The organism is Nitrospira sp. BLG_1 (assembly GCF_047338595.1).
Taxonomy (GTDB): Bacteria; Nitrospirota; Nitrospiria; order Nitrospirales; family Nitrospiraceae; genus Nitrospira_D.
Genome location: NZ_JBLFBO010000009.1, coordinates 1 through 115343, shown reverse-complemented (window position 1 = coordinate 115343; position 115343 = coordinate 1). Strand labels below are relative to the sequence as shown.

Annotated in this window: 100 protein-coding genes, 1 tRNA gene and 4 riboswitches (1 of these 105 running past the window's edge); of the genes, 79 read left to right on the top strand and 22 right to left on the bottom strand. The window is 54.5% G+C overall.

All coding sequences use genetic code 11. The features are described 5' to 3' along the window. The 9 genes from ACMTNU_RS10560 to ACMTNU_RS10520 form a co-directional block, all read left to right on the top strand. On the top strand, positions 1-126 hold the final stretch of the coding sequence (locus ACMTNU_RS10560; protein WP_413935206.1) for a sigma 54-interacting transcriptional regulator. It extends 1776 nt beyond the left edge of the window; only the last 126 of its 1902 coding nucleotides appear in the window; its start codon lies off the left edge, out of view; it ends in the stop codon at positions 124-126. 16 nt (positions 127-142) lie between these two features. Then, positions 143-988 carry a hypothetical protein gene (locus tag ACMTNU_RS10555; protein WP_413935205.1) on the top strand — a complete coding sequence of 282 codons (846 nt, stop codon included), beginning with the start codon at positions 143-145 and terminating at the stop codon, positions 986-988. Positions 989-1277: 289 nt separating this feature from the next. Further along, positions 1278-1547, top strand: a complete 270-nt coding sequence (locus ACMTNU_RS10550) for an STAS domain-containing protein (protein WP_413935204.1) — start codon at positions 1278-1280, stop codon at positions 1545-1547. Then, positions 1544-2257 carry an RNA polymerase sigma factor gene (locus ACMTNU_RS10545; protein ID WP_413935203.1) on the top strand — a complete coding sequence of 238 codons (714 nt, stop codon included), beginning with the start codon at positions 1544-1546 and terminating at the stop codon, positions 2255-2257. Before ACMTNU_RS10550 ends, ACMTNU_RS10545 begins: the two co-directional genes overlap by 4 nt. Positions 2258-2438: 181 nt before the next feature. Further along, positions 2439-2720 carry a zf-HC2 domain-containing protein gene (locus ACMTNU_RS10540; RefSeq protein WP_413935202.1) on the top strand — a complete coding sequence of 94 codons (282 nt, stop codon included), beginning with the start codon at positions 2439-2441 and terminating at the stop codon, positions 2718-2720. 96 nt (positions 2721-2816) lie between these two features. Then, positions 2817-3278, top strand: coding sequence for a YHS domain-containing (seleno)protein (locus ACMTNU_RS10535; RefSeq protein WP_413935201.1), 462 nt, complete (start codon positions 2817-2819; stop codon positions 3276-3278). 55 nt (positions 3279-3333) lie between these two features. Continuing rightward, positions 3334-3651, top strand: a complete 318-nt coding sequence (locus ACMTNU_RS10530) for a hypothetical protein (protein WP_413935200.1) — start codon at positions 3334-3336, stop codon at positions 3649-3651. A gap of 352 nt (positions 3652-4003) precedes the next feature. After that, a complete protein-coding gene (locus ACMTNU_RS10525) occupies positions 4004-4867 on the top strand; it encodes a cytochrome b/b6 domain-containing protein (RefSeq protein WP_413935225.1) in 864 nt (287 codons plus the stop codon). Positions 4868-5025: 158 nt separating this feature from the next. Continuing rightward, entirely contained in the window at positions 5026-5799 is a 774-nt protein-coding gene (locus tag ACMTNU_RS10520; protein ID WP_413935199.1) for a molybdopterin-dependent oxidoreductase, read from the top strand. Between the two features lie 76 nt (positions 5800-5875). On the opposite strand, the gene ACMTNU_RS10515 is transcribed toward ACMTNU_RS10520, so the two are convergent. Further along, a complete protein-coding gene (locus ACMTNU_RS10515; protein ID WP_413935198.1) occupies positions 5876-6619 on the bottom strand; it encodes a glycosyltransferase in 744 nt (247 codons plus the stop codon). Positions 6620-7056: 437 nt separating this feature from the next. On the opposite strand from ACMTNU_RS10515, the gene ACMTNU_RS10510 reads away from it, so the two are divergent. Next, a complete protein-coding gene (locus ACMTNU_RS10510; RefSeq protein ID WP_413935197.1) occupies positions 7057-11559 on the top strand; it encodes a DEAD/DEAH box helicase in 4503 nt (1500 codons plus the stop codon). A 9-nt stretch (positions 11560-11568) separates the two neighbouring features. On the opposite strand, the gene ACMTNU_RS10505 is transcribed toward ACMTNU_RS10510, so the two are convergent. Beyond that, positions 11569-11967 (bottom strand): DUF3015 family protein, encoded by a 399-nt coding sequence (locus ACMTNU_RS10505; RefSeq protein WP_413935196.1) that lies wholly within the window; start codon positions 11965-11967, stop codon positions 11569-11571. A 133-nt stretch (positions 11968-12100) separates the two neighbouring features. Here ACMTNU_RS10505 and ACMTNU_RS10500 point away from each other — a divergent pair, with 133 nt between their 5' ends. Then, complete coding sequence (locus tag ACMTNU_RS10500) at positions 12101-13015, top strand: hypothetical protein (protein WP_413935195.1); 915 nt, start codon at positions 12101-12103, stop codon at positions 13013-13015. A 75-nt stretch (positions 13016-13090) separates the two neighbouring features. Here the strand turns inward: ACMTNU_RS10500 and ACMTNU_RS10495 are convergent, their stop codons facing one another. Then, positions 13091-14443 carry a DUF2330 domain-containing protein gene (locus ACMTNU_RS10495; RefSeq protein WP_413935194.1) on the bottom strand — a complete coding sequence of 451 codons (1353 nt, stop codon included), beginning with the start codon at positions 14441-14443 and terminating at the stop codon, positions 13091-13093. Further along, a complete protein-coding gene (locus tag ACMTNU_RS10490; RefSeq protein ID WP_413935193.1) occupies positions 14440-15327 on the bottom strand; it encodes an RnfABCDGE type electron transport complex subunit D in 888 nt (295 codons plus the stop codon). The genes ACMTNU_RS10495 and ACMTNU_RS10490 overlap by 4 nt, the downstream gene beginning before the upstream one ends. Positions 15328-15539: 212 nt before the next feature. Between ACMTNU_RS10490 and ACMTNU_RS10485 the strand changes: the two genes are divergently transcribed. Continuing rightward, on the top strand, positions 15540-15878 hold the full coding sequence (locus tag ACMTNU_RS10485) for a hypothetical protein (RefSeq protein ID WP_413935192.1): 339 nt from the start codon (positions 15540-15542) through the stop codon (positions 15876-15878). Positions 15879-16185: 307 nt separating this feature from the next. Here ACMTNU_RS10485 and ACMTNU_RS10480 read toward each other — a convergent pair whose 3' ends face one another. Both ACMTNU_RS10480 and ACMTNU_RS10475 read right to left on the bottom strand, forming a co-directional pair. Beyond that, positions 16186-16692, bottom strand: coding sequence for a tetratricopeptide repeat protein (locus ACMTNU_RS10480; RefSeq protein WP_413935191.1), 507 nt, complete (start codon positions 16690-16692; stop codon positions 16186-16188). 8 nt (positions 16693-16700) lie between these two features. Beyond that, positions 16701-17048, bottom strand: a complete 348-nt coding sequence (locus ACMTNU_RS10475; RefSeq protein ID WP_413935190.1) for a hypothetical protein — start codon at positions 17046-17048, stop codon at positions 16701-16703. 321 nt (positions 17049-17369) lie between these two features. Here ACMTNU_RS10475 and ACMTNU_RS10470 point away from each other — a divergent pair, with 321 nt between their 5' ends. The 3 genes from ACMTNU_RS10470 (at position 17370) to ACMTNU_RS10460 (ending at position 19483) form a co-directional block, all read left to right on the top strand. Then, complete coding sequence (locus ACMTNU_RS10470) at positions 17370-17738, top strand: hypothetical protein (RefSeq protein WP_413935189.1); 369 nt, start codon at positions 17370-17372, stop codon at positions 17736-17738. A gap of 18 nt (positions 17739-17756) precedes the next feature. Beyond that, a complete protein-coding gene (locus ACMTNU_RS10465) occupies positions 17757-18581 on the top strand; it encodes a hypothetical protein (protein WP_413935188.1) in 825 nt (274 codons plus the stop codon). Between the two features lie 533 nt (positions 18582-19114). Then, on the top strand, positions 19115-19483 hold the full coding sequence (locus ACMTNU_RS10460) for a hypothetical protein (protein WP_413935187.1): 369 nt from the start codon (positions 19115-19117) through the stop codon (positions 19481-19483). Positions 19484-19626: 143 nt separating this feature from the next. On the opposite strand, the gene ACMTNU_RS10455 is transcribed toward ACMTNU_RS10460, so the two are convergent. Continuing rightward, a complete protein-coding gene (locus ACMTNU_RS10455) occupies positions 19627-19932 on the bottom strand; it encodes a P-II family nitrogen regulator (protein ID WP_413935186.1) in 306 nt (101 codons plus the stop codon). A gap of 210 nt (positions 19933-20142) precedes the next feature. Here ACMTNU_RS10455 and ACMTNU_RS10450 point away from each other — a divergent pair, with 210 nt between their 5' ends. After that, entirely contained in the window at positions 20143-20463 is a 321-nt protein-coding gene (locus ACMTNU_RS10450) for a hypothetical protein (RefSeq protein ID WP_413935185.1), read from the top strand. Positions 20464-20513: 50 nt separating this feature from the next. Here the strand turns inward: ACMTNU_RS10450 and ACMTNU_RS10445 are convergent, their stop codons facing one another. The 3 genes from ACMTNU_RS10445 to ACMTNU_RS10435 all read right to left on the bottom strand — a co-directional run bounded on the left by ACMTNU_RS10445 (position 20514) and on the right by ACMTNU_RS10435 (position 24608). Next, positions 20514-21707 (bottom strand): hypothetical protein, encoded by a 1194-nt coding sequence (locus tag ACMTNU_RS10445; RefSeq protein ID WP_413935184.1) that lies wholly within the window; start codon positions 21705-21707, stop codon positions 20514-20516. Between the two features lie 92 nt (positions 21708-21799). Continuing rightward, positions 21800-23215, bottom strand: coding sequence for a cytochrome P450 (locus ACMTNU_RS10440; protein WP_413935183.1), 1416 nt, complete (start codon positions 23213-23215; stop codon positions 21800-21802). A 49-nt stretch (positions 23216-23264) separates the two neighbouring features. Next, positions 23265-24608, bottom strand: a complete 1344-nt coding sequence (locus ACMTNU_RS10435; RefSeq protein ID WP_413935182.1) for an MFS transporter — start codon at positions 24606-24608, stop codon at positions 23265-23267. Positions 24609-24668: 60 nt separating this feature from the next. On the opposite strand from ACMTNU_RS10435, the gene ACMTNU_RS10430 reads away from it, so the two are divergent. Further along, complete coding sequence (locus ACMTNU_RS10430) at positions 24669-25193, top strand: hypothetical protein (RefSeq protein WP_413935181.1); 525 nt, start codon at positions 24669-24671, stop codon at positions 25191-25193. Continuing rightward, positions 25190-26059, top strand: a complete 870-nt coding sequence (locus tag ACMTNU_RS10425) for a hypothetical protein (protein WP_413935180.1) — start codon at positions 25190-25192, stop codon at positions 26057-26059. Before ACMTNU_RS10430 ends, ACMTNU_RS10425 begins: the two co-directional genes overlap by 4 nt. 82 nt (positions 26060-26141) lie before the next feature. On the opposite strand, the gene ACMTNU_RS10420 is transcribed toward ACMTNU_RS10425, so the two are convergent. Further along, positions 26142-26831, bottom strand: a complete 690-nt coding sequence (locus ACMTNU_RS10420; protein WP_413935179.1) for a lytic transglycosylase domain-containing protein — start codon at positions 26829-26831, stop codon at positions 26142-26144. 333 nt (positions 26832-27164) lie between these two features. On the opposite strand from ACMTNU_RS10420, the gene ACMTNU_RS10415 reads away from it, so the two are divergent. The 22 genes from ACMTNU_RS10415 to ACMTNU_RS10310 all read left to right on the top strand — a co-directional run bounded on the left by ACMTNU_RS10415 (position 27165) and on the right by ACMTNU_RS10310 (position 55271). Then, positions 27165-27674, top strand: coding sequence for a DUF2314 domain-containing protein (locus tag ACMTNU_RS10415; protein WP_413935178.1), 510 nt, complete (start codon positions 27165-27167; stop codon positions 27672-27674). 228 nt (positions 27675-27902) lie between these two features. Next, a complete protein-coding gene (locus tag ACMTNU_RS10410; protein WP_413935177.1) occupies positions 27903-29417 on the top strand; it encodes a glycosyltransferase in 1515 nt (504 codons plus the stop codon). A gap of 175 nt (positions 29418-29592) precedes the next feature. Beyond that, positions 29593-30015, top strand: coding sequence for a nucleoside-diphosphate kinase (ndk, locus tag ACMTNU_RS10405; RefSeq protein ID WP_413935224.1), 423 nt, complete (start codon positions 29593-29595; stop codon positions 30013-30015). A 172-nt stretch (positions 30016-30187) separates the two neighbouring features. Continuing rightward, positions 30188-30574 (top strand): glycine cleavage system protein GcvH, encoded by a 387-nt coding sequence (gene gcvH, locus ACMTNU_RS10400; protein ID WP_413935176.1) that lies wholly within the window; start codon positions 30188-30190, stop codon positions 30572-30574. Between the two features lie 91 nt (positions 30575-30665). Further along, the gene (gene lpdA / locus ACMTNU_RS10395; RefSeq protein WP_413935175.1) at positions 30666-32099 is read left to right on the top strand and encodes a dihydrolipoyl dehydrogenase; all 1434 of its coding nucleotides are present in this window, start codon (positions 30666-30668) and stop codon (positions 32097-32099) included. After that, complete coding sequence (locus tag ACMTNU_RS10390; protein WP_413935174.1) at positions 32096-32536, top strand: ComEA family DNA-binding protein; 441 nt, start codon at positions 32096-32098, stop codon at positions 32534-32536. The genes lpdA and ACMTNU_RS10390 overlap by 4 nt, the downstream gene beginning before the upstream one ends. Continuing rightward, entirely contained in the window at positions 32533-33741 is a 1209-nt protein-coding gene (tyrS, locus tag ACMTNU_RS10385) for a tyrosine--tRNA ligase (protein ID WP_413935173.1), read from the top strand. Before ACMTNU_RS10390 ends, tyrS begins: the two co-directional genes overlap by 4 nt. 759 nt (positions 33742-34500) lie before the next feature. Further along, positions 34501-35067, top strand: a complete 567-nt coding sequence (locus ACMTNU_RS10380) for an RDD family protein (protein WP_413935172.1) — start codon at positions 34501-34503, stop codon at positions 35065-35067. Between the two features lie 395 nt (positions 35068-35462). Next, positions 35463-38633, top strand: a complete 3171-nt coding sequence (locus tag ACMTNU_RS10375) for a BTAD domain-containing putative transcriptional regulator (RefSeq protein ID WP_413935171.1) — start codon at positions 35463-35465, stop codon at positions 38631-38633. A gap of 515 nt (positions 38634-39148) precedes the next feature. After that, positions 39149-41521: a fimbria/pilus outer membrane usher protein gene (locus ACMTNU_RS10370; protein WP_413935170.1), complete on the top strand. Its 2373-nt coding sequence runs from the start codon at positions 39149-39151 to the stop codon at positions 41519-41521. 36 nt (positions 41522-41557) lie between these two features. Next, positions 41558-42109, top strand: coding sequence for a spore coat U domain-containing protein (locus ACMTNU_RS10365; protein WP_413935169.1), 552 nt, complete (start codon positions 41558-41560; stop codon positions 42107-42109). Between the two features lie 30 nt (positions 42110-42139). Further along, positions 42140-42604, top strand: a complete 465-nt coding sequence (locus tag ACMTNU_RS10360) for a spore coat U domain-containing protein (RefSeq protein ID WP_413935168.1) — start codon at positions 42140-42142, stop codon at positions 42602-42604. A gap of 48 nt (positions 42605-42652) precedes the next feature. Next, on the top strand, positions 42653-43156 hold the full coding sequence (locus tag ACMTNU_RS10355) for a spore coat U domain-containing protein (protein ID WP_413935167.1): 504 nt from the start codon (positions 42653-42655) through the stop codon (positions 43154-43156). 104 nt (positions 43157-43260) lie between these two features. Next, positions 43261-43779 carry a spore coat U domain-containing protein gene (locus ACMTNU_RS10350; RefSeq protein ID WP_413935166.1) on the top strand — a complete coding sequence of 173 codons (519 nt, stop codon included), beginning with the start codon at positions 43261-43263 and terminating at the stop codon, positions 43777-43779. A 27-nt stretch (positions 43780-43806) separates the two neighbouring features. Continuing rightward, positions 43807-44586, top strand: a complete 780-nt coding sequence (locus ACMTNU_RS10345; protein WP_413935165.1) for a molecular chaperone — start codon at positions 43807-43809, stop codon at positions 44584-44586. A 48-nt stretch (positions 44587-44634) separates the two neighbouring features. Next, positions 44635-45150 (top strand): spore coat U domain-containing protein, encoded by a 516-nt coding sequence (locus ACMTNU_RS10340; protein ID WP_413935164.1) that lies wholly within the window; start codon positions 44635-44637, stop codon positions 45148-45150. 221 nt (positions 45151-45371) lie between these two features. Further along, positions 45372-45884 carry a spore coat U domain-containing protein gene (locus tag ACMTNU_RS10335; RefSeq protein WP_413935163.1) on the top strand — a complete coding sequence of 171 codons (513 nt, stop codon included), beginning with the start codon at positions 45372-45374 and terminating at the stop codon, positions 45882-45884. Positions 45885-46193: 309 nt separating this feature from the next. After that, positions 46194-49358 (top strand): BTAD domain-containing putative transcriptional regulator, encoded by a 3165-nt coding sequence (locus ACMTNU_RS10330; RefSeq protein WP_413935162.1) that lies wholly within the window; start codon positions 46194-46196, stop codon positions 49356-49358. Between the two features lie 234 nt (positions 49359-49592). Continuing rightward, positions 49593-50021: a hypothetical protein gene (locus tag ACMTNU_RS10325; RefSeq protein ID WP_413935161.1), complete on the top strand. Its 429-nt coding sequence runs from the start codon at positions 49593-49595 to the stop codon at positions 50019-50021. A gap of 121 nt (positions 50022-50142) precedes the next feature. Next, on the top strand, positions 50143-51138 hold the full coding sequence (locus ACMTNU_RS10320; RefSeq protein ID WP_413935160.1) for a fascin domain-containing protein: 996 nt from the start codon (positions 50143-50145) through the stop codon (positions 51136-51138). Between the two features lie 27 nt (positions 51139-51165). Further along, positions 51166-51732, top strand: coding sequence for a hypothetical protein (locus ACMTNU_RS10315; protein ID WP_413935159.1), 567 nt, complete (start codon positions 51166-51168; stop codon positions 51730-51732). A gap of 98 nt (positions 51733-51830) precedes the next feature. Continuing rightward, positions 51831-55271, top strand: a complete 3441-nt coding sequence (locus tag ACMTNU_RS10310) for a hypothetical protein (RefSeq protein ID WP_413935158.1) — start codon at positions 51831-51833, stop codon at positions 55269-55271. A 561-nt stretch (positions 55272-55832) separates the two neighbouring features. Here the strand turns inward: ACMTNU_RS10310 and ACMTNU_RS10305 are convergent. Beyond that, positions 55833-57407 (bottom strand): DUF4419 domain-containing protein, encoded by a 1575-nt coding sequence (locus tag ACMTNU_RS10305; RefSeq protein ID WP_413935157.1) that lies wholly within the window; start codon positions 57405-57407, stop codon positions 55833-55835. Positions 57408-58625: 1218 nt separating this feature from the next. On the opposite strand from ACMTNU_RS10305, the gene ACMTNU_RS10300 reads away from it, so the two are divergent. Further along, positions 58626-60935: a pentapeptide repeat-containing protein gene (locus ACMTNU_RS10300; protein WP_413935156.1), complete on the top strand. Its 2310-nt coding sequence runs from the start codon at positions 58626-58628 to the stop codon at positions 60933-60935. 135 nt (positions 60936-61070) lie between these two features. On the opposite strand, the gene ACMTNU_RS10295 is transcribed toward ACMTNU_RS10300, so the two are convergent. Beyond that, entirely contained in the window at positions 61071-61382 is a 312-nt protein-coding gene (locus ACMTNU_RS10295; protein WP_413935155.1) for a PilZ domain-containing protein, read from the bottom strand. 1270 nt (positions 61383-62652) lie between these two features. Here ACMTNU_RS10295 and ACMTNU_RS10290 point away from each other — a divergent pair. After that, positions 62653-63827 (top strand): IS3 family transposase gene (locus ACMTNU_RS10290; RefSeq protein WP_413935154.1). Its coding sequence is split into 2 segments (ribosomal slippage): positions 62653-62938 and positions 62938-63827, totalling 1176 coding nucleotides; the frame shifts between segments, so codons are not numbered across the junction. A gap of 55 nt (positions 63828-63882) precedes the next feature. Here ACMTNU_RS10290 and ACMTNU_RS10285 read toward each other — a convergent pair. Beyond that, the gene (locus ACMTNU_RS10285) at positions 63883-64719 is read right to left on the bottom strand and encodes a hypothetical protein (protein WP_413935153.1); all 837 of its coding nucleotides are present in this window, start codon (positions 64717-64719) and stop codon (positions 63883-63885) included. Then, on the bottom strand, positions 64720-65571 hold the full coding sequence (locus ACMTNU_RS10280) for a hypothetical protein (RefSeq protein ID WP_413935152.1): 852 nt from the start codon (positions 65569-65571) through the stop codon (positions 64720-64722). A 1186-nt stretch (positions 65572-66757) separates the two neighbouring features. Beyond that, positions 66758-66862, top strand: a riboswitch (SAM riboswitch). Positions 66863-66946: 84 nt separating this feature from the next. Between ACMTNU_RS10280 and ACMTNU_RS10275 the strand changes: the two genes are divergently transcribed. The 7 genes from ACMTNU_RS10275 to ACMTNU_RS10245 all read left to right on the top strand — a co-directional run bounded on the left by ACMTNU_RS10275 (position 66947) and on the right by ACMTNU_RS10245 (position 74514). Then, entirely contained in the window at positions 66947-67816 is an 870-nt protein-coding gene (locus tag ACMTNU_RS10275; protein WP_413935151.1) for a tyrosine-type recombinase/integrase, read from the top strand. Between the two features lie 90 nt (positions 67817-67906). Further along, positions 67907-68011, top strand: a riboswitch (SAM riboswitch). A gap of 128 nt (positions 68012-68139) precedes the next feature. Next, positions 68140-69930, top strand: coding sequence for an AAA family ATPase (locus ACMTNU_RS10270; RefSeq protein WP_413935150.1), 1791 nt, complete (start codon positions 68140-68142; stop codon positions 69928-69930). A gap of 907 nt (positions 69931-70837) precedes the next feature. Further along, positions 70838-71050 carry a helix-turn-helix domain-containing protein gene (locus tag ACMTNU_RS10265; RefSeq protein ID WP_413935149.1) on the top strand — a complete coding sequence of 71 codons (213 nt, stop codon included), beginning with the start codon at positions 70838-70840 and terminating at the stop codon, positions 71048-71050. A gap of 94 nt (positions 71051-71144) precedes the next feature. Beyond that, the gene (locus ACMTNU_RS10260) at positions 71145-72341 is read left to right on the top strand and encodes a tyrosine-type recombinase/integrase (protein WP_413935148.1); all 1197 of its coding nucleotides are present in this window, start codon (positions 71145-71147) and stop codon (positions 72339-72341) included. Positions 72342-72354: 13 nt separating this feature from the next. Continuing rightward, positions 72355-72429: transfer RNA gene (locus ACMTNU_RS10255), tRNA-Gly, on the top strand. A 299-nt stretch (positions 72430-72728) separates the two neighbouring features. Next, the gene (locus ACMTNU_RS10250; RefSeq protein WP_413935147.1) at positions 72729-73487 is read left to right on the top strand and encodes a hypothetical protein; all 759 of its coding nucleotides are present in this window, start codon (positions 72729-72731) and stop codon (positions 73485-73487) included. A 715-nt stretch (positions 73488-74202) separates the two neighbouring features. Further along, complete coding sequence (locus ACMTNU_RS10245; RefSeq protein WP_413935146.1) at positions 74203-74514, top strand: hypothetical protein; 312 nt, start codon at positions 74203-74205, stop codon at positions 74512-74514. A gap of 24 nt (positions 74515-74538) precedes the next feature. On the opposite strand, the gene rpmB is transcribed toward ACMTNU_RS10245, so the two are convergent. Next, on the bottom strand, positions 74539-74721 hold the full coding sequence (gene rpmB / locus ACMTNU_RS10240) for a 50S ribosomal protein L28 (RefSeq protein ID WP_413935223.1): 183 nt from the start codon (positions 74719-74721) through the stop codon (positions 74539-74541). A gap of 149 nt (positions 74722-74870) precedes the next feature. Beyond that, positions 74871-75123, top strand: a riboswitch (cobalamin riboswitch). Positions 75124-75150: 27 nt separating this feature from the next. Between rpmB and ACMTNU_RS10235 the strand changes: the two genes are divergently transcribed. The 26 genes from ACMTNU_RS10235 to ACMTNU_RS10110 all read left to right on the top strand — a co-directional run bounded on the left by ACMTNU_RS10235 (position 75151) and on the right by ACMTNU_RS10110 (position 103227). Next, the gene (locus ACMTNU_RS10235; RefSeq protein WP_413935145.1) at positions 75151-76320 is read left to right on the top strand and encodes an ABC transporter substrate-binding protein; all 1170 of its coding nucleotides are present in this window, start codon (positions 75151-75153) and stop codon (positions 76318-76320) included. A 7-nt stretch (positions 76321-76327) separates the two neighbouring features. Further along, the gene (locus ACMTNU_RS10230) at positions 76328-77476 is read left to right on the top strand and encodes a FecCD family ABC transporter permease (protein ID WP_413935144.1); all 1149 of its coding nucleotides are present in this window, start codon (positions 76328-76330) and stop codon (positions 77474-77476) included. Further along, positions 77473-78375, top strand: a complete 903-nt coding sequence (locus tag ACMTNU_RS10225; protein WP_413935143.1) for an ABC transporter ATP-binding protein — start codon at positions 77473-77475, stop codon at positions 78373-78375. The genes ACMTNU_RS10230 and ACMTNU_RS10225 overlap by 4 nt, the downstream gene beginning before the upstream one ends. Position 78376: 1 nt before the next feature. Then, entirely contained in the window at positions 78377-79147 is a 771-nt protein-coding gene (locus ACMTNU_RS10220) for a carbon-nitrogen hydrolase family protein (protein ID WP_413935142.1), read from the top strand. Between the two features lie 134 nt (positions 79148-79281). Beyond that, positions 79282-79487, top strand: a riboswitch (cobalamin riboswitch). Positions 79488-79533: 46 nt separating this feature from the next. After that, positions 79534-81567 carry a TonB-dependent receptor plug domain-containing protein gene (locus tag ACMTNU_RS10215; RefSeq protein WP_413935141.1) on the top strand — a complete coding sequence of 678 codons (2034 nt, stop codon included), beginning with the start codon at positions 79534-79536 and terminating at the stop codon, positions 81565-81567. Positions 81568-81573: 6 nt separating this feature from the next. Then, positions 81574-82971, top strand: coding sequence for a cobyrinate a,c-diamide synthase (locus ACMTNU_RS10210; RefSeq protein ID WP_413935140.1), 1398 nt, complete (start codon positions 81574-81576; stop codon positions 82969-82971). A 14-nt stretch (positions 82972-82985) separates the two neighbouring features. Further along, complete coding sequence (locus ACMTNU_RS10205; RefSeq protein ID WP_413935139.1) at positions 82986-83189, top strand: cysteine-rich CWC family protein; 204 nt, start codon at positions 82986-82988, stop codon at positions 83187-83189. Between the two features lie 24 nt (positions 83190-83213). Further along, on the top strand, positions 83214-84014 hold the full coding sequence (gene bluB, locus ACMTNU_RS10200; RefSeq protein ID WP_413935138.1) for a 5,6-dimethylbenzimidazole synthase: 801 nt from the start codon (positions 83214-83216) through the stop codon (positions 84012-84014). After that, positions 83968-84495: a cob(I)yrinic acid a,c-diamide adenosyltransferase gene (locus ACMTNU_RS10195; protein ID WP_413935137.1), complete on the top strand. Its 528-nt coding sequence runs from the start codon at positions 83968-83970 to the stop codon at positions 84493-84495. The genes bluB and ACMTNU_RS10195 overlap by 47 nt, the downstream gene beginning before the upstream one ends. Continuing rightward, a complete protein-coding gene (locus tag ACMTNU_RS10190; protein ID WP_413935136.1) occupies positions 84473-85033 on the top strand; it encodes a bifunctional adenosylcobinamide kinase/adenosylcobinamide-phosphate guanylyltransferase in 561 nt (186 codons plus the stop codon). Before ACMTNU_RS10195 ends, ACMTNU_RS10190 begins: the two co-directional genes overlap by 23 nt. 10 nt (positions 85034-85043) lie before the next feature. After that, positions 85044-86099, top strand: coding sequence for a nicotinate-nucleotide--dimethylbenzimidazole phosphoribosyltransferase (cobT, locus tag ACMTNU_RS10185; protein WP_413935135.1), 1056 nt, complete (start codon positions 85044-85046; stop codon positions 86097-86099). A 5-nt stretch (positions 86100-86104) separates the two neighbouring features. Then, positions 86105-86869, top strand: coding sequence for an adenosylcobinamide-GDP ribazoletransferase (locus tag ACMTNU_RS10180; RefSeq protein ID WP_413935134.1), 765 nt, complete (start codon positions 86105-86107; stop codon positions 86867-86869). Further along, positions 86866-87822, top strand: a complete 957-nt coding sequence (gene cbiB, locus ACMTNU_RS10175; RefSeq protein WP_413935133.1) for an adenosylcobinamide-phosphate synthase CbiB — start codon at positions 86866-86868, stop codon at positions 87820-87822. The genes ACMTNU_RS10180 and cbiB overlap by 4 nt, the downstream gene beginning before the upstream one ends. After that, complete coding sequence (gene cobD, locus ACMTNU_RS10170; protein ID WP_413935132.1) at positions 87810-88919, top strand: threonine-phosphate decarboxylase CobD; 1110 nt, start codon at positions 87810-87812, stop codon at positions 88917-88919. The genes cbiB and cobD overlap by 13 nt, the downstream gene beginning before the upstream one ends. 2 nt (positions 88920-88921) lie before the next feature. Then, a complete protein-coding gene (locus ACMTNU_RS10165) occupies positions 88922-89650 on the top strand; it encodes an adenosylcobinamide amidohydrolase (protein WP_413935131.1) in 729 nt (242 codons plus the stop codon). Further along, positions 89647-91206, top strand: coding sequence for a cobyric acid synthase (locus tag ACMTNU_RS10160; protein ID WP_413935130.1), 1560 nt, complete (start codon positions 89647-89649; stop codon positions 91204-91206). The genes ACMTNU_RS10165 and ACMTNU_RS10160 overlap by 4 nt, the downstream gene beginning before the upstream one ends. Before the next feature lie 515 nt (positions 91207-91721). Next, positions 91722-92084 carry a response regulator transcription factor gene (locus tag ACMTNU_RS10155; protein WP_413935129.1) on the top strand — a complete coding sequence of 121 codons (363 nt, stop codon included), beginning with the start codon at positions 91722-91724 and terminating at the stop codon, positions 92082-92084. A 29-nt stretch (positions 92085-92113) separates the two neighbouring features. Next, positions 92114-92635: a chemotaxis protein CheW gene (locus ACMTNU_RS10150; RefSeq protein ID WP_413935128.1), complete on the top strand. Its 522-nt coding sequence runs from the start codon at positions 92114-92116 to the stop codon at positions 92633-92635. 60 nt (positions 92636-92695) lie between these two features. Then, a complete protein-coding gene (locus ACMTNU_RS10145) occupies positions 92696-94585 on the top strand; it encodes a methyl-accepting chemotaxis protein (RefSeq protein ID WP_413935127.1) in 1890 nt (629 codons plus the stop codon). A 48-nt stretch (positions 94586-94633) separates the two neighbouring features. After that, positions 94634-97963 carry an Hpt domain-containing protein gene (locus ACMTNU_RS10140; protein WP_413935126.1) on the top strand — a complete coding sequence of 1110 codons (3330 nt, stop codon included), beginning with the start codon at positions 94634-94636 and terminating at the stop codon, positions 97961-97963. 70 nt (positions 97964-98033) lie between these two features. Beyond that, complete coding sequence (locus tag ACMTNU_RS10135) at positions 98034-98567, top strand: chemotaxis protein CheW (protein WP_413935125.1); 534 nt, start codon at positions 98034-98036, stop codon at positions 98565-98567. Then, positions 98561-99010: a chemotaxis protein CheW gene (locus ACMTNU_RS10130; protein ID WP_413935124.1), complete on the top strand. Its 450-nt coding sequence runs from the start codon at positions 98561-98563 to the stop codon at positions 99008-99010. The genes ACMTNU_RS10135 and ACMTNU_RS10130 overlap by 7 nt, the downstream gene beginning before the upstream one ends. A 36-nt stretch (positions 99011-99046) precedes the next feature. Next, positions 99047-100240, top strand: a complete 1194-nt coding sequence (locus tag ACMTNU_RS10125; protein WP_413935123.1) for a response regulator — start codon at positions 99047-99049, stop codon at positions 100238-100240. A gap of 54 nt (positions 100241-100294) precedes the next feature. After that, positions 100295-101233 carry a hypothetical protein gene (locus tag ACMTNU_RS10120; protein WP_413935122.1) on the top strand — a complete coding sequence of 313 codons (939 nt, stop codon included), beginning with the start codon at positions 100295-100297 and terminating at the stop codon, positions 101231-101233. A gap of 95 nt (positions 101234-101328) precedes the next feature. Next, a complete protein-coding gene (locus tag ACMTNU_RS10115) occupies positions 101329-102348 on the top strand; it encodes an HD-GYP domain-containing protein (protein ID WP_413935121.1) in 1020 nt (339 codons plus the stop codon). 348 nt (positions 102349-102696) lie between these two features. Beyond that, positions 102697-103227 (top strand): hypothetical protein, encoded by a 531-nt coding sequence (locus ACMTNU_RS10110; protein WP_413935120.1) that lies wholly within the window; start codon positions 102697-102699, stop codon positions 103225-103227. Between the two features lie 14 nt (positions 103228-103241). On the opposite strand, the gene lpxD is transcribed toward ACMTNU_RS10110, so the two are convergent. From lpxD to ACMTNU_RS10085, 5 genes are all read right to left on the bottom strand, one after another. Next, on the bottom strand, positions 103242-104333 hold the full coding sequence (gene lpxD, locus ACMTNU_RS10105; RefSeq protein ID WP_413935119.1) for a UDP-3-O-(3-hydroxymyristoyl)glucosamine N-acyltransferase: 1092 nt from the start codon (positions 104331-104333) through the stop codon (positions 103242-103244). Then, the gene (locus ACMTNU_RS10100) at positions 104330-104788 is read right to left on the bottom strand and encodes a phosphopantetheine-binding protein (protein WP_413935118.1); all 459 of its coding nucleotides are present in this window, start codon (positions 104786-104788) and stop codon (positions 104330-104332) included. Before ACMTNU_RS10100 ends, lpxD begins: the two co-directional genes overlap by 4 nt. Positions 104789-104869: 81 nt before the next feature. Then, on the bottom strand, positions 104870-106126 hold the full coding sequence (gene fabF / locus ACMTNU_RS10095) for a beta-ketoacyl-ACP synthase II (RefSeq protein WP_413935117.1): 1257 nt from the start codon (positions 106124-106126) through the stop codon (positions 104870-104872). A 78-nt stretch (positions 106127-106204) separates the two neighbouring features. Next, positions 106205-107296, bottom strand: a complete 1092-nt coding sequence (gene lptG, locus ACMTNU_RS10090) for an LPS export ABC transporter permease LptG (RefSeq protein WP_413935116.1) — start codon at positions 107294-107296, stop codon at positions 106205-106207. A gap of 4 nt (positions 107297-107300) precedes the next feature. Beyond that, positions 107301-108392, bottom strand: a complete 1092-nt coding sequence (locus ACMTNU_RS10085; RefSeq protein WP_413935115.1) for an LptF/LptG family permease — start codon at positions 108390-108392, stop codon at positions 107301-107303. Positions 108393-108690: 298 nt separating this feature from the next. On the opposite strand from ACMTNU_RS10085, the gene ACMTNU_RS10080 reads away from it, so the two are divergent. Together ACMTNU_RS10080 and ACMTNU_RS10075 are read left to right on the top strand one after the other, a co-directional pair. Beyond that, a complete protein-coding gene (locus ACMTNU_RS10080) occupies positions 108691-108909 on the top strand; it encodes a cold shock domain-containing protein (RefSeq protein WP_090749335.1) in 219 nt (72 codons plus the stop codon). A gap of 168 nt (positions 108910-109077) precedes the next feature. Continuing rightward, positions 109078-111063 carry a tetratricopeptide repeat protein gene (locus ACMTNU_RS10075; protein WP_413935114.1) on the top strand — a complete coding sequence of 662 codons (1986 nt, stop codon included), beginning with the start codon at positions 109078-109080 and terminating at the stop codon, positions 111061-111063. Between the two features lie 9 nt (positions 111064-111072). Here ACMTNU_RS10075 and ACMTNU_RS10070 read toward each other — a convergent pair whose 3' ends face one another. Next, entirely contained in the window at positions 111073-112047 is a 975-nt protein-coding gene (locus ACMTNU_RS10070) for a 2-hydroxyacid dehydrogenase (protein WP_413935113.1), read from the bottom strand. Positions 112048-112135: 88 nt separating this feature from the next. Between ACMTNU_RS10070 and ACMTNU_RS10065 the strand changes: the two genes are divergently transcribed. Next, positions 112136-114973 (top strand): FAD-binding and (Fe-S)-binding domain-containing protein, encoded by a 2838-nt coding sequence (locus ACMTNU_RS10065; RefSeq protein WP_413935222.1) that lies wholly within the window; start codon positions 112136-112138, stop codon positions 114971-114973. A 69-nt stretch (positions 114974-115042) separates the two neighbouring features. Further along, on the top strand, positions 115043-115321 hold the full coding sequence (locus ACMTNU_RS10060) for a MoaD/ThiS family protein (RefSeq protein ID WP_413935112.1): 279 nt from the start codon (positions 115043-115045) through the stop codon (positions 115319-115321). Positions 115322-115343 lie beyond the last annotated feature (22 nt).

Here is a 115343-nt window from a genome sequence, read left to right as displayed (position 1 = left end):
CTCGACATCCTTGAACAGACGAATTGGCGTGTCAGCGGTGATAAAGGTGCGGCAGCCATTCTCGGTTTGAAGCCTACTACGCTTGAAGCTCGCATGAAGAAACTTGGCGTTGTCAGGCCAAGCTAATCTTGGAGAAACCAGCATGAGACGATCTACGATCTGTGTAATGATGATCTTGTCAGCCCTTGGCGTCGTCGGCAGCGCCTACGCCGATTGCCCCGAAGGCGTCCGCCCAGTCGGCGAATCGGAACAACAGGTATACCTCTCGCTCCAACAGGCCATCAGAGCCGCATTGCCTCCTACCCCAGCAGGCTGGACGTTGAGGGATCCCATGGCCAAGATAAAACCGGCTGCGCCGAAAGACGTATGCAAGGGATTGGATCCTATGCCGGGGTGGTATGGGGAATATTTCTGGGATGTAGAATCGAAACGCCACAGCGAGAAAGATCGTGAGCGAGATGCCAAGATTAGGAAGGCCATGGCGTGGACGCCAGAGGAGGAAAAGGAAGTGCATGGATACCAAGCGCAGGCGCGCGATCTTGAATACAAAGCGCGCGGAGCTATAAAGACCAATCCGGATGAGGCAGCACGCTTACGTGCTGAAGCCAAACCGTTTTCTGAAAAGGCCAATGCGGTTTGGAAAGCCCACAACGAACGAGTGGCTCCGGAAGTCGCGGCTATCAACAAAGAGTACGATGCTGACCGCATCAATACTCTTGTCACCGTCACCATCGGAACGTGGGAAGAATCCGCACAAACGGACTCCAAGGAGCCCCTACAGATCTCTGGTGTCCCTACGGCCTTCGTGAACAGTCAAAAAGAAATGGTGCTCATCTTTGGACAGAAACTTCCGTCGTTCAAAGAGAGCGGCGGGATCGGCACAAAACCACGCCTCGTGACTGCCATCGTCAAGGGGGACCGACAACCAGCTGAAGTCATCGCGAAGCTGCTGGGGTCATCAGGCCTAGGTGAGGTCGGGAAGAAATAGCGTCTTACTTGGAAACCTGGCACCACGTTTCTTGGGCGGCTACTCTCTTACAGTCATCCACTGTTTTTCCCCTCCGTTACGGCACATAGTCCCAAGTGTTGTTCCCAACTAATTGAGATGTTCCTAATATATTGGGAATTCTCTCTCGGTTGAGTCTTTGTCTTTTCTGCGGCTCGCGCCGAACAACCTCCATTGATCAACAGTTTAGGTGACCGTTCTCATCTCATCGCACTCTGGCACCGTGGTTGCTCAATAGGCTGGCATCACGTTGATCAGAGGAGGCGTAGCGATGTTGAAGATCACAGTCATTCAGGAAAGTCAGGGAGATGTCCTCATCAAGCTGGAAGGAAAAATCACGGAGCAATGGGCAGCACTACTCGATGGAGAGTGCCGTGCCTATCTCCGGCAGCAGAAATCGGTGTTCTTGGATTGTTCCCATGTCGACTATATCGATGGTCGTGGAGTCGAAGTCCTGAACGCATTTCCCCATTCACATGTCACCCTTATGAGTGCTCCAGCCCTGATGACGGAGCTGCTCCACATTGGAGGTCGGTCATGAATGTTGATACCAGTCAGGCTACTAAGTCCACGAGTTATCTAATCGGTGCAGATCCAACAGCAGTGTTACGTCAGACTTCTGCTCAGGAGAACAGGGACAGTGCACTCCTTGCACGACTCACGCAGGGGGACGAAGGAGCGTTTGCTGAGCTGGTGACGCGTCACCATAGTGCGTTAATCCGAATGGCCATGGGTCACGTGGCTGATCGAGAAGTGGCGGAAGAAGTCGTTCAAGACACGTGGATGGCGGTCATCGAAGGTTTGGATCGTTTCGAAGGACGATCGTCATTGCGAACGTGGATTTTCGGCATCATGATCCACAAAGCGAAAGATCGAGGGGTACGGGAGAAGCGCCACGTCAATTTCTCGTCCTTTGAGTCGGTGGATGATGAGGGCGAGGAAGCGGTCGATCCGTCGCGTTTTCATCAGTCTGGTGAATGGGCCGGCCATTGGGCGTTTCCTCCGCAGCCCTGGGACGATCAAACACCGGAGAAGCTTCTCGTCTCCCAACAGGCCGTGAATGCCTTGAACAAGGCGATTGAGGCGTTGCCGAAGACCTTGAAGGATGTGTTGATCCTTCGCGATGTTGAGGGAGTCGATGCAAAAGAAGTCTGCGAGATCTTGAAGATTTCTGAAACCAATCTGTACGTCAGGCTCCATCGGGCTCGGGAGCGGGTGCGGCAGGCAGTGGAGACGTATTTGGCAGGATAGCGTCGTGGTTCACGGTTTCACGTTTCATGTTTCAAGTTTCAGGTCTGAGACTTTCGGTCTCTGCATAACTTGAGACGTTGAACTTGAAACCTGAAACTCTTGACGGGGGGATAATCAGGTGCCTTGTAAGAAAACCCCGCCAGGACCGACACAGTTCTAGAGCATAGGGAGGGTCCTAACGATGGCACAGGAAGAGGGACCGGGGATTGTCCCAGAGATCACCTGTCAGGAGGTTGTGCAGTGGGCGTCAGCTTATTTAGACGAGCATATCGGTGATGAACGCAAACGACAGATCGTTCTGCACTTGGCGATGTGTGCCGGCTGTGAGACCTATGTGAAGCAGATTGCGACGGTGAGAAAGACTGTGGGGTTACTACCCCAGGCTGAGGAGAACCCCAAGAATATGGATCGCCTGCGGGAGGCCTTTGTTACTCGCGCAAGCCGTGTACGCTCCGGTAGCTGAGTATTCCCGATTGAAAGATGTACGCTGTCTCTCTGTGGATTGGGTAGAGTCTCGCTGGGATCGACGTGACATACTGAATTCTTATGGATGACATGTATGAAGCGATACGGACAAACTCTCTCGTTGGCGGTATGCGGAATCATTCTGTCTGTAGGCAATGCAACTGCTGGAGCGTTCTTTGAACGGAACGGTCTGGCGATCGATGGCTACGATCCCGTGGCCTATGTGACTGAGCAGAAACCAGTGAAGGGATTGCCGGAGTTTCATGCTGAATTTCTGGGCTCAACCTTTCTCTTTGCGTCAGCCTTGCATCGTGAGGCCTTTGCTGCTGATCCGGCCAAGTATGCCCCGCAATATGGCGGCTACTGCGCCTATGGGATGGCAAAAGGGTATAAGGCCAAGATCGATCCAGAGGCCTTCAGCGTGGTCCATGATACACTTTATCTCAATTATAGTGAGACGGTCCGGACGCGATGGCTGTCGGATGTTCCGGGGTATATCCAACAGGCCAATACCAACTGGCCGGAGGTACAGAAGCAGACGAAGGTGCGGGACTAATCGGATGTTGTGTGTTCATGAGGTCAATCCATCATTCACTATCAGGAGGTTTTCAATGAAGACGACGATGATCACAGTGGCAGCAGTTGTCGGTCTGATGTGTGTCGGGACGATGTCATTGGCCGGTGAGATGGGATCGATGGCCAACGAGATGAAGGGTGAGATGAAGCACGATATGGACTCGATGAAGGGCGACATGAAGGCAAACATGGATGCCATGAAAGGCAAGCCCGGCGTGATGAAAGATGAGATGAAAGGGGAGATGAAGGGCAAAATGGACTCCATGAAGGCTTCGAAAGATGCCATGAAGGAGGACATGAAGGCCAGCAAGGATGCTATGAAGGGCAATCTCAAGGGAGCAATGGGATACTAACTACAAAGCTCCACACAGTCCTACCTCCAAGGCCTGCGGTTGGATAACCCAACCGCGGGCCTTGTTGTTTCTGGAAGTTGGTTAGAAAAAAGTGCCGATGACGGGGTTCCAGGTTTCACGTTCCATGTGATGCAGGAGACAACCATCTCCAACCCGCACCTTGGAATCAGAAACTCGAAACCCATCGTCTCGACCGCTTCACGAACGACGCTTGACACATCACGCTCGGCTGTAAGAAACCATCTGCATCTCCGACACAACGCTAGGTTGTCCATCAAGAAGGGGAGGTGGAATCATGGCGGTACGCATTCAGTCGGATGCAGTGGTCAGTCAGGAAGCCGCCCCGAAGCTGATGGCAGCGCTGCCCGCATTTGAAGGCTTGTCGACAGTGAGTCCCACCACAGTTGCGACTCCCTGTGCGATCGAACGGGTCTATCGCCATCGGCTGCCGGTTCGGGTCAGTCACTGGCTCAATGTCCCATTCCTAATCATCCTCATTATGAGCGGACTGCAGATCTTCAATGCGCATCCGGTACTCTATTGGGGAGATCGTTCTGATCGTGATCAAGCTTTACTGTCGATTAGGCCTATGGCAACGGAGAGTGGTGATGTCAAAGGTATCACGACTATTCTAGGTCATCAGTTCGACACGACTGGTGTGCTCGGTTACTCCGATGGGATGCGCCGCGCCTTTCCCGCTTGGGCGACGATTCCGAGCGCCAAATGGCTTGCGATGGGGCGGCAATGGCATCTGCTTTTTGCCTGGCTCTTCGTGATCAACGGGTTGATTTTTACCGCCTATGCCGTCGCGAGCCGCCATGTCACACGTGATCTGGCTCCAACCGGCAGGGATTGGCGCAGCATCGGGAAGTCTCTTAAGGAGCACCTGGTCTTCAGGCACCCAATCGGTGAAGAAGCCAGGCGGTACAACGTGCTGCAAAAATTGGCCTACGCCACGGTGTTGTTCCTTCTGGGGCCGTTGATCGTGCTGACCGGTCTCGCGATGTCGCCGACGATCGACACCGCAGTTCCCTGGCTCTTGACGGTATTGGGTGGGCGTCAGGCTGCCAGGACGATCCACTTCATCACCTGTTTTGCATTCGTCGGGTTCATTCTGATTCATGTGGTCCAGGTGATCGTGACCGGGTTCTTCAACAACATCCGTTCGATGATTACAGGATGGTTCATCGTTGAACATGTGAAGCGTCATTCGTGAAGCGTGAAGCGGCACGGTCAATAGTTTCAGGTTTCATCTTTCAGGCTTCAGGTCTGAGAAGTGTAACTCCTGTATAACTTGAAACGTTAAACATGAAACATGAAACTCGATCCATGATACCAGAAGCTCCCACACCTACCACTGATTACGGAGGCAATATGATTCCACAACAACAATCAATGAGGCGGCGACAGTTCCTGAAGGGGACCGTCGGGGCAGCGAGTGTGGTCGTACTGTCCGGTTGTGACAATCTCTCGCAGAGCAGTTGGTTTCCCAATATTCTCAGTAAGGCAGAACGGGTGACGGAAATCGTGCAACGGGCGGTGACTCCGCGCGAGGCCCTGGCCAAAGAATATGGCGAGGCCGACATCTCGACCGTCTTCCCGGCGAACGGCAATACCGATCCAGGGACAGAACTGTACGCCGAGCATGTCGCACGGAATTTTTCTGAATGGACGCTGGAAATAGTCGGCCTGGTCAAGTCGCCGAGAAGTTGGTCGCTGGCCGCATTGAAAGAACTGCCTGCGCGCACACAGATCACGCGTCATGATTGCGTAGAGGGCTGGAGTGCTATCGGCAAATGGACCGGTGTGCCAATCGGAGACTTGATGCACCAGGTCGAGCCACTGCCAAATGCGCGGTATGCGGTATTTCACTGTGCTGACGTGGACGACGAAGGGATTGCCTATTACGAGAGTATGGCGGTGGCCGATTGTTATCATCCCCAGACGATCTTGGCCTACGAGCTCAATGACGTGGCATTGGATATTCCACACGGCGCGCCCCTGCGGCTGCGGTTTGAGCGCCAGCTTGGGTACAAACAGGCCAAGTACGTCATGAAGATTGAACTGGTTGAGTTTCTAGCCGGTATCGGTGGGGGAAAAGGCGGCTATTGGGAGGATCAAGGGTATGAGTGGTACGCCGGCATTTAGACCGCTGCATCCGGAGTTTCACGTTTCGAGTTACGTGGAAGCCAAAATCATCAGGCCTGAAACCTGAAACTATTTGTCAGCGTCTCCCGTCGTACCAGACGGAGAGATGCTTTTTGTCCTGCAAGGTTCGTTTGGGTAGGAGAAAAATTCGGAAGATCTGACCGGCAATCTCCAGGCCCGAATAAAGCGAGACTTTACGGGATGAGGTTTCGAGGGGATGCTTGGTGAGAATGGTGAATTGCAATCCCTGCCGCCGTCCCCATTGCTTCAGCTGTTTACTGAGCCGCACTTCGTCTAACGCATAGAGTTCCTGGTCGAATCCGCCGACGTCCTGAAACGCATCGCGCCGGCAGACCACGAGCGCTCCGGCCGCCCAACGACAGAGGATCGAGGTCCTGGTCCAGAGTTGCAATGTGAGACGCGCCCACCAGGGCAAGCCATCCATCCGTAACGTACTCCCGCAGCCGACGTATTTCCCGGAGTCGATCAGACAGAGAATATCCGCCAACAGTTCCGCACTCAGCAAACTGTCCGCATCGAGGAACAGCAGCCACTCGCCGGTGGCCTGGGCGGCACCTGCATTACGCGCCCGCCCAATTTGATTGATCGGTTCGAAAACAACACGGGCACCGGCGTCTCTGGCCAGTTGCGCAGTATTGTCCGTGGAATTGTTGTCGACGACGATCACTTCCGATGTGAAACCGGATCCTGCGTTTGCGGCCAATGACGTTGTCACGGATCGCAGAGTCTGTTCGATCAGACGCGCTTCGTTGAAGGCCGGGATGATGATGGAGAGATGCATCAGGCGATATGATGCCACAGGTGCTACGTGCAGGGGAATGGGGGCTGAGTGTCAAGTTTCGGGTTTCATGTTTCAAGTTGTCTGGGGGTCAAGCATCTTCAGACTCGCAACTTAATACCCGATACCCTTTGCCGAGACCTAGACGTGGGAGTATGCACAATTGCTTGAGACGGACGATGCAGGGGAGGCTCGGGCTCTTTAGCTGGGAAGGGGCAGCAGTGGCGATGCCGTGTCTCTGTTGCGGCAGGATGACTGGACGGCGCTGTACACCCTCTTGGCGAACCAGTATCGGTGACGGTGGGGTGGATGGCTTAGTTTCTCAAGCGCTGAACAAGAACCGGTGGGATTCCTGCGATGCGACGATTGGAGGAGGACATTCGGCTATAGCCTGATCGTGCGATGCGCTACTGCACGGCGATAGAGTCGTTGTTGTCGGTGTGGTACGATCTCGCACCATGCCGCTCTCGGGTTTTCATCCCCTCATTGCTGAATGGTTTCAGGCATCGTTTGATGAGCCGACTGATGTGCAAGTCCAGGCCTGGCCGGCGATTCAATCAGGTGCAGATGCGCTCATTGCTGCGCCGACCGGCTCAGGTAAGACTCTTGCGGCGTTTCTCTCCTGCATCGATCAGCTCTTCAAGCAGGCTCTTGCTCGTAATCTGGATGACCAAACGCATGTGCTCTATGTCTCGCCGCTCAAGGCGCTGAGCAACGATATCCAGAAGAATCTTCAGAAACCGTTGGCCGAGATCGGAATGCGTGCGCTGCAGGCTGGACTCATGATGCCGGAGCTTCGGGTGCTCGTCCGTACCGGCGATACGCCGATGACGGATCGCCAGCAGATGCTCAAACGGCCACCGCATATTCTCGTTACGACTCCCGAATCGCTTTTCATCCTATTGACCGCTGACAAGAGCCGAAAGCTCTTACAGACGGTGCGCACCGTGATTGTCGATGAGATTCATGCACTCGCACCGAATAAGCGCGGATCTCATGTCGCCCTGTCACTCGAACGGCTGGAAGCCCTCACGTTCACAAAACCACAACGAATTGGCCTTTCCGCCACGCAGCGGCCGATTGAAGCCGTCGCGCGGTTTCTGATGGGAAACCGATCAGCGTCGTTCGTGAAGCCTACTTCACGAGGCGAGCGTGACTTGTCACAGGTCATTGGTCATTCGTCATGCGCAACTCACTCAGCCCTCAACACTCAGTCCTCAGTCCTGACCACTCAGCCCTCACCACTTCCTCGGATCATCAACGTCGGCCATAGGCGCCAGATGGATCTCGCAGTTGAAGTCCCAAAAGACGAATTGAGTGCCATCGCGACGAATGCCATCTGGTCTGATCTCTACGACCGTGTCACCGAGCTGGTGCGGGAACACCGGACGACGCTGGTGTTCGTCAATACGCGCCGCTTGGCTGAACGAGTGTCTCACTACCTGGAAGAGCGACTCTTGGATCTTGGGTCCGACGCGGTGGCAGCTCATCACGGCAGCCTGTCAAGGCAGATCAGGTTATCAGCCGAGGAACGGTTGAAGTCCGGCAAGACGCGCGTGGTCGTGGCAACGGCCTCACTCGAGCTTGGCATCGATGTGGGGACGGTCGATCTGGTCTGCCAGATCGGGTCGCCGCGAGCCATTGCCACTTGCTTGCAACGCATCGGGCGTGCCGGCCATTGGATTAAAGCGATTCCCAAAGGCCGTCTGTTCGCCACGACGAGAGATGAGTTGCTCGAATGTGCCTCGCTGATCCGGGCGATCAAGAACGGCACGTTGGACCGTATCGAGGTGCCGTTAGCTCCGCTCGACATCCTGGCGCAACAGCTCGTGGCCGCTGCCGCGACCCAGACCTGGAGCGAAGAGGACTTGTTTGCGCTTGTTCGACGGGCTGACCCCTATCGTGACCTGGAGCGGGCAACATTTGACCGCATCGTCCGTATGTTGGCGGAGGGGATTGCAACCAACCGGGGCAGGGGACTGGCCTATCTTTATCATGACCAGATCAATCATCGCATCAAGGGTCGCCGTGGGGCGAGGCTGGCGGCGATCACCTCCGGTGGGGCTATTCCTGACACGGCCACCTATGCGGTAGTCGCGGAGCCGGAAGGCACAGTGGTTGGTACCGTTGATGAAGATTTCGCCGTGGAAAGTTTGGCCGGCGATATCATGTTGCTCGGCAATACGTCCTGGCGCATCAAAGGCGTGGAGTCAGGCAAGGTGCGGGTGGAAGATGCTCATGGCGCCCCGCCCAGCATTCCTTTTTGGCTCGGTGAAGCCCCCTCCCGCACAGCGGAACTCTCTGCCGAAGTCGCCGGTCTTCGTTCCGAGATTGAGCGACTCACAAGCGCAGATCCCTCACCTGAAAGCTGTCACCTGTCAGCTCTTAGCTGGCTTCGCCAGGAATGCGCCCTCGACGCCCGTGGCGCTCAACAGGTTATCGAATACGTTCTGTCTGGAAACGCGGTATTAGGTGTTGTGCCGACCCAGGACTGCGTCGTCGCCGAACGGTTCTTCGATGAAAGCGGTGGGATGCAGTTAGTGCTCCACACGCCGTTCGGCGGGCGGATCAACAAGGCCTGGGGGTTGGCGTTGCGTAAGCGATTCTGTGTCACGTTCGACTTTGAGCTCCAAGCCGCGGCCACGGACAATGGTCTTGTCATTTCGCTCGGGGAGAAGCACAGTTTCCCTCTGGAGTCCGTGTTCAGCTATCTGCATTCCAACAGCGTGCGAGAGACGTTGATCCAAGCAGTATTGCTGGCCCCGATGTTTGCTACCCGCTGGCGGTGGAATGCCTCGCGAGCACTGGCGTTGCTGCGATTCTCGAACGGAAAGAAAGTTCCTCCACAGATTCAACGGATGAAGTCCGAGGATTTGCTTGCCGCTGTGTTTCCGGACGCGATTGCCTGCCAGGAGAATCTGACCGGACAACGAGCGGTCCGTCACATTCCGGACCATCCACTGGTGCAGGAAACGCTGCGGGATTGCTTGACTGACGCAATGGATCTGGAGGGGTTGATCGCTGTGCTGCGCCGGATCGAGACGGGGACGATCCGCTGTGTGGCGGTGGATACACCGACGCCGTCCGTGTTCTCGCACGAGATCTTGAATGCGAATCCCTATGCCTTCCTCGATGATGCGCCGCTGGAAGAACGGCGGGCGCGCGCGGTGGAAATGAGACGGACCCTGCCGCCGGACCTGCTGGGTCAAGTCGGCGCGCTCGATCCGGAGGCGATCGCTGAAGTGGCCCGCGAATCGTGGCCGGTCGTGCGCGATGCCGATGAACTTCATGACGCACTCCTGACCTTGTTCTGGCTACCTGAATCCGAGGTAACTCAATGGGCTGCCTATCTTCCGTTGCTTATGGAGTCTGGGCGAGCTGTCCTGCTCACGGTGAAGGGTGAGGCGTCAGGGGTAAAGGGATGGGTTGCGACGGAGAATAGGGAGCGGGTTGAGCGGGTACTTGAGGGGGAAGAAGACGCAACTCTGGATACCATTGTTCTGGGTTGGATGGAAAGCACTGGCCCGATGACGACGGTTGAATTGGCCGAGCGGCTGCATCTTCCGGTGTCGCCAATCGATGCTGCGATGGTACGTCTTGAATCCCAAGGCCAGGTCCTCCGAGGCCAGTTCCGTCCTCACGCAGCACTCCGCACTCAGTCCTCAGCACTTTCTGGCACTCCCCCGCCCGAGTGGTGCTATCGCCGTTTACTCGCTCGGATTCATCGGTTGACGATCGGAATCTTGCGCAAGGAAGTGGAGCCGGTTTCGGCGACGGATTTCATGCGGTTCCTCCTACAATGGCAACATGTCGTGCCGGGATCGCGTCAGCATGGTGAGGCTGGTTTACAACGTGTAATTGCACAGCTGGCTGGGTTTGAGGCGGCGGCTTCCGCATGGGAGCCACAGCTCTTGCGCTCGCGTATGGCCAAGTACGACCCTGAACTCCTAGATCGTCTTTGTCTCGGTGGTGCGGTCTGTTGGGGGCGTCTCTCTCCGCATCCCAGGTTTTCCCAATCAGGGGACTCAGAGCGTCGACGGATTGTTCCAACCAGCATTGCTCCCATTAGTTTGTTCCCACGTGAAGACAGTGACTGGTTGATGAAGTCTGTGCGAAGTGAGGCAACAACTGCTCCCGCTGAGCCAACGTCTCAGTTGAGTCCGGTTGCCCAGGATCTGTACCGAGCCTTAGGACAACAAGGGGCCAGCTTTTTCAATGACCTGGTCAGAATCACCCATTACCTGCAGACCGAGGTGGAGCAGGGACTCTGGGAACTCGTCGCCGCCGGTTTCGCAACGGCTGACGGATTTGATAATCTCCGCTCCCTCATGGACCCTCATCGACGTCGTGCGGAAGGACGCGAACGGGGTCGTCGACCACGGCATACAGCGGGACGCTGGTCGCTGCTCCGGGGAACAGAGCCGTTAATGGTTGATGGTCAATGGTCATCGGGTCCGGATCAAGCCATCAGCCATCAGCCATCAGCCATTGGCTCTTCTACTTCAACTCAGCACTCAACACTTTCAGCGCAGGTGGCTCACCAGCTCCTTCGCCGCTACGGCGTGGTCTTTCGCGATCTGCTGGCCCGCGAATCGCTGGTTCAGTCCTGGCGAGATCTGCTCGTGCAATACAGACGGATGGAAATGGCAGGGGAGGTGCGTGGTGGTCGATTCGTGAGTGGATTTACCGGCGAACAGTTCGCGTTGCCGGAGGCCGTGGAAGCGTTGCGGGCGATCAGGAAAACGAGCGGTGCTTCAAGTCATGAGATCAAACTATCCGCGACTGACCCACTGAACCTCGCTGGGGTGATTCTCCCAGGCCCACGGGTTCCGGCGGTACCAACCAACTTTCTGGTTTTGAAGGACGGTGTGCTTGTCCGGGCCGTAGTCGGTCGGCAAGGTGATGGACCCCTCGCTGTTACCGAACCCTTCGGTTCGGCAACAGTCGAGCGATCCACATGATATCCTCGGTCACTGCATGAATGATTTGGACGTCTTGCGTAAGAAGCTGAGCAATCCCGCAGGCGTTTGGTCGGCCACCTGGGAATAATTCGATTGAGCGGCTGAATAAAATGCGGTTTGGCGGTCAGCCGGAATGCCCAATAGACGACCCATAGATCCCAAGTACTCGCCTCGTCCTGCTGCCAAATCCTGGATCAGATTCGCCTGATTAAAGGTCACAAATGCGGTAGCTTTGAAGTCCGGCTTGATCTGACCATCTTCATTCCACCAGGCTGCTCCGGATGTCGTCCCGGTGACGTTCGACGTCGTATCAGTGATCTGATTAATCGTGCCCTTTACGGTGCACCCCGTTCCTGTCAGTGCCAGGCATGCCGATGCGATCATCACACTGTGCAAAATGTTTCGCATAAAGATCCTCCTTGCCTTGATAAGGTAGCCTGGGTTTTGACTATAGCATAGAGTGTCTTAAGTTCAGTTGTTTCTCTGCCGATAGAGAAGCAAAGAACGTATCTGTAGGACTCAACCACTCAGAGGGTGTCTGATGCCGGTAGAAGCCTTGACTCCTCTTGATCCCCGCCAATTCGTCAATCTACACCAGTTTGGCGCTGTCGGGGGGCAGCGGTTGGATACGCAAGTCAGCGGTTTTGCCGTATCCAATGATTTTTCGGGACGTCTCAACGTGACCACGGCAGAGGGAGATAGGGTCACCCTTACGGCAGACTTGGAAACCGAGTTTCGCGCCGGTACGTATCGCGCTCGGTTAGAGGCTGATCATGCGTCTGTGAGCGTGGGAGCCAGAACGACAGAAGTTGCCGTTCAACAAGACTTTGGGATTGCGGTGGATGGGCGTCTCAATGATCTGGAGTTGCACGATCTTGAAAAGCTGTTCCAGAATATCTCTCAGCTCTTTCGAGGATTTGTCGAGGGACAGGGAGAGAAGACTCAAGTGCATGCGGCGAAGCTTGCGGAACGATTGAGTGGGTTAGGCACAGTCTCCAGTCTGGACCTCAGTCTGGAGGTCATTCGATCGGTGGCGGTGGTCACAGGATCAACTCATACCTCGGGTGGGGCGCCTGAGACGGCGGCGGCGATCCCGCAGTCGTCTACCGGTACCACGGCGCCCACCCCCTCAGGGGATACATCAGACGGAGTTGTTCTCAAAGAGTCGGTCCAGAACGGGCAGCTTGCCTCGCTTATTCAGCAGGTGTTCAATGCCCTAAAGGAAGCGGAAGCTGAATTGCCGAAATTCCAGACGTATCTGGCTGGGTTTTTTGAGAAGCTGCATCATGATCTGCTGAAGGAGATACCACCGGGGCATGCGCATCAGGCTGAGGGGCCGGATCTGTCTGTAGAACAAGGACCGGAGTACGCCCAATCGCCCAGCGCGAACAGCAATGTGGTCACAGCGTATAGCTCGGTGCATCTCACCGCATTCTCATTCTCACTCCAAGGTTAACGTCGTTCCACAGAGAAGTTGATACCAATACTCAAGGCTGAGGCCTCAACGAGGCCTCAGCCTGCTGTCTCCGGTTTAGTTCGCCCAGAGGTGCTGATACCACTTCCTCACTGTGCCTTCCGGCGATGACGCCAGATTCATGGCATTGCGAATTGCGCCGATATTCCATCCGGTCAAATTCGCCAGGGTCTGTGCCTCGTGTTCATACCGCTCCCGCAACTGCTGGCGGTAGGCCGTCGCGGCTGGACATTCATCCGTTCCGGTCCATGCGTGGCGAAGGATGTAACGGGCCTGGAAATTATTCCGATCGGACGTTTCCTGGAACATCAAGTCTTCTGGAAAGTGGGCTGCGTCGTAGCGAACGTGGAGACGGGTGAGGAACACGTTCTGTGCCTGCGGCATGGTGCCTCCACGCTGCTTGCCGTTCGGGCGCTCTTGCCAAAAGACGCCCAAGTTCTTCAGCTCTTCAGCTGAGAGTGGGTTTGCAGCACAAGGATCGCACCAGGTCATATCCCAGGCATATTCGAGAAACACCCCTCGTTCGTGTTCGCGCTTCACTTGCTGTGTGAAGAGGTCACGATAAAAGTCGCCGAACTTATCCTTGACGTACAGCGGAACCTCCTGAGCCGCCGGTAATCGGACCGTCCGGTAGTTCGTCGTTTCGACGCGCCCTTGCTTTGTCAGTGTATAGATGAAGAGTTCCTGTGCACCGTCGGCGTTAATTGTTCCCAGCCTGATCGGCAGCATGAATTTGGGGGATTCGAAGGCGATCTGGATCGGCCGCAGGTGAGTAAAGCCGAGCTTGGATTGCTCGGTCAGGTTTACCTTTGCCACGAAGAACTTCATGTCCTGTTTAAGGTAACTGTGCAGCACGGTGGAAGCCCCATGTGGAATCTTGTATCCGTTCTCAGCTAACCAGGTTTCAAGCCCGTGACTTTCCTTGGCTGACAGAATCAGAATGTCGTATTCGCCGATGGTATACTGCGCCTCGACAGTCACGCCGAGTGCCGTATCGCGTTCTCTGGCTGAGGCGCTTGCCGGCGCCATGTTCTTTGCCATATCGAGACTACGGCGTTCCATCAGCTCGTACCGGACACAAGGGTTCTCGTCGAAATACTCCACCAGCCGTGGCGCCGAGTAGTCGGCCAGATGTTTCAGAACGGCGGCATCGCCAATGTGGATCTGGTCCTGATCCAACACCGTTGGCACTGGCACGACCATGGCAAATTCCTTCACCTCGCCCTTGAAGTCATTGGCCATCGTGATCACGGTTTTGTTGTCATGGCGGGCGATGACCACTTCGGATGCTTTATTGAAGAGCTTCGTATCGGCTTTGCCGACATAGAAGCCGCAGAATGCTGAGGCGTTGGTACCCCAGAGAAATAGACTCATAACAACGGAGAATAAGGAAAGAACAATGTGGTTCATGAAAATCTCCTTTGTGGTTGAACTGATAGTGACAATGGAACGGCTGCCGGGGCGTAACCAGTTGCGGGTTTGGACCAGTCGTATCGGACTCCAGGAAATAGGCGATCCAGTAAGGGGACGAGTGGTGAGCAGGCGATGAGTCCCCAGAGTGGGCCGTTGGGTTTAAAGAAATGGAACTGGATGTAGAGTGCCGTGAGTGCCACGATTAGGGCGAAGACGATGCGTCCAGTTCTGGAGTCAGGTGTCGTCTTGGGATCGGAAATCATGAAGAATGAAAAGATCAGCAATGCGCCGCTCTCAATCTGATGGAGTGGAATAGTGAATGGGTCGCCGAGCCAGAGGGCGCGGGCGACCAGGAGTCCGACGTAGAACGTCAAGAAGGCCAGTGTGACATCAGCCCGTGCCGCACGGGTCACAACAAGCGAGCCGAGGCAAGCGATCAGAAACCCAAACCAGGCGACCTGTCCCCATTGCCCCGGTGAGATCCAGCCGAGGCCGCTGGCGAGTACGATGACGAGCGCCAGGTTGGTGGGGTTGAAGATGTGCTTGCCCTTCCATCGAATGACGAATTTGCTGGCGATCGCGATGCCAGCGGCGAGTGCAGTAACAGCACAATCATTAGTGCGGAGGAGAAGGCACAGCGAGAGGGATGAAATCAGCGCGCTCTTGAGATCAAAGAACAGCAGGTGGAAATAGCGGGTACCCACATATTGCATTAGTTGTGCTGTGCTGATTGTGATGACGATCTGCCAGATTGAAATGTCAAAGTGGAGCACGAGCAGCCCGTAGAGGAGGAGCGTCGAAAGGCTAGCGATTTGATAAAAGCGAGGATCCCGCCAGAAAGATGGTTCGCTTGGTTGGATTGTGCCGTTGTCTTGGCCCATACATCCTCCTCAGGCTGATTTGGTCACGTGTGGCGGCCTTCACAGGAGGATATGGGACGAGGGGAGAAATCCTTTCAGGTGCGAGGGCGAACCGGGCGGTGTTGACAAGTCACGTGCTCATTGTGAGAATAACGAGCAAGTGAAAGACAGGTTCACGGCAAGATGAGTGTGAGTCGCTGGTCCAGTTCAAGCGTATAGTGAGGTTTTCAACGATGACAGCCTGGATCCTTCCTGCCTTGAAAGCCGCGCTGCCGCATGTGGGGACTATCTTGTCCGCAGCGGCTCCTGTGTTTACCAAGAAAAGTGCCGATGCCCCTACTAGTCAGGATGCGACCCTCCAGCAGCAGGTTGCTGAGCTTCAGGCTACTGCGGCTAAGAACGACACGTACCTCAAAGATTTAGCCATACAAATGCGAACAATGCTTGGAGCGCTTGAACAGAGTGCGGCTCTGGAGGAGCGTCGGTATCGACGTCTTTTGATGCTGTGTCTTGCAACGGGGATGATAGGGGTGGTCTCGCTGGGATTGGTCTTGATCGTACTGCTCCGATAGACGTGCGATCCTATTCAGGGCCGCGTGAGCGGATATCGACGAGGAAGAGGCGGGAGTTCTTTGAAGGGGTTGCATAAGATCTTATGCAACCAATAGTTTTCAGCTGTGATCGGATTGTACGGGGCCAAAGGGATATGATCGTGGGATGTGATAATTCCACTGGGGATTGAGGTTCCTCTCCGTCACTCGCCCGCGTGAGTATCAGCGTGCCCCATGTCGGTTCGTCTCCAGAGAAGGTCCAGAATCTGTTCCGTAGCTGCGAGCCGGGAAGATGAACACGTAGGGAGGGAAGAATTCAGCTCTGATCTCAGCAGCCCTTGAACTTATTTGACCGACATTGTTCTGAAAGCCGTTTGGCTTCTGTGATTTGTGCGGGTGTCATGCGTTGGGCGACATCGTCTCGATTTTCTTCCGCTTGCTTCTTATCCTCACCCTGCATATGTGACGCTGCGAGATTCACCCACATATAGGCCCGCACCAAGTCTTGAGGCCCCCCAAGCCCGGCAAAATAGAGTTCCGCGAGGTTGTTTTGCGCATGGGGGTGACCCTGTGTTGCAGCCTTCTCATACCACGTTCGTGCTTGAGTGTAGTCCTGTGGCATGCCTTTTCCTTTGGCATACAGCTCCCCGAGGCCGTTCTGCGCCTCAGCATTTCCCTGATTGGCCTGGGTCTGGAGGGTAGATAAGTCTTTCGTGCCGGCCGGAGGGAAGGCCAGACTCGGCCCACCGAGCAGAACAAGAGTCGTCAGAAGGATGATGAGGGAAGTGGGACGCATGAGTTGCTGAGTATGCCGTGCATACGAATGGATCGTCAAGATGAATCCTACCGAGCTCGCTGTGGGTACTCTGGTGGAGGCGGTTGGGCGGGCATAGGTGGCGGAGGTGGAAGTTGCAGGGGCTGATTGCTCAATTGCAGCGGTGGGCCAAGATTGAGCCCGGGACTTTGAGGTGGTTGTACCCGTATGATTTGCTCGCCGTTCGGGAGATTGGTCGACGTGTGTACATTACCGGCGGTATCCATGTGGACGGTTGTGCCACCTTCTGCGTCCAGTACTTGCTGTAACCGCTCTTTCGCGCTGGGCTGTGGCGATAATTCCTCTCCAATTGCGAGTGACAGGCTTGCGCAGCCGGTGACGAGTAGGATCATGAGATGGAGAGCGATTCGATTCATGTGAACATTATACAACTGGCCCGCAATGGATCAATGCCCCGTGAACCTGCACGCCTATCTCTCGTGAGTGAACCGGCCCTGCTGGGAATGGTTCGGGACTCTCACGCGAAGCTCTCACTGTTGCCTGCCGCAGTGGGTAGTTTCCAAGACTGTGCTGCACGATTCATCTGCCCGTGCACATTTTGGCAACTTACTTGCCGATGTGGTGTTGACGGGTCACACTTTGTCGATTTAGTGATGGTGGCTGGTGGTTCCCAGCTGAGCTTCCGAGGGCATGAGAATGGTTCTCACGGCTAAGTCTCCTGGAACAAGGAATGAGATATGAAGCTTGCAGTCGTCTTCGGATTCTGTACGCTTCTTCTGGGGCCGAATTTACTTTGGCTGAATTGGTCGACCGTGCGCGTTGAAAATCGCGGTTCGCAGTCGATTGAGGAAGCGATCCTCTTCGTCTGTGAGCAGCGGGTGAACCTGGGATCGTTGGCGCCAGGCGCCTCGCGTTTTCGGTTCTTACCCAAGTGCGGTGATGATTCACTAGAGATTCGAGCCAGTCAGCACTCGACGAATTGTACGATCTATGTCGAGGGAGAGATGTATCACGTGCGGGCGTGGTTTACGTCGTCGACGATGGGCGACTGCATCTATGGAGGGAGTCCTCCGCTGACGCCACTCTTACTGGCTGAGTTACTGTAGGGAGATTGGTCAATCATCATGCAGCAGGTCACTCCTCGGATCTATTGTATTCCCGCGACTCAGGCGCCGGTGGTGGCCGTGTTTCGTCGAGGGCCGAGTGACTGGTCGCATATCGGACGGTGGGATCTGGCTACTCAGCGCTACGAACCAGGTGCCTGGCTTGGAGGACGTATCTTCCCCAGGCGATCTGATCTGTCTCCCGATGGTCAGTACCTCTGTTACTTCGCCCATAAGCCGAGTGCGATATGGGAGCATGGTGATGCCTATATCGCAATCTCGAAACTTCCATGGCTGACCGCGCTGCATGCCTTTGGGACCTGCGGGACCTGGACGCGCGGCTACTATTTCAGGGAGGCCGATGGGTCTGATGATCGGCCAATGGCGAAACTCCCGATTCCATACGGATTACGTTCTAGCCCTGCGATTCAATTCGCCAACGAACGACGACGAGGGTGGGTCGAGGAGGGGAATTCACCGGCTCGTGATCCCGGGGATGCTTGGGATCAACATCGTCACGCTCGTATGCGAAAGCCACAGCCCTGCGGCACGCGAGTACTCTGCGTGGAAAGCGTGGGATGGGCTGGAGGGGAGTTTGGTGTCGACCAGGCGGTTGATGGCCTGAACGTTCGATACTCTCTGGAACTCAACGGAGATCGTGAACTCTTGGAAGATGTTCAATGGGCCGATTGGAGCCAAGAAGGGCACTTACTCGTTGGCACGCGATCGGGACGGCTACAGATACGAGCGTGTACACACGATAGCGCCAAGACTCTCTTCGAAGTGGATCTCTCGAACCTTGAACCGAATCCTACACCTGCGCCGATTTGGGCTCAGAGCTGGTAGTGGCAACGCACTGACGCCTCTCCTTTTGTGTGCAAACATCCATGACTGCACAGCCTAGAAGACCTCCGCAGGTCACATTTTGGAGTAGCTCATGTCCAAAATTTTGAAATACATTGCCTGAAAACCAATCTCACGATACCCGTAGACCAAGCGCTGGTTCCCAGCGTCGCACATATCACAAGAGTTCAGTAAAAGGGAGGCCGTTCATGCATCTCGTCGTGGTGTCGGCATTGGTGGTCGGGTTGGTGTATTTGCTGTGGCAGATCAGGCCGTAGCGCGCCTTTCCATGTGACAGCAGCGAGCGCGCTTCAGTGAAGGCATGCTCTTGCACGGCCTCCAGGGGATAACCTGCTGGAGGCCGTGGTCATTATGGTCTCTCCATAATCTGGTTCTGCTGTCTTTCCTGTAGCACGAGCGCGTCAAAAACTACAAAATCAGTTGCGAGAAATCTTGTCTCACGGTAGCCCTAGACTGGGTGCCGGCTTCTGGTTCCGGTCCTGTTGGGATAACCGATCTATTGGAGGAGGGTTTTCATGCGCATCATTATGATTTCTGTGGTCCTGTCCGCAGTGATCGCTGGGTCTGGTTCTGTGGCCATGGCAGATGAGCTGACAAATCTCGGCTCTGAATTGAAGGGTGAAATGGGCTCCATGGCCAGCGAAGCCAAAGGTGAGATGAAAGGCGAGCATGATCAGATGAAAGAGAGTCTCAAGTCGAAAAAAGAGCAGATGAGGGGCGAGATAAAGGCCAAACGGGAACAGATGAGATCAGAGATGAAGGGGAAACGAGATGCGTTGAAGGCCGAGAGAAAGGAGATGAAGAAAGCGGCGAAGGCGAAGAGATCCAAGGCCAAGAAGCAGGCTGAGGAAGCCGTCGAATCATTGGAGCCAAGCGCGTACTAGACGAACAGGTTCAACGCAATTCTGTTACCACAGGGTCTCTCACAAGGCCTCCGGAAGTACAGCTTCTGGAGGCCTTGTGTTTCTTGTGGCCGAAGATCTCGAAATTGTTTTCTTGCGGTGACGTTGGACGACATCAGGACGCGTTACACCACTTGTTCGCAGGGTAAGACGAAGACGTGGAGTGGGAACATGAGGTCACCTGTGGATGCTTCTTGTCCGAGGCGGAACCGCTTGAACCCGTCGATGAGACGGTGGGCCGATTGGTCGGGAACCGCGACAAGAATCATCCGGTTCGTTGAGGGAGCGAGAAAGAACTGGCTGGTTAGTCCGGTCTCTCCTTTTCCTGTGACGTTGTGCAGCTCGCTGTACGAAGTGACCTCATATTCCTTCAAGATGGCATGTACCTGTTCAACGAGCGATTCACGAAACACGATGACCAACATTTCCATGCGCGACGCTCCCTTGTTCTGGTCGGTGCCGACTCTCGGTGTATTATCAATAGCGCCAAGAACAATTACAAGCTCAAGGGAGGATGCTCGCAACACGATGGCAAGCCTGGCGGACATTCAAGCTGGAGGGTTGGCTCGACAAGTACAGAGGCGATAAGCTATAAACATCTGCTCAACAGCTTCGTGCGGGAATCAACCAGGAACAGGGTTATGCAAGAATATGCCGCGTATTACGGGACTGCCTGTCTCATCCTTTCCATGTATCTTCTTTTCAAGGGCGTGACTGCCGCGATACGACAGCGAAGCGAAGATCATTCCACGACGCTGGTGCCTGCCTATGTCTATGGAATCCTCGCGTCGGTAGCGCTCACCTATGCCTTGGGACTTCTGAGGATGAAGTTTCCCGGGTGGGAACTACCTTGGTGGGGAAATCGGATTATTTTCCCGGGCACGACCATGCTCTTCCCAGGGATTATCTATCTTGTCGGTCGGCGGCCTCCGATACGCCAAATCGATCGTGTCGACGTATAACCGAGTTCAACCTTCCTTTATAACCGATATAGCCGGCAGGACACTCGGCATTACTTCGCGATTGTAATGCTCGGCACGCCGGCTCGCGGGACCTCTGTAACGGTCATCTGAAAGAGCTGTGACAAGAGCTTAAAGGCTTCGCGGTTCCAGCGAGCCTGTGGGCCGATTGTAGTCACCGCATAGTAGCTTCCATGCGATTTCATCACGAGGTCGAGTTCAGACGGAGCTGACGACGATACAATCAGGTCCATTGTGTTCACGGGATTTTCAGCGACCTCTGGCGTACGATTGTCCTTTTCGACATGGTATTCCCGCTCTTCCGCGATGGAAAGCCCGAGAAAATTCAGTATCGCGTTGAAACTGCGCAACCGAAAGTCTCCTTTCAGGGGCCAGTCGCCGCCGTAATGCCCAGGGCGAATATCAAACGTCACATCGTGTGGGAGCCCTTGCTCATTCTCATGTTGCAAACGGGCCCGCTCGTCCCGAGAAAGGAGATTCGGGTCGTAATTCGTTATGAGCGTCCCGCCTTCAACTTGTTTGCGCAACGTGAACGTTTTGTCCTTGGCATGATAAGACACTTGGTATTCCTGTTCGAGCGCTTTGAAGCCTTCTGCGGTGACCGATTCTGCGGGAATCGTCCAACTTCGTTCGACGTTGATGGGCTCGACATAGAGACTATTGTGGTCTTGAATCGCTGAGAGATGGAGAACCACCCGTCTGAACGTCTCGTAACCGGCCTTATCCGATGGATTGTTCCGATATGCGACTGCTCCGTCTCCATGGCTCATTCGGACTTCCTTGGCCATTAACCGAAGGAGGAGGTCGATATCGATCCCTTGCCGAAGAAGTAAGGTCAGTTTGTCCTCCTGGAATGGGGTCAGCAGGCGCTGGGTAAACTCTTCGCCCTCAATGGGGGCGATACTGATAGTCGGGTTTTCAGCCACACTCCCACCGATGACGGGCAAGATCGTTCGGCTTGCATCACCGGTCAAAGCCGGCGTGGCACCGGCGGTAAATCGAAAATCGAACGTCGCCGCCACATTGGAGACGCCGGTGAAGTGAATCGGTTCATGGTGCTGTGCTCTGGCGATATTGACGAGCAGCTGCTTGGATTGGGATTTGGTGATGGCGTCGTCGTAGGCAATGACGGCTCGAGTCAGGGTAACAGGAGAGAGGCATCCCGAGAGAAGAAGACCGAAGAGTGTCAGGAGGATACCAGGTAGAGCCAATGTTCTGTTGTCCATCGAGGATGGCCGGTTAGTCAAACGTCGTCCAGGCGCAGATGCGAGTTCTACCACATCAATGAGCAGAAGGGTAGCTGTTGGAGAACGGCGAGCTATGCGACAACGGGATGCGACTTCCGGAGATCGACTCGCTGGACAGTCATCTCTATCGGAGTTCTGGGGTGGAGAGTCATCCCAGGCTCTGGGTGAATCGCCTGTTTATCGACGAGGCCGAGCCGGACAGTCGACGCGATCGTTGCCAGGATCAACAGGCCTTCGAGTTCCGCGAATGATTCGCCCAGGCAGCGGCGTCCACCAGCGCCGAAGGGAATGTAGGCATAGGCCGGACGGGTTCTGGTCGCTTCGTCAGAAAACCGTTCCGGGTCAAATCGAGCAGGCTCAGGAAACCAGCGTGGATTGCGGTGAAGATTCCAGGGGCTGATGAAAGCCCACGAACCGGGAGGAAGGATCGCTCCGGATGGAAGTCGATCTTCCCTCTCTGCCAGACGAGTGTGCAAGCTCCATGCGGGAGGATAGAGGCGAAGCGACTCGTTCCAGATCATCTTCAAGTAGGGAAGGTGAGGCAGGTCGGCCGCGTCGGGAGGGCGGTCGCCGAGCACGTTCTTCAACTCGCCGACCAATCGTTCCCAAACTGATTGATTCTGGGACAGAAGAAGCCATGTCCATGTGAGCGCATTGGCGGTGGTTTCATGACCGGCGAGCAAGAATGTCATGAGCTCATCACGAATCTCTCTCTCGCTCAGTGGGTGACCACGGTTATCCTTCGCGGCCAGTAAGAGCGAGAGCACATCATCTCGGTGCTCAGCACTGCGTCGCCGATCACGAATCAATTGAATAAGGGTGTTCTCAATTACGTTGAAGCCACGGGTGAACCGGCGATGCCGGGGAATGGGAATCCAGAGTGGGATCAGACTGGCCAGGAGTGAATCATACTGAAGCTTGATGAGTCGCTGGCCTGCTGAAATGGAGTCACGAATCAGGCCGGTATCCGACTGCACATCTTGTCCAAAGAGGAGACGCCAGATGACCGAGAGGGTGAGATAGGCCATGTCCTGTCCAATGTCGATCGTCATGCCATCGTGCCACTGGGCCACTCGGGCTTGTGCTGTATCGGTGATGAGTCTGCTGTAGGCCGTGACGTGGCCTCCGTGAAAAAACGGGAGAAACAGCCGCCGTTGAGCGTGATGGGTGTCGCCTTCCGTGTGCAGGACACCCTGCCCGAAGATCCGTGATTCGACTGGAGGAACTGGACACTTCCGATAATTGTCTTGATTCGTCACCAAGACATGTTTCACGTCCGCCGGATGATTCAAGAGATACATGGCGGCATCGGGCTGTTGCAGGAGCAGTTCAACGACCAGTCCCATGGGGAGCTTGACGACGTCGCCATAGACTTGGCATTGCAATAGGAATTCGAGGGTATCCCGTCGAAGCTCGGCAAAGCAGCCCCACCAGCGAGAGACCGGTGGTCCGGGAAGGTGCGATGTTGGTGTGTGTTGGTCGGTCATGGGTGATGGCTCGTACTCAGTGGGACTACAGCATGGAGGAGAACGACTGTCAACGGGGGCTGGCGTGAAGCGCAGCTGGCTCTTGCCCTTCGCCACGAATCGTTATGAGGACCAGCAATGAGATGACCGCGCATGCACTGACATACCATCCTGGTGCAAGGGGGCTTCCGCTCCGTTCAAAAACCATGGTCGCGACCAATGGGGCTGTTCCACCAAACAGTGCCGAAGCCATATTGTACGAGATAGAAAGCCCAGTATATCGGTGAGCAACCGGAAAGAGTAGCGCGACAATGGCAAAGAAGGGGCCCATGTAAGCGGCGACGAAGACGGTCACGGCCAATTGCGCCAGGGCCACCGATACCACATCTCCACTGCTGAACCAGGAGAAAAACGGGACTGTACCGAGCGCGAGACCCAGCGCACCGGCAGCGAGCACCCGTCGTGGCCCGACTCGATCGGCCAACTTGCCCATGATCGGGATTAGCATCGCCATGACGGCCATGCAGACCGTGTTGATGGTTAAGGCCGTTGTCATCGGGAGATCGCTCACCTTCGTCACGTAGGTGGGGAGATAGACAAAAAAGATATAGAACCCCACGCCATGCAGCAACACCAACCCGATCACTTGGAGCAGCGGTGTCCGGTTCTGACATGCGAAGTCATGAATGGGCGTCGATGAGACGACGCCGCTCTGTTGGAGTTGTTCAAAGGCAGGCGATTCAGGAAGATGTCGGCGGAGATACCAACCGACCAGTGCGATGACGCTCCCTGCCAAGAATGGAATGCGCCAGCCCCAATCATGCAGCGTCTCCTGCGAGAAACTTGCGCTGGCCACGGCACCGATGCCGGACCCCGACAGGGCGCCGATTTGGGCGCTGAAGCCGGCCCAACTGCCGACATAGCCTCTCTGGTTCGGCGCGGCATGTTCGATCAGAAACGTAACCGATCCCGTAAATTCTCCGCCGACTGAGAAGCCTTGAATAAACCGCAAGACGGTCAGCGCAATTGGTGCAAGCAGCCCGATCTGTGCATAGGTCGGCAGGAGGCCGAGAAGGCAGGTTGGAATTGCCATGAGGATGACGGACCAAGAGAGTGCCCACCGGCGTCCTCGTGTATCTCCCCAGTAGCCGAAGCTGAGTGCACCCAGCGGCCTTGCCAGAAAGCCGACGGCGAATACACTGAATGTGGCGATCAACGACAAGGACGGATCTGACGCCGGGAAAAACAGGACGGACAAGACGGGCGCGAAGTATCCAAAGAGCGCGAAGTCATACCATTCAAGCACATTGCCGATGGCACCGGCAAAGACCGTTCTGCGAAGAGCGCGAGGCCTGTCTGGTTCTATAGCGGTGCGGTCATCCATCACGGTACGGTCGAAAACCCACCATACCATGAACCCATGCGTCCCGTGCGAGAGTTGCCTTTTGCATCAAACGCTCGGTAGAGTCATCGCATGACAGGCCGTGTTCATGCTGGAACCTTGCTGTGCCGATGGTGCGTCGACACCGTCGGTCTCTTGATAATAACGGGTGTGGTGAGTGGCCTGTTGCTGTCCTGCAGCGCAGAGAACTCGACATCCACATCTCCGAACCAGACGGAGAGTATCGCTGGGGTGGATGCCGATGCGAATGGCGTGCGTGATGATGTCGATCGGTATGTCGATACGACCTATGCCGGTCAGGTCAACGCGGATCTCAACAAGGCGGTACGGCAGTACGCGAAGGCCGTGCAAGTATCACTGGTTGATGCGGACAGTCACACCCTGTCCCTGACTCATGCGACGGAACGATTTCGCGCGCTGGAATGTCTGATGGCGAGGCGACCTGATGAGTTCCATACGATTTTTGTCGACATTCGCGCGCAACTGTTAAACACGCCGAGCCGTTCGGAGGCCTATCTGAAAGCCGACGATCAGGTGAAGACCGCGAATATCACTTTGCTGCCGGCAGACCAATGGGTGACGGCATGTCAGTCATGAGTACCAACAGGTATCTTGTACTCTCGCTCAGCGTGCTCCTTGGAGTCGCTTGGCTTCCTGAGGCGGGCGCACAGGTGCCTGCTCAATCGGCTTGCCACAATGCGGCAGCCCCTCGTACGGCGATCTACTTTGTTAATGGAGTCACGACGACGCGCGATGAAGCGAGGTTGAACGGCGGGAAACTGGAGCTGGAGTTTCTGAGCATGCTTCCGACAATGGCGCCGGCCGTCCAAGCGATGTGTCATCTGTTCTTTCTGAACATCAATCCAACATCCGGGGCCGTCAAAGATTTTCTCGAAGCAGGCCAACAACGGCTCGGGTTGACGTCGACGACCTTTTGGCAAGGGTTGGAAGGTGCGGGTCTTGCGACATCGGGGGTGATTGCACAGGTGTTGCAACGTTCGGTCAACAACGCGGATCAAATTGATCAGGAAACTATTCAGCGCCATGCCAGTGCCTATCGGGAGCAGATTGCTTCCCCATCCTGCCGTCGCGTGCTCATCGTTCCACACTCTCAAGGGAATCTCTACAGTAATGCCTCATATGACGAGGTGTATGGTCAGGTGCAGAAGCCGCCGTTGGGTGCCCTGAAGATTGTGGGGGTTGCCACACCGGCTGATGCGGTGCAAGGCAGCGGACTCTATCGCACGTCGAGAACTGATATCTTAATCAGCGGAATTCGCCTTATTCTGCCCGGTACGTTACCGGCCAACACGAATTGGGGGATCAGTCCTCTCCTCGTGTCTCCTGCCTATTCCGGTGGGCATAGTTTCATCGGGTACTTGACGGCGGAGCCAAGCCGGACACAAATTCTAATGGACATGGAGTCTTCGTTGATCGCGCTGGCTTCGGTCAACCCCTGCTGATTCTTCCGTGGGCTTGTACATCGCTCGCTCGGACTCAGTACTCAACACTCAGCACTGAGCACTCCGACCTCAGCATTCGGCCTCACTGTTCCTTGAGCAACGCGAATTGCTGTTTCAAGGTGGCAATCTTTACCAGGTAGCTTCGAAGGTCGTGGGCGCCACAGTGCTGGTGCGGCGTCAGGCGATAGTTATGTATGACGTAATTGCGGCCGGTTCCGGCGCCGCAGAGATGAATGACGGCGGCCAGCTCCTGTTTCTGTTCGAACGTGGCCCCTCGATCACCGACTAACCGAGTGACGTATCGGTCGAGCAGTGCGGAGGTCATCTCCATGGCATGTCCAGGAATGACTCGGCTATACAGACTGTTGAACCAACAGGAATTGAAATTGTTCCAGGGCCCATCTTCGACGACGACATGGTTATGGATACAATACCGTTTCGCTTCTTGAAACGTGCCGTCGGTGATCTGAAACATCCCGACGGCCGATGAGGCCGGTCGATACCAATCCAACGGATTCTGCGCGGTAAAGCGCCATTTCCAATAGGTTCGGGCGACGGGATTGCCGGAGCCTTCAGCTTGTGCGAGTGCTGCCAGCAGCTCGGGTGTGATGATGGTTGTCGAATGGACTTTGAACAGCGCTCCGTACTCCGCCCAGGTTTCACGGGGGCTCTTGTGAAAGGCCGGCTCCACTGGAAAGAACAGTTCCGTCGGCTTGTAGTAGGCGTGATAGATCCAGTTGATGGTGAGGGCCGCCGTGATCAGAATGGCCACCGTGCTCCATACTTGAATGGTCGGTGGAGCCTTTCGGATGGCACGCAGACATACGGTCAGTACAGACCAGCTTCCACGAGCGACGCGCATCAGGGGATGGGTCGAACGCTGAGAGCGGGATGGGATATGAGGAGCACCGTGACGACGCGACATGGTGTCGGGGTAACAATGACCAGATGAATTGGTTCTGTCAACGGGGGGCATCCGTGGGATTTCTTGAGGCAATGGCGGGAGGGATGGTGCCAATCAACAACCTTGCATTAGGGTTGCGAGAAGGCTCAAGATGGCCGCCCAAGTTGGGGGATATGCGGCAAGATTGTTGGAGGGGAATCTATGCAACGACTGGTTGCGCTCGCTGTTGGTCTCATCGTGGCGATGATCTCGCTACCGGTATTTTCCGAATCATTTACGGACAAGGCAAAAAACGACGGCACGGTTGAGGTCAGCGATGAGGACCCGGCCATGCAGAAAGCCATGGCGCGGGCACGTGCCGGACTGGAGGGCTTTCTGAAAAAGGCGGGGTCGCCGCCGTCCGATACCGGCCAATATTCCGTGAAGGTTCGCGTCAGCGAAGGGGAGAGTCTCGAGTACCTCTGGATTTCCGATCTGAAAGGCCAAGGTGATCTGTGGTCGGGGCGGATCGAAAATGTGCCGGTGGTTCGATCGCTGAAGAAGGGCCAGGCCTATTCGTTTGCGAAGACGGAGATCGTCGACTGGACGTATGTCGACAAAGGCAGGAAAAAAGTCATCGGAAACTTCACGACCTGTGCGCTCTTGACCAAAGAAGCACCCGAGGTGGCCCAAGACATTCAGAAGAAATATGGCCTGGAGTGCGATCGATGATCAGAATCATCCGGAATCTCGTGAAACGTCGTGCGTGAAGCGTATCTTGCTTCGGATGAACACGCTTCACGAACGACGAATACTGTCGCAGCGGCCTGTCGGTGGTTGTACTCGAAACACCCGGAATAAGGTTGGCCAGGATTTCGTCCTGCTGATTCTTCCGGAACTCGTGCCAAAACGTCTTGCCGGTGCTACTGTGGATCCACTGCTATCCGTGCATGGATCTCCATGGGGCCAGCGAGACTCTACCAACTGTTTCCCTCTCCGGATTGGGACGAGACGGATCTCGACACGTCGACGGATCCCTTTCACCCGGAGGGGCGATTCCAGACTGCCGCCAAGAAAAAAGCCATCCGTGATCATTTTGACGCCTGTGCTCCGCATCGACTGTCGTGGGAGCAGAAGGCCCGCGCTTACTATGAGGATCAGACTCGATATCTCAGGTTTCTCGTGCCTGAGGGATTACGAGTCTTGGAAATTGGGTCAGGGATCGGCAATCTCCTTGCCTCGTTGAAGCCATCGCGCGGGCTTGGCATCGACCTGAGTCCTGCCATGGTGAACGAGGCGACCCAACGTCATTCGACCTTGGAGTTTCGGGTCGGAGACGTTGAAACGCTGCAGCTCAACGAATGTTTCGATATCATCATTCTTGCGGACGTGGTCGGCCATCTCCTCGACGTCCAGACGGCGTTCAAGCGGCTGCGCCGTCTCTGTACTCCTCAAACAAGAGTGGTGGTGTCCTCCCATAACCATGTGTGGGAACCGATCCTCAGGCTGTGTGAAAAGGTTGGGCTAAAGATGCCGCAGCGTGAGCACAGCTGGCTCTCGCCGGCGGATCTCACAAATCTGTTGTATCTCGCCGACTTTGATGTGGTGAAGGTGGAGCGACGATTGTTGCTGCCGCTGCGGATTCCACTCCTTGCGCCTTTATGCAACAGATTGCTGGCCTATCTTCCTGGGTTTCGTGGGCTCTGTCTCTCTCACTATGTGATCGCTCGCGCGAGGCTCCGGAGGCCGGAGCGGCCTTATTCAACGACGATCGTCATTCCCTGCCGAAACGAACAGGGCAACATCGACGCGACACTCCGGCGGATTCCACAGTTTGGAGGCCGCCAGGAGATCCTCTTTGTCGATGGGCATTCGACAGACGGGACGGCAGAGGAGATCAAACGTGTCATGGCATTTTACCCTGGGAGGAATATCAAACTTCTGACACAGGACGGGCAAGGGAAAAGTGATGCGGTTCGCAAGGGGTTTGCCCATGCGATGGGCGACATCCTCATGATCCTGGACGCAGACGCGACCATGCCGCCGGAAGCCCTCCCGAAATTCTATGAAGCCATCGCAAGTGGAAAAGGCGAGTTGATCATCGGCTGTCGGCTGATCTATCCCCAGGAGGGTCGGGCGATGCACCTGATGACGCTATTTGGAAACAAGGTGTTTGGGATGGCGTTCTCTTGGTTGCTCAATCAGCGGATCAAGGACACACTGTGTGGCACAAAGGTCTTATTCCGCCGAGACTATGAACGCCTAGCGGCTAGTCGGTCGTACTTCGGCGAGTTCGACCCCCTCGGAGATTTTGATTTATTGTTCGGTGCGTCGAAGCTCAATCTACAGATGGTGGAGATTCCCGTTCGGTATGAAGCGCGGACGTTCGGTAGTGCGACGATTCGACGGTTTGCACAAGGAAGGTTGTTGCTCAAGATGGCGGTCTACGGATTCTGTCGTCTCAAGGCTGTATGAGAACCCTCTCCGTTTGTAATGAGCTCGCCAAGAGGCTCAGCACGATCCTGTCGAGATAACGTCGAAGATTCCGCCTCGAGAATCGCTGCAACATGCTTGCAAGCCGGAAGAGGCCCCACCTATAATGTGCCCGCTATCTCAGTGGATCTGTTAACAATTTGGAGGAGTCGGAGCGATCATGAACGAACGAACATTGGCCATTATCAAGCCGGATGCCGTCAAGAAGAATGCCATCGGAGATATCATTCACCGATACGAACAGGCAGGACTGAAGGCGATTGCTATCAAGATGATTCACATGTCTCAGTCTGTCGCGGAAGGGTTTTACGCGGTGCACAAGGCGCGTCCGTTTTTCGGGAGTCTGTGTGCCTTCATGTCGTCCGGTCCGGCTGTGGTGATCGTGCTGCAGGGTGAGAATGCGATCAAGAAGAATCGGGAGTTAATGGGCGCAACGGATCCGGCGAAGGCCGATGCAGGCACCATCCGCAAAGCTCATGGAGCGAATATTGAGTTTAATGCCGTCCATGGATCAGACTCACCGGAAACCGCTCAGTTTGAGGTCGGATATTTCTTCCCCGGCATGGAGATCTTTGGATAGCACGCGTGAGAAACGGGTCGGCGATGGTGCCCGGCCCGTTTCTTGACAATACCAACCGCTCCCACTACCATCCTGAAAAATTGATCTGGTCAGGGTTGAGGCTGAGTGATTCGTTGCCGGTCCTTCCCTGAACCTTTAGACTCGCATAGTGGATCTCAAGAACGGAGCCGACATGATTCCATCCGATTTACGGTATCACCAGGAGCATGAGTGGGTTCGAGTCGAGGGCAAACAGGCGACGGTGGGAATCAGCCACTTCGCGCAGGATGCGTTGGGCGACATCGTCTTTCTAGACCTTCCCAAGGTCGGGGCGACCGTGAAGGTTGGGCAGCAGATCGGGGAAGTCGAGTCGACCAAAACTACGTCAACGATCTACACGCCGGTCAGCGGGACGGTCACCAAGATCAACACGGATCTGAAAGATCGTCCTGAGGTGGTGAATTCAGATCCCTATGGCAAGGGATGGATGGCGGTCATTGAGCTGAGCAGTCCCGGAGACGTTGATCAACTAATGACGGCCGCTCAATACGAAGCCTTTCTCGCCAGTCAGAAGCATTGACAATTGTGTCCGTTGGATCGGCCAACCATTGTGTGATTGAATCATTGGTACCCATTAGCAATGTCTCAATCAACGATGAATATCTGATCCGATGACCTCCTCACTCCACATCGCGATTCTTGGAGCCGGCCCAGGCGGCTATGTCGCAGCGATCCGTGCGGCTCAACTCGGCGCACGGGTCACAGTCATCGAGCGAGAGAAGCTCGGCGGAGTCTGCCTCAACTGGGGGTGTATTCCGAGCAAAGCGCTGCTCTCCGTCGTAGAGCTTGGGGACAAGCTCAAGAAGGCGGAGGATCTGGGGCTGATACTCCAGGCACCGGCGACGTATGATCTTGTTCGCATGGTGGCCCGAAAAGAGAAGGTGGTCGCTTCACTTGTCAAAGGGATTGCGACACTGTTCAAAGGCTGGGGGATCGAACAGGTTACTGGGCAAGGGGTTATCAAAGATGCACGTACCCTTGCCGTAACATTGCCGGACGGAGCGCAGCGTGAGATTCACGCTGACGCACTGGTAATCGCCACCGGATCGTCCTGGCCGAACCTTCCCCAATTTCCCATCGATGGTCAGCAGATCGTGACCAGCCAGCAGATGCTTGACCTGACACAGGTTCCGGCCACCCTTGCCATTTTGGGTGGTGGAGTGGAGGGATGCGAGTTCGCCGCGTTGTACAGCGGTCTTGGGACACAGGTCACCATCCTTGAACTCATGCCACGGCTCCTTCCATTGGAGGATGAGGAGATTTCCGCCACCATGGAGCGTGAGTTGAAGAAGCGGGGCGTGACCGTGATAACCGGCACGACGGTGGAGCAATGCGAGCGATCACCTGAGTCGTTGGTCATGTCGTTGAAAGACGGAAGCACGATCGCGGCTGAGAAGTTCTTGGTTTCGGTGGGGCGCGGATTTAACTCACGCGGGATTGGATTAGAACAGGTCGGTGTTGCGCTTGGGCATCGTGGCGATGTGCTGGTTGATGAGCACCTGCGCACGAACATTCCCGGTATCTATGCGATTGGCGATGTGACAGGTAAGGCGATGTTGGCCCATGTCGCATCGACGCAGGGACAGGTAGCGGTTGAGAATATTTTAGGACATCAACGGACGATCGATTATGCCGTGATCCCTGCCGGCATCTTCACCCTACCCGAGATCGGACGGGTGGGATTGACCGAGTTGCAGGCTAGAGCTCGAGCGGAGCGGAACGGCAAAGATCCGAACCAGGCAGTGAAGGTCGGACGATTTCGCTATGGGGCGTTGGGGAAGGCTCAAGCCACAGGAGAGACGACCGGATTCTACAAAGTCATTGCTGATGCCGAGACCAGTCGGATCCTGGGTATGCATATTCTCGGGGCCCATGCGGCGGATCTCATTCATGAACCGGCGTTGGCGATGCAGATGGGGGCAACGGCCAGCCAAGTTGCTCGTCTCATCCACGCCCATCCAACGCTCGCCGAAGGCGTGATGGAATCAATGGAAGATCTTGATGGAGCGGCCATTCACCAATTGAGAAAGACGGGGAAGGGATGATCAAGTCTCTCCTTGTCAAATTGGGAATGTTGGCCGTCACGGTTGGAATTGTCTTGTGGATGGGATGGATGCGTCATGTGGCTGTCGAGTCGTCTGATGCTTTCACGCAGGAGCAGACTGCGAGGGGTGTGAACGGTTCCGGTCAACATGCGCTTGACCAGAGTCGTGTGGTATCGGCTAAGGTAGGCAGGTTGCACAATGGAGCCTTGCTGGATTTGAATCGAGCTACTGCAGATGAACTGGAAGCTCTGCCGGGTATTGGTGCTGTGCTGGCGCAACGGGTGGTTGCGTTTCGAGAGTCGGCAGGACGGTTTCGTACGGTTGATGATCTGCGTGGCGTCAAAGGGATCGGCGCCAAAAAATTTGATCGCCTCAAGTCATTGATCACAGTCTCCACCAGCGAGACGCAACGAGAGACGGAGCGACGTGCGTCATGAAGGATGTCACCCAACAACTTGACCTCATTCTCCGTGGTGCGGTGGAGGTCATTCAGCAGACTGAGCTCGAAGCCAAACTGAAGCGTTCGCTTTCTGAAAAGCGCCCATTACGCATTAAGGCGGGATTCGATCCGACGGCACCGGATCTTCATCTTGGGCACACGGTCCTGATCCATAAGCTGAAACACTTTCAAGATCTTGGGCACACCGTGATTTTCCTAATCGGTGATTTCACAGGGATGATCGGTGATCCAACCGGTGTCTCCGAGACGCGTCGGGCGCTGACCAAGGAACAAGTCCAGGAGAATGCCAAGACGTACCAGCGTCAGATCTTCAAGATTCTTGATCCGGAGAAAACCACCATCGACTTCAATAGTCGATGGATGGGACCCATGACGGCTGATGGCTTAATCCAACTGGCCGCGCATTACCGAGTCGCCAGAATGATGGAACGCGATGATTTTCACAAGCGGTACCATGAGCAGAAACCTATCAGTGTCCACGAATTTCTCTATCCGCTTGTGCAGGGATATGACTCCGTCGCATTGAAGGCGGATGTGGAGTTGGGGGGGACGGATCAAAAGTTCAACCTCTTGGTCGGGCGTGAGTTGCAGCGAGACTATGGTCAGGAATCACAAGTGGTGATTACGATGCCGTTGCTCGAAGGCACGGACGGCGTGAAGAAGATGAGCAAGAGTGTCGGAAACTATATCGCCCTAGAAGACAAGCCGGGTGAGATGTTCGGCAAGGTGATGTCGATCAGTGACACCCTGATGTATCGGTACTATGAGCTGCTGACGACGGAAGATCTCGGTCAGGCCAGGTCACTGCATCCGATGGAAGCTAAACAGACCCTCGCTGAACTGATTGTGGCTCAGTACCACGGAGCTGAGGCCGGAAAACAGGCCCGAGCAGAGTTTGCGCAGAAGTTCCAGAAACAAGAGTTCCCCGATGAACCGGATGTGCGTGTGCAGCTGACGAACAATGATTTGCGAGATGGAAAGGCCATTGGGTTGGTTGATCTTGTGGCCAAAACAGGGCTGGTTCCCAGCAAGAGCGAAGCGCGTCGGCTCATCATTCAAGGCGGCGTCGAGATTGATGGACAGAAACAGAACGATGCGAATGCCACGCTGGAGGTTGTTCTGGGTAAGCAGCATCGTCTGAAGATTGGCCGACGAAAGTTTGCGACGGTGGAACGGATCTAATAGCAATGGCTGGGTCGATGTCTTGAGAAATCCCGATCTATGTGCAACTGGACAGCCAGCCGGCGTTCCTGTATAAGATCTCCAGCGAGCGGGCGTAGCTCAGTGGTAGAGTCCTTGCTTCCCAAGCTGATATAGGGGGATTACCTAAGTCGTTGATGACACGGGTAATCCCCTTGTTATTTCAAGTGATTCACATAATTACGTCTTCATTTCACCTTGTCTCAGTTTGTCGCATTGTGCATTGATTTGTTGGAATTTCTAACACTGTAATAACACCTGTTATGGACCAGCAAACTATGGGGACTCAAACCATGCATTAGTGTCACGTGCCTGGCCTGCTTCTTTACGCGAAGCTGCGGAACGACCTACTCTTGGCATCTTCAACGGGAATGGCTAACCGTGTTGCTCCTTTCTCATCGCGTCCAGTGGTTTCATAGTGCATGCTTATTGTAGACATGCGCGGTTTGTGGTCATGTAGCTGGGCCCAAAAGAGGGGAGGTAACGCGTATCTCGTTGGCGCCCCTGGGATGTATCCTCAGCCTCGCTAGGGCTTGAAAATGAAAGAAGTAATCGAGGTAAAGCAATAGGTTGCAGATCATCACGCATTTGCTATGGTTTATTCAAGGGTACGCCCCGCAGGTTAAGGGGAGTTGCCTTCATCAGAGGTTCTCTACGCTGTTGAAAAGATCAGTTCAACCGGGAAGCATCTTAAGCAGAGTGTCATCAGAGTATTGTCATCGGGGCTAACTGCCGTAACTCATGCTTCAACAACAACGAGACGATTCCCTTGGAGAAGGCGTCTACTTTGCACCCGCTGACTACATCGGTGCCGGTCGGAGACTCCTCATTCTGTCCGTCGACACCGTGACGCTCTTTCTACTGGGATGGGGGCTATCCGTGGTGTGGTTTGAGCTGCTTGGGATTACTGATGGGTTTATCTGTGCCTTGGTGGTCGCGGTATGGCTCTATCTTGTTCCGCTCAAGCGGTCGGCATGGCGCACTGTGGGGTACCGGCTGGCGGGGGCCAAGTTGGTCAATCTGAAAGGAGATCAACCAGCGCTCTGGTCGCTCACCCTTCGGTCCATGCTGTGGCTGTTCTGCATCGCTCCAGGCAACTTCCTGTTTGAACTTCTCTGGTGTGGAGTTGACGGTGACAGGCAATCTATCCGTGATCGGATTGCCAATACGTGCCTCGTGAAGAATAATGCCATCCCGGTAGGGACTGGTGAAGTTCGCTTGGCGCATTACTTTGCATTCGGCTATATGCTCGTGTATTCCCATGTGGTGCATCCGAAACTCGTGATTGCAGAACGGTATAGTCTGTAACCCTCCTGTAATTCAATCGCTCATCCACACGACCTCGACTGTGGCCTCGCTCAGTGATGTAATTCCCCAGGGGAGCAGAAAATTACGCCGGGCATCAGGTCTATGTGACGACAAGAAGCTTTGTCGAGAAGGTTCGGAGACTGCTAGAGAATAGAGGAGGAAACGGTAACGAAGATAGGAACAGAATGATCCAGCTTGGACGTCTCCAACCTTCACCATTGCCATGGTGGTCCAAAGCTCTGCGTTCCGAAGAATCATGAATTTGCCGATCTACGAGCAGATGGATCATATAGGCGGCGTCATTGCCCCCGCTTGCGGTACCCCATCTGGCCAATTCATAATGGACTCAAAACGTACGGATCACATCGTCGTAATTGCATCCGCTAGGGTTGTGCATGCCAGGCCCGGCTACCACATTAGCCAAGCTCACACCACCACGACTGTATGCCATTACACGACGTGAGCGGCTCTTTACTTTACTCAATAAGCATCATCGCCATCATAAGTTGATCTGGGTTGCGGGACCTCCAGGAGCCGGGAAGACCTCCCTCATCGCAACCTATCTCGCCGAGCAGAGACAGCGCACGCTGTGGTATCACATCGATCCCGGGGATGCCGATCTCGCGACCTTCTTTCACTATCTTGCCAAAGCGGCTCAAACTGCCGCTGGTCGCAAGCGTGTGACGCTTCCTTTGCTGACGCCGGAGTTTTTAGGCGACGTTCAGGCGTTCACACGGAAATTCTTTCGCGAACTATGGTCAAAGGTCCCCTCGCCAGCCGTCCTGGTCCTAGACAACTACCAGAATATCCCCGCGAGTGCGACGCTTCACCAGATCCTCCCAGTGGCCTTATCTGAGTTCCCGGTCGACACAACTCTTATGGCTATCAGCCGCGAAACCCCTCCGCAACAGTTCGCGCGGGAACAGACACACAATTTGGTGGGGCATATCACATGGGAAGATTTGCGCTTGACCTTCGAGGAAACCATGTCTCTCGCAGGGTCCACTTCAGGAATGACTCAAGACTTGCTCAGGACGCTTCATGAAAAGGCAAACGGCTGGATGGCGGGGACGGTGCTGATGTTAGAGCGGTACAAAACACAAAGAACCTTCCCTGTCGCCAATCCTCCCGAAAAGCGAACAGACGTCTTTCACTATTTTGCCGACCAGGTGTTTGAGATGATGACGTCCCGCGAAAGAGACGTCTTGATGCGCACTGCACTGCTTCCATGGGTTACCGCACCCATGTCGGAAGAGGTCAGCGATGATTCCGCTGCAGCTGAGGTGTTTCGAGACTTATACAGACGTGGGCTCTTTGTCGATCGGCGCACCGATGAACAAGAGCGGTATCAGTATCATGATCTCTTTCGAGAATTTCTTCTTGAGCGAGGCCGCATTCATTTCGACGAGGAAACCCTCCACCGCTTTAAGCGCACTGCGGCGCAAGTCGCGGAAAAGTACAGACAACACGATACAGCCGTCGCGCTCTACGCGGAAACGCACTCCTGGGACGAGCTAACCGAGTTAATCCGTGCAAATGCTGTGCAGTTACTCGCTCAAGGTCGTCATCAAACAATCCAAAGTTACATGGGGCTACTCCCACATGCCGAACGTGAGAAACGGCCCTGGCTGCTCTATTGGTCTGGTACCAGCCGAATGTTGTTTGATCCTGTCGCTGCACGGAAGGATTTGGAGTCCGCGTACCAACAGTTTGAACTATCACAGCAGGACATCGCTGGGCTTCTCCTTACCTGTAGCGGCATCATTGAATCCTATATTTGCGGCGTGGATGATATGGCACCCACGATTGCGTGGGGCAATCGGCTCCAGCAACTCCTCCATCAGAGTCATGGATTCCCTTCACCACAGATCGAAGCGAGGGTGCTAACCAGCCTGCAGGGACTTCTCTATGCGTCACCTCACCATCCGTTCCTGGCAGAATTGGAAGTGTCACTAGATCGACTCCTGTATTCGTTGGACGATCCGGCCAGCCGTTGTGGCGTGGTTGCGACTTTTGTCAACCTTCCACTCTGGAGAGGGGATTTCCGACGGGCGCGCCAGATGCTCGATCAACTGCTTCCCTATATGGACAGTGCATTGGTTCCGCCGGGAACGCGTCTCTGTTGGAATGTCATGGAGGCCAATCATGCTTGGAATGTCCGACACCACGATCAAGCGAAGGAGAAGCTCGCACGGGCCCAAATAATCGCAGAGGAATATGGAATTCTTGTTTGGCAACCCATGATCATTGGGATATCCGCCTACAATGCGTTGGCGGCAGGAGATGATCAAGAAGGGGAAAGGCTGGCCGAGCTCATCGCGTCAAAGATTCAGCCACACCACCGACTTGGACAAGGGCAGTGCAGTTTTTACCGAGCTGGTGTGGCTCTGTTACGAAACGACCTTTCTTCTGCACTGCACCATGCTACGTCTGCGCTCAATACGACGGCATCCTTGTGCATACCGTTCATGACGGCAAATTGTCGTGTAGGACTGGCAAAGGTGCTCGTTGAGATGGGCGAGTTCGCGAAAGCACGTGAGCAGTTGGAGGAGGCACTAGAATACGCTCGAATCATGCGCAGCAGCTTGTTGGAGGTCCACAGTCTCCTATCACTGGCGCAGCTATTTTTCCGAGAGGGGCACATTGATCACGGGCAAGCATCGCTGCAGGAAGGATTACGCATTGCCAGCCGAAATGACTATCTTGTCCTTGAAAATTGGTGGCGGCCCAAGGTGATGGCTGACCTGATGGCGCATGCCTTGGAAGCGGGCATCGAAGTCGAGTATGTGCGGAGCGTCATTCAGCGTCGAAACTTGCGTGCCCCATCTGCCGCCCTGACCCGCTGGCCGTACCCCATCACGATCACGACCTTGGGAAGGTTCGAGCTGGTGATGGCTGACGTTCCGATAACCATGTTAGGAAAAACTCAACGTAAGCCTCTCGAACTCTTGAAGTACCTTTGTACCGTCGGAGAGCAAGGTCTCCATCAGGATCTCATCGAGGAGGCCCTATGGCCCGAGGCCGATGGCGAAGCCGCTGAGCAGGCCTTTCGGACCACGCTGCATCGCCTTCGGAAACTTCTGCGCCATGAGGACGCCGTGCAGCTTGCCGATCGCCACATCTCGCTTGATCCATCGCTGGTGGCACTGGATCATGTGGCCTTTGACCGCATGGCTCAGAACGCCGATCGCACAGACACGGTGGCTCTTGATCGAGTGCTCGCACTCTATCGTGGACATTTTCTGCAAGGGGAGACGGCGCCATGGGTGTTTCTGGTGCGCGAGCGATTACGCGCACGATTCCTCGAATTCACAGACCGACTGGGTACCCTGTTGGAGGAGCGCGGCCAACCCGACGAAGCGGTTCAGCGCTACCTCCGGGCGCTGGAAGTGGAACCGACAGCGGAAGTCATGTGTCGGCGTGTGATGATGACGTATGTCCGGTTGGGGCGTTCAACCGAAGCCATTGGAATATATCATCGATTCAGCCACGCGCTACGAACAAAACTCGGCGTTGCTCCGACTCCAGAGACCATTTCGCTGTACCATACCATCGCAACAGCCTGAACCCTAATCCGGCGATCCCCCCCTTCATCCTAGGAAGAAGCATTTTCTCATCTGGTGTTCGCAAAAACTTCTCATCTGTCACAGATCTGTAACGATACTCCACGTAGAGTCCGGGCTGTGACTAGGGAGACTGTATTGTCCTATTTTGGCCTAATTCCAACACTGGGTATCGCCTCATTGGTCGCAGCAGGGGAAACGATGGACGGAGGATCAAATTCGTTACGCAGACGTGAGTGAGGATCTCCCTTCTCGAAACGGCCAAGACTCCTTAAAGACCTAGGCGATATGGAGAATCCGTACATCGTGTCGGGAGCAACCAACACGAGTTAGTAAGACTCGAAACAGCTGCCTGACGGATTCAGGGTGCCAAGATCTGGCAGGAGAGAAAACCGATCCACAGGTCTGTGGGTATGTGTGCCCGTTGCCGTGAACAGAACCAGCCGAACCAAGCCTGGGAGGGGCCATCACATGGAAGACGGTCTGAACTATGAACCGCGTTCTTGAGCCAATGAGGAATGGCGGGGGTATCGAGTGGAGTGCGGGGAGTGATGTGTCGGTATCTCCGGATTTGGCTCAAACTCATCTTGGTGATCGCTGTTCCTTACAGCGCATGGTGTCAGGAGTCGGCCGTGTTTCGATTGGTGGTGAACACGGAGGAGAAGGGTGAAACGTTCGCACTGGTGGCTGCCGATGGAGATGTGATGCTGCCACGTTCTACGTTGACCGAGATCCGATTACAGGACTTGCCGTCCGGCGAGACGATCAACGGTGAGCCGCATGTTTCGTTGCGGGCGCTGGCGCCTGCCGTGACCTATGCCATCAATCAAGACACGAGTACGTTGAATCTCACGGTTGTCCCGGAGCGATTCTCAAAGACTGTGCGAGAATATTTCTTCAATCAACCACCACCGAATCTCAGAACCACCTTTTCGAACAGCGCCTTCCTCAACTACAGCCTCATCGCCACGGATGAAAAGTCTCTGGCGGGAACTGCCGAGGTGGCAGCACGGGTGGGCCACTGGCTTGGCCAAACGACGTTCATCTATACCAAAACCGAAACGACAGAAAACGCAAGGCGTCTTCTCTCGACGATGAGTCACGACAGTCCAGACGATCAACGGCGTATCACGATTGGGGACGTCTCGGCTTTTTCTGGATTGCTGGGCAGCGGCGGGGTGTTGGGCGGAATCGGGGTCTCGCGCAATTTCGGGCTCACACCGTATTTTTATCCGACACCCGGTCTCAACTTATCCGGGCTCCTGGAAACTCCTTCGGAAGTCGAGACCTATGTCAATGGACGTCTTGTCAAGCGTGAGCATCTGAGCCCTGGCGCCTTCACGCTCCAAAACGTTCCGGTCAACAACGGCTTGAATAATACCACCATCGTCATCCGTGATGCGTTTCAACGAGTCACGCAAATCAACGCACCGTTTTACATGTCACCCCAGTTGCTGAAGCAAGGGCTGTCTGATTACAGCTACAACGTCGGATTTCGGCGGGGCAATCTCGGTTTGGAATCCAATGACTATCGGGAATGGCAGGCGATCGCCTCGCACCGGTATGGCTGGACTCCGTGGCTGACCGCTGGGTTTCGTGGCGAGATGTCGGCACAACGGACGAATGTGGGGCCGCTCAGCAGTCTGCGACTGGGATCCTATGGGCAGCTGGATACGAATTTTGCGATGAGTCGCGACCATTCGACGTTCGGGTACGGCGCGCTCGCCAGCTACACCTACAGCAGCGGAGTGGTGAGTCTACGGGGCTCCGTCCAATACCTCTCCCGCGACTATTCCAATCTCGCGACCAGCGCGGAGTTCGACAAGCCGAAACTAGCATGGCTCGTCAGCGTGGGCGGCGCCAAAGCACCGTTCGGCTCGCTCACCGCGACCTATTCGGAGACCACCTTCTATGGGCAGACCAAAACCCAACAGGTGTCGGGGTTCTACAGCCGCCCGCTGCTCGGTCCCCTGTATCTGCAAGTGAGTGTGTCGCAGACGTTCAACCCGCTCCCCATTACGGATGTGTTTGTGGGCCTGACCTTTACCCTGGGTTCGAGGCATACCGGCCTGCTGACGCAACGGATGCGAGACCGAGAGATGGAACAGACTGCTGTGCTGCAACGAAATCCGCCGCTCGGACCGGGACTCGCCTATCGCCTCCAGGGCAGTCGTCTGGATCAGGAGACAGGGCCGACCCAATACAGCACGGATGATTTCATCCAATATCAAGGCACCTACGGGACGGTCGGGGCGGCTGTTCGGGAGCGACAGGGCCGGCTGAGCCATGATTTGCGACTGGCAGGCAGTGTATCGCTGCTGGACAGCAGCGTGCATCTGTCACGGCCGATTATCGATAGCTTTGCCCTCGTGCGGGTGCCGGAGCTCAAGAATGTCGAGGTCGCCTTCAACAACCAATCGATGGGGACCACGAACCGCCGTGGCGAATTGGTGATTCCCGAGATGATTTCGTACTTGGGGAACAATCTTTCGATCGACCCCAACGCATTGCCGGTCGAATACCAGGTGGACCGTGTCCGCCACTATGTCGCGCCTGCCTTCCGCAGCGGGGCGCTAGTGGAATTTGATGTCACCAAGTTGCAAGCCTTCGTCGGGAAATTGATGGTGCTGGTGGAGGGGAAGTTGCAGTCCGGCGACTATGCCGAGCTGACGATAAAGCTTCCCGGCAAGAAGGACATATCCGGTTTTGTCGGCACGCATGGTCAGTTTTATCTGGAAAATTTGCCGGCTGGACGTGTTCCTATGAAAGTCGACTGGCGGGGGAAAGTGGGGCTATGTGAACTCACAGCACCTAAGAGCGATGAAATACAAGTCGATGTGGGCACCGTCACATGTACGGTATCTGTCTCATCACCTGAGAAGGAACAATAAGCGGTCGTGAAACCTGTACAAATCTGGAGGTGTGTAATGAAGAACCATTTCTCTTTTACCGCTGCGGCCATGTTCTTCCTGTTCCTGGCATTCACAGTTCACACAGAAGCTGGCACGCTCACGACCACCATGCCGATTTCTGTGCAAATATCGGGAGGTTGTTCGCTATCGGCAACAGGAATCAATTTCGGTAACTATGCAGCCGGTCCTAGTGCACCGGCATTGACGGCAACAGGAACGATCTCAGTGACCTGCCCATCGAGTCTCCCGTATAAGGTGAGCTTGAATTCTGGTACGGCAATCCAAAATGGCGTCATAGGTCCAAACGGTCCAGTAGTCAATCGTGCGATGACATTCTCCAACAACGAACAGCTCGGCTATGAATTGTATAAGGATGCCGCAAGAACGACGATTTGGGGGGACAGTGATCTGGCTAATACGTACCCAAACGGGAGCAGTCAATCCGGCACCGGCATCGGTGCAAACCAGACATTGACCGTATTCGGTTTGGTGCCTGGGGGACAATTAATTAGCGCTCCGACGAATGCCAGCGGCACAGATACGATCACGGTGACTCTTCTATTTTAGACGTGCTGACAGAAAATCACGGTATGAAACATGGCGACAGGTTCAATCATCCGACTCTATGTGCTGCCGAGTATCTGCGCGGTGATCGTATGGCCCCTGGTGCTCAGCCAAGAAGCGGTGAGTTGCCAAACCACCGCCACCGGTGTGGCCTTTGGGCAATACGATGCCATCACCAATCAACCGACGACCGGAATGGGAACCCTCCGTTTGAATTGTCCCAGCCCAGCCGTGGTTCGTCTCAGTGCCGGGATGCATTCACAGGGTGGCTTCGCAACGCGGATACTTGCTTCGGCCGACCGTCCCGACCACGTACGATACAACCTCTATCTCGATCCAATGGGCATTCGGATTTGGGGCGACGGTGCGGCCAACACCTTCGTCCAACAAGTGCCAAGCGGGAACAGCGATTTGCAGATTTATGCTGTGGTGCCCGGTGGACAGCGGGCCGGAGCCGGCAGCTATCACGACATGATTACGGTAATTGTTGATTGGTAAATGAGATCACTGAATCCGCAACAACAATATATCCTAAGGAGGTTACTCATGAAGAAAGTAATGGGTCTCTTACTAGCTTTAACGACCCTGTCGCTCGCATCTCAGCAACTTGTTCATGCAGGCTCGGTATCGACGAGCTTTCCTGTCACAGTGAGCGTTAGTGAGGCCTGTACCGTGGCTGCGACCGGCTTTGCATTCCCAGCCTATTCCGGCGTCGGTGTTGATTCCACCAGTACCATTGATATCACCTGTGCGAGTAATTTGCCGTACCAGATCACATTGAATGGCGGCAACAATTTTAATTCAGGGACTGGTCACCGGCGCATGGCGTCTGGTGCAACCTTTTTGGAGTATCAATTGTATCAACAGAATGGGTTCCAGACGGTGTGGGGCGATTCAGGTTTTCAAGGCACAATGCCCAATGGAACACCGAAGGCGGGGACTGGAACCGGTGCCTCGCAGCAGCACACCGTCTTTGGACACCTGTATGCGAATCAGGTTGTTCCTGGGGGGACATATACAGACACCGTACTTGTCACCGTTAATTTTTAAGACTGTGAAAACGGCTGCAGCGAGAGACTGGCCATTGTATGGATAAGCTTTGCGTCCGGGGATGCGCAGTTTCTGTCAGCAAGTTGCCATAGAGGAGGTTTAGGATGAATCGATGGACAACATTCATAGTTGGATTCACGCTCACCCTCCTTGGGATCGCACCGACACTCTTCGCATCAACCATTACGACGACCATGCCTGTAACGGTGACCGGCGCATCGGCTTGTTCGGTCAGTGCGACGGGTGTCGCTTTTGGTTCCTATTCCGGTGCGACAGTGACTTCCTCTGGATCGATCACCGTCACGTGCAACTTCGATGTAGCCTACAACGTCACGCTCGATCGCGGAGTCGGTGCCGGACCAGGACAGAGCCGAGCAATGGAGGCCTTGGACGGCCGGGGCAACATATTAGCCGCCATCCGGTATTCGCTTTATAAGGATTCCGGCCTGACTCAAGAGTGGGGCGATGCGGGATTTGCAGGCACCTATCAAGCGGGAACGGCTGTGTCGGGTGTCGGATCGGGAGCCGCGCAAATATTGACCGTGTACGGAAAAATTCCCGCCGGAGAAGCGGTGGGGGCATTCGTCTACTCAGATACCGTGGTGGTATCCCTGATCTTTTAAGCACCAGCTTTAGAGTAGGAAGAGGATATGCGAATGCGCTGGCTCGTCGTTGTGCTCATCATAGTAGCAGGTTGGGCGTCATCGCACGCCGAGGCGGGAAATTTTAAGGTTGTTCCTATCAAAGTGTATTTTGAAAATGATCAGAAAGTGCAAACCCTCACACTACGCAACGACAGTGAGAGCGATGTCACACTGCAGTTCGAAGCGGTGGAGTGGGCGCAAGACGCGACCGGCAAGGACCAGTATGAACCTACGAAATCGCTCTTCATTTTCCCCGGTATTGTGACCGTAAAGGCTGGAGGGGAGAAGCAGGTTAAATTAGGGTATCAAGGCCCTCCGGCGGCAGCTCACGAACGGACGTACCGTCTGTACATAACCGAATTGCCCGTTCAAAAGCCTGGAGAAGCCACATTGCAGATGGCTATGCGACTCGGAGTGCCCGTGTTCGTCGTGCCGAAGAAAGGGAAACCAGTAATTGAAATTGAGCGGGCGACAATGGTCGACGAGACTCTTGATGTTCAAGTTGCAAATGTTGGTAATCGTCATGTGTACGTGAAGACAATCGAGGTGGTTGGCGCCGATGATTCGGATCGGGAAGTGTTTCATCGGGAGGCGTCCGGTTGGTATGTGCTGCCGGGCACGCATCGCCTGTTTTCCGTGCCTCTTCAGAAAGAACCATGCAGGGAGGCGAAACAGTTTCGTGTTGTTGTGAGATTTGCTAACCAAGACATTGATCAAGTGCCTGTCTCACTTTCAGGCCCAAATCAGGGACTACCGTGCCAGATGAATGCGTCGAACGGCCGATGACAGAGTCACAATGATTGCGGTCGCGTTTGAATTGAAAGGAGCGTAGAGATGAAAAGCAGAATGTTGCAAATAGCCTTAATTGGTTTTGCGCTCGTGGTTGGTATCGTCCCACTAACGAATGCTCTTGCGGCGACTGTCACAACGACGTTGCCCGTGTCATTGACCATTACAGCAGGGGCGTGCGAAGTCCAAGCAACATCTATCAACTTTGGCAACGTCCCCTCTGCCGCCGATGTTACTGGTACGGGTACCATTACTGTCACCTGCTCTTCTGGAACTCCCTATACGGTGACATTAGACGGCGGCCTGCATGCGGGAAACACTCACCGATTTTTAGCTAGCAACGCGGGAGGTTCCGTCGCTTATGATTTGTACAAGGATGCTGCAAATACCCAGGTCTGGGGAGATTCTGGATTTGCGAGTACGTATCCAAACGGCACCGCCGTCGTGGGAACAGGAAACAGTTCAGGACAGCCTTTGACTGTCTTTGGAAAAACCCTGTCGAGTACGGCTAATGTACCCGGCACGTATACCGACACCATAGTAGTGACAGTGATCTTCTAGCGTCCATCTGGTATTTCTGCTGTCTTGAGAGTGGTGTCAATGACAATCGGCCAGAGGTGCCTCCTACGCGATTGAGATAGATTGCCCTGCGCAGATTGCGCGGGGGAATCTATCACCCCCTTGCAGGCCTGTTCCGTTAGTCGAAGAGTGACTTCCTACTATCGTCGTACTTCAGTCTTCCCAAGAGACAGCCGATAGAGCGGGAGAGGGAGGGCCTCTCCATGCGCCTATGGTTATCTCTTGCGGTCGGTGTGGTTGTGGGATGGGGAATCATCATCGATGTTGGATATGCCGGGAGTGTGACCACGACCTTGCCGGTGCATGTAACGGTGTTGCCGCAGTGCGCTGTGTCGGCCCATGGCATTGAGTTCGGCACCTGGTCCTCTCAGGCGGTCACTGGCAAGGGAGCCATCAACGTGACATGCGCAAAAGGGATCGAGTATCACGTGGTGCTTAACGCAGGTGGGCACTTCGATCCGTCGACTCAGGCGCGTCAGCTGGCCGGACCAAACCCACATCACAAACTGTCGTACCGACTGTATCAAGATGCTGGACTCAGTATCGAATGGGGGGATCGCGGCTACGCGAATAGTTACCCCACCGGTTCAGGTGTCCGTGGAATTGGTACCAACCAACCGCAACCCATCACGGTCTACGGCGCGATCCCAGCCTCCTCAGTGCATCTGCCATCCGGTAGCTACGGTGATGTGACCTTGGTCACCATCCACTTTTAAGTTTCTACTACCCTTCCGGTAAGGAACGCCTCTTGCGTGCCGTCCCTATTAGCCACGAGGCACAAGGTCCCAGCATGTCAACAGTGCGTTGAGTTGTCTTAGACGTACCCTGCTTGCAGCTATCTTTATCGTCCTGCTTGCGCAGCGATTCTCGTTTGCCATACACTCTGACCCACGCTCATCTGTGAATTTCCGTACATTGTTGGAGAGATTTGTCGTGATTTGAATCAAGGTCTCAGCAAACCACAGACGTAGCTTTGCCCAGAGGATATCGAAGTCGCAGGTTTAGGAAAGAGCACGCTACCCAACATGCCACATCGGACCACATTAGCCAAGCTCACACCACCACGACTGTATGCCATTACACGACGTGAGCGGCTCTTTACTTTACTCAATAAGCATCATCGCCATCATAAGTTGATCTGGGTTGCGGGACCTCCAGGAGCCGGGAAGACCTCCCTCATTGCAAGCTATCTCGCCGAACACAAGACCCGGACGCTGTGGTATCACGTCGATCCAGGTGACGCGGACCTCGCCACTTTTTTCCATTACCTCGCACAGGTTGCTCAAGGTGCGGCGGGAAGGAAGCGACTGAGGTTGCCCGCGTTGACGCCTGAATTCATGGCGGATGTACCGGGGTTTACGAGGCGATTCCTGCGGGAGCTGTGGGCCAAGGTGCCACTCCCTGCCACGGTAGTTCTGGACAACTTTCAAGAGCTCCCAGCCAATGCAGCGCTCCATGCGATACTGCCCATCGCGCTGACCGAGTTTCCAGTTGGTGCAACGCTCATCGTCATCAGTCGCGAAGATGCACCTGCCCATTGGGCACAAGGTCTGACCCAGGTTCCCGTCGGGCATATTCGTTGGGACGATCTGCAGTTAACCCTTGAAGAGACTCGGACGATCGCTGCCTCGGTGCCTGGCCTCGACCAGACCGCTCTCCACACGATACACACCCAGACAAAAGGCTGGGTTGCCGGAACAGTCCTGATATTGGAACGGAGGAAGACAGGGGAGTCCTGGACAACTACGAATGTTTCAGAGACCCACTCTGGTTTCTTTGCCTACTTCGCCCAACAGGTCTTTGCACAGCTGGAGAGCCGGACCAAAACGGTGTTGCTGCGCACAGCTCTACTTCTGTGGATGACAGGTCCTATGGCCGAGGAGCTGAGTGGCGAATCTGGCGCGGATCAGGTTCTCCGCGAGCTGTATCAGCGCGGACTCTTTGTGGACCGTCGCGCCGAAACACAAGTGACCTATCACTATCATGACCTCTTTCGTGAATTCCTCGTCAATCAATGTCTGCAACAGTACAGCGAATATGAACTACTCGATCTTAGGCGTACCACAGCAGCGGTAGCGGAGCGAACGGGACAGTTAGATACTGCAGTCACCCTCTACGCAGAGACGAACTCCTGGGATGACCTAAGCCGAGTGATCTACGGGAGTGCCGAAAAGTTGCTCTCTCAAGGACGGAATTCAACGCTACAACGATACATCGGGTTGATTCAGGAGGCAGAACGCGACAAACGCCCCTGGCTGCTCTATTGGTTGGGAATCAGTCGATTGGTGTTTGATCCTGTCACGGCACGGAAAGATTTGGAGTCTGCCTACCAGCAGTTTGAGCACAATCAAGACATCCCAGGGTTATTCCTTTCCTGCAGCGGTATCATCCAGTCCTACTACTGCGGAGCGGATAACATGGCGCCCGCAATCGCGTGGGGTGATCGGCTTGAAGGCCTTCTTTGTCAAAACGGCGGGTTCCCTTCGTCGAGTGTTGAGGCAACTGTTCTCGCGAATCTCCAAGGGCTGATGTTGGCCTGCCCGCACCATCCTTTATTGATAAAACTGGAAAGTTCTATAGAGCAAACCCTGAGATCAATTGAGGATCCGCAGAAGTGTCTCAGTGTGGCCATTGCCTTCATAATACTCCTGCTTTGGATGGGAGAGTTCAGAAGAGTTCGCCAAATTATGGAGTATCTTAATGCGCGTCTTGATACCGTTACCCTCCCACCTTTCCTGCAACTCGACTGGAAAGCCAAGGAGGCTACCTATGTATGGTGTACCAGGTACGAAAAGAATGCGGGCCTAAAGATTCAGGAAGCATTGGCCATTGCAGAACAATCCGGCATTCACATCTTCAAACCAATGATTTGGGGGCAGCAAGCCCACGATGCCTTGGCGGCTGGGAATGACCTAGAAGCGAAGAAAGCTGTAGATTTAATACTGGCTGCCATTCAGCCTCACCAACGACTTGCGCTGGGGCAGTGTAGCTTCTATCAAGCCGGCATTGCTTTTCTAGGGAATGACCTGGGCTCTGCACGAAAACATGCTGAAGGAGTCGTTGCCAACACCGTTGACTTATGTGTGCCCTTCTTGACGGCAACGAGTCGGATAGGATTGGCTAAGGTACTGATTGAATTAGGTGAGACGGCAAAGGCTACAGAACAACTGGACGCAGCACTTGAATATGCGCGGATCATGCGTAGTGTATTCACCGAAGTTCTTTGTCTGTTGGCGAAAGCCTCCCTTGAACTAAAGGAAAGACACATCGATCAAGCCAATGAGACGATGCAAAAAGGACTTAGAATTGCTCGCGAGAACGATTACCTTTGTTTAGATTACTGGTGGCGGCCCAAGGTGATGGCCGACCTGATGGCGCATGCCTTGGAAGCGGGCATCGAAGTCGAGTATGTGCGGAGCGTCATTCAGCGTCGAAACTTGCGTGCCCCATCTGCCGCCCTGACCCGCTGGCCGTACCCCATCACGATCACGACCTTGGGAAGGTTCGAGCTGGTGATGGCTGACGTTCCGATAACCATGTTAGGAAAAACTCAACGTAAGCCTCTCGAACTCTTGAAGTACCTTTGTACCGTCGGAGAGCAAGGTCTCCATCAGGATCTCATCGAGGAGGCCCTATGGCCCGAGGCCGATGGCGAAGCCGCTGAGCAGGCCTTTCGGACCACGCTGCATCGCCTTCGGAAACTTCTGCGCCATGAGGACGCCGTGCAGCTTGCCGATCGCCACATCTCGCTTGATCCATCGCTGGTGTCGCTAGACCACATGGCGTTTCAACGCCTGGCTCGGGACATTGATCGTACAGACGCCGCGACCATCGAGCACACGCTCGCCCTGTATCGAGGACATTTTTTGCACGGCGAGACGGCTGTCTGGGTCTTGCCGATACGTGAACAATTACGAGCACAGTTTCTCACGCTCACCGAACAACTTGGTTCACTCTTAGAGGGAAAAGGGAAAGTCGGGGAAGCTGCTCATCGATACCTCTGCGCGCTTGAAGTAGAACCGACAGCTGAAGTGATATGTCGGCGTGTGATGACGACATATGTACGATTGGGACGTCGATCCGAGGCGATCGGTGTCTATCAGCGATTTAGCAACGCATTACATGCCAAACTTGGTGTCCCTCCGACCCCAGAAACTGTTTCTCTCTATCACAACATCATTAAGAGGTAAATCACTTCTGCCACCCTTCGAATTATGCAGTCTTTCCCACAGCTTCCCCATAAAAGTTTTCCTGTAGCCCCATAATCGTGCCATCGGTAACGGATCTGTAACCCCATCTATCATAAGTTCCCACCGTACTCTTCTACCGCTTCCGAAGCTCTCGAAGGGAAATACAGGATGGAACTTCCTATTCTAATGAGGTCATGGAGCGTCTTCGCCCGATGTCTGCCATTGACTGGACGGATGCTCCTGAGAGCGGCGGGTGCCGTCTTCTTGGTCCTTATCGCCTATGGCCACACCACATCGGAAAGCAGTGCCGATCAGGGGTTGGAAGTATCACCCACCAACATATCGATTACTCAAGCTACGGAATTGGACCACGGCGACAGCAAGATCGAGCAAAAAGTACCACGCGTGCTGGAGTTAGTCCTCAAGGATCTCGCCTCTTCTGATCCGGAGACCAGGTTGCTAGCCTTGGATTATTGGGATGCTGAACACATTCATCTCCTGCTCGGCCCAGTCTTTGAGGCCATGGAGGATAAGGACGCAGCGGTCCGAGCCAGAGCCACTGCGATTATCGAACGACTATGGGCCGTCGAGCAGAAGGTTATTGATCTGACGTTTTCCACAATAGAGAGCACAGGCGATCAACTCGTCACAAGGGTGCCGTGATGAATATCGCTCCAGTGTCAACGCTCGTCGCAGGCTGAAGATGAGCACGAACATCACCGACGTCGGAGGCTGGTAGCCATTCTGGCGACGCTCGCCGCGTATCAATCCTATGGAGGTCTTTATGGGTAATCTCAAAATCGGAGCGGGGTTCCCTGGTAAGGGCGGTACAACAATTGAGGTGCAGGTACTCGAGAAAGTGGTCATCGATCCAAAGCGGGACGGGATTTTGAATGTGGATAATTTACCGGTGTGGTATGTCAGCCTAAACAACGAACAGACTGAAGCACTGGAAGATGTGTTGAAGGCTGGTGGCGGGTCATTTGCCGTGGCGGCGGCAGCGGTGCCACCGGCAGCAGCGGTGTTCGGTACGATCAGCGCGGCATTGCTCGCTGCAATACCTATCATCAAAGAAATGAACAAACTAGGTGGGCACAATGGAGTAGATATAAATGGAGTTATCGGCACGCTAGGACTTATCGTAACTCCTCGGATTGGTAAGATTTACGGTGACCTCATCAATGCAGCACGTCTCGCAGTGAAAGGCCGTACCATTATCGATTTTATGATATTTGCATCGACGAAGATACCTGCACTGTCTATGGCTTTGAACATCGGCGCCGTTGCAAGCATTTTGGCAGCCATTGAGTCGGGTACACCTTTGGGATGGGCAATAGCGGGTACTTTTGGCGTGGTCATGGATATCTTGAAGCCAGAGCCAGACCCGAATGAGCATGGAGCGGTCGTCGCTGATAGAAACCAAGTCGGCCCATGGGAAACCTTCCATCTCGGACAACTCGGAGAGGGTAACAAGGTAGCTCTACTGTCCCATATGGGATGCTTCTCAGCACAACAGGGGGGCGGGCAAGGTGTATATGCAAATCGCCCGTGGGTTAAAGAGTGGGAAACATGGACTTTAATCGACAATAACGATGGGACAGTGAGTTTTCAGACAATTGGCGGCCATTTCCTCTGTGCCGAAAATGGTGGCGATTCAGTGTGTCAAGCAAATCGCATCAGCATCGGCAACTGGGAAAAGTTCTTTCTTGTGAATTTGCCGGACGGCAGAGTCGCACTAAAGACGCATGACAAAGGCAAGTTTGTCAGCGTGCAACCTTAACTTAGGGGAACCAAAGGGAATATTGTCATGATTCGCTTAAGTTTAAATAGAATGCAGGTTTGGGTGCTCATTTGTTTAGTGCTCTCCCTCGCTCTTTACGAAGTGGCGACAGCGGCCACGGTGTCGCTGGCTGAAGCTGGACTGTCCTTCGATGCGCCGAAGGAATTCTCGCCTCTCACCGCAGAGGAAATCGCCCTTCTCTATCAGACCAGTCGACCGCCTAAGTATGCGGTGGGAAACGAGGCACGGACCACCACCATTGGCTACGATTTATATGAAACTGCCATACGGATCGATCAATTAAAAGAAGCCAAACCCGCCATTGAGTCACAGATTGAGCGTACTGGGTCAGGATTCGTATGGAAACAGCGCGAGATCATCACTTTGCAAGGGCAACCGTGGATATCGTTGGAATGCACATATCATGGATCCGATGGCGAGGGGACCGATATCAAGTTCCATGACATCGCGTTGATGACGTCACGGCAAGGGCGACTCCTCAGGATCAGCTTCAATTCGACTCAAGAGGAATTTCCCACCATTGAGAAAGCATTGCGTAAAATCATTCAGAGCATTAGGTTCAATCGGAAATGATACTTGAGGACGACGGCAAGTGCTTTTCATCGAGTCATTGAGAGGTCACGCACTGACACGATGTCTGCTATGGTTCACTCAAATGGAGTGATGGAATCATGTTGAACTGTCACCTATCGGAACATATTCCAGATCAGCCGGAAGCAATTCTATCAAGCACAACGCTGACTCTTTCTCGTCGAGAGGTCTTTCGACTGGTAGGCGCACTCTGCCTAACGTCCCCGATGAGCCTATCATTTCTCGGTTGCAATAAAAGCAATCCCGAACCGGATCTGTCCCTTGTTGACCCTCCTACGCTCGCCCAACTGCGGGACTTAATTCGATCAAGCTCCGATCATCTTCAGGCACGGGCCGAGGAGGTCGTTGCCACGAAAGATGTGACGCGCATTGCCGAGTTTGTTCGCGATCACATCGCTGTGTTGCCATCGTTTTACGACAGGGATGATGGACGTTACGCTTCGAGGTGGGGCGTGAACGGCACCTTACGGGCAGGGGCCGGAACACTGCGGGATCGAGCTGAGTTGCTAGTAGCTATGCTCGGGGCAGCGGGGATTGCCGCCACGGTCCGGGAAATGCCCATGCCTTCGCGGATGAACGCAGATCGGCTCTACCGTCCTCGTCCACACGAGTTTTCCATTGATGAGGCCAAACTCACCGCCATGGTCAAGGCGATTCAAAAGAAGGAAGCAAGCGAACAGACAACGAACGTTCCAGAACAGGCGGAGACGGGGAAGAAGACCGTGACCGCTGTTGAGGATGTCGATCCGGCTTCGCTCGTGAATGACGCCGCAAAGACGATCACCAGTGCAATCGCCGGCAAGATGACCAATCTTGAAAAGGCTGAGTTGCCTGTCCCGCCTCAGATCCCCGTCGTCACCATTGAGGGCGATCCTTCCAAGGTGCTGGTGTCGCTCGCCTCCATGGCTGTGGAAAATGGGGATGTGAACAAGTTACCGCTGCTTACTAATTATGATAGACCCAAAATTGAATTTTCGGTGACCGCTTTTCTGAACCCTCGCCTCGGGGGCGGTTCCCCCCGTGTAGTGGAGCTCGTGAAGAGTTCCTGGCCCGTGGAAGATGTCGTTGGCCATCAAGTACAAGTGTTGTTTGGGCCTCCCCAAGGAGCAAAGGCGCTATTGGCGGCTCCGTTGTCATCCTATCCTGTTCGGGTCCCCATCATCCGTGTGCAACCTCGTCCTAGCGGGGAGTTTGATGCGCGAAAGGTCATCTTTGGAAAGAAGGTCCCAACCCCACATCCGACAACGGCCGCATCTGCGCCTTCTGCAGAGACCGCGGAGCCGTCCTTGTTAACGACGGGCTCCCTCTTTACGATCGATGGAGAAATTTTGGCTGAGGTCACTCCAGAACCATTGAAGGGCAATCAGAGGCTTCTGGTGCTTGATGATACGCAGGCCCAAGCAGAGACTAAACGCGTCACCAAGCTCAAGGCCACGGTCAATGCGGCGTCGTTTCCTGAGATCGAAGTGGCGCTCTCCGTGACCGATGCCAAGGGCGCCTCGGTCGATGGACTGGGCATGTCCGCCTTTGCCGTGACGGAGGGGACACAACCTTGCCGGCCGATCTTAGTGGCTAATCGCCAGATCGACCAGAGACCCCGTATTCTTGTGCTCTACGATGGGAGCGGGAGTATGGATGAGGCCTTTGGATCTAAAGAGAATCGTCAGGCTTTCAATAAGCTCCTCGCTCAGACGCTCACGGATGCGGCAGTGGTTCAGCCCCTCGATGTTAGAGTGGTCGGGTTCGGGGGCGGTTCGCAGCCTTGGGGCTGGAAACAGCCATCCGTTGAGCAGCTGACTAAGGACATGGAACTGTTCAGCTTCAGTAACCTCTGGACTTCATTTACCAATGGAGCCCTAGATGATGGACCGGCTGCGGTCATTATTGTGAGCGACTATGACGCTGAGGATGCTGGCCAAGCGGCGGCTGCCAAGTTGCGGTTGACGCGAGCCCAGATTCCCATTCTCGCGATCACTCCCGGAAAGGTCAAAGAGGAGGTGCTCTCAGATCTCTTGACTGTGAGTGGTGCACAACGATTCGCCGTTACCGACCCAAAACTGAAAACGGCACTCAGAGAGGCGGTCGCCAAGGCTACCACCACGAAACGGGCTTACTCCTATCGCTTTCACTATAAGGCCGAGCTTGAAGGGCCCAATCCGAGACCCGTCCACATCGCGCTGACGAATCATTCCCAGATCCGTACGTCAGTGACCTACCAGGTCCCTGCATCGGAATCGCGTGTGCCGCCTGCTTCGGTGGCTGGTTTGTACTTGACGGTCTCGGTCGGCGGTCAGAGAGAGCGCCGGCATTTAGGCGGAATTCGATTTAACGAACGAGGGGACACGAAGGACGATCCCAATAATGCGGCGCTGATTGCTGAGGCGCGGAATGCATTGAATGGAATGGTCACCGTGACTGTCGAACCAGGCTCGCCGACGATGGGAGCAGTACTTGAGGACGTGGTGACATCGTTCCAATCGTTCGAGCCCCTGCTCGATAAAAAGTCGACCAAGGACGAGGAGCAGGCATTCATGAAAACTGCCGCTGGCCTGTATCGCTATCCGGTCGATCTCGCTCAAATACTGACACCCCCGCCCAACTCAATGCGTGATGCCAGTGTGGTGCCCAAAGGTCTCCGGATCCTGATCTCGACGGAGCAACCAACAGAAAAGGGGTTGCTGTCACGCATGGATATTCCCCCCGAGCTTAACTGCATGCGCATCGCAGGTGGAGATGCTAGCCGTATATCGAGTGTCGTTCAGCAAAGTCTGTGGCTTTCGGTCAATGAAGCCCTAGCGTATGACTCCGCAGCCTTTAAAGAGCTCCAAGGTCGGCCCCTGCAATTCTTGAAAGCGACGGAGTCCCTTCCGGATTTCATCATAAAGGGATACAGTCCTGAGCAGGCAGTTAGCTTGAGTCGAGTATCGAACCAATATAGTTATTACCATCGATTGGTGCCGACGGATGGGGGAAGCGTGGCTATGTGGATAGTAGACCCCACATCGGGGACAGTGTTTGCAGTGGATGAAACTGGACGTGGAGGTGGGAGTGACTGCTTATCAGGAATTCTTGAGGGTTTTACGGATATCTTGAAGGCCTTGGGTGTACTCTTATTCGCGGCATTTTTTGGGTGCGAAAGGAATGTGAAATCAGCTGCTCAAGCTATTCGATGCATGGGCATTGGTACAGCAGCAGTGTATGAGGCAGCGGCCTCGGCCTTGGTGGAATATATTCATCATCCTCCCAACCTAGGGTGGAGAGGTGTAGAGCTCGGAGCTGAGCTTGGTCTGATTGGGCTGCACGTGCGTGGCGTAGGGCATTTGCAAGGATCGATAGATCCTTTTACTAAAGTATTTACAGAACCCCATGCTGGCTCTACGGTTGTAATCGTAGTTATGTGTATCGTCTTTGTTGGGCTTAATATTCACTATTTAATGGAGAGAGTTCATCATTGCGATCCTGGAAGACCAGGCGTCCCTAGCGAGCATCGTGCTCCTCGTGGAAGGCAAAGACTCTCCTAATACAGGATCATCACAAGCCAGACAGTAACGTGACTATATCCTGCAATTACGGATGCCAAGCACTGAACTTGGCTTTTAGTCATGGGTTATGATGCCGGTTTGGGTCTGAAGGAAATTGCGTGCCCTTGCGGCACATTTCATTTGTTGTTTTTCAGGTGGGTTTGCTAATGGCATGATTAATGTTCGGTTCCACTGATGCCTTGATGATGATATCACCGTGCTCATCGGAGTTCAGAGATACGCATCTCCGTTACAATCTACCGAAACTCAACGGGTTTGTGAAGCTCTTGTATCAGTTGCGTCTCAATTTAGCTTTTGAGAACACGCCACAGATGCAACAGATATCGACTACATCTCCTCGGCCTGCAATGCATTTCGCAAGGCTTGAATCGTCAAGGGCGTATTCCCTTCGCTGCGGTTGTTGACCATGACATGCCCCTGTCGCTTCTCTCCCATTGCTTTTATTTTGCCAGCTCTACCGTGTCTTACTGTATCTCTGGAAGCTCTCCCACAATCTTCGTGTCGACGATCGTGATTGGCAATGGGAAAAGCCTGTATCGTTTATAACACTGGGTGAAAGCTGGAATCGTCGAAGTAGTAATGCCCTTCTTCTTTGACAAGCCGTGTGAGAAATTCCATCCAGCCGATCGCAATGACGGTGACAGTGCCAAACTGAAACTCTTGTCCGTCTGGTTTTCCCACAATGAGCCACCAGTGTTGGGGTTTATTTCGCGCGTAGAGATAGCCCACCGCGCGTCCATCGGGTAAATCCATGAAATGGACCGCTGCCTCTGAGATCTCCAACTCAGGAAGTGACACTTGCCGCATGGTCAGGTCACGGATGGGCTTGAGAGACCAGGGATGTGACGTTTGATGGAAGAACGCCGCGCCCTGTGGAAAGCGCTCCATGAGTTGAATGAATTCCTTTGGTATTCCACCCCAGATTGAGTCGACGACCTGTTCCAACTTCGGGAATGTACAACCTGTTGCACTCACATCTGCTGAGGCCGTGGATGCCAATTTGGTCAACAGCTGCGACATCTCATCAGCCTCCAGCACGGCCCATCCAACCAGGGGTTCCAGATCCCCGTTGGCTGCGTCCTGTTTCACGCCCATGAAACCGGCGACTAACTCCATCGCTCTCGGCTCCGTAGATGATCGAATGGTGAACGGGGCTCGCGACAGGCCTACTGGGAGGCGCTTGGGTGAAAGCCCACCCTCGGTCGTCAGTTGTGTTCTTGGGATCGCCAGGATCGGGTTTCTCACCGTCGGAGCTTGGGTGACGGAATCCTTAATGTAGGGAAAGAGGTCTGCCAACCAGCCCGTGATCACCTTGCCTCCGTACACCTCTTGTGGGCTGAAAATATGCTTCCAGAAGGTTTGTGAGGGGACTCCTTGGACGGTGGCGATGAAGCCGTCACAAATCGGCTTGAGTCGATCTGTCCACCAGTCGAGGTGGAAGCTCGCCATGACGTCGAGGCGTTCGCGAATCCTCATCCAATCCTGGACGGATCCCTTTACTGTGATCGTGGGAATCCCGCAAATAAACAGCAATTCATAGTCGAAATACTGCTGAAATGCATCCATCATCACCACCTGGCTGACCGTCCGAGTGATCGGCGTGGTGGTGCTGAAGTCACAGATCATGAGTTGAGAAAGATCGGATGGGATCTGCGTTTGAATCTTGTCGCTCCATTGCTGGATGACATCTGCCCAATCCTGTGAGGTGCTGAGCTCAAAGGCCATGGCTTTGAGGGTGACTTTCCCCTTGTGCGAGACGATCGTCGATCGAAGTGCTTCTGCGTGATTGTTGATGTGCTGCGCGAACCCTTGCGCCAGGGTGAGCCAAACAATGTCTGGTGTGAGCACCAGCGGACGATGCTCGCTAAACGCTAAATAGACGGTGGAGACCAGGCTATGGTCTGTCGCTCCTTCTGCCGCCACGACATCAGCGGAAGCTTCAGGCGTAAAGGCCTCCAGGGGGCGTCTCATCTTGTCCTCAAACAGCTTCCGGGCATTGGTCAGCGGGAGCCGTTCCTGACAAGGTGTGACCGGATCGACCTGAAAGCAGATCTCCGTTTCGGAGCGATGCACAATGGGAGCGAGATCATTAAGTGGCGCAGAGGAACTTCTCATGGCACACCTCCAAGTGGAGAAAATGACAGTTTGCGTTCGGGTAGGGGTGACATTAAGGATACCTGACAGAATAGCGCCTGGCAATTTGACCTTTAAGAGGGTGCAGAATTCGGTAGGGCGATGCGCTTGTCGTCCCAGTCGTACAGTTCTTGATGGAGTCTATCCATTGGAGACCTCCGTTAGCCCTAGTGATTTAGGTTAAGGAAAGGGGTATTCTTGTGCCGTTTGGAAAGACCATCTCCACTAGCTCCGCCAGACAATCCGATACCACCAGAAACGCCACCAAATAGCAATCAGCCTACTGTCTAGGCGATTCGGTATGTTGCATTGGGTTGCATGGAGTAGGCAGACCTTGGCAAGGGGAGGGCACGCGTACGGGCACACCAAATCGGATACCTCGCGACGATGTAAGCCATGCGCATAGGTAAACCATTTGACCACTCAACCTTATCACCTACCCTCCGGCACAATCGGCATACCCGCGACGGGTCATGGGTCTGGGTCCCATTTCGGGAATGCGTGAGCAGGTCAAAAAGGAAGGTGATGTGGTTGTCTATCACATAATGCACGATCGTTCGGTCTATCCTGATAGCGGGGTGGTATTCGATCAAGACTCAAGAGAGCCATAAGAAACGAACCTTTCAATGGTGCATGTGACCCGCTTTGTGATCCCGTCTTCTGGTGCCATGAAGATAGCGGTTTAGGCCTCGGCGTGTTCCTTTCTTCTCTGGTGCATGTTTCAATCTGAGAATTCCAGACATTCCGGCATATCTATCTGTCAATGGTTCCAGATTCCGAAGATAAGGCATTGCGATAGCGCAGGATTGCATGACCTGATAGATAACGTCCCAGGTTTCCGGGACACTATCTGATCTCTGGTACAACGACCGTCCGGTCGTTTCCCACCGCTGCTATTCGTTACCTACTTCAGAAACCAACCAGATCGCGAATTTAGGCCAAGCATGGCAGATGGTACAAACCGCTTGGCTGGTCACATGTAAGGAGGAGTTTTGCAACAGGCTCAGCTTCTAGAAGTAGGCTACCGATTCCCAAATAGCTCATGCATCGATTGACCAGGTTCCTCTTCCTGCGTAAGCTATGGCAGCAGAACGTTACGATGGCGAATGGAAGAAAGCACACAGTCCGAGAAATGGTATTTCCCCCTCCAGAAGAATGAACCACGAGCGCGGGTAACGGATAGTGACAAACGAGCCACCTATGCTGACCTCCAAGTCTGCTTCCGACCCTGAAACGCTGCTTACTGCGGCCAACAGCGCTTCAGAAAAAGTGGCCGCTCTGCACATAGCCTTCCTCGCACTCTGCACCTATGTGTTGGTCATCGCCTTTAGCACCACCGACAGGGATCTGTTAATCGGCAAAGGTATAAAGCTGCCGGTGGTGGACGTGGAAGTCCCGATCACGGGGTTTTATGCCACAGTGCCCTACCTCTTAGTCATCACACATTTCAATCTCCTCCTTCAATTACAGTTACTGTCGCGCAGGCTATTCGCCTTTGAGGAAGCCGCACCGAAAGGCGAGGCCATTGGCGGCCTGCACGATCGCTTACACATATTTACTTACAACTACTATCTCGTGGGCCATCCCAACCGGTTAATCTACGGACTCGTTGCCCTGCTCGTCACATCGACCATCTTGCTCTTGCCCTTGTTGGCCTTACTGCTGCTCCAGGCGCACTTTCTTGCATATCAGAACGTGGGTATCACGTGGCTGCAGCGCGTGGCCATCTGGTTGGATGTCATACTGGTAACGATGCTCTGGCCGGTGATCATGCATCGGCGCGACAGTTGGAAGGGCTACATGAAAGAGGCGCGGCAATGTGCCAGGCTACCCTGGAAAGGCTTGGTAGGTGCAATCCTCGGATATACCATGCTGGTGTTGCCCATCGAGACCGAGGTGGTTATGGCGAGCCACGCCCTGCCTACACGTGAGGCAACGGTTGTTCAATTTCTGTTGCTGGTACTTGCTGTATGGCTCTGGCTGACACTCCTCGCCCTTCTCGTAAGAGACGGAATGCGTTGGTTCCATTTTGGGGTCAAGCACGATGCCGCACCACCGATTTTGGGCCTCCGAGGGTTTCTGACAGTGGCGGTACTTGGATGGCCGTTGCCTCTCTTGCTAACTGTGGATGGCGAGTTCCTGGACCGACCACAAGCAAGGGGGACAACGCTTTTGGAACTCTGGCGTCACCTTGACTTGCATGAGCAGTTCTTGCTCGCCACGTCGGCAAAGCCAGAAATACGCACAGATCTTCCTAGCGAAGAGCCTGATAAATGGAAATCTACGCTGAGAACCATTGATGGAGTGGATTTACAAAAGAGGAATTTGCGCCACGCTGATTTGAGAGGGGCTGTACTGGCAAAAGCAGACCTGCGTGAGGCGGACTTGACGGACGCCCACTTGGAGGGCGCGTTGTTGAGGGGAGCGCGCTTGAAGGACGTGGACTTGACGAATGTGCATTTAAAGGGCACGGACTTGCAGGGCGCAGACTTAGCGCATGCGGTGTTGGACGGCGCAGTCTTAAGGGGCGCGTACTTGAACGGCGTTAACTTAGCGAATGTACACCTAAAGGGCGCGGACTTATCGGGCGCGGACTTAACGGGCGCAGACTTGCAGAACGCAGACTTGACGGGCACGACCTTGGACCGCGCGGACCTAACGGGCGTGCATTTGCAGGGCACCAACCTGAATAAGGTGAGGTTGTGGAATTCACCTCTCAAGCACTTGAACTTGCAGGGCGCGGACTTGACGAAGGCGAGCATGCAGATGGCGCCCTTAGTATTCGCGGACCTGCAGGGGGCGAACTTGACGAAGGCGGACTTAAGAGGCGCGAACTTGACGGAGGCGCGCTTGGAAGGCGCGAACTTGCAGAGCGCGGACTTGAGAGGCGCGGTGTTGGTGGGTGTGAGGTTAGATGGTGCGGACTTGAGTAACGCGCGCCTGGAGGGAGCGGACTTGGAGGACGCGCACTTTAGGGGCGCGGTGTTGGTGAGTGGGCGCTTCTACAACAAGTCATGGAAATTCGTGGATAGCCCATTGGTAGACGCACGGGGATTGCAGTGGCAACCACTCAGCACAATCGACGTAGAACAGTTGCTCAAGGAGGCATCGGATTGGAAATGGAGTCGCCAGGAAAGCCGGCTTGAATTCGAGAGATTTCAGGCTGCCATCATAGCTGCAGCAAAACCAAAGATTACACCACCTCAGATCGATTCGTGTCTTAGCGATAACAAATCGCAATTGCGGTGTAAGACGACCTATTCGCTCGAAGAGTTTCGCAAGGCACTGCATCCGGAAATCACGCGGCTAGTTTGCCAATCGCGGGATATCGCCCGCGGGATTCTTCGTCGGCTTAACTATAATGACTCGGATCGTCAAGAATTCGTAATGGCTCAGGATAAGCGAAAGCAGGAAACGAATACGTGCCCAGGTGTAACTTTACTGGACGAGGAAGACTGGAAGCTCATACGTGGAGTTAAAATCACGCTTACAGATGATATTGATTTTTGATCTGATTTTACAGAATAAGTACCCCAGGGAGGATCCGGTCCAGCAGCTCCAGAATCGCCGCGATCTCCCACATGTTACTGATCGCGACTTCCTCCAGGGACATGGCATCTCATTTCGGTCGATCGGGTCGGTCTGTCATAGCTCCCGCGTCCTGTCTCTTATATATCTGGCCAGCCGCGCTTCGTCCTGCTTGTCCATCAGGAGCGTCTCAACCCCGAAGTCCTGACCATGAGCCCACCGGACTACCCCGGCCAGGACAGAGACTTGCTTCGGCAGCTTGACCTTCAGAGAGCAGACATCTCTGGGTTGTAACGGTAATGTCCCTGAGACTCGGAAGCCGGTACTGGAGACGTTCCAGGCCGTCCCATGCCCTGTATCATACAACCGCTCATAGGTCACGGGGCACTGAGCCGGGAGCCGACGGTACGGACGAATAACAAAGGCCATAGGCACCTCTAGAAGAGGGCGTATTGTAGGTGGGGCAGGCGACGGGGCGCTATCCCCACGATGGCAGGGGGAGTCCTGTGAAGAGGACAGTAGGAGGAACGTCTATCGATGAAAATGCCGCTGGGAAGATAGGTAAGTTAGAATATTCACAAGTAATAAACTGTTCTTGGCAAAACACGTGTTCCAGTCTTACGTTAGTGGCTTCTGCTCTATATTTAATGGAGAAGTCAGAAAGGATTGTAGACCACGAGGCACCCAGCTAAATCTTGAAAAAAGAGCATATGCCAGATACAGCAAGAATCCAGAAACTAAAAGGTTCCAGAATCCAAACGTCAGCCTGGAAGAATCACTCCACGTATTCCAGTATGACAATAGCATTCGTACTGTGAATGTTAAGTAGCCTATTCCTGCAAGCAAGGACAGGACAATAGGGATCAGTCGTTTTATCCTATCGTGGGGTACGCGACTCATTTCATATCTCTTAATCTTGACAACCCCTTTTAGACTACCCCTCATTACTAGACTTCCCGTGTTTGGTCCGTCATGAACGATTCGTATAACAAATGCGTGTCCCCGATCCAAATAGTCGAAACTCAGTTGTACTTGATTGCCACTTCGCTGAGCCACTAATGCTCGGCTAGCCTGGTTATTCGATGCTAGTAATGTTGCGCTTAGAATACGGCCCTGACCTTGTAACTCTAGTCGTATAGGATCTTCTGTAATATCTGCTTTATCCAGCGTCAGACCACCTCGATTGCCAAAAATGACAGTACTGATGGAAAGATCCTTGACCTTTTCTCCTAGATACCGGACGTCAAGACCTTCAATAGCGCTAGAATGGTCTTCGAATAGCCTGATTGTCTGAATAGACCAATAAGGCTCTTTGGTACGATTAGTTCTGACAGTAAGAGCTATTCCGACGATACTTAAGGCTAATCCAACTAAGGTAAATATGGGGGAGTTCAGCCAATCCACTTAGTCACTTCACCTTTTTGTGGCAGGTCAATACAGACTACGGAACGAATTGTCTACATCCAATAGAATACAAGCTTGATGACGTTCTGCCTGATATTCCCATGATATGTGAGTCTCTGGGCAAGTTCTGGGGCTCTACCAGGGCGACCCAAATCCAAATTACTTATGACAACTCTGTCAGTAACGATAAAAAAGCATTTTAGAAGAGGTATCTAGGGAGAGCAAGGTTGGTTAGTGAGCTAGGCTCGAAAAAGTGGACGCCTTCAACCTACAATCTGAGGTCTGGAGGTGGGAGATGGAACGGTTATTGCGACAGAAGTACACAAAGGAGTTTCGGGAGCAAGCCGTGCGGGTTGTGCGCGAGCAGGAGTTGACGATTCCGGAGGCGGCCCGACGGTTGGCGATGTCCGAGAAGACGCTGGCCAACTGGGTGTTTCGGGCCCGGCAGGGGCAGCTCTCGGGGTTGGGCGAGAGCCGACGACCGGTCACAGACCTGGAGGCGGAGGTCTCTCGGTTGAAGCGCGAACTCACCGAGGCTCGGATGGAGCGCGACATCCTAAAAAAAGCCACCGCGTACTTTGCCAAGGCGCAGCTGCCCGGTACGCACTCATGACGACGCTGCGTTCCCAGTATCCCCTGGCCATCTTGTGTCGGGTTCTCGAGGTCTCCCGAGGCGGATACCATGCCTGGAGGACCCGCCGTCCCTCGATGAGGGCCCAGGAGAACACCCGGCTGGAAGTGGCGATTCAGCCGGCACATGTGCGCACACGCCAGACCTACGGCCCGGAGCGCCTTCAAGCGGAATTGCGGGACGACGGATTTCCGGCTGGGGTGGGGCGCATCAAGCGGTTGCGCAAGAAGCTGGGCCTACGCTGCAAACAAGTCCGACGGTTTACGATCACCACCGAGTCCCACCATGCGCTTCCGGTGGCAGAGAATCTCTTGGCCCAAACGTTTGAGGCCACCCGCCCCAACGAGATCTGGGTCACCGACATCACGTACGTGCCAACGGCGGAAGGCTGGTTGTATCTGGCTGGCATCAAGGATCTGTTCACGTGTGAGGTGGTCGGCCATGCGATGGACGCCCGCATGACGACGAACTTGGTGTGGGCGGCACTCAGGAAGGCCCTCACCAGCAAGCGCCCCGCGCCGGGATTGCTGCACCACTCCGATCGCGGAGTCCAGTATTGTGCACAGGCCTACCAAGCCCGGTTGCAACAATTCGGGCTGTCCGTCTCGATATCCCGACGGGGGAACTGTGATGACAATGCGCCCATGGAAAGCTTTTGGGGGACGTTGAAGGCCGAACTGGTGCATCACCGGCGCTACACCACGCGGGAGCAGGCTCGGCAAGAGATCACGGAGTACATCGAGCTCTTCTATAACCGCCAGCGGCGCCATTCTCGACTGGGGAATCGCTCGCCCGCGGCGTTTGCCCAACTGTGGGCCCGTCAGCAGTCGGCGGCGTGAGACTGCAATGCATGGCGTCCACTATTGACGACCGGGGTCAGCTGCAAAACTCTTTTTACACTTCCTTACGCCATAGCTCTTCAATCGACCGAAACATGCACCTAGTATCTAACCCGATTCTTGTTCTCGCCTGAGAAACATAGCTGTGCATCCTTCTATCCAGTGTGATTGCATCAACATAGGGAAGACAGATTATATGCTGATAATCTTCCATGTCGGAATCTTCTAAACCATCGGTCTTGTTCATAACGATTTGTCGCCATACTTCAAAAGAAAGGCGGATGCCCGGGCAACGGTTTGGATTCTCGTAAACCCAGTTAGTGAAGCTCATCATCTCTTTGCAGGAAAGTCCATCACCACGAAGTTCCTTCTCAAGCACAATCGCAAAATGTGATTTCATACTTGGGGGCCTTATTGTGTTCCTGTCCCTCTCAATTAAGGCTCTCATGGTATTGGCAAAGTCTTCCATTCCTTTTAGTTCGCCTTGCCTGTAAAGGTCCCATACTATCTCGGCCAATGGGTAGTTCAAGAAGTTGGAGGTCGGTGGATTAGCGCTGAGGTCCAATGTTTCGTCAAAGCGTTTTACGAATGGGACGACTGGCAGGTACTCCCGGTTATTGGCAAATGCATTAAGAGCTTCTTTGAGTTCTAGACCAGGACTATCGGCGTGCATATAGACAATCGGCATCTTCTCTAGCTCGTTCAAAAGCGACATTACATTATCTGTTGAATGAGGATGAAGTAGAGGAGCAGATATTTCGATGATGGTGTAGCAGGAGACAACTAGTTTGTGATCTCCTGCGAATAGATATTCCCTAAACTCCTGAGCCGAACGCGAAGCTTTACCCTGTAAAATGGCGATCAGGTCCTTAGAGTCTAAATAATATTTCATTCATTCCAGATTGGGTGAATCTGCGATGCGTATCCTCTCGCTCAGCCGCTTGCCTGCATTTTGGAAATGCTCTAGATCCACTGCAAGTTTTTGCAGTTGGTCTGACCAGTCATACTTCTCATGGAATACTTTCATCTCAAAATTACCCTCCTCTAGCGCCTTGAGGATCATAGGATAACGTCGATAGTACAAATCCCATACGGTCAAAAATTTCGTTCGTACGGATGGATCTGGATGCTTTCTCTTCATACTATGAACGTCCTGTAAAAAGCGCACCTGCCATGCAAGGTAGGGGTAACATGCGTCTAAAAGATTATCATCTATAGGGAGATGACCGTTGGTCTCTTGTTGGAGTGTTTCTACGGCGCGATTCAGGTAAACGAAATGAAGTTCGTTTCCGAATGGTTCTGTTCGGAAACAACGATTGAACCGATTGCAGGTCGTATCGATGAATAGGCCAATCGAAGGAATAGCTTTTTCTCGGGAATATGCTTCGATCAATGCCTCGCCAAAGAAGCAATCGATATTTGTTAAGGCATAGTGTTGAAAATTTCCTGATATCAATACAGCTCGAAAGTACAAGCCTTGACCTGTGAGCCGATGGTGGAGGTCTTCGGCGAACTCGATTAAGTACCAGACTATAGACTCATGCTCCTTCTCATTGCTCGGCTCAGGGTCAATGCGGTTGTACACGAGTACCGTGTCAGAAAAGACAATCGTCCGAAACATCTCGTTGCGATGCACGTTAAGCGAGTCCAAGACACCATAGATTCTCTCGATCTGTAGTCGGTCGCGCTTCACCAATTCTGAGAAACCGAGGATGTCTATATAGAGAAGATATTTTGCAGGCAAGGGAGTGATTCCTGTGCAATCCAACTCTTTAGCTACTGTAGGGAGGAATTCGTCGCGTTCTGGAGTGTATGCCGTTGCTAGTGTTTGGTCAATTCACGGTTACCCGCGTTTTGGATAGTCCTGACAAGCCGCGGGTCATTTGGTTGGCCAAGGTCCAGCCTGGCTGAGATCTCCATTGATTTCCTCACACGTATAGCGCATTCCCAGAATGGAACGGGCGTAGCCCACCGGGAGTGTTTGATCACAACTGCACAGAGATCCTCGTGAGAAGGGCGGCGTATCTTATGGTCTTGGGAAGGGCGACGCTCCGAGCACTCGTGAAATGTATCAACTCCAGCCCTTGCCACGTTTGCCGCGAATTTCAGATTGAGAAGGCCTACTTGCTCGAATGCCGAAAAAGACTATGCATTACGAGTAGTTCGCATGAAGTCGTGTAAGAAAGGAGACAATGCAGGACTACGTAGGTCAATCAAAAATCAGTTTGGCGACATAATACTAAGTGAGAGGATCTATCGTAGCACCTGTCAGCACTAGGTTCTTTCCTGAGCTATTCAAGGGGCTAGCCAGGCAAAAACGGGAAAATCTCACACTAATCTCTCGGATCTAGTTTTCCGCAAACCGTAGGTGCATATTGCACGCTCTCGCCAGACCCCTCGCTCGGAGTCGTCATGCAAGCCCAAATATTCAAGGGGATACGCGTCGTCAATCAAAAATCAGTTTCATGGCATAATACAGAGTGAAAGGGATGTTGCACGTAGGAGGTGTGCGATCAGCTGTGTCTGTATCTCACGATATTGCGGTCCACAGGGCTGGACCGTGGCCACAGTTCTCCAGCACACCAGCTTTTGTTAACCCCACCGCGACGTTGAGTCTCTCCTGAACAGCTAAGGGCACTGTATGGGACGGAGTTCGGCAAGACTAGACCAAATTCCTCACGTCTTCCAGGGAGCAGTACGTTCGGAAGCACTGAAGTGGTGTGCCTGTGACGCACGATTGAGGATAGTGGATGGTGCACATCCTGGGGCGCCCTTGCACGATTCCGGCGCTATCGTGAAACAAGTACCAACCTATGCCTCCTCGTAAGCTGTCCTTTACAAGATTGTATAGAAACCTACTTCTGTAGGGGGCGTTTCTGCTGGTATTGATCTTGATTACCATGTTTGAATACGTGTAATAATGTCTCACATATGTATCAAGAGTGACGTGGAGGGAACTGGCCCGATGAGACGTCCGGCAACCTAGGAAGCCGCTAAGGTGCCACTGCCAGCCCACAAGAGGGGAGCGATATGGCTGAGACGGAGCAACCTAGGCAAGGCCCCTCCAATGACGAGGGGTTTTTTATTTCCTTCGTGTTCTATTCCGATGAGGTTCAAGGATGATCTCCAGAGTTCGTAAGAAGACGTCATCATCCCCCAAGGAGGCGCTGCCATTTGCCACGTTTGTGCAGCGGCAGTATTGGCCTGCTGCGAAGGCGACGCTGTCAGCGGTATGGGCAGACACGGTGGAGCACTATCATCTCCCGACATTGATCAAGGAGTTTGGCGCCTCACCGCTTGCAGATATTGAGGCGGAGCAGGTCGAGCGCTGGTGGGGAGTCCTTCTCCAGAGTAATCTGGCCCCAGCCACGGCAAACAAGCGCTTGTTTCGACTCAAGCACATTTTCAAAAAAGCGGTGGAGTGGGGGTATCGAGCGGACAACCCGGCGCGGGGCATTCGCAAACAGCGGGAGTCACGAGGACGGGTGAAATGGTTGAGCAATGCTCAGCGTGACCAATTGGTCCAGCGGGCCAACCCTGAGCTGCGCCTGTATCTCGTCGCTGCGCAGTACACCGGTGCACGCCGCCGGTCGCTCTTGGAGCTACGTGAGCAGGATGTGGACTTTGAGCGGAGTACCGTGACCTTTCGTGCGACAAAGAACGGGGAGGACTACTCCGTACCGTTGCACCCGAAGCTTCGTGAGCTTTTGCAAGAACGGCTAACAGGTCAGCCTGAGGCGTATCTCCTTCCGCGTTATACGGCGGGGGCGCTTTCACGAGCTTTTAAGCGACTCGCTCTGCGCTCAGGGCTCACAGATTATCGGTTTCATGATCTTCGGCATGATCTCGCGACGAGGCTCGCCTGTCATGGGGCGAATCAGCGGCTGATCATGGATGTGCTGGGGCATCGCGACCCCCGCGCGAGCGTGCGCTATACGCATTTGAGCCATGCGGCGATCAAACAGACGATGGAAGCGTGTTTAGGCTGAGGACACAACATCGAAAGGAGGACAAAGATGACGCGAGTTAAACGAACACCCCCATGATGAACGAGCGGACACCCTGACTCAATTGCATTCCCACTATCACGAGTAGCGCAGAGGGAACTGGCCCAACGACGCGCTCGGCATCCTGGTGAGCCACCAAGGTGCCACAGCCAGCCCGGCGATCGGGAACGATAGGTGCTCACATGGCGAGCAAACAACGGCACGGCTCCCTACTCACATCTTCGATACGGAGTCACCTTCCTATCCGTTCCCCTCTTAGGCTGCTGGGCCACTCTCATTCACATCAACAAGAAAGGAGAGGAGTTATGGCAGCTAGTGCAGATCGCAAGCATCTTAAGACGAGACACATAGGACGGTCATCCGCTAGGAAAGACAAGGTGGTTTCACTCATCGCGCTACAGGACCGTCATCGAGAGGAATTGCAGGATTCAGGTCTTTCAGATGCGACCATCAAGACAGCTGGACTCTATAGTGCGTCGAAAGACCAGGTATCGGAAATCTTGGGTTTAGACGCTGGACCAGGCCTCGTGTTTCCATATGCCTTCCAGACGAATGGGTATGCTCGGGTCAAGCTCGATGATGCCGGGCGAGATGGGAAACGCTATCGCAGCCCGAAGGGCAGTACGAATCACCTCTACATTCCGGCGACGCTCGCTTCATCCATCCTGAGTGATGTACGTCATCCGATCTACATCACGGAGGGTGAGAAAAAAGCGCTGAAGGGGTGCCAGGAGGGGCTCTCTGTGGTGGCGCTTGCCGGGGTGTGGAGCTGGCGGACCCGTACGGAGGAGCAAGCCAGTCAACCGATCCCGGACCTCGCTCGCCTTACATGGGCTGGTCGCAAAGTCTATCTCGTGTTTGATTCCGATATCAGAGAGAACGAGGAGGTGCGACGGGCGGAAACGGCGCTTGCAGAAGAGCTGGCGCGACGACAGGCGACGGTGTTTGCAATCAGGCTTCCCGATCAAGGGGGAACGAAGGTGGGGTTGGATGATTTTCTTGCGACGGATGGCCTTGAAGCGTTCCGAGCGCTGGAGCCTATCAAGCTGAAGGATCCAGTAGTCCCAATTGGGATCGCCCTGGATGAATTTCTCACCAAGGAGATCGCTCCTACTGAGGAACTGGTGGAAGGCATCCTCTCGGCCCAGAGTGTGGGATGGATCGCCGGTGAAGAGAAGCTCGGCAAGACCTTCTATGCGCTAGAAGAAGCGTTGTGTCTAGCCATTGGCCAGCCCGTGTGTAACCGATTCACCGTTCCAACACCACGGAGGGTATTGTTTATCGAAGAGGAAGATCCGATTCAGCGCGTCCAAACCCGATTGCGCGCCCTGCTGCGTGGCCACGGGCTCGATCTTCAAAAGACATCAGTCCGGGACATGTTGCGAAATCAATTTCGTATCGAAGTGTGGGCTGGGTTCAATCTTGATAACTCGGATCAGCTCGCTCGGCTGCGGCTCACGCTGGACGAATTCAAACCGGAGGTGGTGTATCTCGATTGCTTGCGGAAACTGAGCTCGAAAGATCTCAATAAGGCCAATGAAGCTGGGACACTCTTGGCGACCCTCGATGACCTTCGGCGGCAATACGGAGTCATCTTCCGCGTGATCCATCACTTTAGAAAGAATCAAGGGGGACGAGTGGGGCGCGGATCGCAGGAGATCGGTGGGTCCTTCGTGCTAGGTGCGTGGGGCGAGGATTCTTTATTTTTTGAACCAATCTCACGGAACCAGGCCGGGGCGAGACTCTCCTTGCAGCGAAAGGACAGCGGTGCGACAGGGCAATACACGATGACTATTGAATCGGAGGGACCAGCGCATGAGCCCACTTCGATTCGCCTTCGCGTGGACGATGTCTCTGCTGAACCGGCGGCGGAACAGCTCAAGGAACGTGTCTACGAGGCGATCACAACATTACCCACGACGGAGCCATTACAGGGGAAGGCCGGAGTGACGCTGAAAAGCATCCAACAGCATTTGAAGCGGAAGTCCGATAAGCCGATTCGGGAGGCGTTGCGGGCGCTGCATGCAGAGGAGCAAATTACGAAGGTCGGGCAAGGGGAGCACAATGCCGATCTCTGGGCGGTGCAGCAGAGGTAACTCAGCATAGAGCGAGGGACGTTGATGGAGACGCAGCACGTGAGGCGTAGCCCGTTGATTCAGACACTCGCGTGCAATGGGGTGCCCTGGTGGGTCATCGTGGACTCTACGCCTTCTGCACGGTGTCTCGAACAGCATCCTGCGTGTCTCTCGCAGCTTGGACAGCGTGGTTCTATAGACGGTCACGAGGTATCGGATGTTGACCGTCGTGAGAAGGCTTGGGGCCTTCTCAGTCGGAGGAGAGCGCGGCGTGGTAGGCGTGGCCCTTTACCATGGAGTACCACGTACCAACCATCCTTGAGTCTCCTGCATTGGTTGGTTGGTAGTCCGCGTGTATTAAGCACGCACTATCAACCATACCAAGCAAGACCCCCCGTTGCTCATCGCTTCCGGGCGGGCAGCCAAAGCCTGCCGGGACGAGAGACTCCAAGACCGAGAGTTCTCACGAGGGTGAGGCAACGTGTACCTGGACATCGGGACTAGGACAGCGTGCACACGTCCCGTTAGTTGTAGGTACGGAAATATGTGTGATCAGACTCGTATATGAAGCCCATGGAACGTGCTGCCATGGTTCTGGAAGGCTCTCTGGGGGCGCTTGTCGATGACAATGAGGCATCATGGGCACAACGATGAAAGGAGGAGCGTATGGGACCATAGATTATTCAAGGACTTCGCGGGGGTGACGCCTGGCTTGTCGAGCCAGCGGTCAGGTGAACGGGCGTGGATTCGAGCAAAAAACGAGAGCCGGTGGCACTGTGACCCCCCACCACCCCCAAAACAAAAATCCGGTTTGCGACGTGGGAAGTCGCACAGCCATTTTTTATTTTTCAGGATTTCCCAAAACCCTTTTTATGGAGGAGCACAACACATGTCACAACGTCTCACTCGCTGGAGTGTGAGGGCCTGAGTGAAAGCCACGAATCCCATCAGTCGGCGATTGGTCACCGTCCAGGAGGCTGCTGCGTACACCGGGTTGTCACCCCATACGCTGTACACCATGGTCAGCCAACGCCGCGTGCCCTATGTGAAGCTCGGTCGGCTCACCAAGTTCGACTTGGGGCAACTAGAGCAATGGATCGAGGCCCATACCGTGAGGCCGGTCGCACCACGGATGGTGTAAGGGCATAGAGTTGTTCGAACCGGGGAGCCGGGGTGATGTGCTCCGGCTTTCCCTCGGTGAGCGACGTCGCAATTGATTTACTGAGGAGGACTACATGGGAATTACAAAGCGGTCAGATAGCTATTACATCGAGTTCCGCGTAGTGGATGACGGTAAGACCTTATCCCTTGCGCTGGAGAGCTATGGCGGAAAGCTTAAGCGGTGGAAAGTTGGCTCTCTGAATAAGACCATGGCGAAGCAGCAGGAAGCCCTTATCAAAACTAGGTTGCTAAGTGGCCAAGTGGCGAGTCCCACTGTGCAGAAGGCTCAATCGGTCACCTTTCGACAGTGGGCGGAGCAGTATCTGGCCCTTGAATCCGTAAAGCGACTGCGCGGCTATGCGATTCGGAAAGTGTACGTAGAGAATCTCGTGGAGTTCTTTGGGGATATGACGTTAGGCGCGATTAGGCCAGAGGATGTGTCCACTTATCGAGCCCAACGAGCCCAGTACAAACGGATGAGTTGCCCAACATGTCAGGGGATCGTTGCGAGAGGAAGCTGTACCTGTGGATGGAAACGTGAGGACGCTGGTCTGCCGGTCTCTATTCAAACCATAAATCACGATCATATGACGTTGACGCATATGTTGAACGTCGCACGGAGTCCACAATTCAAGCTAGTGACAGACAATCCGGCTTCGCATGTGCCGAAGCCCAATCCGCACAACGAACGGGACCGGATTGCGACCCCTGAGGAATGGGAGCGACTCAAGGCGACGCTTGCTCCTCACCTGAGGAGACTTCTCACTGTGGCCTATGATGTGGGCCCCCGGCGAGGAGAGTTGCTGAAATTGGAGTGGTCTGACGTAGACCTGCGTCGGAAGGAGTTTGTCTTGCGCCGAACGAAGAACGGCGAGGTGCGAGTGGTTCCCATGACTCCGGCGGTCCATGAGATATTCCTGGAACTCTTCCAAGAGCGGCGACTAGACACTCCACGAGTGTTCCTGTATAAAGATAAGGCGATTCAACGTATCGGAACAGCCTTTAAGGCCGCCTGTCGTCGGGCAGGGATTACGAACCTCCGAGTGCATGATTTCCGCCATACGGCCAGTACGAATCTGAGGCGGGCGGGGGTGGACACGGCGACGGCGATGAAGATTGTTGGCCACAAGTCAGACCGGATGCATCGGCGGTATAATACGATTGAGCCGGATGACTTACATAAGGCCGCCGCGAAGCTGCATACGTTCAGGACTAACACGGTAATAACACCTGAACCTGGTACTGTTGGCGTTGAATCTGTAAGTGCTTGACATCTCTTAGCGAGCGGGCGTAGCTCAGTGGTAGAGTCCTTGCTTCCCAAGCAAGTTGTCGTGGGTTCAAATCCCATCGCCCGCTCCAAACCGCACTTCGTATGCGGCCGACTCGCTCATCCGGTGCAGTCGTTCTTCATTGCGCCGTCTGGTAAAAGCACCCAGTGTTCCCTTCTTTCAATCACGCTTGCCCCGACTGTTCCTTCTTTTCGATTGTCCTCGATGTTCCGCTAGCAATCAAACCGCTTTGTCCAATTTTGATCAGCTGATCGATTGGCCATACTCCTGTCCCCTTCTAGAGTGGGATAGGAGTTATTCTAGGCAGGCTGCTAAAAATACTCGTCCAGTTTTCGAGAGGTCGGACGTCGCTTCATAAGGAGAACAGTGATGCAGCGGAGATGGATGGTGCCTCCAGTGATCGGCCTGTTATGGCTCGTGAGTCTTTCTGCCTGTAGTGGTGAGGGGGATACGCCGACGCCAGCTCCTCCGGCGCTCACGGCAAGTCCTGCTGAAGGGATTTGGAGGGGGACGACCAACAGCAATCGTGCCGTGACCGGGCTGGTTCTCGACAACGGTGTCTATTGGTTGCTCTATTCTGCAGTTGGCAAACCCTCGCTCCTTGAAGGGTTTATTCAAGGAACGAGCAGCGCTCAAAGTGGAGCATTCACTTCGTCGGATGCAAGAGACTTCAATCTGCAAACTGGATTGCTCACCGGGACAATCAATGGCAGCTATGTCACCAAGCAAAACTTGAGTGGCACGATCGCCTATCAGAACAGCACGCAGAGCACGTTTTCGACGGCGTACGATACCGATTATGAGTTGACGCCAGATCCGAATGCCATTGCAGGCACCTATAGCGGTTCTGTCACGGCGACTGAAACTGCGACGGCCATTCTGACATCCACAGGAACAGTCTCAGGCAGTTCTAGTGCGGGCTGTCTGTTCAGCGGCACGTTTGTACCGAGGACAGACGGGAATGTGTTTACCGTGACCATTACATTTGGTGGACAAAGCGGCTGCACGCTTGGAACGCAGACGGTGAACGGGATCGGACTATTTGATGCTGCGACCAAGCAGCTCACCAGCGCCGCATGGAATAGCGGGAAAACGGATGGATTCGTCTTTATCGGCACGAAGCCCTAACTGACAAGGGGAAGTGATCGCCACAGGTCTGCATCGACAGGGTACCTTTCAGAGAGTCTCAGAAGGATAGAGAGTCATATGTTTCCCAGGTCATACCCGAAACGCCTTGCTGCGAGGAGCAGTCTCGTTCTCAACTTCAGACCTTGCCGTCTGTAAGCCGACAGCCGTTCTGCTCCGACGTGTCGTAAGGGGTGCTGTCAGACAGTATCTCGCATAACTCTTTCCAGGCAACCTAGGTTTTCAGAACCTCTCTCAACATAGGTGATGGCCTTACAGGGCCTCTCTTTTCCACGGGATTGTGCAACTTTCCTACGTGCCATCCTCCTCAAACAATTGGGATGTTGGCCTAGGAGCGAATCCGCACTCTTCGCACATGCAATATCAGCTCACTTGTGAATCATCCAGAGAGAGCGTTATCGATTTGCTTGTGCGGTTGGTTCTCAACTCATGGATTGTGTACAGCCTCAAATACTCAGGGCAGCGATTATAAGGGATCTGCCCTGTAGGCACTCAATATGCACAGTTAGCACCTATCTCAAAATCAAGAACGAATGCCAGATCCAATGCATGTACATGACACCAGGAGATGAGTTGACGCATGTTCTGAGGCGAACGATTCATTGAGAGGCCTATGGTTGCCCTGTAGGGTACCGACTTCCTTAATAAACCACGTGGAGATAGATTTCAGCTTCATTGTACGAAAGGATCCGCCGTGATGAATAAACAGATGCTGATACTTTGCGTTGCGTCATTTTTTGGCGGAATAGTCGGTGGGATCGTCAGTACCCAGGTCGTTCTTCCGAACTCTGCCGAAGCACAGAAGTCGAATGGAGTGAACGCTGAAGAATTCTTACTCCTGGATGCAAAAGGGAAAGCCCGTGCGGGGATTGGGTTGGATGCAAACGGCGAGGTTGGGCTTGTGCTTCGAAGCAAAGATGGCAACCGCACCCTCACTCTGTCGCCTGATGATCCAGCGGTCATCAAGCTGGTCGAGCGAGGAGGCCGGATTCTGTGGGGCGCACCCTAGCGTTGCGTGAACCGTGAGGAAAGACTAGACGGCTTTCTTGACCAACCCGGAACGCAGGCAGCGAGTGCAGACGCGGATCCGCTTGTGGCTCTTGCCGACGACGGCTCGCACGGTTTGAATGTTGGGATTGAACACGCGCCGGGTCTTATTGTTCGCATGGCTGACATTGTTTCCGGAGACCGGCTTCTTGAGGCACACTTCACACATAAATGCCACGATCGTACTCCTTCTCGCTGATGTGAAATCCAGTTGAACTGCCGGATACTACCATAGCCGGATATACGCTCACAAGCATCTGATTCTTCTCATGATACAACGGGTGGTGGAGGAGTAATCTAGTCGATCTTGACAACTTCTCTACCCCTCTCCTATTGTGCTCTGCCTAGGAATGTTCGAGCAAGGGAAGAGGGTTGAAGCCCTCGCGGTCCCGCCGCTGTGAATGGGGACGAAACCCGGTGATGCCACTGTCGCAATGGAGCTGTCAGCTGCTAGCAATCAGCTTTTAGCGTTGAGCTGAATGCGGTGAGCCGATAGCTTCAAGAGATGGGAAGGTACGGGGAGTAGGGGGAACCATGAGCCAGAAGACCTGCTCGAAGACATGACCGTTGTTCCCTCGAGGCTGGGGAACGGGTGAGGATGAAGAAGCGGGTGCAATCCTCAAGGTCTGGTCAGGCCTTGGGGATTTTTATTGCTATCGCGTTGAAACGGGTTTCCTGCGGTGTTCTCGCATCATTGGCGGCGTGCACTGTACAGGCATCTGTACGTCTCGGCTGTTCACGTGCTGCGGCCTTGCATGGAACTCTGTTTGGACGCGATCGCGGGCGTCAGTGGGTCATCGGACTCTGCGTCTGCCTGCTGTTGCTTGATGTGAGTATGGCATCGGCTTATGGTTCCAAAGTTTCAATCATGAAGCGACGGCCACAGGGAATTCTCACCGGCATGCCGTTCATGGCCCATGTCTCGTCTCGGGCTTTTGTTGATGATGCCGGGCGACGTCTCTATCTGGCGAAGCCGCCGGCTCGCGTGGTCTCGTTGGCGCCGAGTATCACCGAGATGTTGTTTGCGCTGGGCTTGGGTGAGCAGATTGTCGGAGTCACAGAGTTTTGTGATTACCCGGTTGGTGCCAAATCCAAAGCCAAAGTCGGCTATGCCAATCCCAACATGGAAACGATCATCGGCTTGCAACCGGATATGGTGCTCGCCCCCAAAGACTTTCTCCGCCCCGATCTCCAGGTGAAACTGGAGCAGCTTAAAATCCCCGTGTTTGTCCTCGATGCCAAGACGTTGGAGGACATCCCGCTTCAGATGCATACATTGGGGGCAATGTTCGAGAAAACCTCAGCCGCGAACGACGTCACGCAACGTATCCGTCAGCGTATGACTGAGCTCAAACTCAAAGTGGAGGCGCTCCCTACGAAGCGAGTCCTGTATGTGTTGAACAGTCAGCCGTTGATCAGCGTCGGGCCGGGAAGTTTTATCCATCAGATGATCGGCCTGGCAGGAGGAGTCAACGTCGCCGCTCAGGCGGGTGTTCCCTATCCTCGACTGAGTATGGAGACCGTGCTCAAGGAAGATCCGGAAGTGCTGATTTTCCCGAGCGGCGAGGTAGAAACGGTGCCGCGAAGCGAGCAGCAGCAGTGGCGGCGTTGGGACTCACTTTCAGCGGTCAAGCGGCAGAGATTTCATGAAGTCTCGTCGAATCTCCTGAATCGTCCTGGGCCTCGTGTCATTGAAGGACTAGAACAGCTCGTCCGGGCGATTCATCCGGAACTATTCGGCCCCAGTGTCCCTGCGCTTCATCCATGAGGCTCTTGTGAAACTGCCGTCAGCCACAGGGTTTCCCCGTTCCTGTGCCGATCGGTTGTCTCATGAACAAAGCTCTGCGCCCCCTGCGCACGGCAGCGTTGTGCAAGGGGCCATCCTGACCCGTTCACGCTTGATCCTGATACTTGGGTTGTTGAGTTTGACGGCGGTCGTCGTAAGTCTCGTGTGTCTTCACTTCGGAGCTCAACCGATTGCCTATGGAGAGGTGCTCCGCGTGTTGATGGGTGCCATAACCGTTGATCAGGCTGAAGCGGATGGCGGTTCAGCAGATATCACACGGACGATCTTGCTCCAGATTAGACTTCCGCGGGTGTTGCTGGGATTTTTGGTCGGTTGCTCGTTAGCATCGGTGGGTGTTGTCTTACAGGCCTTGTTGCGAAACCCCTTAGCGGATCCCTATGTGCTTGGCGTCTCCAGCGGAGCGGCGCTCGGAGCAGCAGTGGGTGTCTTATGTGGAGCGGGGACGACATTCTTAGCGGAAGCGGCGTTGCCGGCGTGCGGCTTTGCCGGTGGGATCGTCGCGTTGATGATTGTCTATCGAATGGCGACCAACTCAGAACGCTTGCCTATTCATAACCTGTTGTTGACGGGAGTAATTTTGAACGCCATCTTCTCCGCCTTGATCATGTTCATTACGTCGATCCTGGATCCAAATCGTTCATACGGGATGATGGCCTGGCTGATGGGAACACTCACCTCTCCTACGTATAGTGGGCTCGTTGGGGTGCTCGTCTATCTTTCGATCAGTCTCATCCTCCTCTTCAGACAGGTGCGTGCCTTGAATATCCTGGCATTAGGCGAAGATGCGGCTCGCTCGCTTGGTGTCGATACAGAACGGGCAAAGCGCTCCATCTTCATCTTGACGGCATTGGTCACCGGTGCCGTAGTGTCTGTCAGTGGCATGATCGGGTTTATCGGAATGGTCGTGCCCCATGCCGTGCGCCTGGCCATCGGCGCGGACCATCGACTGCTCTTACCTGCCTCAGCATTAGTCGGAGGCACCTTTCTCATGGGGGCAGATACGATAGCGCGGACGTTGATTGCACCCACAGAAGTTCCGGTCGGGATCATCACCGCTTTGGCGGGCGGGCCATTCTTCGTCTATCTCCTGCTCTGGCGAAAGGATCGGTTGGCGTGAGAGGGGGCAAGGAGAGTCAACCTGGTGGAGGCAACGAGCCTTGTGCGAGTTGCTTGGTCCAACCGTGCGACGCCTATGAGGTGCATTCCCTTCGGTTTCGATATCAGTCGACGGATTCCTCAAGCAGCCCATGGATCCTTGATGACGTATCTTTTCAGGTTGCCCAGGGGGAAGTGCTGGGCATCGTGGGCCCCAATGGGTCAGGAAAGACCTCCCTGTTGAAACTCTTGGCCCGGCTTGCCAGTCCGCAGCAGGGCAGCATCACCTTATTCGGACGAGACCTGACAGCGATGGGGCAAGATGAGATTGCTCGTCTCGTTGGAGTGGTCCCACAAGACACACCGCAGCTCTTTCCCTTTACGGTTGCGGAAACGGTCTTATTGGGACGATTTCCTCATCGTCCTCGAAACCGATGGGGAAGTGGCTTTGGATGGGAAAGCGGGGAGGATATGGCCATTGCCGAGGATGCCATGAGGACGATGGATGTTGCCCACTTGGCCCAGCGGGCGGTAACGGACCTTTCCGGTGGGGAACGGCAACGGACGATGATTGCGCGAGCCTTGGCTCAGACACCGAACGTCTTGTTGCTTGATGAGCCGACTGCGTTTCTCGACCTGCAACATCAGGTTGAGATCGGATCGGTGTTATGTCGATTGAAAGATGAGCGTGGCTTGACGGTGGTTCTGATCTCACATGATTTGAATCTCGTCAGCCAATATTGCGATCGCCTGCTGCTGCTTGCTGAGGGACAAGTGGTTCGGCTCGGAACTCCCGATGAAGTCATCGAGCCTCTGGTGTTAGAGCAGGTCTATCGATGTCAGGTCCTCATCGATCGACATCCGACCTCGGGCGTACCTCGAGTGACATTGCCCGGTCGGAAATCCACAGGGAACAAGTGACATGACGCGGGGCAAGATCGCGCTGCTTCATCTTGAGACGGTTCCCGGAGCTATTGATCGGAACCGGTATGTGATTGTGGAGGCCATCAAACATGCCGCAGCAATCAACGCTCAATGGATCGTGACGCCGGAGCTTGCTGTGTGCGGACTGCAGTTTGCCCACGTCGTCGGCTCTGATTGGATCCAGCCGCAACCCGATCCGTGGATGCAACAGGTCTGCAAGCTGATGAGAACGTTGAAGCGAACGGTCTTTCTCGGTTGCCCGGAGAGAGAGGGCAGGAGGTTCTATAACTCCGTGTTTGTCATCGGCCCGACGGGGGAGATATTGGGCAAACATCGCAAGATCAATGTATTGAGCGATTCCCTGTCATGGTCAAGTCCAGGCGACAGTGCGGCACCGATCGACTGCGACGGGATTAAGGTCGGTGTGCTTATTTGCAGCGATGCCTATACATCGAATATCGCTCGAGCGCTGAAATTCGAAGGGGCAGAGATGTTGGTGTCGCCCGCGTCATGGGGACCAGGCATTCATGGCCCCAATGGGGAATGGGAGCAGCGGAGCCAGGAAACGGGACTACCCGTGATCGTCTGCAATCGAACGGGTGCGGAGCAGACACTCGATTTTTGGAGGGCGCCGAGCTTAGTCGCAAAGAATGGTGACCGGCTGCTGTCTCATACGTCGGACCGATCGGCAGTCCTCACGTTTGACTGGGACTTCTCCAATATGGTACCAAGCACAACTCAATTTCGGGCAGACTATATGCGAAGCTAGCTCGGAACATCGATGATGTCGTACGTGAGTACTCGTACTCAACAGGGAAAGGCGCATCCCTTTTTTCTGTTCCATACTGGTGGATGCCGAGAGGAAGGAGGAAAAAACTCACAACGAGATAGACCGTCAGTGCCGGGGAAGATGGTGCAAGTCCATCACGGTGCCGCCACTGTAAGCGGGGAGTGACTCTGCATAATGCCACTGTCTTAGGGCGTGGGTCGTGAAATGTCTCTCGTGAAGCGGAAGGGGTTTCTTGCAGTCGCTTCACGAATGACGTTTTACGTTTCACGCAAAGGATGGGAAGGCGCAGGGAAACGACGAGCCGCAAGTCAGGAGACCCAACGGACGGGAAACATTCACACCCTTCGAGTCAAAGGGAGGTTTTCATGCATCGTGTGTATCGGTGTCCCCGGTTTGTTGTTGCCTGTTGTTTCCTTATCGCCTTTCTCTACTTTCTGCACCCCGCTGTATTCGCTCAGGACATCGCCATGGCCGATCAACAGGAGACCGTCGAGGCTCCTGATGTCGTGGTGAGTGCGACGAAGACCCCAATTCCGGCCAAACAAGTCACCAGTGCCGTTGAGGTCATCACCGGCGAGGAGATCCAACAACGGAAAATCAGAACAGTCGCCGAAGCGCTTCGATGGTCATCGGGTCTTGCGGTCTTTCAAAGTGGAGGACTCGGCACAACGGTTGATGTGCGCATGCGCGGGGGAACGCCTGAGCAGACACTCGTGTTGACTGATGGGGCGATCGTCAACAGTGCCACCCTGGGCAGTTACAATTTCGCGAATCTCACGTCCGACAACATCGAACGAATCGAAATTTTGCGTGGGAGCCAGAGCATGCTCTGGGGGTCGGATGCCATGGGTGGTGTGATCAACATCACGACCAAGCGGGGACAAGAGAAACCCAACGTCTCAGGTTTTGTCGAATATGGATCATTCAATACGATTCGAGAAGGAGGCAGTCTGGCCGGAAAGAAAGGACCGATTGATTTTTCAGGCTCGATCGCCCGTTTGGATACGGCCGGATTTTCAGCGATCAACTACCGACGTGGCGCAGCTGAGCGTGATGGCTACCACAACTGGCAAGGATCTGTTCGACTGGGTGCGGACCTGCCGAAGGACGGACGGCTGGAGTTTAGTTTTCGTTGGCTTGACGGCAGTGTGAATTTTGACGGCTTTACGTTTAATTCGACGACCTTCGCGTCAGAGCCGGCGGATGTGTTTGGTGCCAGATCCAAAAGTGTCCAATATGTGTTTGCAGGAAATTACATGCAACCGATCACCGCCTGGTGGTCGCAACAACTGATCTTGTCACGGGCCACTGAAAATCTGGTGAGTGACGGTGGCGCGGTGGAACGGAGTCTTGTGACGGGAGCCACGGGATCCATTGGATCCCCGTTTCGGTCTCAAATCGGAACCACGAGTAATCGAATTGAATGGCAGCACAATATCCAAGTCGGCAAACCGCTTAGATTGACGGCGGGATATCAGTTTCGCGAACAGAGAGGCGACTATCGTGATCTCTTGACCAGCACCACCGTTTTTGAGAACAAATCCGTCAGTAGCCATGCTGGCTTTGGAGAAGCACAGTTGAATCTCTGGGATCGTGTATTTGGTACGGCGGGTATCCGACAGGATGAGTACAACGTATTCGGAAGCGCGACGACCTATCGAGTGACCGGGGGATATCTGCTCAAGGAGACCGGCACAAAGTTCAGAGGCAGCTACTCGACCGGTTTTCGGGCCCCCACGATCAATCAGCTGTTTTTCCCGGGTTTTGGTAACTCCAATTTGAAACCTGAAAAGAGCCAAGCGTTTGATGTGGCCCTCGAACAGGCATTGCCGAATGATCGAGGCAGCATCAGCGTCGGGTATTTTTGGACCCGCTACCGCAATCTTATTTTGTCGGTCTTCGATCCTGCTGTCTGTACGGAGCCTGGGTCTTTTGGGTTCTGTGCGCAGAATGTCGGCTTGGCTCGAGCGGAAGGTGTGGAGGTCAGCACAAAGCTGAAACTCTATCGTGACGGGCCATGGGTGAAGAACTTGGATCTGCAGATCCAATATACCTACGCAGCGACGCGGGATATCAGTGGTGGCGCGGACACACGTCTTCCGAAATGGCCGCTCCATCAGATTTCGACGGTACTCCGGTATCAGCCCATAGAAAGGTTGCAGGCCAGTCTGGAGGGGCGCTATGTCGGCGAGCGGTTCGGCAATACTGGGAATGGAAATCCTACTCCCTCGTTTGTCGTCTGGAATCTGTCGGCGAGCTATGACGTGACGAAGTACCTGCAAACCTATCTCCGCTTGGACAACATCTTCAACGAGAAATACGAAGAGACACTGTTCTTCGGGACGCCGATCCGTTCCATATTTGGTGGTGTACGGATCAATTACGATCTACCGCTCTAGGGTTGCATGAAACAGTATCCACGACTGGTGATAGCCGGCACGCACAGCGGTGTCGGGAAAACAACCGCAACGCTGGCCATTCTGGCGGCCTTACGGGAACGGGGCCGCCAGGTTCAGCCGTTCAAGGCGGGGCCGGACTTTATCGATCCCAGTCATCATCGGGCGGCGACGGGAAGGCAGTCGAGGAATCTTGATGGGTGGATGTTGGGAACACAGGGCAACCTGGGGATCTTTACGCGTGCTGCGGAGGATGCTGACCTCTCCGTGATCGAAGGAATGATGGGGCTCTTCGACAGTAGCGCTCCACTCAGCGAGAGTGGGAGTACCGCGGAACTGGCCAAACAATTGGATGCCCTGGTTATTCTGGTCATCGACGGCAGTGCCTTGGCTCGTTCTGCCGCAGCGATGGTGGCAGGGTATGCGCGCTTTGATCCTGCCGTACATGTGGCAGGCGTGGTGTTTAACAGGGTCAACAGTGAAGGCCATTACAAGTTGCTCAAAACCGCGGTAGAGAATGCGACGGATGTCATAGTGCTTGGGTATCTGTGTTCTGATCCAGAGTTGATCATCACCGATCGGCACCTTGGCCTCACCATGGGTCATGAACAACCGGATCGGAGTCTTTATCATCGGTTGGCGAAAGCTGCCTTGGAGACTGTCGACCTCGATCGGATCGAAGCTCTTGCACACTCATGCGCTCCCTTGGCGGAAGCTGCAAGTCCTCTCCTGCATTGTCGACCCAAGACCGTTCGTATTGGCGTGGCACAGGACCAGGCCTTTTGCTTTTACTATGCGGATAATTTGGAATTGCTCGAAGCAGAAGGAGGCGAACTAGTTGTATTTTCTCCACTGCATGATGCTAAGCTTCCCGATGATCTGGGCATGCTTTATCTGGGCGGAGGGTATCCCGAATTGCACGGTCCAGCCTTAGCGGCCAACAGGCCCATGAAGTCGGCGATCAAACAATTCGGCGCGCAAGGTGGGACGATTTATGCGGAATGCGGGGGCATGATGTATCTCACAGAGGGCCTGAGAGATTGTGACGGCCGTTTGCATGAAATGGTGGGGCTCTTTCAGGCTGATTCGACCATGCAGCATGCGAAGATGACCTTGGGGTATCGCGCGCTTGAGGTGACCCGGTCTTGTGTCATCGGGCCAACTGGACTCACTGCGCGGGGGCATGAGTTTCATTATTCGACGATTGCACCAAAAGGCCCAATGGCTTATGCGTGCATGTTGACCGATGCGCAAGGTGAGTCGAAGGGGTGCGATGGCATGCTGACTTCCAATACGTTGGGGCTCTATACGCATCTGCATTTTGGGAGCCAACCGACTTGCGCAGCGGCGCTAGTCGACTCGGCACGTCGCACCGCCCAATACGCATCAGGATCAGGGGCCTACTAACTGAAGGTAGAGGAATGAGGGGTCCTGTTGAAAAGGTCTGTGAACACTGTGGTCAGTCGTTTCAATGTGTCGGGTACCAATGTTGGTGTGGCACATTGGGGATTACAGAGCAGCAGATGGACTGGATCGCCGCACAGTTTACGGACTGTCTCTGCCAGATCTGCCTAGGAAAAGTGGCAACTGGTGAGTTGGGACCACGATCGTCGTCCATCAGGTAACGAGTAGGCCGAGTCGAGATTAGAATGAGCCGACCACAGGGACGATTTTCTGAGCCAGAGCGTGAGGCGGTGTATCGGGTGATTTTCGAACGCCGTGACGTGCGTCGGAACTTTCTGCCGAAGCCAATCTCTGATCCGGTGATGATGCGATTGTTAACGGCGGCTCATCATGCCGGATCAGTCGGCTTCATGCAGCCATGGGATTTTGTGGTCATCCGCAATGGTGCAACGAAACGTGCGGTGAAGGACCTCTTCATCGATGCCAACACCAAAGCTGCTGCCCGATATGCAGGCGCCAAGGGAGCACTGTACCGGCGGTTGAAGTTGGAAGGCATTGAGGAAGCACCGATCAATCTGTGTATCACATGCAGCCGACGACGCGGTGGGCCTCAAGTCCTTGGGCGCTCCACGGTGCGTGCGACGGACTTGTATAGTACCTGTTGCGCGGTTCAAAATCTTTGGCTGGCTGCCAGGGCGGAAGGGATCGGGGTCGGCTGGGTCAGCATCCTGGATCATCAGGCGCTGAAGCAAGTGGTTGGCGTTCCTCAATCGGTGACGATTCTGGCCTACTTGTGTTTAGGGTATGTCTCGAAATTTGAACAGGCTCCTGATTTAGAGACGGCGGGGTGGCGGGAGCGGATTCCAGTTGATCAGCTCATTCACTATGAAGCATGGGGGAATCAAAGTTCGGACAAGGGGAGCAACGGGTATGCGGATTACCAAGGTCTATACAAGAACGGGAGACGCGGGAAAAACCAGACTCGCCGGCGGGCAACCGGTGTGGAAGGACAGTCTTCGGGTCGAGGCGTACGGCACCGTCGATGAATTGAATTCTTCAATCGGAATAGTTCGGGTTTTCAATCAAGAAATTGTCGAGCACAACAAACGGGCCGGCCAGTTGGAAGATGAGCTTCGATGGGTGCAGAACAAGCTCTTCGATGTCGGGAGTATTTTGGCGACGACACCAGGGCAGACGTTCAAGAATATGCCGCAAGTACTGGCGAGCGATGTCACACGGCTTGAAAAGATGATCGATCGATGCCAGAAGAGTTTGGAACCGCTTAAAGAGTTCATCCTTCCCGGAGGGGGAAAAGTGTCGGGTTTTCTCCACCAGGCCAGGACGATTTGCCGTCGAGCCGAGCGCTTGTGTGTCGCGCTCTCAAAAATTGAACCAGTTGATCCGACCATCATCAAGTTCGTCAATCGGCTGAGTGATGCCTTATTTGTCCTGGCTCGATGGGTGGCCAAGACACAGGGCGAACCGGAATTTTTGTGGGAACGGGATGTCGCCAAGAACTCGACGTAACGCTCGGTCTGTCGGACGACCCAAGAGTCGTATTATTGTCGTGTTGGGTGGGGCCTCGTCCGGGAAAAGCGAGATCGCGCTTCAGTTAGCGGGCTCGCGGGGGCCACGTGCATTTGTCGCGACTGGGCAGGGGCTTGATGCCGAAATGGTGGAACGCATTGCGAGGCATCGGGCGACCCGTTCAGCCGAATGGCAGACGATTGAAGAGCCTCTTGATGTGGAGGCCTGGTTTGCCAAACAGGGGTCAGAGTACCGGATCGTCGTGTTTGATTGTGTGACTCTCTGGTTGAGTAATTTGGTCGGGATTGGTCTCGGGGAATCAGTCATTCTTGCGCGTGTAGGAACACTTCTTGACGCGATGCGGCGCACCGGGGCCACAGTGATCATCGTCAGTAATGAGTTAGGGTCGGGCCTTGTCCCAGTTGAACCATCAGTGCGAGCGTTCCGTGATCTTTCCGGACGAGTGAATCAATGCCTTGCTGCAGGGGCGAATGAAGCCTATCTGGCGGTCAGTGGACTACCGCTTCGCCTGAAGTGAGGAAAGGAGCGTGATGTCGATTCAGGATGTCTGTCATCAGATTCAGCCGCTTGACCCAGCGTTGCACACGAAAGCACAGACTCATTTGGGTCGGCTGACCAAGCCACTCGGCAGCCTTGGCAAGCTTGAGGAGTTGGCCACAGCCTACGTCACCATGACCGGCGAGTTGAAGCCCACTATCCCCCGGGGAATGGTGTTCACCTTTGCCGCCGATCATGGTGTCACGGCAGAAGGTGTGAGTGCCTATCCGCGTGAGGTCACCCCTCAAATGGTGCTGAACTTCCTACGAGGTGGCGCCGGCGTGAACGTACTCGCCAGGCACGCGGGCGTGGTTGTCCGTGTGGTCGATATCGGAGTTGATTATGACTTTAAGACCGTCCCTGGGTTGATTCACCGAAAAATCATGAATGGGACAGGCAATGTGATGCGGGAGCCGGCGATGATGCGGGAGCAGGCGGAGCAAGCCGTCCAGGTGGGGATCGACTTGGCGACAGAGGCTGTACGGGAGGGTATCGGTCTCATCGGAACAGGGGAGATGGGAATCGGGAATACGACTCCCAGCGCGGCCATTACGGCGGTGATGACCGGTCGGCCTGTAGAAGAGGTCACCGGACACGGGACAGGTATTCAGGAGTCAGATCGTGCGCACAAGGTACGTGTGATTCAACAGGCTCTCGATCTGCATCGTCCGAAGCCGTCCGATCCGATCGGTGTGTTGGCAAAGATCGGGGGATTGGAAATCGCTGGACTGGCTGGGCTGATGCTCGGTGCCGCCGCCTCCCGTGTGCCTGTCGTGTTGGATGGATTTATCGCCGGTGCCGCGGCGTTGATTGCCGTAGGACTTCAGCCGTTGTGTCGTGCCTATCTGATTGCCGCGCATCGGTCGGTCGAGAAGGGGCATCGCGCGATTCTGAACCAGTTGGGATTGACCCCGCTGTTTGATCTCGATTTTCGACTCGGCGAGGGGACCGGAGCCTGCTTAGGGATGGATCTCGTCTGTGCAGCCGTCAAAGTCTATACGGAGATGGCGACGTTCGAAGAAGCCGGGGTGGCAAACAAGTTGTGATGCCTATGGGAGCCGTCGCCCGTCCATTCATCTTCGCCTGGCATTTTCTGACGACCATTCCTCTGAGCAGAGTGCATCATGAACCGACGGCGCCTGAGCTCGCGGCGTCGATGGCCTGGTATCCCGTCGTGGGCTTGCTGATCGGTGGTGGCCTGGTTGTTGCTGATATGGCATTGCAGGTGGTCTTTGACGGTATCGTGGTGAATGCCTTATTGATCGTGCTCCTCGTGCTGCTGACACGCGGACTCCATCAGGATGGATTGGCCGATACGTTGGATGGCCTGGCCGGCGGTTGCACCTCGGCCGAACGACTGTCGATCATGCGCGATCCCCAGGTCGGTGCACTCGGTGCCACCGGGCTCTTTCTCTCGCTGCTTCTCCGTTATGCCGGCTTGATGGTGTTACCTCACGAATTGCGAGTGTCTGCGCTGTGTTGTATGCCTGCGGTCGGCCGTTGGGCCATGGTAACCTCCGCATGGGTTTCTCCCTACGCCAGGGCGGAAGGAGGCTTAGCCGCTCCGTTTCTTACCCATCTCTCGTGGCGACACGTCCTCGTGGCCACACTTCTTGTGGCCATGGGACTGGGTGTAGGTTTCGGCATCGTCACCTCGTTCGTCGTCATGATGGCCGGGGTAGTTGTCGTGCTGATAGGTTGGTGGGGGTGCCGTAGATGGTTCGGTGGGATTACCGGCGATACGCTTGGGGCCATGAATGAGGTCATCGAGATTCTCTTCCTCCTATCCATTCCGCTCTTGTTTCGGTTCGCATGACCGGCGGCGAACTTCTTGCTGCGGCTGTAGTAGATGCACTGCTTGGTGATCCTCACTGGTTGCCGCACCCCGTTCGTGTGATGGGACGATGTATTGCATGGTGTGATCATGGAGTGCGGAGGATCTGCCGAAGAGCGATCAACCTTCGCCTCGCAGGAATTTGTCTCGCCATCGGATTGCCGACCGTGACCTTCGTGCTTGCCACAGTGATCATTGAAGAGGCCAAACAGGTTGCGGAATGGTTGGGGTATGCTCTCTCGATCATCATGGCGTGGATGACGCTGGCTGCGAGGGACCTCTGGGACCATGCCCATGCAGTGGATGGCCCACTCCAGGGGGGAAATCTCTCAGCTGCGCGCCGAGCGGTAGGGATGATTGTCGGGCGAGACACGGACGGACTCTCCCCATCCGAGGTGGCTCGTGCGACGGTCGAGACGGTCGCAGAAAGTTCGGCAGATGGTGTGGTTGCGCCTCTCCTGTACTTGGCAATCGGTGGTGCCCCTCTGGCTTTGGCCTACAAGGCGATCAACACGCTTGATTCTATGATTGGGCACCGCGATACCCGGTATGCTGATTTTGGATGGGCATCGGCTCGACTGGATGATCTGGCCAACTGGATTCCGGCTCGTCTTGCGGCGATGCTCTTGATTCTTGGTGCCGGCTTGATGGCCAGACAACGGGAATCCGTCTGTCGGGGATGGCGTGTGTTCATACGGGATGGCGGGAAGCATCCCAGTCCCAACAGCGGGAGACCTGAGGCAGCGATGGCCGGTGTGTTGGGTGTGAGACTCGGTGGCACCAATTTCTATGACGGTATTCCACATAACCGTCCAACGCTTGGCCTCGATGGGCGCTGTGTCGAACCAGACGACATCGTCCCGGCAACGAAGGTGATGGCAATAGCCAGTATGTTAGCTGTTCTTCTGGCCATAGGACTCAGATGGCTCGTGTGAACAAGGCCTTACATGGTGGGAATATCTATCGTGTCGCACGAGCGCTGGCATGTGATCCAGGCGATATCGTCGATTTCAGTGCAAGCATCAATCCCTTGGGCCCTTCTCCACATGTGTGGAAAGCCATTGCCTCTTCCATGCATCTACTGGCCCATTATCCGGACCCGGACTGTTGGGAGCTTCGCCAAGCGTTGGCTGCATTCTGGCGGATAAACCCAGACCAGATCGTGGTTGGGAACGGCTCTACGGAGTTGATCGACGCGCTGCCTCGTGCGTTGGGTATCCATCGCCTCCTTGTCGTCCAGCCCACTTTTTCAGAATATGCCGCAGCCATGAGGCGAGCTGGAACAGAGACCACAACACTCTATGCTGATCGAATGGACGACTATGCCATTCCGGTCGATCGTCTTTGTCGGGCCATGGAGACAGGCCGGAACGAGGGGCGCTCCTTTGACAGCGTGATGCTCTGTCACCCCAATAGCCCGACAGGGCAGGCCTGTACCGTCGATGATCTGATACGATTGGCCGGGTCTGCTCGCAAGCGAGGTCTTTGGCTGATCATTGATGAATCGTTTGCCGATTACTGTTCTGACCGGTCGGTCTTGCGCCGGGCGGTCTCTTGGCCACATGTCGTGGTCCTACGCAGTATGACCAAGTTCTATGCCTTACCCGGATTGCGTGTAGGCTATGCGGTGTCGGCACAGACAACGATCAGACGGATTCAACGACAGCTCCCTCCTTGGTCGGTCGGTACGATGGGGCAAGTTGCGGCATTGGCGGCCCTCAACGACGAGGCCCATGCGCGAACAAGCCTGACATTCATGACACAGGAGCGCGAACGATTTCGAAGAAAGCTGGCCGCGTTACCTGGCTGTACGGTGATACCCACCTATGCGAACTACTGTCTTGTCGAGCTCCCTCGTGCTCACCCTGCACGCGATATCACTGAACGATTGCGAAGAAAAAGGGTATTGATTCGAGATTGCTCTTCAGTGCCCGGTGCCAACTCACGATCCGTTCGACTCGCGGTGCGAACGAGGTCTGAGAATGACCGACTCCTTCGCGAGCTTTCTCACCTACTCCTCTTTAAGAACTGAAGATGAAAAAGGACTCCACACAGGTTCATAGCCGGTATCGTGTGAGAGGGCAGACGTTGGTGATCGAGCTGGAAGGGCGAAAGCGCGTTCTTTCATCGGCTCCCCAAGGGGGAGGGTTCAGGGTAGCTTCCTATATCCTCAATCATCAGGTGGATGCTCAGTCATCGGTGCCAGGAACGCAGTCACTGTCCTGTCATGACCCGGCATCCTGTTTACGGGAGTTGGCCGTTTCCATGGGAATCCACGCATCGACTGTCGGGCTGATGACGGCGGTTCCGATGACGCAAGTGGTGACGGCACGAGCTGCGTCGGATGGGTTATGGGTGGAGTGTTTTGCAACGGTTGGTGTGACCAATGCTGTTCGAGCTGGAGAATGGCCACCCGGAGATGGTGCCGGCAACAGATTACTCAAACCAGGGACGATCAATCTCATTCTCATCACAAACGGCAGTCTGTCTCAATCCGCAATGGTCGGTGCCGTACAAGTTGTCACAGAGGCCAAGAGCGGTGTATTACGTGATCACGGTGTCCTGAGTTGCCAGAGCAGTGCTGCTGCCACCGGGACTGGGACAGACGTGGTGGTGATTGCCTGTTCGCTGCGTGGGCAGGGGACATGGCATATCTATAGTGGGACGCATACCGTCATGGGGGCATTGATTGGGCAAGTCGTCACCGACTGTGTTACGCATGGCTTGGCGAAGGCAAGAGCATGGCAGGAGTCGCATCAATGACGGCACAGGCACTTGCTGTTCTGGGGACTGGCTCGGATGTCGGGAAAAGTCTGGTCACAGCAGGAATCTGCCGATTCCTTCATCGTACAGGCATGCGTGTAGCCCCATTCAAAGCACAGAACATGTCGCTGAATTCATTCGTGACTCCGGAGGGCGGAGAGATCGGTCGAGCGCAGGCACTTCAAGCCGAAGCCTGTGGCATTCTCCCGCATGTCGACATGAATCCCATCTTGCTCAAGCCAGAGTCTGACAATCGTTCACAGGTCGTCGTGCGAGGATCCGTATGGTCCACGGAGAACGCGTCGACCTATTTTGAGCAGAGACCACACCTGTGGGCCATTGTGCAGGACAGCTATGCCAGACTGGCACAACAGTACGAGACCATAGTCATTGAAGGAGCTGGGAGTGCGGCAGAGATGAATCTGCGCGACCGGGATCTGGTCAATTGGCCTATCGTCGAACTGGCTGATGCCCGAGTAATCCTGGTGGCTGATATTGATCGAGGCGGTGTCTTTGCTCAAGTGCTTGGAACGGTAGACCTGTTGGAACCGGACGAGCGAGATAGAGTTTGTGGTATCGTCATCAACAAGTTTCGCGGTGATCCGAAGCTCTTTGCCGATGGAGTGAGTTTTGTGGATTCTCGGAGCGGGATTCCGGTCTTGGGTGTCGTGCCATTTCTTCAAGATCTGCTGTTGGACCAAGAAGACAGTTTAAATCAGGAAAGGGATCGGCGGGTGGCGTTTTCTACAGAACAGCTCAATATCGCCGTTATTTCCTTGCCTCATATGAGCAACTTTACCGACTTCAATTCATTGATGGCGGAACCGGATGTGGCCTTGAAGTATGTCACTACCCCATCGCTGCTGGCCCAAGCCGATATTGTGATCGTTCCTGGGAGTAAGAATACGCTTACCGACCTCTCATATCTCCGAGAGCAGGGGTATAGCCGTATTCTTGAACATCATGTGCGTAGTGGGAGGGAGCTTGTTGGCATCTGCGGCGGCTATCAAATGCTCGGTCGAACAATCTCAGACTCTCATCACGTCGAGCAAGGCGGAATTAGTTCTGGTCTAGGTTACTTGAGTATTGAAACTGAGCTAAGTCAGAAAAAGTGTACCGAACAGGTGGAAGCCAATCCGACAGATACGCTGGTGGTTGATCAAACCATCGTGAGAGGCTACCAAGTTCATATGGGAGTTACCGTATATCAGAACGAACGTCCCTGTTTCCGGTTGCAACGTCGTGTTTCACCAATAGGAGGAGCCCATCCATTGGCGGCTGTACAAGAGGATTCGTGTGATGGGGCCATTCGGGAGGATGGCCTTGTTTGGGGTACCTACATTCATGGAGTGTTTGATGAGCCTAGTTTTCGTCGAGCCTGGCTTAATCGTGCCCGTGCGCGGAAAGGGTTTCTCCCGGTTGGGGTTCACACCTCCCGATCCGTCACCGCTCGACTACGAGGTGAACTTGACCGATGGACGGATCACCTGACTCGATCTCTTGATATGGCGCGGTTACTCTCCTGCCTATCTCATCGTCGCATATTTTCCCTGTAACTGTTGCTTCTTCCGCCTGTCTTCTTCCGATTGCACATCATCCTCTGTCGTGAAGAAAGGCTCCCTCCTGGGCGTAAGTTGCTGATATTCACGGATTTCTTGCCAACCGTCCACAAGGCGATACACTGCAAAAAAAACAGGAAGAATCGAGCATAGTTCGCGGTTGAACAATGCGGATGTAGACCGATCAGTGATGACCGGGAGTCCCATTTACGATTGAGATGGCGAGATTGTGGAGGGTTGCCACAGCCCCTTCCCAGTGCCCCATTCTAAAGGTGCGAAAGGTTTCACCGATAAGTTCCTCATCAGCCAAGTGATTACTACGCGTAACGCACTGGGCCGTGGGTCCTGAGTATGCCGGTCTCACTTGTCTTTGGTGTCATGATGCGACCAAAGGGGAGCGGGATATCGCGAGTTCCAAGAGGGAAGGAAGAGAAGAATCGAGCCCTCGTGCTCGCACTAAGTGGAATCTGGCGTTGCCCTGGGTGATTGCCTCCGCAGAGAGGAACAGTCTCATGAGCAAGATTGTGGTTGTTGATGATTCGCAGGCTGAGCTTCAACTCATTGAGTCGTATCTCAAAGCTGCACATCATACCGTCGTGACGTTTCCGAACACGGAACAGCTTGAAGAGAAAATCTTCAAGGAAATGCCGGATCTGATCGTCATGGATGTCGTCATGCCTGGTCGAAACGGGTTTCAGGCCTGTCGAGATCTGAAGAGTGATATGCGATTTAGTCGTATTCCGATCCTCCTGTGCACGTCTAAGGGTCAAGAAAGCGACAAATTCTGGGGGCAACAGCAAGGCGCGAACGGGCATGTGGTCAAACCGTTCAAGCCCGAAGAACTTCTTCTGGCCGTGAAGCGTGCACTGAGTTGACGTGCTGATGGTGCAAAGGGCGGAACGAGATGCAATTACCATGTGAGCTGCCTCGTCTTGTCTCCGACGGTCAATCCGAGCAGAAAACACCGACAGGTTCGTGGAAAGCCTGTTTGGTCACTCTCGGAGGAGAACTTTTTGCTATCGATCTGCGTCATGTGCGGGAGGTCTTCGAGCTAGATGCGATCACACCGGTTCCCGGGATGCCGGCGTCATTGGTTGGCGTCGCCAATGTACGGGGGACGGTTGTCCCTCTCGCGGATTTGCGACGGTCTTTGGGGGTCTCGCCATCGACCAATCCACGATATGCAATCGTGGTACGGCATGATGCTCATCAAATCGGCCTCTTGATCGACGATGTCCCAGAAATTCGATGGATGTTGCCCGAAGACCGGCTCGATCCTTCAGGTGCAACCCAGACCGGAGAGCGCTCTCTGTTGTCTGGCCTCATCAGGGTAGAGAACCGCGTGAGTGGAATGCTGGAGATTCCAGCATTGGTCGCGTCGGTGGAAGCCGCAACCCTGGAAGTGAGCCAGTCCGTGAAATCGTGAACAGTGGTTCCGAGTCAAGTTGCCTGAGCAGGATTGATCGCGTGGAGGAGGATGTAGGGTATGGCCAGGAATAGCAAATCGACGGTTCGACCGTCGCCATCATGGTTTCAGAACCTCAAGACTCTGCCGAAGTTAATCCTCGGGTTTTCCGCTGTCGGTCTCATCATGATCTCAGTTGGTCTTGTCGGCCTGATGGGACTTCATACGGTCAAGGGAGAGTTACAGTCGATCTACAACGGATCGACCTTAGCGCTATCAAATGTCGGAATCGCCAGTACCAACCTCGGTCTCTATCATAGCGCGCTCCTCAATGTAGGACGGCAGGTTGGAAAGAACGAGTTTGATCAAGCGCTCGCTGGGCTGGCCGAACTCAAGAAACAGACACTGATCCCTCTGAATGCGTATCAGACATCTCAGTTGCATGAATCAACCAGTGGTCGGAGTGAAAGTAAAGATCTCGCCAGTCTTCACCAAGCATTGCGTGAATATTTTTCCGCGACAGAGGGTGCGGTGGGTGCATTTGCGGAGAGCTTCAAATCATCTCTTGCCGAAGAACAGAAGCAGAGCATGCGCGAAGTAGCACAGTTGGCATTGTCCGCTGATGTTGCGAATAAATACAACGCGGCGACTCTACGGGTTCGGGAGCTCATGACGACGATTCTCGACGTGGCAAGAGAAATGAACGACAACGGGCAAGCTGAAGCCTCCCATCGGACGAACGTCGTTCTGGCCGGTTCGTTATTGGCGCTTGTGTTGGCCGGCATAATCGGATTCTACCTCGCCGGCTCTATCGCGCGAAACATCACGCATGTTGCCGATGTCGCCCAACAAGCTGCAGCAGGGAATCTTCAAGCTCGAGCCAGACTTGAGAGCAACGACGAGATCGGGCATTTGGCTAAGGCGTTCAACATTATGCTCGACCGGCTCACGAGCCTGGTTTCTACCGAAGAAGAGCGGGATACGATGCAGAAACGGTTGGTGCAGTTTCTGGTCCTCGTGTCCGATGTCGGGAAGGGAGACTTGACCAAACGCGGTGAAGTCACGGCTGATATGTTCGGAAATTTGGCGGACGGTTTTAACCTCATGATCCAACGATTCGCGCAATTGATGAAGCAAGTCCGAGAATCGGCCGAACGCGTGAATCGATCAGCCGGGGCATTGCGAGAGAATTCCGGCCAGATGGCTGGTACTGCCAAGCACCAAGCTGATGAATCGATGAAGACGCTCACCGCGGTGGAACAACTCGCGGTTTCCATGAGACAAGTGGCGGAAACGGCTGGAGCTTCTTCCGACTCAGCACGCCAGGTGCTAAAAGCAACAGAAGATGGCCGAGTTGCGGTGCAGGAAACCGTGCAGGACATGCAGCGTATTCGATCAGCGGTTCAACGAATGTCGAAACAGGTCAAGGCTCTTGGTGATCGCTCGTTGGAAATTTCCCAGATCGTCTCCACAATTCGCGAAATCGCCAATCAGACCAACTTACTTGCGTTGAATGCGGCGATCGAAGCCGCAGGGGCGGGCGAAGCCGGTGCTCGATTTGGTGTCGTGGCCGACCAGGTTCGAAAGCTCGCCGAAAGCTCGACGAACGCAACCCGTGAAATTGCGGATCTCGTGAAGGTGATTCAGAGCGAGACGCAGCACGCCGTCGTGGCGATGGAACATGAAACGCAGGCGGTAGAGGCAGGATCCGCCTCAGCCTTGCGGACGGGTGATGTATTCAAAGAGATTTCAACGATTGCGCAACGGTCTGCGGAGCTTGCCCAGAGCATTGCGGCGGCCGCAACGACCCAGACGGTATCCACGGATCAAGTCGGTCGATCAATCAAGGATTTTACGGGAGGTGCCATTGCGACGCAAAAAGCAACCGACTCGGCGCGGGCCACGGTAGAAGATATGGTGAAGTTGGCCGAAGGGCTCACGGCCTCGGTATCACAATTTAAATTGACCTAATGGACCAGGAGCGAGCACGCATCTCCTCGTCAGTATAGATGCACACCAATGGGAGCGGAGTCTAATCAGTCTGATTTGATTCGAGTCTTTGTCTCCGAAGCATCGGATGGAGCCAGAGTATTAGGAGAAGCATTACGTACCAACGGCGAGCTGATCCCCCCTCCGCACGAAGTCTACGAACACTACATTGTCGCCCATCGCCTTCGAGGAGCCGCTGCCCTCTACGGCTACGGGGGAGTATCTCGACTATCTGCTGAGCTTGAAGTAATCCTCGAGCGTGCAAACGACATTGCGCCAACGGACTGGCCTACGGTTGTGAGTGTGATGCGGGAGGTCGTCGCTGGATTGGTGGACTTGATCCAGCAGATTGGTCGCGATGGTCGTGAAGATCAGGATGTCGTGACACGCTGTCTTGAGTCGCTCGAACGGCTTCAGGTTTTGCCGCCCGCAGTATCAGTCAGTTTGGACTATGTTCATCCTATTCTCGACGTTGAGATCCTGTCCTATTTTATTCCGGAAGCGGAAGAGTATCTCCAGACGATTGATGACTTGGTTCGAATTCTTCGTGCAGCGCGTGACAATGACGATGCCATCTATCGTCTCTTTCGTGCCACCCATACCTTGAAAGGGTCTGCCTATACGGTTGGCTTCCAGGTCATTGGAGATATTGCCCGTCCGATGGAAGACGGCATGATCGCGGTAAGAGACAAGCGTCTGGTGTTGTCCGACTCGATGCTTGAGGTGTTTGAGTGCGCAACGCGAACAGTTCGGCTTCTTTTGCGACGTGATCCTCAAGGAGGGTATCAACTGCAGCGTGATGTTCCGGTTCTGATCCACCAACTCATGCAGATGTGTGAGGGGACGCTCTCGGTCGGTCTATTTAGCGGAGGACCGACGGGACCCGATGTCGTCGCAGCTAGTCCCGTAAGACCCGAACCGGTCGTTAGTGTGGAAGTGCCTCCTGTAGACTTGTCTGATGCGTATCTGCTTCCTGATCTCGATCCGGAAGCCCTCTCATATTTCGTTCCTGAAGCACAAGAATATCTTGAAATTTTGGAATCGAATCTTCTGCGTTTGGACAAAGAACCTCAGAATAGGGAGCTGATCAATCAGCTTTTCCGCACGGCCCATACGCTGAAAGGTTCCGCCTACACCGTTGGATTTCAATCAATCGGCGATCTTGTGCATCATGTGGAAGACTTTATGGGAGCCGTTCGCGATGGTCGACTGGTCGTACAGTCAGGCCACACGGACCTTATCCTTCGTTCAGTCGATGTGGTGCGGGTACTGATGCGAAGAGACCTCGGCGCAGTATCGGGCACCAGGCAACGGTTTGACACGACCCGGTCCGACCTCAAGCGATTAGACCAACAAACCTCCGGTGACGTGACGCCTGCAGTTCCACTGGCTGTGTCGTCACGAGACTCTGCATCATCTCCGATCTCGGCGATGGAGCCCGTCGAGAAGGACAAGCCGACAGAGGCGAGGTCATTGGAAGATCGTGAAGTCATTCGTGTCAGTTATGGACGACTCGAACGTCTTATGAATCTCGTGGGAGAGTTGGTCATTGGGCGAGGTCGATTGGAACAACGGTTACGAGTCCTCGAACAACTGTCACAACAGGTTTTGGTCTTCAAGTCCCGGTTGGTCGACTCCGTTCAATCTTTTTCGGATAAGCATACCTTTACCTATCGGGAGACGCCCCAGACTGAGACGGCAGTTGCAATGCGGGGACCGATGGCATTCGGTGATTTTGGCAGCCTCGAACTTGATAAGTATGACGACTTCAATATCCTCGCTCGACGTATTAGCGAAGTGACGGCTGATATCAGCGAGTCATTAGCACAGCTGGATGGCTCGATTCATCGAGCACATGATGATATGAGCCAGTTGCAGCAACTGACTCTCTTAATGCGAGACGAAATTGCTCATGCTCGCATGGTTCCGATCGGGACCCCATTTACACGATTTCGGCGTGCCATCCGAGAGATTGCGCGTGCCTCAAACAAAGAAGTGACCTTGGTGACGTCAGGTGAGCAGACGGAAGTTGATACGAGTGTTGTGGAGCGGTTGGTGGATCCTCTCGTCCATCTGGTACGGAATGCCGTCTATCATGGGATCGAACCGCCAGCGGATCGACTCGCCAAAGGCAAGCCGCCAGTCGGTACCATCCACTTACATGCCGCGCATCGTGGAAATTCCATGATCATTGAGGTGGAGGACGATGGAGCAGGGTTGGATTTAGCTAAAATACGGGCCAAGGTGGTTAGGATGGGACTGGCCGGTGCACAACAGATCGAAACCATCTCCGATGCCGAGCTTCTACAATCGATTTTTCTTCCTGGATTTTCAACGGCTGAGAAGGTCGGCGATCAGGCGGGACGTGGAGTAGGGCTGGATGTCGTGAAGCGGGTCATTGAAGGTATGAATGGCCATATTACCGTGGAGTCAGAACCCGGTGTCGGAACGAAATTTACCCTGAGCCTTCCGGTCACACTGCTGATAGCCACGGCCCTGATTGTCCGGGCCGGTGCTGAACGTTACGCCATCCCATTGCTCAATATTCAGGAAGTGACCATGCCGACCCCATCGTCATGGAGAGTGGAAGGTGAGCGTACCATCTTGCAGGTCGGTGAACGAATCATTGAGGTGCAGTCGTTACAGCATGTACTTCGGAGGGAGTGGTGCACTGTTAGTGGAACGGTGCCGGTCGTCATCGTCCGTACGGCCGGGGGGCCGATTGGGTTAGCCGTCGATGAGCTATTGGGCAGACAAGAAGTCGTCATTAAATCATTGGGTCAATTGAAACCGCTTGTGCATTCGTTCTTCGGAGGAGCGACGATCGATCCAGAAGGGCGAGTCATTTTAGTGATAGATCCAACACGATTGGTTAGGCGAGACAGTAAGGAGTCACGTGTACAGGCCGTGATTTCGAAAAGCCAGGTTCGGCCACAAGACGTGGTTCCCGATCTGGTGAGGACTGCTGAGCCGCAGGATGTTCGCCTGTTATTGGTTGATGATTCCCTGAGTATTCGAAAGTTTGTTGGGAAAATGTTGGAGTCAGCGGGGTATCAGGTTGATACGGCTGTTGATGGAGAAGACGGACTCCGTAAGGCATCGACCTTCTCATACAGCATGATTTTAACCGACCTCGAAATGCCGAAACTGAACGGATTTGAAGTGATTCAAGCCTTACGAAGACGCTCTGAAACTCGTGAAACGCCGGTAGTTGTGATGACGACGCGGGCAGGGGACAAGCACCGACAGATGGCGATCAATATTGGGGCGAATTCCTACATCGCCAAGCCCGTTGAAGAGCGGATGCTGCTTCAGGAAGTCGAACGGTGGGTAGGACCAGCACGAACGCTTGGCAAGTAACCATGCGGAAAGCTTTGGATTGATTGACGAAATACGAATTGTTGCGGAGAATGGCCCCGAAGGCGTTGTTATGAGTGTTTCAGGGAAGACAGAGGAGCCTGTCACATCCGCTTCTACTTCTCCGCCATGTTTGATCATCACAACGATAGGCGGGAGATATTTGGCCTTCGAAGCTGAACATTCCCAGGGGGTACTAACTGGCCAGGACTGGGAGTTCCTTCACCCTCCAGTTGTGAAAGGCGTACCCTATCCCGTGATCGATCTTGCCGTGCGGCTTAATCTTGGAGGCGCGAGGCAATGGGATGAGACCGAAGGGGTGCTCCTTGCAAATGGGAAGTGCCGAGGTTGCGTGCGTGTTCAGAAGGTCCATGGCATTCTTGAGGCCGGTAGGCCTCAAGTTTTGCCTCTTCCTGCGCAGTTCCGTGGACCGGAACGAAGATGGTATCGAGGTATGATCCTCTTTGACCACAGCGTGGCACTCATACTGAATACTGCATGGGTACTTGAAGAACAGCTTGAGGGGGAGGCAAGGACCGAGTCTCAAGGAACGGAATCCGTTGTGGCTTTGCAAGGAACTATGCAAAGCAAGAACCAGACATGCTGAGAACGTCCGGCCATGCTCAGCACCGTGAAACGCCTCGATCATGGCATCTCTTGGTGTTTTCTGTAGGAGGAAGACGGCTAGCGGTGAGGACGTTGGAGGTTGGAGGTATTTCCCAATGGCGTGAGTCGATCCCCGTATCCGGGGGAACTCCCTTTGTTTCAGCCGTGGTTCGGCTTAACCAAACCGTCCTTCCAGTTTTTGATTTGGCTGGAGTGCTACAACGTACCATGCAGGGAAACAGTCTCTTGTGTCTTAGGGTGAAACATTCATTAGGCGATATGGCGATCTGTATCGATGAAGAGATCCCGGTTTTACAGACTCTTGATCTCTCAATGATTCAGCCCTACCGAGATAACGATGTGCCAGCCGAAGGAAGCTACGCTCATGGCCAGGAAGAAGTTCCGATTCTTGCGGTGTCTAGATTGGGGATGGGTTCGTGGTGATACCCGTTGGTCGCGTGACGAAGGAAAGGTGCGAGCATGCCGAAGATCCTAATTGCGGATGACAGTATCGCAGTACGAAAAGTGGCGGAGCGACTGCTCACGGAGGCTGGTTTTCATGTCGCGCTTGCCGCCAATGGAGAAGAGGCCCTCGCCTATCTTGCGAAAGAACAACCCGACGTGGTCGTGTCGGATGTCATCATGCCGGACAAAAGCGGGTACGAAGTCTGTGCGTTTGTCCGCGGGCAGGCCGCGCTTTCGACGACGCCTGTCCTTCTGATCTCCGGTATCGTGAATGATGAAGTGACCAAGCAGGCAGAGTCTTGTCGAGCCGATGGGGTCTTGAAGAAGCCATTCCAAGGTACGTCTCTCAAAGATCGAGTCTTCGAGCTTCTGGCAAAAAAACAGGAGTCATCTCCCGTCGCCCTTAGTTCACCGACCTCCGTTCCCGGCACAGCGGCAGAGAGTAGTCTTCCCGTATCGGGACAGCCGTCGAAGAGTGAACCTCCGGAGGCGAATCACCTTAGAGAGCTGGAACGCCAACTGCAGGGTGAGCGTACTCGTTCGGAGGAGCTCAACGATCGGGTGGCCGCGCTCACAGCACAACTTGTTCGAGCCAAAGAAATCGAATCGCAACTGACGATGGAACGTCAGCGAGTGAGCGATTTGCAGCAGACGGTGACGATACTTGAGCGGCAGGCTGCAAGAATCCCTGAACTGGAAGCAGCGTTCAAGTCAGAACAAGATGTCGTCAACTCACTCAAGCAGGCCTTGTTGAATTCACAGGCGACGTCGAGTCGGGTGGCAGAATTGGAATCGTCTTTGGAAGCTGAACGGGCTGCTGCCGAACAACTTGTTCAACAGCTTGCCGATTTGGAAGGGATCTCCGCAAAGGTGAAGGATACAGAAGCGCGGCTGGCGACGGATCGGCAGCAGATCGTGGATCTTCAGCATGCACGTGCGGCGCTCGAAGCCGAGCTCTCGACCAAACGAAAGAAAGAGACCGAAACAGCCGAGCGAATACAGGAATTGGAAAAAGTGACTGCCAGAATCCCCGAGTTGGAGGGACTTCTTGTCTCGGAACGTGAACGTAATGGAGTGCTTGCACAGCGCGTACTGGAAGCGGAGCAGTCCGCTGAGAGTGCGACGAAGCGTTTTGAGGAGCTTGTGAGAAAATTGGGCGAGATTGCTGGGTTGGCATCTCAACTGGGAAGTGGAAAGGGACAGTCATAGGCTGGATCTCTGGAGCCCGCTTGTGACCGAGATCGTGCTGAAGGACCGACGCGCATGCCTGTTGAAACGGAAGACGGGTTTCAGAAGGAACTAGTTGAGCTCTTCGTGCAAGAGGCCCACGAATGGCTCCAGCAGATTCATGTAGCACTTGATGAACTTCAACAGGCACCGGAATCTGGCAGGCATCGGTCGTTGGCCCAGACGATTAAGGTCGGCATCACCAATCTCGGTGGATCGGCTGCAACCGTCAATCTGACAGATGTCGAACGAGCGAGTTTCTCCGCACTTCCGTTTGTCGAAGCGCTGCAGGATCCGTCCGCTCAAATTTCGTCCGATGACTTCCTCGCCTTGTGTAAGCAGTTGGGGCATATCCATGGTGCCTTGACTCGGGCCACCGGAGTTGCTTTCGAGTCGGCGCCTTCGCAGGTTCCTGAGGCCGGTACTCCCGCGACCATCCCGACCGAGGAGCTTCTGACTCTACTCCATGGGCTTCAGATGAAATCCAGTCTACCAGGCACAATTCCACGGAATCTTATCCGGACCATTACGGCTCAAGCCGAGTCGCTCATACAGCGTGGTACCGGACAGTACCAGATTGCTTCAATTCAAGAATTTCTTGATCGCTCGGCCGAAGGGGACCAAGGGTTCCTCGCACTTGTTCAACAGCACGAGAGGCATCTGACGGATATTCTACAGGCACTCACCGCGGACGGCATTTCGACTCAGGGAGCCTCAACTGACCTCCTCATGGGCGTGGAGCGCGTGGCTCAGCTATGGTCGGCTGCACAACAGGTGAATGCATCACAGGCTATGACATTCTTCATGGGGTTGCATAGTTTTCTCACTATTGTGTCACAACAACGCGTTGCCATCTCAGCACAGAGCATGGAGGCTGTTCAGTCGCGTTTGGTCCAGTGCGTACAAGCCGTCGAAGAATGGGTGGAAAGTGGGAGAGCGGAACGGCTCGCCATCCAAGGAGTGTTATTTCCCTGAACAGGGATCTCTGTGATCACTTTCGCTAGTCACCGTCAGCGAGTTGTCCGCAGTGTATACTCCTCTGATGGCGACTATAGTGTAGGGGTGTGATCGTGAAGACGTGGTATGAGCGTGCGATCCAGAGTTTGAATGAAGCCGCACTGGCCGTGCAGGAAAGGAACAATATTCCGATCCGCAGTCTTGAATCGCTTGCTTCAAATATCGTTGCGTCGCTCCATGAGACGGATGAACTCGTCGTCGAAGCGCTGTCCGGGCCACCAGGCTCGCCACTGTTGACCAACCTCCTGAATGTTTCGATCCTAGGTACACGAGTTGGGATTGGATTGGGATATTATGGTGATGAGCTGCATCGACTCGCGCTTGCCGGACTCGTTCATGATATCGGGTTATTTGCGGTACCTACAGAATTACTGAGCAAGAGTGGCAGACTCACTCCTGAAGAACGGACGCTGATCGAACAACACCCGGAACGCGGAGTCGAGATCATTCTCCAGTGTGACCCTACGTTGCATTGGTTGGCGCAAGTAACATGTCAGGCCCATGAACGATGGAACGGACGGGGCTATCCCCATCGCCTCAAGGGAAGACAGATCCATGAAATAGCCCAGATCTGCGGATTGGTTGATGTGTTTGATGCCTTGGTGAGTGAGCGTCCGTATCGACCCAGGTTGTTTCCGCATGAAGCTGTGAAGGAACTGCTTGTGACTGAACGCACCACCTTCCCACGGGAGATTCTGAAGGCACTGGTTGAGCAGTTGTCGGTGTATCCGCTTGGAACCACGGTCCGACTCACAACCGGAGCGGTGGGAGTCGTGGTGAAGATCAACAGTCGTTATCCTCTTCGTCCGGTCGTGAAAGTGACTGCAGAAGAGCGTGGAGATGATGCGCAATCTCACGAGTTAGACTTGAGCCGCACTCCGTTGATCGCGGTTCTTGAGACTTTAAAGCCGCCTGTTGTAGGTCAAGTTCAGGTTGGAACGGTGTTGTCGAGGCCGCCTGTGTCTTCTGCGACAATCGGTGTTTCGGATCATTTCACATCGTTACTTGAGAGTCTTGACGCCATCACCTCCACTCTTCAAGCGGTTGTTGATACTCAAAAGCGTCAGTCTTAATCGAGCAGGAATCTGCTCCTCCCTCAGCGTCGCTGATCCCGCTCTCTGTCCCAGGTCGCTTGTCCTACGATCTTCCCTTCCTTTGCGGAAAGTGAAATGCGTCATGGCTTAGCTGGATTCTCAAAGCCGTCTTAGGTCGAATTGTGTGGTCCAACTTTGATCCAGAAAGGTGGCCAGCCGGAATCTTTGGAATGTCAAGGACATAGAGCGGTTTCGCCGAGATCTCTGAGAAGCAAGAGAGAGGCTGCGGTGGAATGAAGGGAGAGATCTCCACTTTTCTGGGAAGCTCGACATCGTTATAATACCTCTCCGATGAGTCGTTCTCTCGTGAACTAGAAAGGGAATCGCGTGCCAAAACTTATTACTATTCATCATCCGCAGCAAACAATGCAACAGGCGCTCGAGTACGTGAAGACGTATATTCTCTTTCCATCGGGCTTTCTCGGCCTGGTCTGTTTGGTTGGTAGTGTTGGAGGACTTGGTTACCAGTTGCTCGGAACTGATAGTTACACCTGGGATACCTTTTTTCAGAGCTCAGGACTGTTTTTGTCAGGCATAGGTCTGGGAGCGGCACAAACTCTGTATCAGCGGTACCTTCTACGAGAATTCCCTGAAGTTCTGGCGGCGCGTATGCGGGACGGTTTGAACAGACAAAAGGGGAAGCTCAAGAAACAATCCGCTGCCCCGGACATTGAACATGCAGGACGCCAACTGATTCCACTTGCCTACGGTATGGGTATCCTGTTGCTTGTGGGAAGTGCCATCGCCGCCTTCTCCTACGGACGTGTGCACATGATTCCAGCTATTCTCATGCCATGGGCAGGGTTCTTTTGGGCCAAGATGTTCCTCTGGCGGAGAGTGATCACTGTTGCAAAGTGATGAAGGACGGATCGTCAGGAACGACGCTTCTTTGCCGTAGCGGTTCGTCGTGATGACGTCGAGGCTTGGCGTTCCAGAGCCGTAACGCGCTCTTCCAACTTACGGACTGTCTCCCGTGTTTCAGGAAGCTGAAAGATCCCACCCTGAATTCGTAGGGCCTTTTCTCGTGGCATTGCGGGTATGCCGCCGACGATTTGATTCGCTTCGATACTGCGATTGACGCCGGATTTTGCCGCAATCATCACCTGATCACCAATGGTGAGATGATCAGCGAGGCCGGCTTGACCGCCGATCATGACATATCGGCCGATAGTCGTGCTTCCAGCGATGCCCACCTGTGCGACAAGGATGCAATGCTCTCCGACAGTGACATTGTGGGCAATTTGGACCAGGTTATCGACTTTCGTCCCCTGTTTGACCAGGGTATGGCCGAAGGTAGCACGGTCGATCGTCACATTCGCACCGAGTTCCACATCGTCCTCAATGACCACGTTGCCGAGTTGGGGGATCTTATGGTGTCGGCCTTGATGTTGAACATAACCGAACCCGTCAGCTCCAATGACCGTACCGCTATGGACGATCACACGAGCCCCAAGGCAACAGCCTTCGCGGACCACGACATTGGGATAGAGAACGCAATCATCTCCGATCGTTGAATCTGACCCGACGAAGACCCCCGGGTAAAGAGTGACGCGATTCCCAATCGTCACGCGGTCACCGAGCGTCACAAACGGCCAAATGGACGGGTCGGATCCGATTCGTACATCAACTCCCTGCATGACCTGATCGGCGATTCCTCTAGGAGGCGGTGTCTGCACGAAAAATCTCTGTGCCACACGGGCGAATGCCAGCATGGGATTGTCGACCACAATCTGTGGAATGGCCAGATCCGGCTGATGTCGATGGATCAGGAGGGCCGCAACCTGGGCATGTGCGGCGGCTTTGGCCATTTTGTCGTTGGTCACGAAGGATAAGGCACAGGAGTTGGCTTGGCCGAGGCTGGTCAGCGCAGAGACCTGGGTCTGGAGGTCACCGTGAACGGTCCCGCCAACGACTTCATGGATTTGGGCGAGCGTGAGTGGTGTGGGAAGTTGAGGCCTGCTCATCGTGTTGCACCCTTCTTCTTGACCTTCGAGGTCGCTGACGACGTTGCCCTGGGCTTCTTCGAGGAGGCAGGCTTGGGTTTGAGCGGCGAGGGTTTCTTTGAAGCGGGTCTTGACGAGGGGGCCTTCTTCGAGGCGGATTTCCTCGAAGTTGTCTTGGGGGATGCTCCTGGCTTCAGTGATTCAGATTTCGCATTCGACGGGGATGCCGCGAGCTGTCGTTGGACGTAGGCAGCCACGGATCCGACGGTACTGAGCCCGGGAAGATCTTGATCGGGAATTTGAAGCTTGAAGCGTTCTTCGATTTCGAACAGCAATTCGATGACGGCGACTGAGTCAAGTCCTAAGTCATCTCGGAGATGGTGGCTCTCCGTAATGGACGCAGGGTCTCGCTTCAAGTAGGTGGCCAAGGCATGCACGATTTTTTCAGTGATCGCAGGGTCGATCCGCTCAGTCATTATGAGTACTCCTTCAGTGGAATGAGGCTCTTCGCTGTAGCGTCCGCGAGGAGGCGCCTCACTATCAATCATTCAGTCTACTTACGCCACAAATTTCTTGAAGACCACGGTGGCATTATTGCTGCCGAATCCAAATGCATTTAAGAGGGCATACCGAATCTTTCGTTCTTGCACCGTCCGACGAATGCCGTCCAACCGACAGTCCGGGTCAGGTTCCTCGTAATTGGCGGTCGGGTGAATCTGCCCGGTATGGATCGCCATCGTAGTGGCAACGGCCCCGATCGCACCGGCTGCGCCGAGCGTATGGCCGACGAGGGATTTTGTGGCATTGATGGCAATCTTGTCCGCACGATTCTTGAACAGGTTCCGGATCGCCTTCGTTTCGACGGCATCTCCGATCGTGGTCGACGTCGCATGGGCATTGATGTAGTCGACCTGATCGGACCCGATCCCGGCGGATTCCAGGCCGATCTTCATGGTCATACTGATCTCCTGTCCATCCTCCTGAGGAATAACCATGTGGTAGGCTTCGCTCGTCGCTGCATATCCGGCGAGCTCGGCGTACACTCTGGCCTTCCGTTTCTTGGCATGTGCCAGAGACTCCACGATTAATGCGGCTGCCCCCTCACCCATGACGAAGCCGTCTCGACGTCGGTCGAATGGGCGTGACGCGCGTTCAGGGGCATCGTTAAACTCACTGGATAGGGCGCGCAGAGAGCAAAATCCCGCAAAGACCAACGGAGTAATGCTGGCATCGGCGCCAACGGCAATGACGACGTCGGCTTGACCGGTGCGGATGCAGTGGAGCGCCTGGCCGAGAGCATGAGCGCTGGACGAACAAGCCGTTGAGATCGTGAGGTTGGGGCCTTTGGCTCCATGCGCCATGGCGACAATCCCCGAGGCGGAATTGAGGGTAATGGTTGGAATAAAATTGGGGTGGACACGATGGGGGCGTTGGGTTTTAAAGAGCTGTGTAATCTCCCGTTCACCCATGACCATTCCGCCCATGCCCGCTCCGACAATGACTCCGACGCGGTGGGGGCGTTCTTTTGCCATATTGAGGTCGGCGTCAGCCAACGCTTCCTTTGCAGCGACTAAGGCAAACTGTGCATAGCGATCGACGCGACTGGCTTGGGTGGCGGTCAGGTATTGTTCTGGTGAGAAGTTATGGACTTGTCCGGCTACTCGAGAACGGTAGTCCGACATGGGGACCCACCCCAAGGAGGGAATGGCGGTTACTCCCGAACGACCGGTCATGGCCGATTTCCAGAACTCACTCACACCGATCCCGATCGGAGATATCACTCCAAGACCTGTGATCACAACACGTGAGGCCATGCTTCTCCCTCCTTATAGTGGCGCCACGGCGCCTTTCTTACCGGAAGACCGGTAGACAGTCAACTAAGAAACGGGTGTCTAATGGCGAACTTTTAGCAATAAATACAGACCGAAGCTCAAGAAGAGGGCATTCGCCATCCAACCGGCTAGAACAGGTGCCAGTGCTCCTCCTCTTCCTAACGCGATGGCAATGGAATGCGTAGTCCAATAGCAAAATCCCACAATGAAGGCTTGTCCGATTCCCACGGTCATACTCCCTCCACGGACTCCGCTCCGTCGGAGACTCAATGCAATGCCGACGAGGACCATCACGATCGTGACCAAGGGCAACGCCATACGGTCGTAGTAATCCGTCAGCAGACGGGAAAAGGTAAACCCTTCCTGCCGAAAGCGTTCAAGGTAGCTGTGAATTTCCCTGAAGGTCATCGTTTCTGAGTTTCCGACGAGGGAACTCGAGAAATCGTCAGGAATCAGCGGAAGGTTGATGGTCTGTTCGGAAAACCGAGCGAGCTCCACGGTTTCATCGGAATGAAATTGGCGGTGAAATCCATTGCGAAGGACCCAGCCGTTCGTCGCATAGCGGGCTTCCTCAGCTTCGGTGATCCGGTCGAGTTGGAACGGCGGACGGAAATAAAAAATGCGTACCCCTCGCAGGGTCTTACCTTCTGCATCGATTTCGGCAACCTTCATGAGGCTATGAGCGCTGATCCGAGCCCATGGTTGAACAGCCTTGACGGTGACAGGCACCGGTTTTTGCTCGATTTGGACGGCACGGACCTCCTCGGCTTTTTCGGAAGCGAGGGGGATGATGGTTGAGCTGAAGCTGAAGAGGATGACCGAGATGCCGCTGGCAAAGAGAAGAAAGGGAGATGACATCCAGAGCAAACTCACTCCACAGCTTCGCATGGCCGTGATTTCGTTGCTGCGTGAGAGAAGGCCGAGCGTCAGCAGGGTGGCGACGAGAACGGCAAACGGTGCGACTTGGAAAGAAATCGAAGGGATCTTCAGAACGAAATACAACAGGATCGGCAGGATGCCGGATTCATAGCGGAGAAAGCGACGGACTTTTTCAAAAAAGTCGATGACCAAATAGATCGTCACCAAGCCGGAAAAGCACATGCCGAATATTTTTGAATACTCGCGGAGGATATAGCGGAACAGAATCGTCATTGTGCTAGTGCGTGCTCACCCGGTAAAACAAAACAAGAGTGATGATCATAAAAATAACGTTGGGCAGCCACGCGCCCCAGAATGGATGAAGGATCAGGGCCGTTACCAGAAAGTCACATCCGACATTCAAGATGTAGAACGCGATGATGATGCCGACCCCAACGGCAAAGCCACCAACGCGGCCAGACCGTTTCGAGACGATTCCGACCGGGACGCCAAGGAGGCAAAATACGAGCGAGGCCGTTGGGAAGGCCAAGTCTCGATAATATTCCATCATCCGCCGAAGCGCGCCGGCATCTTTGCCGCCGGTTTCAGCGAGGCGTGCGGTGATTTGGTCGTATGACGGGCGTTCCTCCGTCGCGGAATAACTACTGAGGTTCAAGTTGATCTTGATGTCATAGCTGGCAAACGCAATCTGTTGAGACTGGTCGATCTGAGGGGGACGGCTATGAATCATGCCGTTTTCCAACTGGAGCGCCACATGGTTATGCTCGGCATCCATGAAAATTCGATAATGTTCCGCCACAATGACGCGTGGCTCGTTGGGGAGACGTTCATCCGAGATGAAGATGCCGGAAGCTGGACGATCCGGCTCAGCTTCTGGGACATAAATCATCATGTGTGGAATCGGTTCGTTGAAGGTGCCGCGTTCCAGGGCGAGGGCGAGTTGGTCCTTCAAGAGATTGAGTGCCACCTTCTTCAGATTGAGTGAACTCCACGGCTGTCCCCACTGCGATAAGACCAAGGTTAACGTGAAGACGCAGACGGAAAACAACAGCACCGGTTGCGATAGGCGAACGAGACTGAGCCCGGCCGCTCGCATGGCGACCAGTTCTTTATCAAAGGACAACCGGCCAAAGGCGGTGACCGAGGCGATCAGCCCGGCAATGGGAAGCGTGAGGACAAGCCCAGAGGGAAGCAGCATGGCGATCACTTTCAGGACGGCCCAGATCCCAACTCCTTTGGAGACGAGGAGCTCGACGAGGCGCAGGAGTTCTCTGGTCAGCATGACAAAACAGAGAGCCCCGAGGCTGAGCCCGAACGGAGTCAGAAGCTCGGTGAAGATGTAGCGATCGAGTAGTGTGCGTAAGATCACAGAGTTTCAGAGGTGGAGAAGTTGTCGACACTATAGGAGAGTCCATCTTCCTTGTAAACACAGGAGAAAATCTTGTCACTAAAGATTCCCTTGACAGAGGGTACGCCCTATGTTACATGCAGCGCGAAATTTATTCTAATATGATGATGGGTTCTGTGAGCGATTCATCACTCCTTCAGGTGCCCGTCCCTCTCTGCCAGCCGAGTGCGTGTCCGTTCTATTCTCGAGTTCTCATCGAACAAAACGTGGGTGGAGGCGCTACGTAACTATTCGTCGTTGTTGACAAAAGGAGGAGTCCGTGAAGACAAAAGGTACGGTCAAGTGGTTCAATGATCGAAAAGGATTTGGGTTTATTCGGTTGGATAGCGGGGACGATGTCTTCGTTCACTACTCTGCGTTACAAGGAGATGGGTTCAAGACGCTCAAAGAGGGTGAAAACGTTGAGTTTGATATCGTACAAGGGGCCAAAGGCCCACAAGCGGCCAACGTGCTGAAGGCGGTCATTGCCGCCTCGTAATCATTCATTCATATCTCTTGTTCGGTGGAAGAACTGCTTCTCCTGGTCATAGACAGGGGGAGCGGTCTCTTTCGCCGTAGCGAGATTCCTGCCCGATTCCCTCAATTTCTAGACAAAACCCATTGAGACTGTTAGCGTTTCCCTGTTCCGTTCATGGAGGGCATACTTGTGCCACCCGATCGCGGTCGTATTCTTCAACAGGCTCAGCTGCTGGCGTCCCGCGGACAGTATGATGCGGCGATTGCTGAGTGGAAAAAGCTTGCCATTGACAGTCCTGCCGACGGCAGCATCTACAATACGATCGGTGATTTGCACATCAAGCGGAACGTGCCTGGTGAAGCAGCATCGGCCTATCTGCAGGCGGCTTCGGCCTTTCGGGCGGAAGGAGCCACCCTCAAAGCGATGGCCGCGTTCAAGAAGGTCCTTAAGTGTGATCCGACGCGATATGAAGTCTACCGCTACCTTGGGGACTTGAATGTAGAACGAGGCCTTATCAGCAGTGCCGTACAGGATTATCTTACGCTGGGGAAGTATTACCTCAAAGAGCGTCGTGGAAAGGATGCGCTTGACGTCTACAAAAAAATTATCGCGCATGATCCGTCGAATCTCAACGCGCAGCAACGTGTCGCAGAACTTTGTATTCAAGAAAATCAGCAGGATGAAGCGACAAAGGTCTATCTCCAGTTGGGTCGAGAGAAATCAGCACAGGGGCGATACGATGAGGCCAAGGACGCGTACCTTGCCGTCCTGAAGATTGATCCACAAAACAACGAGGCGGCTCAATTTGTTGAGAGCCTCAAACATGGTGGAACCGGTTCGGTCAGCGCGGTGAAACCGACCACTTCGACATCGGTGCTGAAATCCACACCGATGCAGAAACCTACGGAACCGCTTGATCTGCTGGCCGAAGCCGTTCGGCGCGTTGCTGAAAAGCAGTACAGCGGCGCCGAAGCCATTTTGAACCAACTATTGACCCGAGAACCTGGAAACCCGCAGGTCTGCCAACTCCTGGCTCGGTTGCATTTACAACGTGGCGATGTGCAAGTCGCAGTAGGAGAATACCGATTTTTGGCCGGAGCTGCGTTGCGTGCGCATGACCTGAATCTTGCGGAATCACTGATTCAAGAAGTGTTGGCCGTGGAGCCCAATTCCGTTCCCTTGTTGGAGCTGAACGGCGAACTGTACGAAGAAAAAGGCGACCACGCAGTGGCCGCGCTTCAGTATGCCAAGGCGGTCGACGTGTTATTAGCCCATCCAGAGCCTGGAATGGAAAGCCTCCACGAGGAATTGTTTGAGAAGGTGCAAACCCTCGCTCCTGATGCCGACTTCGTGAAGAAATTAGCCGAAAGGGTGAAGAAGGGGGCAACGGGAGGAGCAAATGGGGAACAAGAAGAGGTGCGGATCGAAGATCCGCTTGCAGATCGTCACGATGAGGTATCGGAGAGAGGGCCGGCAGCGCAAGAGACAGAAGAGATTGCGATTGTAGGGGCTGAGCCAGATGCTGTCTCGTATTCGGCAAATATTTTTGCAAGGGATGATGAGCCACAAGCGATCACGATAGCTCACGATCAGGAGACTCACCCTCAGGCTCAAGACATCCCCTCTGCCTCGACAGTAGATCTCCCGGTAACTTCCACCGTGGTCCGGCTGTCAGTTCCTCATTCAGGCGAGGCGTCGATCGACCAGCTGTCGAGCAATACATCGACTTTACACACATCCACCAAGACGCAGAAGGAGCCGGTGAAGGAACCAGTCGGGACGCCGCCTGACTACGAAACCCACTATGCATTGGGAGTGGCGTATAAGAATATGGGGTTGTACGGAGAAGCTCATGCGGCGTTCCAGGTCTCCATGGGTAATGACGCCTTCTATCTCGATTCGGCTTTGATGACAGCCGTCTGCTTGAAAGAAGAGCAACAGTTCGCCAAGGCGATCGCGGGACTTGAGACTGTCCTGAGGGATCCTCGGTGTCAAGGGGCGAAGGGGCAAGCCATTCGCTATGAGTTAGGGCTTCTTTATGAAGCAGAGGAACAATGGGAGAAGGCAGCCCATGTATTTCAAGCCATCCCGTCGTTTCACGATGTTCCGCAGCGGCTGGCAACGCTCAAGGGAAAACAACGGGGAGCGGACGTCGGGTTTCGATACGCGTCGTAGGAGGCAGCGCTATCTCTGCGGTACACCTCTGTTCACTTGATTCGGTGCTGGGCGACCTTCCAATACGGCCGCAATATTTCTCAAACAGATGAGTCCCATACGTACACGAGTTTCGAGCGTGGCAGATCCGAGGTGAGGAAGGAGTACGACGTTCGAGAGGGAGGTCAACGCAGTAGGGACATGTGGTTCCTGGGCATAGACATCTAATGCAGCCCCGCCGATGGATTTCGTCTCGAGTGCGGCAATCAGCGCGGACTCGTCGATCACGGCCCCTCGTGAGGTGTTGATCAGAAAGGCCGTCGGCTTCATCAGTCCCAACTCACGGGCTCCGATCAGGTGATGAGTTGCTGTGTTGAGCGGAACGTGCAGTGAAAGGAAATCGGATTGCGCAAGGACGGCATCAAGAGGCTGGTGGACCCACGTGACATCAGGTGGAGAAGCAACAGTATGACGGCCGGTGTAGATGACCCGCATTTGAAACCCGCTTGCCCGTTTCGCAACGGCCTGACCGATGCGGCCCATGCCGATAATGCCCAGTGTTTTTCCTGAGATGTCAGCGCCCAAGAGTTGTGTAGGACTCCATCCGGGCCATCCACCACGTCGGAGCCACCGGTCGCCCTCCACAAGTCGCCGAGCAACCCCAAGCAACAAGGCCCAGGTTAAGTCTGCTGTCGCATCGGTCAGCACGTCGGGAGTATTGGTTACGATGACACCACGCTGAGTTGCGGCAGGTACATCGATGTTATTATAACCGACGGCATAGTTGGCGATGACTTTCAGGCGTGTCGCTTCGGACAAGAGTGAGGCATCAATAGCGTCGCTCAATGTGCAGATGACCGCATCAGCTTCTGCAAAACCCCGACGGAGTTCATCGGCCGTAGGAGAGTGATCTGTCGTTCCCGCGAGGATGCGGTAGTCTTTGGGAATCGCCTCCAGGACCGGTTGCGGTAACAGGCGAGTGATATATAAGGTTGGACGATCCATCGCGCGACCTATTGTAGGGGAAACGGCGGTTCAGGGACAACGAGTTCCAGCATTCCGGAATAGATTTGGCTAGGAGGCGTACGACGTGATGGCTACTTCCTCTCCCTTGATACAACCGACGAAATCTCACGCGATCGCCAATGATCTTCGCGCCCTTCTCGGCTCTACAAAGGTCAAAGACGATGTGCCGAGCATTACGGCCTATGCAGTGGATGCCAGCATCTACCGCATTCCTCCGCAGGCCGTCGTCCTCGTGGAGTCGGAAGACGATATTGCCGCGACGATTGGCTATGCCGTCTCCCGAGGCATTCCCCTTACCCCTCGGGCAGCCGGCACGAATCTCACTGGGTCTGCGATCGGTTCCGGGATCATCCTTGATGTCTCACGCCTGAATCAGATTCTGGAGGTCAATCGCGAGGAACAATGGGCGCGCGTCCAGCCGGGAATGGTTTTGGCGGAACTCAATCGGCAACTCAGCTCTCACGGGCTGATGTTTGGGCCGGACCCATCGAGCGGGGACATGTGCAAATTGGGTGGGATGATTGCCAATAATTCTTCCGGCCCACATACGCTCCGCTATGGCTCCGTCAAAGACAATATCCTCCGGCTCCGTGTGTGCCTCACCTCCTCGTCCTGGGTAGACGCACAATCCTATGCCCTCACGGATCCGTCCCTCGAACGTCTCTTAACCATGGTGCCGGCCTTGCGGGAGATCTTGATTCTGGTCCAGGCCCACGCGGATCTCATCGCTGAGAAACAGCCAACCGTGAGCAAGAACAGTTGCGGGTACAACCTGTTCGGGGTCGCGGACGGGCTTGCGCGAGGCATGGTCGATATTCCAAAGCTGTTTGTCGGCAGTGAAGGAACGCTCGGTGTCGTCAGCGAAGCCCGGCTGACCTTGGTGAAGAAGCCCTCCGCGACGCTGACTGCCCTGATCCACTTCGCTCATCTTGAGGAAGTCGGTGATGCCGTGCCGCAGCTCCTGACTCTTCGACCAAGTGCGTTGGAAGTGATGGATGCCAACACGCTCAACCTCATTGGGCGGGCGGCCCATGGCATTCCGGCGGACGCTGCGGCGACGCTACTCCTAGAGTTGGACGCGGACTCAATCGAAGTGGATTTGCATGAGCAGGCCGAAGCGCTGGGTACGATCTGTCGTCCCTACCGGCTGGCCTCGGCGCCCATGCTTGCGTTCGATGCTGAACGGCGGGAGCAGCTCTGGAAAGCACGGAAAGCCCTGTACCCGACGCTCTACCGGTTCGATCCAAAAAAGAAACCGATCAACTTTGTCGACGATGTCGTCGTTCCGGCCGGACGGATCAGTGAGTTGATTCGCTACTTGGAAGAATTCTTTGAAGGGCAAGACGTGCCAGTGGCCATCTTTGGCCATATCGGGAATGGCAATGCGCACATCGTTCCACTGCTGGATGTGAACAACCGTGGTGATTTCGAGAAAATGGTGCAGGCCTATCAAGAGATTCATTCGACCGTGTTGAATCGGTTTGGTGGATCGATTTGCGGCGAACATGGAGACGGTCGTATTCGTGCCGAATTCGTGAAGCGGATGTTTGGTGGCGAACTCTACGATCTATTTAGACAGGTGAAGAACGCGTTCGACCCTGGGAATGTGCTGAATCCCGGCATCAAGCTCAGCAACGAGTCCTTTACCGAGCATATCGATTACACCAGGCTCTCCAAATCCTGCGCGACCTGTGCGAAATGCAACTCGGTCTGTCCCGTGTACGATGTATTTCAATCGGAAGACATGAGTGCCCGCGGCTGGTTTGAGATTGTGACGGCGAAAGACTACAGCTACCTGAACTCGAAGCGAGTGGTCGAAGCCTGTCTCAACTGTAAATCCTGCCGGACGATTTGTCCGGCTGGCGTGGATGTGTCAGATCTCATTCTTCAGAAACGGGCTGAGCATCCCAACCGATTGGCCGGGTGGATTTTCCGAAGTCAGGCAAAGGGAGTGAATTTTGACGCGCTGCTCCACATTCTGGCTGCCACGCAGGTCATCTGGGATCGTCCGTTCTTCAGGAAAGTGCTGGAACGGATCATGGCGCCGATCATGAAGCAGTTGGCTCCAACCGCTCGGTTGCCACATGACCTCACGTTACCGAAACTGGCACACCGGCACTTGCGTGAACGCTATGCACAGTTGACCACCAATGGAGCCGACCCCTTGCCACAACGGACCGTGGCCTATTTCCACGGATGTGCGGCCAACTATTTTGACGATGGAGTCGGCGACGCGGTCATCGAGGTCTTGCAAAAGCATGGAGTTGAACCGGCGCTGCCTCCCCAGCGCTGCTCGGGAACGCCGATTCAAACCTATGGACATGTTGATCTCGTGCGTGACGGAGCCCGATTCAATATGCGGTCGTTTGCGTCGTATGAAACGATCGTGACCGGCTGCGCATCCTGCACGCTTATGCTGAAGGATTATCCCACCCTGTTTGCCGAAGGCCCTGAGCGGGTACAAGCGGAGTCGCTGGCCAAGAAGGTCGTCCATATTTCAGAATTTGTCGCCCGCTCACAGCAGCAGCCTCCCATGGCTCAAAGCTTCGGTGGCACACAACGTGTGACCTATCATGCCTCATGCCATCTTCGTGCGGCAGGTGTGAGCAAGGAACCGAGGCAGGTGCTGTCGTCGTTGCCCGGCGTCAACTTTGTAGAGATGCAGGATGCCGACCGGTGTGCCGGTGCTGCGGGGACCTACGTGATCAAAGACTATGACACCTCGCAGAAGATTTTTGACCGAAAAGCCCGCGCGATCACGAAGACCGGTGCCGACGTGGTGGCGACGAGTTGTCCTGCTTGCATGATCCAGCTCAAGAACGGGTTGCGCGAATCCGTTCAAGTGAAACATGTCGCGCAACTGCTTCAGGACGCCTATCGGGCAGGAGAGGCTGAGCAGAGGTGAGTCTGTGTCGAAGATCCTGTATAGTGTGCGTTCGTGACGCATGTGAGTGGATGATGTGGTGAGGATGCGATGGTATCAATCCAGATCTTTGGTCAGACCTTGCGAGCCGCAGTTGATGAGAGTGAGATCGAAGTACCCGTTTCAGGTACGACCTCGGTAAAGCAACTCATCGAAGCCAATCCTGGACAACTCGGGGGGCTACGCTCGTTTATTCAGAACCGAGAAGCGCTCATCACTGTCAATAAGAAGATCGGTTCGGAAGATTCATCGGTGCGAGATGGTGATGCCGTAAAGATCTCGTACCAATCCAGGACTTCCTACGACGGCAACCGCGATATTCCTACCTAGCCCGCATGATCGGCCTCTCTAG

Excerpts from the sequence above, each read along its gene's own strand:
- ACMTNU_RS10370 (WP_413935170.1), top strand. The coding sequence starts at position 39,149 with ATGGCGGGGGTATCGAGTGGAGTGCGGGGAGTGATGTGTCGGTATCTC.
- ACMTNU_RS10345 (WP_413935165.1), top strand. The coding sequence starts at position 43,807 with ATGCGAATGCGCTGGCTCGTCGTTGTGCTCATCATAGTAGCAGGTTGG.
- ACMTNU_RS10545 (WP_413935203.1), top strand. The coding sequence starts at position 1,544 with ATGAATGTTGATACCAGTCAGGCTACTAAGTCCACGAGTTATCTAATC.
- rpmB (WP_413935223.1), bottom strand. The coding sequence starts at position 74,721 with ATGTGTGAAGTGTGCCTCAAGAAGCCGGTCTCCGGAAACAATGTCAGC.
- ACMTNU_RS10130 (WP_413935124.1), top strand. The coding sequence starts at position 98,561 with ATGCTGAGAACGTCCGGCCATGCTCAGCACCGTGAAACGCCTCGATCA.
- ACMTNU_RS10190 (WP_413935136.1), top strand. The coding sequence starts at position 84,473 with ATGTCGCCAAGAACTCGACGTAACGCTCGGTCTGTCGGACGACCCAAG.
- ACMTNU_RS10350 (WP_413935166.1), top strand. The coding sequence starts at position 43,261 with ATGAATCGATGGACAACATTCATAGTTGGATTCACGCTCACCCTCCTT.
- ACMTNU_RS10455 (WP_413935186.1), bottom strand. The coding sequence starts at position 19,932 with ATGGAAATGTTGGTCATCGTGTTTCGTGAATCGCTCGTTGAACAGGTA.
- ACMTNU_RS10310 (WP_413935158.1), top strand. The coding sequence starts at position 51,831 with ATGTTGAACTGTCACCTATCGGAACATATTCCAGATCAGCCGGAAGCA.
- lpxD (WP_413935119.1), bottom strand. The coding sequence starts at position 104,333 with ATGAGCAGGCCTCAACTTCCCACACCACTCACGCTCGCCCAAATCCAT.
- ACMTNU_RS10475 (WP_413935190.1), bottom strand. The coding sequence starts at position 17,048 with ATGAATCGAATCGCTCTCCATCTCATGATCCTACTCGTCACCGGCTGC.
- ACMTNU_RS10220 (WP_413935142.1), top strand. The coding sequence starts at position 78,377 with ATGACGCGGGGCAAGATCGCGCTGCTTCATCTTGAGACGGTTCCCGGA.
- ACMTNU_RS10355 (WP_413935167.1), top strand. The coding sequence starts at position 42,653 with ATGAAGAAAGTAATGGGTCTCTTACTAGCTTTAACGACCCTGTCGCTC.
- ACMTNU_RS10285 (WP_413935153.1), bottom strand. The coding sequence starts at position 64,719 with ATGAAATATTATTTAGACTCTAAGGACCTGATCGCCATTTTACAGGGT.
- ACMTNU_RS10135 (WP_413935125.1), top strand. The coding sequence starts at position 98,034 with ATGAGTGTTTCAGGGAAGACAGAGGAGCCTGTCACATCCGCTTCTACT.
- ACMTNU_RS10440 (WP_413935183.1), bottom strand. The coding sequence starts at position 23,215 with ATGACCGACCAACACACACCAACATCGCACCTTCCCGGACCACCGGTC.
- ACMTNU_RS10410 (WP_413935177.1), top strand. The coding sequence starts at position 27,903 with ATGGGGCCAGCGAGACTCTACCAACTGTTTCCCTCTCCGGATTGGGAC.
- ACMTNU_RS10125 (WP_413935123.1), top strand. The coding sequence starts at position 99,047 with ATGCCGAAGATCCTAATTGCGGATGACAGTATCGCAGTACGAAAAGTG.
- ACMTNU_RS10320 (WP_413935160.1), top strand. The coding sequence starts at position 50,143 with ATGGGTAATCTCAAAATCGGAGCGGGGTTCCCTGGTAAGGGCGGTACA.
- ACMTNU_RS10210 (WP_413935140.1), top strand. The coding sequence starts at position 81,574 with ATGAAACAGTATCCACGACTGGTGATAGCCGGCACGCACAGCGGTGTC.
- ACMTNU_RS10315 (WP_413935159.1), top strand. The coding sequence starts at position 51,166 with ATGATTCGCTTAAGTTTAAATAGAATGCAGGTTTGGGTGCTCATTTGT.
- ACMTNU_RS10500 (WP_413935195.1), top strand. The coding sequence starts at position 12,101 with ATGCCGGTAGAAGCCTTGACTCCTCTTGATCCCCGCCAATTCGTCAAT.
- ACMTNU_RS10100 (WP_413935118.1), bottom strand. The coding sequence starts at position 104,788 with ATGACTGAGCGGATCGACCCTGCGATCACTGAAAAAATCGTGCATGCC.
- ACMTNU_RS10065 (WP_413935222.1), top strand. The coding sequence starts at position 112,136 with ATGGCTACTTCCTCTCCCTTGATACAACCGACGAAATCTCACGCGATC.
- ACMTNU_RS10245 (WP_413935146.1), top strand. The coding sequence starts at position 74,203 with ATGAATAAACAGATGCTGATACTTTGCGTTGCGTCATTTTTTGGCGGA.
- ACMTNU_RS10325 (WP_413935161.1), top strand. The coding sequence starts at position 49,593 with ATGCTCCTGAGAGCGGCGGGTGCCGTCTTCTTGGTCCTTATCGCCTAT.
- ACMTNU_RS10445 (WP_413935184.1), bottom strand. The coding sequence starts at position 21,707 with ATGGACAACAGAACATTGGCTCTACCTGGTATCCTCCTGACACTCTTC.
- ACMTNU_RS10510 (WP_413935197.1), top strand. The coding sequence starts at position 7,057 with ATGCCGCTCTCGGGTTTTCATCCCCTCATTGCTGAATGGTTTCAGGCA.
- ACMTNU_RS10525 (WP_413935225.1), top strand. The coding sequence starts at position 4,004 with ATGGCAGCGCTGCCCGCATTTGAAGGCTTGTCGACAGTGAGTCCCACC.
- ACMTNU_RS10270 (WP_413935150.1), top strand. The coding sequence starts at position 68,140 with ATGGCAGCTAGTGCAGATCGCAAGCATCTTAAGACGAGACACATAGGA.
- ACMTNU_RS10460 (WP_413935187.1), top strand. The coding sequence starts at position 19,115 with ATGCGCATCATTATGATTTCTGTGGTCCTGTCCGCAGTGATCGCTGGG.
- lptG (WP_413935116.1), bottom strand. The coding sequence starts at position 107,296 with ATGACGATTCTGTTCCGCTATATCCTCCGCGAGTATTCAAAAATATTC.
- ACMTNU_RS10235 (WP_413935145.1), top strand. The coding sequence starts at position 75,151 with ATGAAGAAGCGGGTGCAATCCTCAAGGTCTGGTCAGGCCTTGGGGATT.
- ACMTNU_RS10060 (WP_413935112.1), top strand. The coding sequence starts at position 115,043 with ATGGTATCAATCCAGATCTTTGGTCAGACCTTGCGAGCCGCAGTTGAT.
- ACMTNU_RS10465 (WP_413935188.1), top strand. The coding sequence starts at position 17,757 with ATGCAGCAGGTCACTCCTCGGATCTATTGTATTCCCGCGACTCAGGCG.
- ACMTNU_RS10180 (WP_413935134.1), top strand. The coding sequence starts at position 86,105 with ATGGGAGCCGTCGCCCGTCCATTCATCTTCGCCTGGCATTTTCTGACG.
- ACMTNU_RS10340 (WP_413935164.1), top strand. The coding sequence starts at position 44,635 with ATGAAAAGCAGAATGTTGCAAATAGCCTTAATTGGTTTTGCGCTCGTG.
- bluB (WP_413935138.1), top strand. The coding sequence starts at position 83,214 with ATGAGCCGACCACAGGGACGATTTTCTGAGCCAGAGCGTGAGGCGGTG.
- ACMTNU_RS10300 (WP_413935156.1), top strand. The coding sequence starts at position 58,626 with ATGCTGACCTCCAAGTCTGCTTCCGACCCTGAAACGCTGCTTACTGCG.
- ACMTNU_RS10145 (WP_413935127.1), top strand. The coding sequence starts at position 92,696 with ATGGCCAGGAATAGCAAATCGACGGTTCGACCGTCGCCATCATGGTTT.
- ACMTNU_RS10150 (WP_413935128.1), top strand. The coding sequence starts at position 92,114 with ATGCAATTACCATGTGAGCTGCCTCGTCTTGTCTCCGACGGTCAATCC.
- ACMTNU_RS10305 (WP_413935157.1), bottom strand. The coding sequence starts at position 57,407 with ATGAGAAGTTCCTCTGCGCCACTTAATGATCTCGCTCCCATTGTGCAT.
- ACMTNU_RS10430 (WP_413935181.1), top strand. The coding sequence starts at position 24,669 with ATGACAGGCCGTGTTCATGCTGGAACCTTGCTGTGCCGATGGTGCGTC.
- ACMTNU_RS10555 (WP_413935205.1), top strand. The coding sequence starts at position 143 with ATGAGACGATCTACGATCTGTGTAATGATGATCTTGTCAGCCCTTGGC.
- ACMTNU_RS10390 (WP_413935174.1), top strand. The coding sequence starts at position 32,096 with ATGATCAAGTCTCTCCTTGTCAAATTGGGAATGTTGGCCGTCACGGTT.
- gcvH (WP_413935176.1), top strand. The coding sequence starts at position 30,188 with ATGATTCCATCCGATTTACGGTATCACCAGGAGCATGAGTGGGTTCGA.
- ACMTNU_RS10295 (WP_413935155.1), bottom strand. The coding sequence starts at position 61,382 with ATGGCCTTTGTTATTCGTCCGTACCGTCGGCTCCCGGCTCAGTGCCCC.
- ACMTNU_RS10360 (WP_413935168.1), top strand. The coding sequence starts at position 42,140 with ATGGCGACAGGTTCAATCATCCGACTCTATGTGCTGCCGAGTATCTGC.
- ACMTNU_RS10275 (WP_413935151.1), top strand. The coding sequence starts at position 66,947 with ATGATCTCCAGAGTTCGTAAGAAGACGTCATCATCCCCCAAGGAGGCG.
- ACMTNU_RS10505 (WP_413935196.1), bottom strand. The coding sequence starts at position 11,967 with ATGCGAAACATTTTGCACAGTGTGATGATCGCATCGGCATGCCTGGCA.
- ACMTNU_RS10550 (WP_413935204.1), top strand. The coding sequence starts at position 1,278 with ATGTTGAAGATCACAGTCATTCAGGAAAGTCAGGGAGATGTCCTCATC.
- ACMTNU_RS10435 (WP_413935182.1), bottom strand. The coding sequence starts at position 24,608 with ATGGTATGGTGGGTTTTCGACCGTACCGTGATGGATGACCGCACCGCT.
- fabF (WP_413935117.1), bottom strand. The coding sequence starts at position 106,126 with ATGGCCTCACGTGTTGTGATCACAGGTCTTGGAGTGATATCTCCGATC.
- ACMTNU_RS10530 (WP_413935200.1), top strand. The coding sequence starts at position 3,334 with ATGAAGACGACGATGATCACAGTGGCAGCAGTTGTCGGTCTGATGTGT.
- ACMTNU_RS10205 (WP_413935139.1), top strand. The coding sequence starts at position 82,986 with ATGAGGGGTCCTGTTGAAAAGGTCTGTGAACACTGTGGTCAGTCGTTT.
- ACMTNU_RS10490 (WP_413935193.1), bottom strand. The coding sequence starts at position 15,327 with ATGGGCCAAGACAACGGCACAATCCAACCAAGCGAACCATCTTTCTGG.
- ACMTNU_RS10165 (WP_413935131.1), top strand. The coding sequence starts at position 88,922 with ATGAAAAAGGACTCCACACAGGTTCATAGCCGGTATCGTGTGAGAGGG.
- ACMTNU_RS10485 (WP_413935192.1), top strand. The coding sequence starts at position 15,540 with ATGACAGCCTGGATCCTTCCTGCCTTGAAAGCCGCGCTGCCGCATGTG.
- ACMTNU_RS10215 (WP_413935141.1), top strand. The coding sequence starts at position 79,534 with ATGCATCGTGTGTATCGGTGTCCCCGGTTTGTTGTTGCCTGTTGTTTC.
- ACMTNU_RS10160 (WP_413935130.1), top strand. The coding sequence starts at position 89,647 with ATGACGGCACAGGCACTTGCTGTTCTGGGGACTGGCTCGGATGTCGGG.
- cbiB (WP_413935133.1), top strand. The coding sequence starts at position 86,866 with ATGACCGGCGGCGAACTTCTTGCTGCGGCTGTAGTAGATGCACTGCTT.
- ACMTNU_RS10380 (WP_413935172.1), top strand. The coding sequence starts at position 34,501 with ATGCTTCAACAACAACGAGACGATTCCCTTGGAGAAGGCGTCTACTTT.
- ACMTNU_RS10470 (WP_413935189.1), top strand. The coding sequence starts at position 17,370 with ATGAAGCTTGCAGTCGTCTTCGGATTCTGTACGCTTCTTCTGGGGCCG.
- ACMTNU_RS10495 (WP_413935194.1), bottom strand. The coding sequence starts at position 14,443 with ATGAACCACATTGTTCTTTCCTTATTCTCCGTTGTTATGAGTCTATTT.
- ACMTNU_RS10520 (WP_413935199.1), top strand. The coding sequence starts at position 5,026 with ATGATTCCACAACAACAATCAATGAGGCGGCGACAGTTCCTGAAGGGG.
- ACMTNU_RS10335 (WP_413935163.1), top strand. The coding sequence starts at position 45,372 with ATGCGCCTATGGTTATCTCTTGCGGTCGGTGTGGTTGTGGGATGGGGA.
- ACMTNU_RS10070 (WP_413935113.1), bottom strand. The coding sequence starts at position 112,047 with ATGGATCGTCCAACCTTATATATCACTCGCCTGTTACCGCAACCGGTC.
- cobD (WP_413935132.1), top strand. The coding sequence starts at position 87,810 with ATGGCTCGTGTGAACAAGGCCTTACATGGTGGGAATATCTATCGTGTC.
- ACMTNU_RS10540 (WP_413935202.1), top strand. The coding sequence starts at position 2,439 with ATGGCACAGGAAGAGGGACCGGGGATTGTCCCAGAGATCACCTGTCAG.
- ACMTNU_RS10365 (WP_413935169.1), top strand. The coding sequence starts at position 41,558 with ATGAAGAACCATTTCTCTTTTACCGCTGCGGCCATGTTCTTCCTGTTC.
- ACMTNU_RS10140 (WP_413935126.1), top strand. The coding sequence starts at position 94,634 with ATGGGAGCGGAGTCTAATCAGTCTGATTTGATTCGAGTCTTTGTCTCC.
- ACMTNU_RS10535 (WP_413935201.1), top strand. The coding sequence starts at position 2,817 with ATGAAGCGATACGGACAAACTCTCTCGTTGGCGGTATGCGGAATCATT.
- ACMTNU_RS10250 (WP_413935147.1), top strand. The coding sequence starts at position 72,729 with ATGCAGCGGAGATGGATGGTGCCTCCAGTGATCGGCCTGTTATGGCTC.
- lpdA (WP_413935175.1), top strand. The coding sequence starts at position 30,666 with ATGACCTCCTCACTCCACATCGCGATTCTTGGAGCCGGCCCAGGCGGC.
- ACMTNU_RS10120 (WP_413935122.1), top strand. The coding sequence starts at position 100,295 with ATGCCTGTTGAAACGGAAGACGGGTTTCAGAAGGAACTAGTTGAGCTC.
- ACMTNU_RS10155 (WP_413935129.1), top strand. The coding sequence starts at position 91,722 with ATGAGCAAGATTGTGGTTGTTGATGATTCGCAGGCTGAGCTTCAACTC.
- tyrS (WP_413935173.1), top strand. The coding sequence starts at position 32,533 with ATGAAGGATGTCACCCAACAACTTGACCTCATTCTCCGTGGTGCGGTG.
- ACMTNU_RS10450 (WP_413935185.1), top strand. The coding sequence starts at position 20,143 with ATGCAAGAATATGCCGCGTATTACGGGACTGCCTGTCTCATCCTTTCC.
- ACMTNU_RS10425 (WP_413935180.1), top strand. The coding sequence starts at position 25,190 with ATGAGTACCAACAGGTATCTTGTACTCTCGCTCAGCGTGCTCCTTGGA.
- ACMTNU_RS10415 (WP_413935178.1), top strand. The coding sequence starts at position 27,165 with ATGCAACGACTGGTTGCGCTCGCTGTTGGTCTCATCGTGGCGATGATC.
- ACMTNU_RS10260 (WP_413935148.1), top strand. The coding sequence starts at position 71,145 with ATGGGAATTACAAAGCGGTCAGATAGCTATTACATCGAGTTCCGCGTA.
- ACMTNU_RS10375 (WP_413935171.1), top strand. The coding sequence starts at position 35,463 with ATGCCAGGCCCGGCTACCACATTAGCCAAGCTCACACCACCACGACTG.
- ACMTNU_RS10330 (WP_413935162.1), top strand. The coding sequence starts at position 46,194 with ATGCCACATCGGACCACATTAGCCAAGCTCACACCACCACGACTGTAT.